Source organism: Paenibacillus elgii NBRC 100335, assembly GCF_004000865.1.
GTDB lineage: Bacteria > Bacillota > Bacilli > Paenibacillales > NBRC-103111 > Paenibacillus_G > Paenibacillus_G elgii.
Genome location: NZ_BIMB01000029.1, coordinates 1 through 86519, shown reverse-complemented (window position 1 = coordinate 86519; position 86519 = coordinate 1). Strand labels below are relative to the sequence as shown.

Annotated in this window: 81 protein-coding genes and 1 pseudogene; 27 read left to right on the top strand and 55 right to left on the bottom strand. The window is 54.4% G+C overall.

Features of this window, described 5'->3' with window-relative positions; all coding sequences use genetic code 11:
- Both PEL01S_RS20795 and PEL01S_RS20790 read left to right on the top strand, forming a co-directional pair.
- On the top strand, positions 1–543 hold a 543-nt coding region (locus PEL01S_RS20795), incomplete at its 5' end, for an ATP-binding cassette domain-containing protein (RefSeq protein WP_164824302.1).
- A 4-nt stretch (positions 544–547) separates the two neighbouring features.
- The gene (locus tag PEL01S_RS20790; protein ID WP_063178429.1) at positions 548–1534 is read left to right on the top strand and encodes an ABC transporter permease; all 987 of its coding nucleotides are present in this window, start codon (positions 548–550) and stop codon (positions 1532–1534) included.
- Positions 1535–1633: 99 nt separating this feature from the next.
- Here PEL01S_RS20790 and PEL01S_RS20785 read toward each other — a convergent pair whose 3' ends face one another.
- Positions 1634–2044, bottom strand: a complete 411-nt coding sequence (locus tag PEL01S_RS20785) for a hypothetical protein (protein WP_063178376.1) — start codon at positions 2042–2044, stop codon at positions 1634–1636.
- Between the two features lie 180 nt (positions 2045–2224).
- Here PEL01S_RS20785 and PEL01S_RS20780 point away from each other — a divergent pair, with 180 nt between their 5' ends.
- The 4 genes from PEL01S_RS20780 to PEL01S_RS34590 are packed head-to-tail and all read left to right on the top strand — an operon-like array spanning position 2225 to position 4490.
- Positions 2225–2782 carry a helix-turn-helix domain-containing protein gene (locus PEL01S_RS20780; protein WP_127461660.1) on the top strand — a complete coding sequence of 186 codons (558 nt, stop codon included), beginning with the start codon at positions 2225–2227 and terminating at the stop codon, positions 2780–2782.
- Between the two features lie 5 nt (positions 2783–2787).
- Complete coding sequence (locus PEL01S_RS20775; protein WP_127461659.1) at positions 2788–3492, top strand: YhfC family glutamic-type intramembrane protease; 705 nt, start codon at positions 2788–2790, stop codon at positions 3490–3492.
- Between the two features lie 26 nt (positions 3493–3518).
- Positions 3519–4295: a YhfC family intramembrane metalloprotease gene (locus PEL01S_RS20770; RefSeq protein WP_239551400.1), complete on the top strand. Its 777-nt coding sequence runs from the start codon at positions 3519–3521 to the stop codon at positions 4293–4295.
- 57 nt (positions 4296–4352) lie between these two features.
- Positions 4353–4490, top strand: a complete 138-nt coding sequence (locus PEL01S_RS34590; protein ID WP_010495774.1) for a hypothetical protein — start codon at positions 4353–4355, stop codon at positions 4488–4490.
- A 96-nt stretch (positions 4491–4586) separates the two neighbouring features.
- Here the strand turns inward: PEL01S_RS34590 and PEL01S_RS20765 are convergent, their stop codons facing one another.
- The 4 genes from PEL01S_RS20765 to PEL01S_RS20750 are packed head-to-tail and all read right to left on the bottom strand — an operon-like array spanning position 4587 to position 7607.
- On the bottom strand, positions 4587–5243 hold the full coding sequence (locus tag PEL01S_RS20765; protein ID WP_127461658.1) for an amino acid ABC transporter permease: 657 nt from the start codon (positions 5241–5243) through the stop codon (positions 4587–4589).
- 30 nt (positions 5244–5273) lie between these two features.
- Positions 5274–5933, bottom strand: coding sequence for an amino acid ABC transporter permease (locus PEL01S_RS20760; protein ID WP_127461657.1), 660 nt, complete (start codon positions 5931–5933; stop codon positions 5274–5276).
- 47 nt (positions 5934–5980) lie between these two features.
- The gene (locus PEL01S_RS20755; protein WP_127461667.1) at positions 5981–6832 is read right to left on the bottom strand and encodes a glutamate ABC transporter substrate-binding protein; all 852 of its coding nucleotides are present in this window, start codon (positions 6830–6832) and stop codon (positions 5981–5983) included.
- A gap of 46 nt (positions 6833–6878) precedes the next feature.
- On the bottom strand, positions 6879–7607 hold the full coding sequence (locus PEL01S_RS20750; protein ID WP_127461656.1) for an amino acid ABC transporter ATP-binding protein: 729 nt from the start codon (positions 7605–7607) through the stop codon (positions 6879–6881).
- Positions 7608–7879: 272 nt separating this feature from the next.
- Here PEL01S_RS20750 and PEL01S_RS20745 point away from each other — a divergent pair, with 272 nt between their 5' ends.
- Positions 7880–9352, top strand: a complete 1473-nt coding sequence (locus tag PEL01S_RS20745; protein ID WP_127461655.1) for a CAP-associated domain-containing protein — start codon at positions 7880–7882, stop codon at positions 9350–9352.
- A 233-nt stretch (positions 9353–9585) separates the two neighbouring features.
- Here PEL01S_RS20745 and PEL01S_RS20740 read toward each other — a convergent pair whose 3' ends face one another.
- The 4 genes from PEL01S_RS20740 to PEL01S_RS35330 all read right to left on the bottom strand — a co-directional run bounded on the left by PEL01S_RS20740 (position 9586) and on the right by PEL01S_RS35330 (position 12554).
- On the bottom strand, positions 9586–10818 hold the full coding sequence (locus tag PEL01S_RS20740; RefSeq protein ID WP_127461654.1) for an MFS transporter: 1233 nt from the start codon (positions 10816–10818) through the stop codon (positions 9586–9588).
- Positions 10819–10984: 166 nt separating this feature from the next.
- Positions 10985–11686 (bottom strand): AIM24 family protein, encoded by a 702-nt coding sequence (locus PEL01S_RS20735; protein WP_010495762.1) that lies wholly within the window; start codon positions 11684–11686, stop codon positions 10985–10987.
- Entirely contained in the window at positions 11683–12192 is a 510-nt protein-coding gene (locus PEL01S_RS20730) for a coiled-coil domain-containing protein (protein WP_127461653.1), read from the bottom strand. The genes PEL01S_RS20735 and PEL01S_RS20730 overlap by 4 nt, the downstream gene beginning before the upstream one ends.
- Before the next feature lie 230 nt (positions 12193–12422).
- Positions 12423–12554, bottom strand: a complete 132-nt coding sequence (locus PEL01S_RS35330; RefSeq protein WP_255320144.1) for a hypothetical protein — start codon at positions 12552–12554, stop codon at positions 12423–12425.
- A 429-nt stretch (positions 12555–12983) separates the two neighbouring features.
- Between PEL01S_RS35330 and PEL01S_RS20725 the strand changes: the two genes are divergently transcribed.
- Positions 12984–13457: a ribonuclease H-like YkuK family protein gene (locus tag PEL01S_RS20725; protein ID WP_010495759.1), complete on the top strand. Its 474-nt coding sequence runs from the start codon at positions 12984–12986 to the stop codon at positions 13455–13457.
- 332 nt (positions 13458–13789) lie between these two features.
- Here PEL01S_RS20725 and PEL01S_RS20720 read toward each other — a convergent pair whose 3' ends face one another.
- From PEL01S_RS20720 to PEL01S_RS20685, 8 genes are all read right to left on the bottom strand, one after another.
- On the bottom strand, positions 13790–14632 hold the full coding sequence (locus tag PEL01S_RS20720) for a sugar phosphate isomerase/epimerase family protein (RefSeq protein WP_127461652.1): 843 nt from the start codon (positions 14630–14632) through the stop codon (positions 13790–13792).
- A 51-nt stretch (positions 14633–14683) separates the two neighbouring features.
- Positions 14684–15559 carry a sugar phosphate isomerase/epimerase family protein gene (locus tag PEL01S_RS20715; protein WP_108533346.1) on the bottom strand — a complete coding sequence of 292 codons (876 nt, stop codon included), beginning with the start codon at positions 15557–15559 and terminating at the stop codon, positions 14684–14686.
- Between the two features lie 94 nt (positions 15560–15653).
- Positions 15654–16712, bottom strand: a complete 1059-nt coding sequence (locus PEL01S_RS20710) for a Gfo/Idh/MocA family protein (RefSeq protein WP_127461651.1) — start codon at positions 16710–16712, stop codon at positions 15654–15656.
- An 84-nt stretch (positions 16713–16796) separates the two neighbouring features.
- Entirely contained in the window at positions 16797–17666 is an 870-nt protein-coding gene (locus PEL01S_RS20705) for a carbohydrate ABC transporter permease (RefSeq protein ID WP_108533344.1), read from the bottom strand.
- A 19-nt stretch (positions 17667–17685) separates the two neighbouring features.
- Positions 17686–18561: a carbohydrate ABC transporter permease gene (locus PEL01S_RS20700; RefSeq protein ID WP_063178344.1), complete on the bottom strand. Its 876-nt coding sequence runs from the start codon at positions 18559–18561 to the stop codon at positions 17686–17688.
- A 69-nt stretch (positions 18562–18630) separates the two neighbouring features.
- Positions 18631–19971 carry an extracellular solute-binding protein gene (locus PEL01S_RS20695; protein WP_127461650.1) on the bottom strand — a complete coding sequence of 447 codons (1341 nt, stop codon included), beginning with the start codon at positions 19969–19971 and terminating at the stop codon, positions 18631–18633.
- Between the two features lie 99 nt (positions 19972–20070).
- The gene (locus tag PEL01S_RS20690; protein ID WP_127461649.1) at positions 20071–21606 is read right to left on the bottom strand and encodes a response regulator; all 1536 of its coding nucleotides are present in this window, start codon (positions 21604–21606) and stop codon (positions 20071–20073) included.
- Positions 21603–23363, bottom strand: coding sequence for a cache domain-containing sensor histidine kinase (locus tag PEL01S_RS20685; RefSeq protein ID WP_127461648.1), 1761 nt, complete (start codon positions 23361–23363; stop codon positions 21603–21605). Before PEL01S_RS20685 ends, PEL01S_RS20690 begins: the two co-directional genes overlap by 4 nt.
- Before the next feature lie 276 nt (positions 23364–23639).
- Here PEL01S_RS20685 and PEL01S_RS20680 point away from each other — a divergent pair, with 276 nt between their 5' ends.
- Genes PEL01S_RS20680 through PEL01S_RS20670 form a run of 3 tightly spaced genes read left to right on the top strand, consistent with a single transcriptional unit; the run spans position 23640 to position 26865 of the window.
- Complete coding sequence (locus PEL01S_RS20680) at positions 23640–24746, top strand: alanine racemase (RefSeq protein WP_127461647.1); 1107 nt, start codon at positions 23640–23642, stop codon at positions 24744–24746.
- Positions 24747–24765: 19 nt separating this feature from the next.
- Positions 24766–26370: an N-acyl-D-amino-acid deacylase family protein gene (locus tag PEL01S_RS20675; protein ID WP_127461646.1), complete on the top strand. Its 1605-nt coding sequence runs from the start codon at positions 24766–24768 to the stop codon at positions 26368–26370.
- Positions 26371–26400: 30 nt separating this feature from the next.
- Positions 26401–26865 carry a RidA family protein gene (locus tag PEL01S_RS20670; RefSeq protein ID WP_010495738.1) on the top strand — a complete coding sequence of 155 codons (465 nt, stop codon included), beginning with the start codon at positions 26401–26403 and terminating at the stop codon, positions 26863–26865.
- A gap of 107 nt (positions 26866–26972) precedes the next feature.
- Here PEL01S_RS20670 and PEL01S_RS35325 read toward each other — a convergent pair whose 3' ends face one another.
- The gene (locus PEL01S_RS35325; RefSeq protein WP_255320143.1) at positions 26973–27098 is read right to left on the bottom strand and encodes a hypothetical protein; all 126 of its coding nucleotides are present in this window, start codon (positions 27096–27098) and stop codon (positions 26973–26975) included.
- A gap of 238 nt (positions 27099–27336) precedes the next feature.
- Between PEL01S_RS35325 and PEL01S_RS20665 the strand changes: the two genes are divergently transcribed.
- Positions 27337–28200: a polysaccharide deacetylase family protein gene (locus PEL01S_RS20665; protein WP_127461645.1), complete on the top strand. Its 864-nt coding sequence runs from the start codon at positions 27337–27339 to the stop codon at positions 28198–28200.
- Positions 28201–28274: 74 nt separating this feature from the next.
- On the opposite strand, the gene PEL01S_RS20660 is transcribed toward PEL01S_RS20665, so the two are convergent.
- Complete coding sequence (locus PEL01S_RS20660) at positions 28275–29285, bottom strand: LLM class flavin-dependent oxidoreductase (RefSeq protein ID WP_063178332.1); 1011 nt, start codon at positions 29283–29285, stop codon at positions 28275–28277.
- Between the two features lie 331 nt (positions 29286–29616).
- On the opposite strand from PEL01S_RS20660, the gene PEL01S_RS20655 reads away from it, so the two are divergent.
- Entirely contained in the window at positions 29617–30483 is an 867-nt protein-coding gene (locus tag PEL01S_RS20655; protein ID WP_063178331.1) for an ABC transporter ATP-binding protein, read from the top strand.
- Positions 30484–30657: 174 nt separating this feature from the next.
- Entirely contained in the window at positions 30658–31308 is a 651-nt protein-coding gene (locus PEL01S_RS20650; RefSeq protein WP_127461644.1) for a hypothetical protein, read from the top strand.
- Positions 31309–31431: 123 nt separating this feature from the next.
- Here PEL01S_RS20650 and queF read toward each other — a convergent pair whose 3' ends face one another.
- Positions 31432–31926: a preQ(1) synthase gene (queF, locus tag PEL01S_RS20645; RefSeq protein WP_036689824.1), complete on the bottom strand. Its 495-nt coding sequence runs from the start codon at positions 31924–31926 to the stop codon at positions 31432–31434.
- A gap of 105 nt (positions 31927–32031) precedes the next feature.
- Entirely contained in the window at positions 32032–32430 is a 399-nt protein-coding gene (locus tag PEL01S_RS20640; RefSeq protein WP_127461643.1) for a hypothetical protein, read from the bottom strand.
- A gap of 286 nt (positions 32431–32716) precedes the next feature.
- Here PEL01S_RS20640 and PEL01S_RS20635 point away from each other — a divergent pair, with 286 nt between their 5' ends.
- From PEL01S_RS20635 to nfsA, 3 genes are all read left to right on the top strand, one after another.
- Positions 32717–33859, top strand: a complete 1143-nt coding sequence (locus tag PEL01S_RS20635; RefSeq protein WP_127461642.1) for an S-layer homology domain-containing protein — start codon at positions 32717–32719, stop codon at positions 33857–33859.
- An 875-nt stretch (positions 33860–34734) separates the two neighbouring features.
- A complete protein-coding gene (locus PEL01S_RS20630; protein ID WP_127461641.1) occupies positions 34735–41127 on the top strand; it encodes a fibronectin type III domain-containing protein in 6393 nt (2130 codons plus the stop codon).
- A gap of 197 nt (positions 41128–41324) precedes the next feature.
- A complete protein-coding gene (gene nfsA / locus PEL01S_RS20625; RefSeq protein WP_127461640.1) occupies positions 41325–42059 on the top strand; it encodes an oxygen-insensitive NADPH nitroreductase in 735 nt (244 codons plus the stop codon).
- Between the two features lies 1 nt (position 42060).
- Here nfsA and PEL01S_RS20620 read toward each other — a convergent pair whose 3' ends face one another.
- Positions 42061–42756, bottom strand: a complete 696-nt coding sequence (locus PEL01S_RS20620) for a DNA alkylation repair protein (RefSeq protein WP_239551403.1) — start codon at positions 42754–42756, stop codon at positions 42061–42063.
- A gap of 129 nt (positions 42757–42885) precedes the next feature.
- Between PEL01S_RS20620 and PEL01S_RS20615 the strand changes: the two genes are divergently transcribed.
- Positions 42886–43320 (top strand): DUF6526 family protein, encoded by a 435-nt coding sequence (locus PEL01S_RS20615; protein ID WP_127461639.1) that lies wholly within the window; start codon positions 42886–42888, stop codon positions 43318–43320.
- Positions 43321–43766: 446 nt separating this feature from the next.
- Here the strand turns inward: PEL01S_RS20615 and PEL01S_RS20610 are convergent, their stop codons facing one another.
- Both PEL01S_RS20610 and PEL01S_RS20605 read right to left on the bottom strand, forming a co-directional pair.
- A complete protein-coding gene (locus PEL01S_RS20610) occupies positions 43767–45521 on the bottom strand; it encodes a DUF4179 domain-containing protein (RefSeq protein ID WP_239551404.1) in 1755 nt (584 codons plus the stop codon).
- Positions 45499–46083, bottom strand: a complete 585-nt coding sequence (locus PEL01S_RS20605) for an RNA polymerase sigma factor (RefSeq protein ID WP_255320142.1) — start codon at positions 46081–46083, stop codon at positions 45499–45501. Before PEL01S_RS20605 ends, PEL01S_RS20610 begins: the two co-directional genes overlap by 23 nt.
- Before the next feature lie 187 nt (positions 46084–46270).
- On the opposite strand from PEL01S_RS20605, the gene PEL01S_RS20600 reads away from it, so the two are divergent.
- Complete coding sequence (locus PEL01S_RS20600; protein WP_371860721.1) at positions 46271–47170, top strand: M15 family metallopeptidase; 900 nt, start codon at positions 46271–46273, stop codon at positions 47168–47170.
- Positions 47171–47257: 87 nt separating this feature from the next.
- Here PEL01S_RS20600 and PEL01S_RS20595 read toward each other — a convergent pair whose 3' ends face one another.
- The 13 genes from PEL01S_RS20595 to isdC form a co-directional block, all read right to left on the bottom strand.
- On the bottom strand, positions 47258–48844 hold the full coding sequence (locus tag PEL01S_RS20595; RefSeq protein WP_127461636.1) for a copper amine oxidase N-terminal domain-containing protein: 1587 nt from the start codon (positions 48842–48844) through the stop codon (positions 47258–47260).
- A 116-nt stretch (positions 48845–48960) separates the two neighbouring features.
- Positions 48961–49971: a YeiH family protein gene (locus PEL01S_RS20590; RefSeq protein WP_063178312.1), complete on the bottom strand. Its 1011-nt coding sequence runs from the start codon at positions 49969–49971 to the stop codon at positions 48961–48963.
- A gap of 123 nt (positions 49972–50094) precedes the next feature.
- Complete coding sequence (locus tag PEL01S_RS20585) at positions 50095–50370, bottom strand: hypothetical protein (protein WP_108533323.1); 276 nt, start codon at positions 50368–50370, stop codon at positions 50095–50097.
- A 127-nt stretch (positions 50371–50497) separates the two neighbouring features.
- Complete coding sequence (mglC, locus tag PEL01S_RS20580) at positions 50498–51508, bottom strand: galactose/methyl galactoside ABC transporter permease MglC (protein ID WP_036693148.1); 1011 nt, start codon at positions 51506–51508, stop codon at positions 50498–50500.
- Positions 51509–51541: 33 nt separating this feature from the next.
- Positions 51542–53050 (bottom strand): sugar ABC transporter ATP-binding protein, encoded by a 1509-nt coding sequence (locus tag PEL01S_RS20575; protein ID WP_127461635.1) that lies wholly within the window; start codon positions 53048–53050, stop codon positions 51542–51544.
- Positions 53051–53140: 90 nt separating this feature from the next.
- Complete coding sequence (locus PEL01S_RS20570) at positions 53141–54217, bottom strand: galactose ABC transporter substrate-binding protein (RefSeq protein WP_063178306.1); 1077 nt, start codon at positions 54215–54217, stop codon at positions 53141–53143.
- A gap of 401 nt (positions 54218–54618) precedes the next feature.
- A complete protein-coding gene (srtB, locus tag PEL01S_RS20565; RefSeq protein WP_255320141.1) occupies positions 54619–55449 on the bottom strand; it encodes a class B sortase in 831 nt (276 codons plus the stop codon).
- A gap of 19 nt (positions 55450–55468) precedes the next feature.
- On the bottom strand, positions 55469–56239 hold the full coding sequence (locus PEL01S_RS20560; protein ID WP_063178418.1) for an ABC transporter ATP-binding protein: 771 nt from the start codon (positions 56237–56239) through the stop codon (positions 55469–55471).
- Between the two features lies 1 nt (position 56240).
- Positions 56241–57224 carry a FecCD family ABC transporter permease gene (locus tag PEL01S_RS20555; RefSeq protein WP_063178302.1) on the bottom strand — a complete coding sequence of 328 codons (984 nt, stop codon included), beginning with the start codon at positions 57222–57224 and terminating at the stop codon, positions 56241–56243.
- A 28-nt stretch (positions 57225–57252) separates the two neighbouring features.
- Complete coding sequence (isdE, locus tag PEL01S_RS20550; RefSeq protein WP_063178300.1) at positions 57253–58155, bottom strand: heme ABC transporter substrate-binding protein IsdE; 903 nt, start codon at positions 58153–58155, stop codon at positions 57253–57255.
- An 89-nt stretch (positions 58156–58244) separates the two neighbouring features.
- Entirely contained in the window at positions 58245–61940 is a 3696-nt protein-coding gene (locus PEL01S_RS20545; protein ID WP_163768122.1) for an NEAT domain-containing protein, read from the bottom strand.
- Between the two features lie 118 nt (positions 61941–62058).
- Positions 62059–62529 carry an NEAT domain-containing protein gene (locus tag PEL01S_RS20540; RefSeq protein WP_239551405.1) on the bottom strand — a complete coding sequence of 157 codons (471 nt, stop codon included), beginning with the start codon at positions 62527–62529 and terminating at the stop codon, positions 62059–62061.
- A gap of 22 nt (positions 62530–62551) precedes the next feature.
- A complete protein-coding gene (gene isdC, locus PEL01S_RS20535) occupies positions 62552–63313 on the bottom strand; it encodes a heme uptake protein IsdC (protein WP_239551407.1) in 762 nt (253 codons plus the stop codon).
- 433 nt (positions 63314–63746) lie between these two features.
- Here isdC and PEL01S_RS20530 point away from each other — a divergent pair, with 433 nt between their 5' ends.
- From PEL01S_RS20530 to isdG, 4 genes are read left to right on the top strand one after another with little or no spacing between them, the layout of a single operon-like run.
- Positions 63747–64727 carry an ABC transporter substrate-binding protein gene (locus PEL01S_RS20530; RefSeq protein WP_127461632.1) on the top strand — a complete coding sequence of 327 codons (981 nt, stop codon included), beginning with the start codon at positions 63747–63749 and terminating at the stop codon, positions 64725–64727.
- 11 nt (positions 64728–64738) lie between these two features.
- Entirely contained in the window at positions 64739–65734 is a 996-nt protein-coding gene (locus PEL01S_RS20525; RefSeq protein ID WP_127461631.1) for a FecCD family ABC transporter permease, read from the top strand.
- Positions 65734–66546 (top strand): ABC transporter ATP-binding protein, encoded by an 813-nt coding sequence (locus tag PEL01S_RS20520; RefSeq protein WP_127461630.1) that lies wholly within the window; start codon positions 65734–65736, stop codon positions 66544–66546. Before PEL01S_RS20525 ends, PEL01S_RS20520 begins: the two co-directional genes overlap by 1 nt.
- A complete protein-coding gene (isdG, locus tag PEL01S_RS20515; RefSeq protein WP_054977710.1) occupies positions 66534–66854 on the top strand; it encodes a heme oxygenase in 321 nt (106 codons plus the stop codon). The genes PEL01S_RS20520 and isdG overlap by 13 nt, the downstream gene beginning before the upstream one ends.
- A gap of 47 nt (positions 66855–66901) precedes the next feature.
- Here the strand turns inward: isdG and PEL01S_RS20510 are convergent, their stop codons facing one another.
- From PEL01S_RS20510 to PEL01S_RS20485, 6 genes are all read right to left on the bottom strand, one after another.
- Complete coding sequence (locus PEL01S_RS20510; protein WP_127461629.1) at positions 66902–67888, bottom strand: substrate-binding domain-containing protein; 987 nt, start codon at positions 67886–67888, stop codon at positions 66902–66904.
- Positions 67885–69681 (bottom strand): sensor histidine kinase, encoded by a 1797-nt coding sequence (locus PEL01S_RS20505; RefSeq protein ID WP_127461628.1) that lies wholly within the window; start codon positions 69679–69681, stop codon positions 67885–67887. Before PEL01S_RS20505 ends, PEL01S_RS20510 begins: the two co-directional genes overlap by 4 nt.
- Entirely contained in the window at positions 69678–71333 is a 1656-nt protein-coding gene (locus tag PEL01S_RS20500; protein WP_127461627.1) for a response regulator transcription factor, read from the bottom strand. Before PEL01S_RS20500 ends, PEL01S_RS20505 begins: the two co-directional genes overlap by 4 nt.
- Positions 71334–71460: 127 nt before the next feature.
- The gene (locus PEL01S_RS20495; RefSeq protein ID WP_127461661.1) at positions 71461–72078 is read right to left on the bottom strand and encodes a class I SAM-dependent methyltransferase; all 618 of its coding nucleotides are present in this window, start codon (positions 72076–72078) and stop codon (positions 71461–71463) included.
- 73 nt (positions 72079–72151) lie between these two features.
- Entirely contained in the window at positions 72152–72379 is a 228-nt protein-coding gene (locus tag PEL01S_RS20490) for a cold-shock protein (RefSeq protein WP_063178285.1), read from the bottom strand.
- Positions 72380–72452: 73 nt separating this feature from the next.
- Positions 72453–72656 carry a cold-shock protein gene (locus PEL01S_RS20485; protein ID WP_010495688.1) on the bottom strand — a complete coding sequence of 68 codons (204 nt, stop codon included), beginning with the start codon at positions 72654–72656 and terminating at the stop codon, positions 72453–72455.
- Between the two features lie 360 nt (positions 72657–73016).
- On the opposite strand from PEL01S_RS20485, the gene PEL01S_RS20480 reads away from it, so the two are divergent.
- Positions 73017–73253 (top strand): TM2 domain-containing protein, encoded by a 237-nt coding sequence (locus tag PEL01S_RS20480; protein ID WP_233455023.1) that lies wholly within the window; start codon positions 73017–73019, stop codon positions 73251–73253.
- 46 nt (positions 73254–73299) lie between these two features.
- Here the strand turns inward: PEL01S_RS20480 and PEL01S_RS20475 are convergent.
- The 5 genes and pseudogenes from PEL01S_RS20475 to PEL01S_RS20455 all read right to left on the bottom strand — a co-directional run bounded on the left by PEL01S_RS20475 (position 73300) and on the right by PEL01S_RS20455 (position 78633).
- A pseudogene (locus PEL01S_RS20475) lies at positions 73300–74532 on the bottom strand (MFS transporter).
- 615 nt (positions 74533–75147) lie between these two features.
- On the bottom strand, positions 75148–75708 hold the full coding sequence (locus tag PEL01S_RS20470; RefSeq protein WP_127461625.1) for a hypothetical protein: 561 nt from the start codon (positions 75706–75708) through the stop codon (positions 75148–75150).
- Positions 75709–75743: 35 nt separating this feature from the next.
- On the bottom strand, positions 75744–76271 hold the full coding sequence (locus PEL01S_RS20465) for an NAD(P)H-dependent oxidoreductase (RefSeq protein ID WP_127461624.1): 528 nt from the start codon (positions 76269–76271) through the stop codon (positions 75744–75746).
- Between the two features lie 47 nt (positions 76272–76318).
- Positions 76319–77959: a DHA2 family efflux MFS transporter permease subunit gene (locus PEL01S_RS20460; protein WP_371860720.1), complete on the bottom strand. Its 1641-nt coding sequence runs from the start codon at positions 77957–77959 to the stop codon at positions 76319–76321.
- A gap of 38 nt (positions 77960–77997) precedes the next feature.
- Positions 77998–78633, bottom strand: coding sequence for a biotin/lipoyl-containing protein (locus PEL01S_RS20455; protein ID WP_223275710.1), 636 nt, complete (start codon positions 78631–78633; stop codon positions 77998–78000).
- A gap of 161 nt (positions 78634–78794) precedes the next feature.
- On the opposite strand from PEL01S_RS20455, the gene PEL01S_RS20450 reads away from it, so the two are divergent.
- Positions 78795–79259 carry a MarR family winged helix-turn-helix transcriptional regulator gene (locus tag PEL01S_RS20450; protein WP_127461622.1) on the top strand — a complete coding sequence of 155 codons (465 nt, stop codon included), beginning with the start codon at positions 78795–78797 and terminating at the stop codon, positions 79257–79259.
- 86 nt (positions 79260–79345) lie between these two features.
- Here the strand turns inward: PEL01S_RS20450 and PEL01S_RS20445 are convergent, their stop codons facing one another.
- The 6 genes from PEL01S_RS20445 to PEL01S_RS20420 all read right to left on the bottom strand — a co-directional run bounded on the left by PEL01S_RS20445 (position 79346) and on the right by PEL01S_RS20420 (position 84161).
- Positions 79346–79969 carry a sterol desaturase family protein gene (locus PEL01S_RS20445; RefSeq protein WP_127461621.1) on the bottom strand — a complete coding sequence of 208 codons (624 nt, stop codon included), beginning with the start codon at positions 79967–79969 and terminating at the stop codon, positions 79346–79348.
- 31 nt (positions 79970–80000) lie between these two features.
- A complete protein-coding gene (locus tag PEL01S_RS20440; RefSeq protein ID WP_255320140.1) occupies positions 80001–81536 on the bottom strand; it encodes an aldehyde dehydrogenase family protein in 1536 nt (511 codons plus the stop codon).
- A 41-nt stretch (positions 81537–81577) separates the two neighbouring features.
- Entirely contained in the window at positions 81578–82267 is a 690-nt protein-coding gene (locus PEL01S_RS20435; protein ID WP_127461619.1) for a lysoplasmalogenase family protein, read from the bottom strand.
- 200 nt (positions 82268–82467) lie between these two features.
- A complete protein-coding gene (locus PEL01S_RS20430) occupies positions 82468–82725 on the bottom strand; it encodes a zinc ribbon domain-containing protein (RefSeq protein WP_127461618.1) in 258 nt (85 codons plus the stop codon).
- 77 nt (positions 82726–82802) lie between these two features.
- Positions 82803–83714: a helix-turn-helix transcriptional regulator gene (locus tag PEL01S_RS20425; RefSeq protein WP_239551409.1), complete on the bottom strand. Its 912-nt coding sequence runs from the start codon at positions 83712–83714 to the stop codon at positions 82803–82805.
- 75 nt (positions 83715–83789) lie between these two features.
- Positions 83790–84161 carry a hypothetical protein gene (locus PEL01S_RS20420; RefSeq protein ID WP_127461616.1) on the bottom strand — a complete coding sequence of 124 codons (372 nt, stop codon included), beginning with the start codon at positions 84159–84161 and terminating at the stop codon, positions 83790–83792.
- Positions 84162–84401: 240 nt separating this feature from the next.
- On the opposite strand from PEL01S_RS20420, the gene PEL01S_RS20415 reads away from it, so the two are divergent.
- Entirely contained in the window at positions 84402–84839 is a 438-nt protein-coding gene (locus PEL01S_RS20415; protein WP_127461615.1) for a DUF2569 family protein, read from the top strand.
- A 285-nt stretch (positions 84840–85124) separates the two neighbouring features.
- Here PEL01S_RS20415 and PEL01S_RS20410 read toward each other — a convergent pair whose 3' ends face one another.
- Positions 85125–85550 carry a hypothetical protein gene (locus PEL01S_RS20410; RefSeq protein ID WP_127461614.1) on the bottom strand — a complete coding sequence of 142 codons (426 nt, stop codon included), beginning with the start codon at positions 85548–85550 and terminating at the stop codon, positions 85125–85127.
- 377 nt (positions 85551–85927) lie between these two features.
- Here PEL01S_RS20410 and PEL01S_RS20405 point away from each other — a divergent pair, with 377 nt between their 5' ends.
- Entirely contained in the window at positions 85928–86497 is a 570-nt protein-coding gene (locus PEL01S_RS20405; protein WP_127461613.1) for a hypothetical protein, read from the top strand.
- Positions 86498–86519 lie beyond the last annotated feature (22 nt).

Below are 86519 nucleotides of genomic sequence, written 5' to 3'. Positions count from 1 at the left end.
CTGAAGCTCCGCGCCCCGGCCGACGCCGTCCGCGCGGGGCTTGCGCTCATCCCGGAGGAGCGGCGCAAGCAAGGCGTGCTCGTCGAGCTGTCGGTGAAGGCGAATCTCGCGTTGACGCTCCTTGAGCGGCTCAGCCGGCTCGGCTTCGTCAACCGCCGCAAGGAGACGGAGAATGCGGACGCCCGCATCGCCGAGCTCGGGATTCAGCCGCCGAACCGGGAGCAGCAGGTCAAATATTTGAGCGGCGGCAACCAGCAGAAGGTGGCAGTCGGCAAATGGCTGCCGACGGACGCCGAGGTCTATTTGTTCGACGAACCGACCAAAGGCGTCGACATAGGCGCTAAAAGCGATATTTTCCGCTTGATCGGACGACTCGCCCAGGAAGGGAAAGGCATCGTGTATTTATCGTGCGAAATCGCGGAAATTCTCGGTATCGCTGACCGGATTCTCGTCATGAGCTACGGACGGATCGTGAAGGAGCTGTCCCGCGACGAAGCGACGCAGGAGAAAATATTGTACTATGCAAGCAGCGGGGAGGCATAAGCAAGTGAAAGGCAAATGGCTGGATGTTTCTTATAAATACGGGGCCTTGTTCATCATCGCCGCCGTCATTGCAATCTTTTCTATCGTCAACGAAAATTTCTTGTCCTACGACAACATGGCGGACATTCTCCGCTCCATCTCGATTGTGACGTTCATCGCGATCGGCGTTACCTTCTCGCAGATCGTCGACGGATTCGACCTCTCGGTCGGTTCTACCGTCTCGCTGACGACGGTCGTCACGGCGACGCTGATGGTCTGGTTCCAGTTCCCGCTTATCGTCGTACTCATTGTCCCGCTGCTGATCGGCATCGTCATCGGACTGCTCAATGCGCTCTTGATCGTCAAAGTCCGCATCCCGGACCTGCTGGCGACGTTAGCTGTCATGTACATCATCGGCGGTGTGCACAAAACGTATACCCAAGGCTTCTCGATCTATAACAACATGCAGATGACCGACGGAACGAAAGCGCCCGGCAAATTCACCGAGACGTTCCTCTGGATCGGCCAGGGCAAGCTGCTTGGCATCCCGGTGCCGGTCGTGCTGATGATTATCGCCGTCGTTCTCGTCCACGTCTTTCTGACGTACACCCGCTGGGGCCGCCAAATGTACGTGACCGGCGGCAACCAGGAAGCCGCGCGCCTCTCCGGCATCGCCGTCAACCGCGTGCGCACGTTCGCTTACGTGCTGTCCGGCATCTTCGCCGCCATCGGCGGCATACTGTTCGCCGCCCGCGTCGGCTCCGGCCAGATTGACGCCGGAGCGCCGCTGCTGATGGAGTCGGTCGCCGCCGTGTTCGTCGGCTTCTCCGTGCTCGGCGCAGGGAAGCCGAACGTGATCGGCACGTTTTTTGGCGCCGTCCTGATCGGCGTGCTGCTGAACGGGCTGACGATGCTCAACCTGCCTTACTATGCCTTTGATATCATCAAAGGATCGGTGCTTGTCCTGGCGCTTGCCATTACGTTCATTCATTTGACGCGGCGCCGCACTTAAAGCTTTTAAGTTCGCGTCTATGCCCGCTGCCGGCCGGAACACGCTTCCGTGCCGCAAGCGGGCATTTTTTTCCCGCACGCAGCAAACAGCAAGCAGCCTTCAGTCGAGCTTGGCCACGTGCCCCCGATGACGGCGGATCAGATCGACGATCTCGTCGTACTGCTCCTCGGCCACCTTCGCGCTCAGCGCGTAGCGGAGCTCCCGGTCATCCACGCCGTCGCCGTCTCTGTCGTGTCCGGCTTCGTCCAGCGTGCGGAAGCCGAGATAAGCCCCGGCTGCGGCCGCGCCGGTTGCGGCGATCGGTCCGACTTCGCTGCCCGCATAACCGACTCCGGCCGGAATCGTCCCCGTGCCTACGACAGCAATCGGAAACAGCAGCGGCGTATCCCGGTCCGGCGCCTCGTCCAACTGTCCGATTTCAACCTGCTCCACCCGGTACGTTTGCAGCTTGATCCGAACGTCCTCGGCTTCGTTTTCGGTATGAAAATAAGCTTGGATCGCTCTGCTCATCCTCCATCGCTCCTTTGTATGGAATGGCTTTCTCTTTTTCCTTACCCTATGTTGCCCGTTTTTACTCAAGCATGTCCGCTCTTTTCCTGTGTATCCCCCGCCTCCGTTACCCCCTAGACAAAAGGAGCACATTATATTATTATCATTATTGATAACGATAATGTAAGAGGTGAAGGCTGTATGAAAGACGCCAAAGCCGACCTGATTTTACATCCGGTCCGCTTCCGCGTTCTTGGGCTGCTGGTCGGCGGACGACGCATGTCCGCGCTCGAAATGGTCGAAGCGCTGCCCGACATTCCCCAAGCGACGCTGTACCGGCATTTGAACAAGCTGTACAAGGGCGGTGTACTGATCGTAGCCGACGAACGCCAGGTGCGCGGAACGGTGGAAAAAATTTATGCGCTGCCCGATAAGCAAGCCGTCCTGTCCGCGGCAGATTTGGCCCATGCCGACCGGGACGATAACCTGCGCTACTTCATGACGTTTGTCGCCTCGCTGGTGGACGATTACGGGCGCTATTTACAGCAGCCCGCCTTCGACTTGGAGGCAGACGGCGTCGGCTATCGGCAGGTGCCGCTATACTTGACGGACGAAGAGTTTGCCGAATTCGCTCAGGCCCTTCGCCCTCTGATTCGGGAAGCCATGACGAAGTCTCCCGAACCCGGACGACGGCGGCGCTTATTCACCACCATCTTCATTCCGGAGCCGCAAGCATCCGATTCGGAAGGAAAAGAGTGACGCTCATGAATCCAACCCGAACAACATCTAACGAACCGACCGACAACTACAAGCGTATCGGACGCCGCTTTTATATGGCGATTCCGCTTTATTTGGCCGTTCCCGCCGCCTTCTGGCTCGCTTTCCGCTATGCCGGACTTACGGCGGATTGGGCCGCCTTCGGGATCGGTGCGGCCGGTTGGTGGGCCGCGCTCCTGCTTCGCGGTCCGATTGCGCTGCTTGTCCGCAAGCAGCCGAAAGAGCGCGCCGGCCTGCTCGTCGCAGCCGCCTCCGGTCCGTTGGAGGAAGGCGTCCGGCTGCTGACGCTCTGGATCACCGGCTTCTCGCTCGACTCCGTCCTTTCCCTTGGTCAAGGCTGGGCGGCCATCGAGGTTGTGTTCGCCGTCGTCAACGGGATCGTCCTCGCCTCCATCATCAAGCGAACGGACGAAAAAGCGATGCAGGCCAAGGCGTTCCTCGAAGCGACCGGCCAAATGAACAGCTCGCCGCTATGGGGCGTACTGGAGCGCCTTTTCGCCAGCATGTTCCACATCGGCAGCACACTGCTGATCGCCCATATGCCATGGCTGCTCCTACTGATGATCCCGGCGCATACCGCATTCAACCTAGTCTCCGTCCGGCTGGCCAAACGGTCGCTGCCGCTGACAGAGCTGTTCGTAGCCGCGGTCGGAATCGTCACCTTAACAGCAGGTCTGCTTGTATGGCAATAAGACCCCGAGAAAGGAAGTGACCCCCCATGGTCAGCTCATGGTCCATTCTATTCATGATCACGACCGCCGTATTGTCTATAGGCGTGCCGGCAGCCTTATTTATCATTTACTACCGCAAAGAAAAGTTTTCGCTCAAAGCATTCGGCATCGGCATTCTGGTGTTTATCCTGTTCAGCCAGGTGCTAGAGAAGCTACTCCATGTTTACGTTCTGCAGGGCAATCCGTACACTGCAAGCCTCATGAGCCGAAATCCGCTGGCCTTGGCAACGTATGGCGCATTGGCGGCCGGCATCTTCGAGGAAGCCGGGCGCTACATCGCCTTCCGCTTCTGGCTTAAACGCAACCGGGAGCGGAAGGACGGCATCGCGCTCGGGCTCGGCCACGGCGGGATCGAAGCCGTGCTCATCGGCTTGCTGGGCAGCGTGCAATCGCTCTATATGTCGCTGCTGATCAATGCCGGACAATTCGATAAGCTGCTCGCTTCGGGCGCCCCGAGCGAACCGCTGCTCGCCGTGAAGTCGCTGCTGCTCACGACGCCCGCCTCGCATTTTGCCTTAGGCGGAATCGAACGGGTTGCCGCGCTGCTGATTCAGATCGCTATGTCGCTGATTGTGCTCTACGCCGTGCGCAGCCGCAAGCTGTTGTATTTGGCATATGCGATCGGGATTCATGCGCTGATCGACTTTTTGCCGGGGCTCAGTCAAGGAATGAAATTGAACATCTGGCTGCTGGAAGGCGTCGTGGCGGCTTTTGGGCTCGCCGCGCTGGCCTTCATCCTCAAATCGAAGGCTTGGCTAAAATGATGAAATAATTCCCCCCTCCTCTTGGTACGCTAACCAATAGAATGGAGGTGAGCAGCCATGACAGGAAGAAACAACAAGCCGGACAACGACGGACCGGCCAGCCAGCCGGGACGCTTGGACCAATTCGGCGACAAGCTGGCGGAGGAGACGGTATCCCGCGAGGCGGGCGCTTGCGACACCGGCAAGAAGAAGTAGCCTCGTAGTCCATGAAAAGTAGAACCGCTCGCCATCCCCCTTTCAAGGGAGCACAGCAAGCGGTTCTTTTTTGACATCCAACCAGTTTATTCCATTCTACGTTTGCCGGACTTCCAACCGCTTGGCCAACAGCGACAACACGTAGTTGACTACAAAATAGATCAGCGCTCCGGCGATAAAAACCGGGATGACCCAGTTCGGGTTTTTCGCAGCTACGATCTGCATATTGTGCATGAGCTCGGCGAGCACGATAACCGTCGCCAGCGACGTATCCTTGAGCAGCGAGATGAACTGGCTGACGAGCGGCGGCACCATCCGGCGCAACGCCTGCGGCAAAATCACATGCCACAAAGCCTGAACGTAGGTGAGCCCCGACGAACGGGCCGCTTCCATCTGCCCCTTCTCGATTGACAGCAGTCCGCTGCGGACAATCTCGGCAATCATCGCCGCTTCGAACACGGTAAGCGCTACGATTGCGGCGTACTCGGCATTTTGGAACATTTTCAGCCCGACCTCGGGCAGCGCAAAGCGCGTGAAAAAGATAATGAGCAGGAGCGGCAAATTGCGGATCGTCTCTACAGCCACCGCCAGCGCCTGAGAAAGCACGGGAACGCGCGCATATCTGAGCGTGCCGACGAGAGCGCCGAGGATAAAGCTGAATATGACCGAGAAAAAGGCCACTTTTAACGTCACATAAAGCCCCTGCATCAGAAACTTGAGATTTTCCGGGGCGTAGGCTCCGGCGAAGTCCATGTCGCTTCCCCCTTCCTCCCGCGCCGGGCGTTAGAACGCCATCCGTTTCTCCAAATATCGGACGCCCAAGCTTAACGGAATCGTCAGCGCAAGATAGAACAGTGCGATAAAAATGTAGACGCTGAACGTGACGAACGTCTGCGTCGAAACGATGTCGCCGAAGTACATCAGGTCGAGACCTGCGACGACGCCCAGCACGGACGTATTTTTGACCAGGTTCAAAAATTGGTTGCCGAGCGGCGGAACGACGATTTTGATCGCTTGCGGGAGCACCACGTGACGCATGGTTTGCAAGTACGTCAGCCCCGACGAACGTGCGGCCTCCGTTTGACCCTGCGGAACGGCCAGGATGCCCGCCCGGATCGCCTCGGCAATGAAGGCTGCCGTATAGATCGACAGCGCGATCGTCCCCGACGTAAAGCCGTCGAACGGCAGACCGAGCGTCGGAGCCGCCAAATAAATCAACAGAACGATCAGCAGCAGAGGAATGTTGCGGATAAACTCGACGTATGCCGTGCCTAGCCAGTTAAGCGGCTTCAGCGGAGCCATCCGAAATATGGCGATAACCGTTCCCAAAATAAAGCTTGCCAGCAGCGCGATCATGCTCGCTTTGACCGTATTGCCGAAGCCGAGCATGTAGGTATCCCAATGCTTGATCAAAATATCGAACCGCAAAAGCTGGTCGTTCATGTCCGGTTGAGCCTCCCTTCGGACAACAAGGATATAAGCTTGGCTTGTTATTTCGCCGGCTTTTCTCCGAACCACTGCTCATAGAGTTTGTCGTATTCGCCGCTCGCGTTCATGTCCTTCAGGAACTTGTTGACGTAAGCGACAAACTCGCTGTCGCCCTTCTTGATCGCCATCCCGTACGGCTCGTCGGTGAAATTGCCCCCGGCGAGCTGGAAGTTCGGGTCCTGCTTCACCATCCCGAGCAAAATCGCATTGTCCGTGGTCAGCGCATCGCCTTGACCGGCCTTAAGCGCGGTGAACGCGTCCTGGTAATTGTCGAACTCAAGCACCGTCGCTTCGGGCGCTTTGGCCCGAATGTTGACCGCCGACGTGGAGCCTTTGACCGCCATAACTTTCGAGCCCTTCTTCAGATCGGCGATCGACTGAATCGCGCTGCCTTTCTTCACGAGCAGCGACTGGCCCGCTTTGAAATAAACATCGGTGAAATCGACCTGCTGCTTGCGCTCTTCGTTGATCGTCATTGTGGCAATGATGATATCGATTTCGCCGTTTTGCAGCATCGGAATGCGCGTTTTGGAGGTAACCTCCTTCAGTTCGACCTTCGTTTCGTCGCCCAAAATGCTTTTCGCCAGCCGCTTGGCCATATCGATGTCGAAGCCTTCGACCTTGCCGGTGCCCGGATCTTTCAGCCCGAACAGCTTCGTATCGTATTTGACCCCGGCTACAAGCTTGCCGCGTTTCTTAATCGCTTCAATTGTAGAAGCAGCCGCTTCCGGCTTCGCGGGCGTTCCGCCTCCGGCCCCCGGCTGCTCCGCCGGTTTGGTGCCGCAGCCCGCCATCATCGTCATCATAAGCATCGAAACGAGCGTTAAGGAAAACAGCTTCTTCATTTTCAGCATTTTCACAATCCAGTCTCCTCTCCATGTTAGGAATTCGAAAATCAAATCAGTGATTCAACACCCGGCTAAGGAACGTGCGCGCCCGCTCCTCGCGCGGACTCTCGAAAAATTCGGCCGGAGGCGTCGTCTCGAGAATTTGCCCTTGATCCATAAAGACAATCCGGTCGGCCACTTCGCGGGCAAAGCCCATCTCGTGGGTGACGACGACCATCGTCATGCCTTCCTGGGCCAAGTCGCGCATGACGTCGAGCACTTCTCCGATCATCTCCGGATCGAGCGCCGACGTAGGCTCGTCGAACAGCATGATCTTCGGCTTCATGGCGAGCCCGCGCGCAATCGCCACGCGCTGCTGCTGTCCGCCCGACAGCTGCGACGGATAAGATTTTGCTTTTTCGGGAATGCCGACTTTGTTCAAATAAATCATAGCCGTTTCTTCGGCCTCCTGACGCGGGAGACCGAGCACCTTCATCGGGGCCAGCGTGATGTTCTCCAGCACCGTCCGGTGCGGATACAAGTTAAAATGCTGGAATACCATGCCGATGTTGCGCCGCAGGCTGTTGATGTCGGTTTTCTTGTCGTGTACCTTGATCTGGTCTACCGTCAGCTCCCCTCCGGATATCGTCTCCAGCCGGTTGATGCAGCGGAGCAGTGTGCTTTTTCCCGAACCGGACGGTCCGATCACGACAACGACCTCGCCTGCTTCAATCGTCAAATTGATGTTTTTCAATACGTGAAAATGACCATAGTGCTTGTTCACATCCTGGAATTGTATCAAGACGCTACCCCCTTTGTGCATGTCGGCTTTGAAGGATGATGCTTTTTTGTCCTACGGTCTCAGATTAAGTATGCGGGCTCGCCGCCAATTATGACTGGGCAATCGAAGTTTCGCCCAACAGCAAGCGCTTTCATTTCAACTTTTTATTTCGTTTGCCCGTCTTCCGCCCCCTTTGTGCCGCCTTTGCTGGTTAAGATTAACATAGACAAGGAAAGAAACGGCTTATATAGTTAATGGAAACGATATCATCTTAGGCAAAAGGAGAATGCGCTTTGAACAAACGTTGGTTAACTTATGCTCTGCCCATTGCCCTGAGCCTCGCTTCCGTCTTTTCCGCTTCCATTCCTTCGCATGCCGCCGACGCTTCCGCGTTTACCGATACAAGCCGTCACTGGGGCGCCGACACGATCTCGTGGGCGGTGAAAAACGGCATCGTCAACGGTTACGAGGACGGAACGTTTCGTCCGAATGCCGACGTCTCCGAGCCGGAATTTCTCGCGATGCTGCTGCGCGCCTATCCGGACAATGCTGTCCCCACGCCCGACTCCGGTGCGCCGTGGTACGAGCCTTATTATTCCTATGCTACTGCCCGCCATTGGCCGCTGCTCCAAAATACGGACCGGAATTCCTACAATCGCGGCCATGTCGCCCGGCTGATCGCGGCAACGCAGCAGCAAGCGCTTAATTTGAACGATTCCATCCGCTACTTGCTCGATAAAGGGCTGTCCCGGGGGAAAACGGCTGCGACCGTCGAAGGCTACAAAGCGGCGGATCACCTGTCGCGGGCGGAAGCGGTTCAATTCATCCGCAATCTGAAGCAAAACGTTTCCGCACTCCGTCCCGCCCCCGATACTTCCAAGGAAGCACCGGACGTTCCGGTGGCCTCCCAAGCTCAAGCCGTCGTCTCGGTCAAAGGCGTGGCCATCGGTGATTCCGCCGATGCAGTCGTGCAGAAGCTCGGGCAGCCTGCGCGTAAAGACGCAAGCGAATATGGCTTCCAATGGTATATATACAACCAGGACTATAAAGATTATGCCCAAATCGGCGTCAGCGGTGGCAAGGTCGTTGCCTTGTATTCGCCTTCAGCCAACTGGCGAACGGACCGAGGAATCGCCGACGGCTTGGGCAAAGCCGAAGTCGAGAAGCAGTACGGTCGTCCGGTTTCTTATATTATGAAGGGAAATACCCGCTTCATGATTAATTACGGCCAAGGCGAATATGGCACGTACGAAATCGCCGGAGCTTATGTCACCTTTTTTTACGATATTTATCGCGACAATACGGTCACGGGCTTGCAGGTCATCGAGAAACCGACGGAGCAGGCGTTTGCTTCCTTTTATCCGGAAGGCAGCGACGCGCTCGCACGCTCGTTCGAGCTTGAGAGCTTTGATCTTGCGAACGCCACCCGAGTGAAGCTCGGTTTGCAGCCGTTCGTCTGGGACGACAAAGCGGCCGACACAGCCCGTAAGCATAGTCAGGATATGGGAGCCCAAGGCTACTTCGACCATAACGATCCGAGCGGACACAGCCCGTTCGACCGGATGAAGCAGGACGGCATTACTTACCGTGCGGCAGCCGAGAATATCGCCGCCGGACAAGCCAGCGCCATCTTCGCGCACCATGGCTGGATGAACTCGGAGGGCCACCGCAAAAACCTTCTGAGCGATATCAAGCGACTTGGCGTAGGCGTCAGCTTTGGCGGCTCGATGCACATCTACTACACACAAAACTTTTACACTCCCTAACCCCGTTTGAAACAGCAAACGCCCCGTTCTCGACGATAAATCGCCGGAACGAGGCGTTTTTGCATGGATGCGAGGCTAGAAGTCCTTGCTTCTCGATGAATTCGAATAAAAACGATTGTCCGCCCGGGTCATGCCGCGTTTGTCGACGGCTCCGTATGCGTCAGGCCAAATAATGTATGCGTAATGATATCTACGGTCCGCTCCTCTTCCCTACTGCTTTAGTGACTGCCCGCTCAACCTTCAGGCATCCCGGACTTCGCCGGCATACGCATAACGGGAAGCATGACCAGCACGCCCATTGCAAACAGAACAGCCGACGCTTCATACATCCCCACGATCGAAAACAGCTCCTTCAGCCTGCCGGCCAAGCTCATCGTCACGACCATCGAGCCCATAAAAATCGGGTTCAAAATACCGTTGACCCGTCCGACAAACGCCCCGTCCGTATTTTGCAAAATAAGTGTGTTAATACCGATCTGAATACAGGGCAGTACCAAGCCTGCGAGGAACTGGGCGAACAGTGTAAACCACAACACTGTCGAAAAGCCCGTAAGAGCAACGCTTATTGCACTGACCGCCATACCGATTATGAGCAGCACTTGGGGCGCAAACTTCTTCGACAGCCCCATGGCAAGTCCGCCGCCTACAATCATCGCTACGCCGCTCGCGGTCATCAGCCACTGCAAATTTTCTTTATGCAGCCCGAGCCGTTCCGTGACCAGGAAGACGCCGAGCGGCTGAATGAGGCCGATCGCGAAACCGGCGGTCATGAAGCAAAGACCGAGCGTGGACAGCAGCTTGCGGGACAGCACGTAGCGGAAACCGGCGGCCATTTCCTCACGAATGGAAGTGCGCTCCTTGGCAGTCTCCTCTTCGGTATCCGGCGGCAGCATGACGAGCACCAGGGCGGACAGCAGAAAGGCAACGCCCATGATGGCGATGGCTACCACAATGCCGTAACGCTGATAGACGAAGGTGCCGAGAATCGGGCCCAGTACCATGAACAGCGCGAACATCGTCTGGTAAATCGACATACCCGCTTGAATGAGCGCCTCGGGCACGTGCAGCTTGAACAGCCGCATCCCCGAAGGCTGCGAGAACTGTGATAGGATGGCGGAAACCAGTGTGGCGAAAAACACGGCCTTCCAGCTGCCGTATACCAGAGTCAGCAGCACGGCAAAAACGGATACTGCACTGAGAATATCGCACCAGACCATCGTCCGCTTCGGCCTCCAGCGGTCCGCGAACGTACCTCCGATAAACGAGAAAATAAAGATTGGCGCAAATTCGGCCACTGAGATCATCGCAACGGCATTTGAATCCCCGTTCGTCTGATCGACAACAAACAGCAAAATGGCAAAGTTGCGCACCCAAATGCCGATTTGCAGCAGCAAACCCGACAGCAGGATGACTTGTACGAACCGGTTGCGAAATAAATTGCCCATTCCTGGCGAGGAAGTGGTCATAGGTTCACATCCTTTCTTTGAAACCATAATTAATTACGCAGCCAATCCCAAAAAGGTTGCTTTTCCGTCCACGGCGGACAAAATAAGGGCCGGACAGCTAAAGCCAACGGCTATCTTATCTTCGGCGCAGCGACTTGAATCATAAACCACGAAGCCAAAGCCACGCTTACTTTATAATGACCCCACCGAACGGAAGCGCTTCTCTCAAAATCCGTTTGAACAAGGAATCGCCCTGCAAAGGGTCGGCCAGCCCTAATCGCGGTCTGGAAGGCTGCAAGAGCACCTTGCCCGAGCCGGTAATTTCCCAATGGTAGTTCATGCGCTGGCTCGCAAGCGGGTTGCCGTAGACGCAAAGCTGTAGCTTAGCTTCCTCCGGATAAGCGACAAGACAGCCAATATCGACATAGACCGGTTCCGACGGATCGATCGTGAGCTCGCACAAAGGACCGCAGCTAAGCAGACCGAGCGTGCCGCCACCGGAAAATTTCATCCGAATCCAATCCTGCGTTACAACGGCTTGCTTGATTTTTTGGAAACGGCTCTGCAGCTTCATCCCCTCGCTGTACAGCAGCACATACCGGATGTCGAAAAGCAGGCTGCTATCCTCCGGCAGCTCCATCGCCCGGAAGCTGTAACCTGCCGGAACGCCCAGCACAAAGCGCGCAGGGCCGGTCAAACGCGACTCGATCCAACGCTTCTTCCGATAAACTCCGGCCACATTCAGCAGACGGTCCTCCCGGCTCCCGGAACGGCCCTGAAAGGCGATGATCTGCTTCGGATGCAGTACCAAGGCGGCTTCGCCGGCGGCAAGCTCCACGGCTGCCGCTTGTCCCTCGCTTCCGGCTCCTTCTTCTACGTGAATCTTCATCTGTTCCCTCCCCGGTGACTTGCGCTGCGGTTCCGGCGCCATACGGCCAGCCGAATCACTCGCATCAGAACAAAATAAAGCACAACAAGCAGCACTCCCGCCAACGCCGTCCGAACGATTTGTCTCGTGCGTTGCGCACTCGCCTGCTCCGCTTCTTCCAAGCGCCGGATCAGGTGCTCCAATTGCTCGTTGCGGCTGCGGAGCTCGTGATTTTCCTCCAGCAGCCGCTGCTCCGTCGCTTTGTACTGCTCTGCGGCTTCCTCCGAGCGCTTGAGCGTCGTCTCAAGCCGCTCCCGGTTTCGCTCCAGCTCCTGCTTCGTCTCGTTATATTGATTCTGAAGCTGGCCGATTTGCTCCGGCATGTCGTAGATGTCTTTCACCCGGTCCATAAAACCTGCTTGCGCGACAGGCCAGGGAAGCGTCAGCAGCAGAAAAAGGCAAGCCGTCCCCGCTTTGACCTTGATTCCCGATTCCGGCTTTTTGAGCGGACGCGGCATCATTTTCATACGTGCTCTCTCCCCTTCCTAATTGTACGAATAACAGGCGTATTTCCTTTATTTTACCTGTTTTTTCGACAAAAAGGAACATGCCCCGCTTCATCGCGGACAAAGAAAAGACCGCGTTCTTCCGGAAGCTTTCGCCTGCGGAAAGTGCGGTCTTATGACGATAGTCAAACGGAGGAGCAAGACGTCCGGGACGAGTCCCCAGGCCATCTTCATAGCACTCTGTCCGATCATTAGATGAGATGATGACGGAATAAATATTCTACGGCGGAACCAGCGAGCCTCATCCACCCGATAGCGGATACCCACAGCGGTATACTGAGCATCGTTCCTATAACGAGTCCGACGGAAAATCTCCCCTCCATGGTGCCAAGCCTCCTTTTACAGCGATGCCGCTGACAGGTTAATTCCATTATATGATGAAAGCGCTCTATTTTGAATTATTTTTCAGAATTTTATTAAAATTTACCGCTGTCTAACGATTTGAATTTGGTCCCCCGTTATTTTACAATAAAAGAGGATGTTTTTTTCATTGGCCTGAGCCATAAGGCTTAGGCTCTTTTTTAAGGGACCTAGCTCTTTTTATATGAACAACTTATGTTTAGCACGCTCTGCTCTATTGCACCAATCCTCTTTTTGCACCTCTTTAGATCCTGCGCTTTTCTGTTGACTACCCGTTGAGTTCCAAGTTCCGATTCCAGTCGAGCCGCTGTAAATTTAAACTATTTTAACGATTTTTGGCGTAAACTATAGTTATGGGGTCATTTTCAATCTTGGAGGGAGTTGGATAACAGATGATGTTCCTTAGCCCGACTAGAGGTTCCGTTGCATTGGAGGAAATGGTTAAAATCCTGCACGACTTTGTCCAAGAAGATCAGGAAGCAAGCTATAAATTGGTTATCGGAACGGATTCCCATACGACCCGGCGCAGCACGACGCTCGTCACGGCCGTTATCATTCACCGGATCGGCAAGGGAGCCCGCTTTTTTTATCGCAAACGGAGCAGCCGCCCGCTCTTCGACCTGCGCACGCGCATATACCGCGAAACCGAGCTCAGCCTGGAGCTGGTCGAGCTGTTGAACCGCAGCGGAATGAGCGACCTGACTTCCCAATGGCCGTTGGAAATTCACATCGATATCGGTCAGCAGGGCGAAACGAAGGTGCTGATTCAGGAAATTTGCGGCTGGGTCACCTCCGTCGGCTACGAAGCGCGGATTAAGCCGATGTCGTTCGGCGCCAGCTCGGTGGCGGACCGATTTGCGGAGTGAGGAACGCAAAAAAGAGGGCTTGGATGCCCTTCAGACTGTGAGAAAGTGGTCAGGTGAGATAATAGAGGTGTACGTGGGGGTAGGGTATCCACTTCCGACCGCTGCTCCACCCCACAAAGTGAAGTTGAATCGGGGAAGCTTAGTCCGATTACTTTGCGGGGACCCCGGGTCATCGGGAAATTTTTATTGAAGCCGCTTAGTAGCGGATATTTCCCGAAGACAAAGGCGGCCGCTATCGCTTCTCCAGTGGATACCCCACCTATGTATTATCTCTATTTTTGTTTAGACCACATTCCAGACACCTTGGGGCGTGAACGCCCTCTTTTTTGCGTCTATATAATAGTAGATAAAATTCGGTCCAGGTTTGCGACCGAACGGATTGCACCGAATTTTTGCTCGTCGTCGCCTTCGTACTCGACGGTCAGCCAGCCGTCGTAGTCCGCGTGACGCAGCCTTGTCATCAGGCTGTTCAGATTGATGCTGCCTTCGCCGGCGATGCGCCCGGCAAACCGGTCGCCGGACAATGCTTGATATGAACGCCCTTCGTAATGCTCGTCCACGCGGACGAAGTCCTTGAAGTGCACATGGGCGACTTGCTCATATAGCGTCTCTAGCGCTTCTCCCGGGTGCTCGTTCACGAGCAGGAAATTGCCCGTATCGAACGTGCTGCGCAGGAACGGCGAGTTTACTTCCTGTAAGATACCGAGCACCTGGTCGGCCTTTCCGGCGAATACGCCGTGGTTCTCCAGGCACAGCAAAACGTCCTTCTCCGCAGCGTAGGCAGCGGCTTTCTGCAAGCCTTCGACGATCCAGCCTTTGACCTCGTCATAGGAGCTGCCGTCCGGCGGTACGTCGCCGGAGAATACACGTACGACGCGGGTGCCAAGTGTGCGGGCCAAATCGACCGCGCCCGTTATCTCGCGAACCTGCTCTGCCCGCTTGGCCGGATCGCTGAAGGAGAAGTTGTTCGACGCCCCGATCGCGGCTACTTCCAAGTTATGGCGGTCGAGCGTAGCGCGGAAGCTTTCCAGCTCCTCCGGCTTCCAATACCGCGTTAGCACTTCGATGCCGGTCGCTTTCGTCTCCTTGGCTACAAACTCAGCCAAATCCGCATGCGACCATTCACCGCTGTTGAAATAAGAATGAACGCTCCATACGCTCAGCGCAATTTTCATGCTCGTCGCTCCTCCGCTGTTATTCACCGAGTTTTCCATTGCTTGCGTTCGTTATTTATATCGCCGAATAAAATCGACCGCCAGCCGGATGTCGACTTCCGGCTGTACGCCGACCTCACGCTCGATCGTCAGATAGCCTTGATAGCCGATCTCCTGAAGCGCAGCAAAATAAGCGTCGAACGGCACCTTCCCTTCGCCAAGCGGCACTTCCTTGAAAATTTCGCCGGACGTGACCATCTGCGCAATTTTGCCATGATCCATTGGCTCGAAGCCGAGCGCCCCGTATACCTCGCGCGGGTCTACCTCGCGGAACCGGATGCCGTCCTTCACATGTGTATGGACGATGTAATCCTTAAGCAGCCGCACGCCCTCCACCGGGTCGTCTCCCGTAACCATGACCATGTTCGCAGGATCGAAGTTCACCGAGACGCCGTTCGTACTGAGCGTATCCAAGAAGCTTTTCAGATGAGCGGACCGCTCCGGGCCGGTCTCGATGGCAAAATATGCGCCGCAGCTCTTGGCATACTGTCCGAGCGTCTCACAGGCCGTCTGCATATTGTGGTACACTTCGCCGCTCGTATCCTCGGGCACAATGCCGATATGTGTCGTTACGATGTTGGTGCCGAGATCGAGCGCCAGATCGAGAATGCGCTTCGACTTCTCGACCTTCGCCGGGTTGGCCGCGCCGTCCTGAAAGCCATGCCCTCCCAGATCGCCGCAGAGCGCGGAAATTTCGAGCCCCAGCGAAGCGATGTATGCTTTCAGCTCACGTCTGGCCTCCGCCGTCAGCGCGGCCGGGTCCATCTCGCCGCTGACCGCATAAATCTGTACGCCGTCGGCGCCGACCTCCTTCGCCTTGCGCAGTCCTTCGCGAACCCCGACACCGAAGCTGTCGACGATCACGCCGATTTTGTTCGTCAATTTCATCTCCGCTCTCCTCCATATTCAGAAGTCCGGTGAACGAGGCAGAGCCGACGGATCTTTCTTCCACCGCACAGCGCGCCGTTCACCGGACTTGGTTTTAGAATTGAATTTCGATGCCTTTTTCGCTCGACTCGTAGATGCCGGAGATAATCTTGGTCAGCTCTACGCCGTCTTCGACCGGACTGATCAGTTCGGCCCTTCCGAGACAGCAGTCGACGAAGGTATTGATTTCGTTCTGGAAGCCTGCCATAAAATCAAAGCTCGCATTGTCGATCTGCGGCGTCACGTTCAAAATCGTATCGTGCTTTTCCGTGACGATCGTAAAGTCTGGCTCGACCTCCGTGCCGCCCCGCTCGCCGAATATTTTCACGGCCACCTCGTTGCTCTTCGCATGCAGCGTAAAGCTGACGTCCACCATTAGCGAAGCGCCGTTCTCAAAGCGGATCAAAGCATTCGCCATGTCCTCGACGGTGTTTTTGGAAGCATCGAAGTCCGCCGCCTGATAATAGCTCAAATGTTGCACGTTCGAGCGGTTGCCGAGCTTCTTGTACGTATTGCCCGTCACCGATTTCACTTTCGGACGGCCCATCAAGTACCAGCACAGATCGATCACATGCACGCCGATGTCGAGCAGCGGCCCGCCGCCCGAACGCTCGGTGTCCGAGAACCAGCCGCCCGGATTGCCGAGCCGCCGCAGGTAGGACGCTTTCGCATAATAGATCTCGCCGAGCTCGCCCGCGTCGATGAACTTTTTCAGCACCGTGGTATTCGTTCCGTACCGGCGCACGAAGCCGACCTGCAGCAGCTTGCCGCTCCGGCGAACCGCCGCTTCCACCTCAAGCGCCTTATCGACGGTCGTGCACAGCGGCTTTTCACACAGTACATGCTTGCCCGCTTCGAGCGCCGCAATGCTGATCTCGCCATGAGAGTTGTTCCAGGTGCAGATGCTGACCGCTTCCACTTCCGGGTCCGCCAGAAGCTCGCGGTAATCGGTGTACACCTTTTTCGCGCCGAACTTGTCGGCGGCCTGCCGCGCCCGTTCTTCCACCAAGTCGCAGACGGCGACGAGCTCTGCCTCGGGATGATTTTGATACGAAGTTAAATGCATTTCCGAAATTGAACCTGCGCCAATCACAGCTACTTTCAAACCAGCCATGCTGATCCCCCTCTCTCCACCCGGATACTACCACATTTGTCCAAATCTGTGAATAGCAAATATTTCTCCCCGCATGCGATCAATTTATCCCTTGACCGCCCCGGCCGTCATCCCTTTCATAATCTGCTCCTGGAACAGCAGGTAGACGATAATGGTCGGCAGCACCGCGATCGACATCGCAGCCATCGTCAGCTTGTAGTCGGTCGCATACCCCGTCGCAAAGACGGACAAGCTGAGCGGAATCGTTTTTAAAGCGGGCTTGCTGATAAAGACGAGCGCGAACGCGAAGTCGTTCCAGAACCGCAAAAAGCCAAGAATCGCTATGGTCGACAAGGCTGGCAAGCTAAGCGGCAGCATCATGCGGAAGAAGATGCCCCAATACCCCGTGCCGTCGATCAGTGCGGCTTCTTCGATCTCCTTCGGAATCGCGGTCAAGTATGCCGCGACGACGAAGATCGCCAGCGGCAGCTCAAATGCCGTATAAGGGAATACGAGCGCCGCATACGTATCGAGCAGCCCGACCTTTTTCATCAGGACGAAGAGCGGCACGAGCGTGCTGTGAATCGGAATGAGCATGCCGAGCAAGAACAAGCCCATGAACAAAGGCTTCAGTTTGAAATCAAAGCGTGCCAATACGTAAGCCGCCAGCGCGCCGAGTACCAGTGTCAAAGCCAACGACAAGACGGTAACGATGGTCGAGTTGACAAGCGACGTTCCCATCGCCGATACTTCCCAAGCCCGTACGAAGTTGTCCCACTGCCATACCTCCGGCAAGGAGAACGGCTTGGAATGAAACTCTTCGTTCGTTTTAAAAGAGCTGACGAACAGCCAGAACAGAGGATAAAGCGTAACAAGGGCGTAAATCGTGAGCAGGACGTTAATTAGCCCGCGGCTCCATTTTGCCCCCGCTTTGCCCGTGACGCTTCCCGTTTTTACTGACAAAGCTTGTTCCATGACGGGTCCCTCCTTTCGGTTATCGGTAATTGCGTTTCATGAGGTATTGGCTTCCCAGGATCAGCAGCAGGCTGAGAATAATGATTGCCGTCGATACAGCGCTGCCGTAGCCGAAGCGGAAGACGTTGAACGTGTTGTTGTACATATACGAAGCGAGCAGCTCGGTCGAGTGCGCCGGTCCGCCGTTTGTCATAACGTAGATCAGGTCGAAGGCCTTCAAGCTGCCCGAGATGCAGAGCACGACGGCAACCTTGATCGTATCCCAAATCATCGGCAGGGTGATCGAGAACAATTTCCGCACCGGCCCGACACCGTCGATTCGCGAAGCGTCGTCAATTTCCGGGGAAATATTTTGCAGCGCGGCGATAAACATAATCATGTACGGCCCGATGTAGTTCCAAATAATCGGGATCATGAGCATATACATGGAAATTTTCGGATCGGATAACCATTGCATCTTCCAGGATTCGAGGCCGAGGGCATCGAGCAGGAAGTTCAAAATGCCGATTTGTGGGTGGTAAATGTAGCTCCAAATGATCCCCACGACAACCGAGGAAAGCACCATCGGCATAAATACCGAAGCGCGGATCATCCGCTGAAAGAGCGAGCTGCTTGTAAGCACAAGCGCCAGAATAAGCGCGATCGGAATTTGACCGAACACCGAAGCGGCGACAATTAGCATGTTGTTTTTAAACGAAAGCCAGAAAATCGGGTCGCGGACCACTTCCACGTAGTTGTCGAAGCCGATGAACTTCGCAGCCCCGATGCCTTTCCAATCGAAAAAGCCGTAATACGCGGACCAGAAAATCGGTATAATCGCGAAAAAGACGAAAATCAGCGTGGCCGGGAGAAGACCTATCGCAATAAACCCTCGAATACGTGCCGCTGCCGTCATGGAATCCCCTCCTTCTTCCGGAACTGGCGATTCCAGCCCCGGTGAAGAGCTGGAATCGCGCGGCCCATCTTATTTTGCGCCGACCGATTTGGCTTGCGCGTCTTGAATTTTCTTCGCTATGTCTTCGGGTTTGGCGCCCATGAGCAGCTCCTGCAGGCCGTTGTTCACGACATCGGCTGCGGCCGAGCTCAGGCGTCCGTCATAAACCGGCGTCCGTTTCACGGTGCCTACCATGTTGTGGACTTTGGCGAACAGCGAGGACACCTTGCTTGTGTCGAGATCGACCTTGTAGCTGACGAGCTGGTTGCTTTCCAGCGTCGCCTTCTGCGCCGCCGGGCCGGACATGGCATAGATCAGTTCGTACGCCGCTTCTTTGCTTGCGCCGGACGTCTTCTTGCTCATACCGAGACCGGTTCCGACGACGCCGGCAAGCGAGTTCGGATCGCCTTTGCCGTTCGGAACGGAAGGCAGCACCGTTACGTCCATGCCGTCCAGCACTTCTTTGGACGCATTGGCCGCAAGGTTCGTCAGTGCCCAGCCGCCGTCGATCATCATTGCCGCTTTGCCTTGCGCGAACATTTGCTCCATCTGCGTGTTATCGATGCTGTTGAAGCCGTCCTGGAACGCGCCGGCTTTGCCAAGCTGCTGCAGGTATGTCAGCGCCTGCACGAATTCCGGATCGGTGAACTTCGCGCCTTTTTGCTCGGCTGCGTTCAGGAACCATTCCGTTCCCGTCACGCGGTCGGCCAAGGAGCTCAAAATACTGGACTGCGCCAGCCAAGCCGCTTTGTTACCGAGAGCGATCGGTGTTATTTTTTCTTTCTTGAACGTTTCGACCAAGCTCATCATGTCATCCCACGTTTTCGGCGGCTTGACATTGTGTTTATCGAATATGGCTTTGTTGTAGTATAAAATCGACGTCGGCGACAGCCCCATCGGAGCGGCATAGATGTTGCCGTTCAGCGTGAAGTCATCGAAGGAGCTTGGCAGGAAGCCGTTCTTCCAATCCGCTTTGCTGTCCAGCAGCGGGTTGATCGGCTGAAGCAGATCGCCTCCGGCAAATTCTTTGGTCATGACGCCTGGCCACATCACAAACAAGTCGGGCATTTCGTTCGCCGCCGCAACCGTTTTCAAACGGGCTCTGTAACCATCGGGCGGAATGCCCTGAATATCCAATTCTACGTTCGAGTGATCCTTCTTGTACTGCTCCATGATCCCGCGCATCGTTTTGGCGCGCAGATCGTCCCCGGTGAAGTTATGCCAGAGCGAAAGCTTTACTTTATCGGACGCTTTTCCTTTGTCTCCGCCCGCGCTGCCGCCTGTACCCGCTTGGTCTCCACCCGAGCCGCAGCCGGCGAGGAGCGAAAGCGAGAGGGTCAACAGGACTCCCGTTGTAGCCGCTTTGTTCATCTTACGAACCCTCCTTATATATGTGAGTACTGCTTCAGTATAGGGGACAATCCCCGGAATACGTAACGGGAGAGATTTCGGCCCTAGGGTGGAAAAAATTCAGTCTTTGACCGATTGCCTGAATTCCGACGGCGTCTGTCCGGTATGCTTTTTGAACTGCTGGCTAAAATATTTGATGTCCTCGTAGCCGACCCTGCTCGCCACCTCGCTGATTTTCGCCTGCGACTCCTGCAAAATTTCCGCGGCCCGCCGCATCCGCTCCAGCGTGACGAATTCGATATAGTTCAGCCCCGTCTCCCGCTTGAACACTTCGCTGAAGTGGTTCGGGTTCAAGTGAACGAATTTGGCCACCTGCTGCAGCGACAAGCTTTGGTCCAGATGCTCCTTGATGTAGACGATCGATTTTTGAATATAAGCAAAGGGCTTGTCGGCAATCGCCTCGTGGAACGCCGCCATCACCGAGGACAGCAGCTTGAACACTTCGTCCTCGGCGCGCGAATCGACCTCGAACGTATGGAGGGCCGCCTCCGGCTTCCCGCCGCCCTGCGACCGCTCCAGCCAGCGGTGGCCGGCAATGACCATCGATTGCAGAAACGCCTGCACCGAAGACGGCGTGGCCGCCGAATCTTCGAGCTGCTCCCGCACCTTCCGGTTCACCCAATGCCGCAGGTCGGCTCCGTTGTTGCTCATCAGAATGGCCGCCAGCTCCGACTCCTCCTTCTGGGAGCAGACGGTCCGGCCACCGCAGCGATCCGCGATGTCTGCGGACGTATATAGTCCCTCGGCCCCGAGCAGTCCACGGTACGCAAATACCGTCCCGGCTTCCCGGTAAGAGTCCTGCAGCTCGCCGTACGAAGCAACGGAGCGGCCGAGCGCCGCGAACACCGTGCATTTCAGCGTTTGACGCACCCGATCGATGGCCCGCCCCAAGCCGCCACAGTCCGACACGCGGGCTTCCTCCCGCACGACAAGCACGATGCGGTCGGCCTTCAGCATCGTTACCGCCGGAAGCAGCTCATAGAGCATATTTTCGGCTGCGCCGAGCAGAAGACCGGCGAGCGCTCCGTCCCCCCAGCCTGTTGCCGCGAGCAGCAGCACCCGCATCGGCGCCAGAGACGATTCGTCCGGCTGCACGCCGTTTTTGCGGAACCAGGCCTGAACCGGCGCCAGGGACGACTCGTCGCCCTGGATCAGCAGCCGATCCAGCAATTGGCTGCGCAAGGCCGCCGTTTGCATCGTTTCCTGCTTGGCATTCTCCCATTTGTCCATGATGCGCTGCTTCGCCTTCATCGCCGCTTTAATAATTTCCTCGGGCCGGCTTGTCTTCAGCAGGTAATCGGTCACTCCTTCGCGCAGCGCCTGCTGGGCATACGCAAAATCGTCGTAGCCCGTCAGAATGACGGTTTCCGTATCCGGGAGCAGCCGCTTCACCTCGTGTGCGAGCTGAATGCCGTCCATTCCCTGCATGCGGATGTCCGTCAGCAAAATATTCGGCTTCTCCGCCGGGATGCGTGCCAGCGCTTCCTCGGCGGACGAAGCCGGGGGGAGCAGCGTCAAGCCGAGCTCCTTCCAGTCGATGACGGTACACAGCCCGTTCCTTATGATCACTTCGTCGTCTACGATTAAAATTTTCATGCGGGCTCCTCCAATACCGGAATGCTAAAAGAAACGCGGGTACCTTTGCCCGGCTCGCTGTCGATCGTCAGCCCCGCTTCGCTGCCGTAATGCAGCAGCAGACGCTGATGCACGTTGCGCAAGCCGTAGCTCGTTTTGGCCGCCGGTGCGCCGTTCCCCGTCCAAGCAAGCTGGCGGCGAATTTCGCGCAGCTTGTCCGCTTCGATGCCGATGCCCGTATCCTCCACGACAAACTTCATCCGCGCGCCGCTCAGCTCACCGTGAACATACACGAAGCCGGGCTCCTGCTTTTTCTGAATGCCGTGAATCAGACTGTTCTCGATCAGCGGCTGGAGCAGCAGCTTAAGCATCGGCTGCTGGTGCATGGCCGGGTCGATGTAAACCTCCATCTCAAATTGGCCGGGAAAGCGGATCGATTGCACGTACGCATAGTTCTGCGCATGCGCAATCTCCTGCTGCACGGGGCAAAACTCCTCGCCCTTGTTCAGGCTGAACCGGAGAAAATCGCTGAGCGCCCCGACCATCTCGGCGATCTGCCGGTCCTGATTCATCAAGGCCATCCAATGGATCGAGGATAGCGTATTGTACAAAAAGTGCGGATTGATCTGCGCCTGAAGCGCGAGGATGTCGGCTTCCTTTTTCTTCGCCTCGTTCAGCTGCACCTGCTCCTTCAGCCGCTGAATCCGGTCACTGAGCTTGTTGTAGCTGTGCAGCAGCAGGCCGACCTCGTCGCTGCTTTTTACCTCGTACGTCGGGATCGGCTCGTCCGGGTTGATGTCCTTCATCGTCTGCGTCATCCGGGTCAGCGGCCGCGTCACCCACTGGATGAAATAAAGCACCAGCCCGGCAGCCAGCAGCAGCGAGATGCCGACCGCTACCGCAGTAACCGTCAGCACATAGACGTTCTGCGCCGTATAGATTTGGGTCGGGATGAAGCCGACCAGCTTCCAGTTCAGGCTCGGGAGCGTGTAGTACAAAATCGTTTTCTGCCCGTCCCCGTGGCCGTAATTGAGAACGCCGCTCCCTTCCGCCATCGGCCCGATATCCGGGAACGGCTCGCTGACCGGACGGTTCAGCCACGCGGACTCGCCGCCGGATAAAATCCGGTTGTTCGCGTCCAGCAGCAGCACGAAGCCTTTGGCTTCCCAGCCGGATTCCTTCAAGTAGCGGGCAATCTCGGCTTCGTCCAAGCTGATGGACAGCTCGCCGAGCGGCTTGAAGTTGTTCACGTTGCGGATCGGACGGACAAGGGAGACGACCTTCTTCAGCCCTTCCGTCGTCTGATTCTCGTACAGCGGAGTCCACCACTTGGTGCTGTTTCGGTAAATTTCCTCATTTTTGCGGAGCACGTCCGGCAGGCCCGAATAAAGCACCGTCGTGTTCGACAGCGGCGGATAGCCGTTGGCCGAATTGATCGTGATGTTGGAAATGTATTTTTTGGAAAAGGCCAGATTGGTCAAAAAGCCGACGTTCAGCGTATAGCGGGCCACGTCCTCCCGGTCGTTGTCCAGATACGCCTGAACCTCTCGCTGGCCGATAATAAACAGGGACATGTTCTCGACGTCCTGTATAACGAACTCCAGCTTGTCCGCAATTTGACGCAGCGTGTTCATGCCCGATTGCTTCGCCTTCTCCTCCGTGGCGGAGGTCGCTATATTGTACGAAACCGCTCCTGTGGCGAGCAGCGGCAGGACAATCGCAATCAGCAGCAGCAGGGACAGCTTGTGTTTGAGCGACTTCGACAGCCACCGTTTCATTGTGTCGTTCCCCCGTTTAGCTTGGAAATGGAATTGTAAGCGTTGCGATGCCTTAATACTAGCACATTTCTAAGGGGAAGCTAACATACTTTTTTTCAACCAAAAAAACTTTTTGTTTGATTTCGCGCTGGATTATGTTAGTATCTTTCTCAGAATGACCCGGGGACCATTCAGCCCCCGGAAACGACCGGTCTGAAGAGGGGAATTCGGCTCGAATCAGGGCGGCGCTCTTATGCTTATCAGAATATTCGAAATATTATGGGAGTGAGTGAGACGATGAACGACCGACTGGATACCCCCAGCGTAATCATCGACACGGACGTCATGGAGCGCAACATCCGTTCCATGGCCGACTCGGCCAAAAGGCTCGGCATCGCGCTGCGGCCTCATGCCAAGACGCACAAAATGCCATGGGTCGCGCAGAAGCAGTTGGACGCCGGCGCGGTAGGCATCACCGTTGCGAAAGTGTCCGAGGCGGAAGTGATGGCGGAGCACGGCATCAAGAACATTTTTATCGCCTATCCGCTCGTCACCCCGGCCAAAATCGCACGTGCGATACGGCTTAGCGGGCAAATCGAGCTGATCGTCGGCGTCGACAGTCTGGACGGAGCCAAGCTGCTGTCCCAAGCCGCCCTTGAGGCCGGACGCGAGCTGCAGGTCCGCCTCGAAATCGATACCGGTCTGCGCCGGACAGGCGTGCCGTACGATCAGGCGGAAGCGCTGGCATCCGCTATCCACGCAATGGAAGGCCTGCGCCTGACGGGCATCTACACGTTCCGCGGCGCGCTGCTCGGCGGTAAGCCGACGCTCGATCTGCAAGCGGCCGGCGCTGAGGAAGGCCGGCTGATGGCCGAGCTCGCGGACCGCATTCGCGCGAAGGGCGTGCCGATCGCGGACGTCAGCGTCGGCTCCACGCCGACAGGCGTTCAAGCTGCTGTGGTCCCAGGCGTGACCGAAATCCGGCCGGGCACTTACGTGTTCCAGGACCGGATGCAGGCCCGCCTCGGTGTCTGCTCGCTCGGCGATTGCGCCGGCGCCGTCCGCGTGACGGTCGTCAGCCGGCCGGCCGCCGATCTGGCCGTGGTCGACGGAGGAAGCAAGACGTTCGCCACAGACGTGCAGCCGAACACAGACCCGATGCAACTGCAAGGCTTCGGGCACATCGTCGAGCTGGAGGACGCGGTGCTGGAGCGGATGTCGGAGGAGCACGGCATGCTGCGGCTCGGTCCCGCTGCCCAAGCTTCCGGCCTGAAGGCCGGCGATGTGCTGCACATCATCCCGAATCATATTTGCAGCACGGTCAATCTGCATGACAAAGTCTATTTCAAGAGCGGCGACAACTATGAGGAGCGGGCCGTTCTGGCGCGCGGCAAGCTGCAGTAAGCGGGGAGGGCTCGTAATCATGCTGGATCTTATCATTCGTAACGGGCGTATTGCGGACGGCACCGGAAACCCTTGGTTTTTCGGCGACGTCGGTGTGAAAGACGGGCGGATCGCCGCCGTCGGCCGGGTGGAGCAGGAAGCGAGAAGCGTCATCGACGCGCACCGCCAAGTGATCGCTCCCGGATTTATCGACGGCCATTGCCACTCCGACCTGATGATTTTCGACCATCCGCACAGCGAGATCAAAATCCGGCAGGGCGTGACGACGGAAGTCGTCGGCAACTGCGGACTCGCGCCGGCTCCCTTCGTGAAGGAGCGCGCCGAGTTGCTGCAAAGCTATGTTCAGCCGGTGCTCGGCAAGACGGACTGGGCTTGGCCGTGGGAAACCGTCGAGCAGTACATGGAGCATCTGGCCCGCTCCGGCCCGTCGGAGAACGTCGCCACCTACGTCGCGCACGGCGCGCTGCGCATCGCTGTCATGGGCTTTGCGAACCGTCCGGCTGCGCCGCACGAGCTGGAGCGCATGAAGCTGATGCTGGAGGAAGGGCTGCGGGCGGGCGCCATCGGGCTGTCCATCGGCCTGCTGTACGCCCCCGGCAGCTATACGGCCAAGGAGGAAATCGCGGAGCTGTGCTCGATCCTGCCGAAGTACGACGGACTGTTCTCCACGCACATCCGCGGCGAAGGCAACAATCTGATTCCTTCGGTCAAGGAAGTGATCTGGATTGCGGAGAAAGCCGGCGTGCCGCTGCATATCAGCCATTTGAAGGCGGCCGGCAAGCGCAACTGGGGCAAGGTGCTGGAGGCGCTGGAGCTGATCGAGGACGCCCGGGCCCGCGGCATGGACGTGACCTGCGACGTGTACCCTTACCACGCGGGCTCTACAACGCTGACAACTGTCCTTCCGCCATGGGTGCTTGAAGGCGGTATCGAAGGCACACTGGAAGCGTTCCGCGATCCTTCGCTGCGCGCCCGCATCCGCGAGGAGCTCGGCCGCGAGCAGGACGATTGGGACAACCTCGTCTGCTCCACCGGCTGGCAGAGCGTTGTCATCTCGGCGGTGCATACCGAGAAAAACCGGCATCTGGAAGGCAAGCATATCGCAGAAATCAGCGAGGAGCGCGGCCAACATCCGGCGGATTGCATGATGGACCTGCTGCTGGAAGAGGAAGGCCGCATCTCGATCGTGTACTTCCACATGTCGGATGACGATGTCTCGCAGGTGGTTCGCTATGAAAAGTCGCTGATCGCTTCCGACAGCCTGACTTGCGAAACCGGCAAGCCGCATCCCCGGCTGTACGGCACGTTCCCTCGCGTCTTCGCCAAATACGTGCGCGACCAGCGCGTGCTGTCGCTGGAGGAAGCGGTCCGCAAGCTGACATCGTTCCCGGCGCAGCGTTTCAAGCTCGGCAAGCGCGGACTGATCGTTCCCGGCTATGCCGCGGATCTGACCGTCTTCAACCCGGATACGATCCGGGATCTTGCCACGTTCGAAGAGCCAAGACAGTATCCGAACGGCATCTCGCACGTCATTGTAGCGGGCAAAACAACACTCACCGGCGACCAACACACGCATGCCCGCGAGGGCGGACTTATTCGTGCAGCGTCGTGCTGCACCCATTAATTTAACGAAACTATCGGAGGTATCCTATTTATGTCCCAAATCGAACAGCGTTTACAAGAACTCGGCATTACTTTGCCCCCGTCCCCGGAGCCGCGCTTTACGTACATTCCGTGCAACCGGACCGGCAACCTGCTCTATTTGTCCGGTCAAGATTGCCGCATTAACGGCGAATTGATGTACGAAGGCAAGCTGGGCAAGGACGTAACGATCGAGCAAGGCCAAGAAGCGGCCCGCCAAACGATCATCAACTGCCTGGCCGTGCTGAAAGGCTACCTGGGCGACCTCGACCGCGTGGTCAAAATCGTCAAGCTGCTCGGCTTCGTCAACAGCACGCCGGGCTTCGGCGACCAGCCGTATGTTATGAACGGCGCATCCGACCTGCTCGTCGCCGTCTTCGGCGAGAACGGCAAACACGCTCGCTCCGCGATCGGCACGAGCGACCTTCCGTTCCACACACCGGTGGAAATCGAGCTGATTGTAGAAATCCGCGACTAAGCGAATCGAAGATGTCGTAAACGGTCGGATTACATTTAGAAGCACCTCCGGCACCGGTGAATCCACCGAGCGCTAGAGGTGCTTTTTATATAGCTGCGCCTTACCCGTTAAGCTGCCGGTTCGCCAACTCCCGGAGCTTGCTCCGCTCCTCCTCCGTTATGCTCTCCACAAACCACGGGCACCGGCAGTCCGAGCCCGGCCACTTGGCGGCTGATCCGCCATTCGTATTCCATCAAGTCTCCGGTGGGGGGCCGGAACGATGATTTTATCGCTCCCCCATTCAAATACTTCTGCCGTATATCCTTGTCCGATGCGCTTCCCCAGCTTTATGATGACGACTTCCCCTTGTCTTGGCCCGGTTGTGCCGGGGCGATGTAACTAAACTTGAAATTCGGCCCCGGAACCGATATAACTGACTATAGACGTTTATATCCGGAAGCTGCTTCAGCTTTACCCGAGGGAGACCCTGCTATGATCAAAAAAGTTTTGGCTGCTTTGCTGCTTGCCGTAGTTTTGATCGGCGCGCTTGACGCCTGGTCGTATAAAGACGCGCTGCGCTACCGCGACCAAGTGGCTGTCCTGATGTACCATCATGTCCATGATGCGGACCAAAGCTCGAGCACCGTCTCCACCGCTTTGTTTCGCGATCAGCTCAATTATTTGAAGTCAAAAGACTATCATTTCATTTCACTCAGCGAATTCAAGCAATTTTACGATGGCGGTTCCGTGCCGGACAAAGCGGTGCTCGTTACTTTTGACGACGGCTACAAAAGCTTCTACGATAACGCGTATCCGATTCTGAAAGAGCTTGACGTGCCGGCCGTTAATTTCGTCGTGACGAAGGATTTGAACGACCCGCTCGCTCCGTCGATTCCGGCGCTATCCCGCGACCAGATCCGGCAAATGCTGAGCGAGCGGCCCGGGCGCTACGATTTTCAATGTCACTCGAACAATCTGCATTTCAAGGAAGGGAAGACGGCGGCGATTATCGGACCGCTTACGCGGGAAGACGGCGCGCTGGAAACGCCCGAGCAGGCCGTCGCCCGGGTGGCAGCGGACACCAAAGCCTGCGCGCAGCGGCTAAATGAGCTGTACGGCAGCGATCATGCGGCAGACAGCTTCGCTTACCCGTTCGGCATCCATTCCAAGACGGCGCAAGACCTTCTTACGCAAGCGGGCTTTCGTTACGCCTTTACGATTGTGAACGAGATGGCGACCCGCGCCAATCCGAAGCTGGAAATTCCGCGCGTCAACGCGGGCAATCCGGCCATCCGGCCCGAGCTGCTGGACAAGCAGATCATGCTGCGCGTCGAAAGCGTCAAGCCTTTTCACTGAACGGAATGCACGCTATTACGCGATACGGGACTCCTTGAAGACCTGTCAGGTCCGAACGGAGTCCCGTTTTCGTATTACCGGCCGAGCCCGAATAAATCTGCCAGCAGTTCGTACGAGCGCAGCCGGGCCTGGAAGTCGTACGTATAGGTCAGCACGATCAGCTCTTCCACCCCGTAGCCCTTGCTGAACTCAAGCATCTGCGCCCTCACCTTCTCCGGGCCGCCAACGATCATCCGTCTCCGGTTCGCCTGGATGCGCATGCGGTCCCAGTCGGTGTACGGATAACCGGCGGCTTCCTCCGGCGTTGGGAAGGGCCGACGGAACTGCCCCTGCTCCAGCAGCAAGAGGCGCAAATCAGTCGATGACGCCAGCCGTTCCGCTTCCTCGTCCGTGTCGGCGCAGATGACGATCACGCATACGTTCGCCTGAGGAGACGCGCCGAGCGGGCCGGGCCGGTAATTGGCAAAATACCGCCGAACCGCTTCATGACCGCCGTCGCCGTTAATGAAATGCGCAAACGAGAACGCCCCTCCCAGCTCCGAGGCCCGGTCCGCGCTGAAGCCGCTGGAGCCGAGCAGCCATAGCTCCGGCGCCGTATCGACGAGCGGCGTCGCCCGCACGCCTTCGAAACGGTGTCCCGGCCCTAGCCAGTCGGAAAGAAAGCCTCCGAGATCACGGAGCATCTCAGCGAAATGCTCCTCCCGCTCCTTCGGCCGGCCGTACCGCAGCGCCTCCGAGGCAATCGGCATGCCGCCGGGCGCTCTTCCGATGCCAAGATCGATCCGTCCCGGATAAAGGGCTTCAAGCACCCGAAAATTTTCCGCGACTTTATACGGGCTGTAGTGAGGCAGCAGCACGCCGGCCGAGCCGACCCGAATCCGCGACGTATGCGCGGCAATGGCTGCGATTAGAATTTCCGGAGAAGAACCGGCGAGACCCGGCGTATCATGATGCTCCGACACCCAGTATCTCGTATAACCGAGCCGTTCAACTGTTTTAGCCAGCTCTAAAGTGCGCGCCATCGCGTCTGCCGCCGTTTCTCCCGGAATGACCGGCGATTGATCCAATACGCCCAGCTTTAACATTCGAATCCTCCATTCCCCTCCTCTTATGACGTTCGGACGCGTTCATGAAGCCGGAGGAGGCCACTGTTTCTCCATTCATTATACGCCCAGAAACCCGGTTGCGCACTCTTACCCGTTCCTCGCCGCCTTCTCTCGATCCGGGATTCACAACTTGTTGGAAAACGGACAAGGAAAATTCCCAAAAAGGGTTGAAATTCCAGTGTATTCTGTTATACAATTCAATTGATAAAGATTCTCATTATCATCGTCCTTGTCATGGTACCCTCGCCGGTACTTGTTGAATAAGATCTCCTGCCTCGGAGTTCAGCTAAATTTTAAGGGAGTGGTTCGGTTGGAACGGTTATATACGGAACGGTTGGAAATTGCCTACGGGGAACGGTCCATTGTGCAAAATTTAAATATCAGCATTCCCTCAGGACAAATTACGGCGCTGGTCGGCGCGAACGGGTCCGGTAAATCGACGATCCTGAAAGCGATGGCCCGCATGATGAAGCCGAAGCAAGGCAGCGTCTTTCTGGACGGCAAGTCGATCCATCAGCAATCGACCAAGGAAGTGGCCAAGCAGCTCGCCATTTTGCCACAAAACCCGACGGCCCCGGACGGATTGACCGTTTCCGAACTCGTTACCTACGGCCGCTTCCCCCATCAGAAAGGATTCGGCTCGCTGACCAAGGAAGATCGCGAGATCGTACGCTGGTCGATTGCCATGACCGGAATGGAGGAATTTCATGACCGTCCCGTCGACCAATTGTCCGGCGGGCAGCGTCAGCGCGCATGGATTGCCATGGCGCTTGCCCAAGGAACCGACATTCTGTTCCTTGACGAGCCAACGACATTCCTCGATATGGCCCACCAGCTTGAAGTGCTTAAGCTGTTGGAAAAGCTGAACCTCGAAGAGCGGCGCACCATCGTTATGGTCGTTCACGATTTGAACCATGCGACCCGCTATGCGCACCATATGGTGGCGATTAAACGCGGAACGGTAGCAGCGGTAGGCAGTCCGGCAGAAGTGATGACACCGGAAATGCTGCAAAACGTCTTCGGCATCGAAGCGGACATTGTGCCGGACCCCCGCACCGGCGTTCCGTTGTGCATTCCGTTCGAGCTGGCAGGCCACGGCCGACCGGTTCAGGTCGCTGCTGCCTCCCCTGTCGCCAGACGCTCCGATGCGCGGGAGCTTGTTGCAGCTGCCAAGTAGAACGGGAACCGCCGTTTGTAAGCATATAAGATTTTTCAGGACTCCTTCGTTTGAGGGGTCCTTTTTTGTTGCTGCCTTCTTGTCGGAAGAAACATTTTCCATAGTTTTTTCGTTTAATTTAATATCACAAGCGTTCGGAACGATTCTATTCTCGAGCGAAGGAGGGAATGCGAAATGAGCAGGCGCCAACGGCTTGCTATCGCTTTAATGCTCATCACAAGCACCATTATTTTGAATTGGTCCTATCCCTATACCACGGCGCTCGGAGAGCGACTTTTTGAATGGATCGGGCTGCCTGTACGGTCACGAGGCGTCAGCGGTTTCAACTATGTCGGCATCACCTCATTGCTGCTGCTGTTCGCCGGTCTGTTCACGCTCAGGGCCTCGCTGCAGCGCCATGCAAGAAAGATTACCCTGCTCGCTTTAATTTTGGCCTTCTGGCTGCCCCCTCAATTGGTCACAGCTTATCAAATGGTGTGGGCTAAAGGCATCTACGCCTTGGAATATGTCAAGGACGAAAGTAACTGCAACTACAAAAAAGAAGGCGAACAGGTCACAGGTACTTGTTCGCTGACCTTCGTTAATCATAGCGGTCAAGATAGCCAATTCGCCGCTTCCATCCGCAATCAGCAGTATCTCGACGGCTCGTTCTTGGAATCGCTTGACATCCTTGGGGACCAAACCTTGACAATACCTTCCAGGCAAAAAAAGACGATCAAGGTAGCTTTTACAAAAATAACGTCAGACCCCCACAATTCTGTCAGCGGCTCGTTCTACGGATTTGATTTGACGGTGAAGAGCGGCGAACAAGAACGAGATTTATAGGCGTTACAGCCCCGCCGAATGCCAAAAAGCCGCAGCGCCCCTGCTGCCAGGGGGTGCGGCTTCGTTCTTCTCCATAACTGCCCTGCAATCCGGCCTACGGTTTGCCCTTTCCGCCGTCGCAGCTTAGCGATTGTCGACCTTCTCCGGGTACAGGTCATGATTCAGCAGCCGGTGCTCGGCCATCTGTTCGTATTTCGTCCCCGGACGTCCGTAGTTGCAGTAAGGATCGATGGAAATGCCTCCGCGCGGGGTAAATTTCCCCCACACTTCAATGTACTTGGGGTCCATTAGCTTGATCAAATCGTTCATGATGATGTTCATGCAATCCTCGTGGAAGTCGCCATGATTGCGGAAGCTGAACAAATACAGCTTGAGCGATTTGCTCTCGACCATTTTGAGGTCCGGGATGTAGCTGATATAAATTGTCGCAAAGTCCGGCTGGCCGGTAATCGGGCATAGACTCGTAAATTCGGGGCAATTGAATTTGACAAAATAATCGCGGTACGGATGCTTGTTATCAAACGATTCGAGCATCTCCGGCGCATAGTTCATCGGATATTTCGTTTGCTGGTTGCCGAGCAGCGTCAAGTCGAGCTCGTCTTCTTTTCTTCCTGCCATGGTGTGCTTGGCTCCTTTCTCTTCTTAAACCTTAATTATAGCCGATCTATCAGCTAAAGGTAAGTTTTTGCAAGAAAAAGGAAGACAAGCCGCAAGGTCATCAGGTCAATCCTTCCCATTCAACTCTTCCACGACCCAGCGGTTGTTCTCCTTCAGAGCCTTGAACGAAAAACGCCGGTCCTCCTGTTGATTCGTTGAGTCGGTAAGCACGCCATGCAGTTCAAAAAGCCATGTCCCGTCATCGTTCTGCACGCCTTCATTCGCCGTAATCGAGGCATACCACGGGCTGGAGCTACCTGTCTGCCAGCGATTGGCCGCATAGTCGTTGCCGATTTCCTCGCGCATCTTTTTGGATATCACCGCATACTGTAGGGCCCCGTTACGGTTTTTCAATCCTTTGGCAAACGTCTGCACCGCTTCCTTCGGGGAATCGGCAGCGACGGCTTCCTCCAGCAGTGTTACCCGTTCTTTCATCGAATCGGCGTCCTCACGGACGACTACCACCGTTTTCGTCTTCTCATCCCAGCTGACCTGCGCTTCACCATTATTTCGGAAAATTGAAATTACGACAAAAATTGCAAAACCTCTTGAAGGTTTCGGAATAAGATGGTAATATAACAACGAATGATGAGCGGAAGAACCGCCTTATCCATGCTTTAGTGGGTAGGGCGGTTTTTGTGTTTTCGTGCAAGAAAAATCTGTAAATTCAGCACAGTCATGGTACAATAGACCTAGTCCTTTTGGATCTGGAAATACATAACTTTGAATTCACTTGAGAGGAAGATTTTTGATGAAGCGAGTTGTCCCTTTAGTCGTATCCATGATGTTAATGAGCGCCTGCAGCCCCAATGCCAATACGCTTGTTGCCGCAGAGCAGCCGAAATCGGCATTGGAGTCAAAAGCGGGTGTCTCTTTAAGCGATATTTCCGGACACTGGGCAGAATCCGATATTAAGGCTATTGTTACAGCCGGGTACGTCGACGGTTATCCGGACGGATCGTTCAAGCCGGACCACACCGTTACGCGGGCAGAATTTATTACCATGGCAGCAAAAGCAGCCGGTGTGAAGCCGGTACCGGGTGGCGATAACAAGGAGTGGTATGCTCCTTACGTCGCAGCGCTTGTGCAAGCCGGAATCCACCAGTACAAGGACTTTTCTTCCGGAGACTGGAATACGCCTATTACCCGGATGGAAATGGCCCGCCTCGCCGTCCGTGCATCGGACAAATCGCTGCAATCGCCTGAGGACAGCACCGATGCGAAGAAGTTTATGTTTTTGGCGACGCAGAGGGGTTTGATTACAGGCATGGCCGACGGTCAACTCGGTAAAGATGAGTCGGCCACACGGGCGCAGTCGGTGAAGATCATTCAGCGGATTTTGGACGTGAGCCAAGGTAAGAAGCTCGAAGTGGACAAGCGTGCGGCAAGCTATGCGGAAGTGGAATTGTCGGGGAGTAACGTTCAGACGATGTGGGGCAGTCATGTGGTTGAGTTGCCTTATAAGATGCCGTTGCGAAATACGAAAGCGATAGTAAAGGTGCATCAGATTTTGATTATGGATCTAAATGAAAAGGATGGCGCTTTTCGATCAACTTTTGACGGCAATCTTGAAAAAATTAACGATAAGCCGTTCGATGATGAATATTTGATTGCGTTGAAAGTGGATATCTCCAATGAAACAGGGTCTCCTCTTAGCTACGGATTATTTGGAGAACTAGCTCCATATTTAGGGACACGGGTAGTAGTCATAAACTTGGACAAAGTTGATGCAAGGTTTATCCTTCCAAGCATTGGTACCAAGAGTAATCATTCTGAGGGATGGTATCTTTTCGCTATACCTAAAAAAAATATTCAATCGCAAATTGAGAAATATGGAGATGTGCTTATTAGGTTGAACGAAAATAACGGAGAGTTAATTACTTTAAGTAAATAGTTGGGAGGGAGGAGGCGGCTTTGTTTACAAAGAATCAACGGAAGAAAATCGTCGCAGCAGCCGTTATCTTCTTTGTTGGTCTAACTGTATTCATGTTCTTACGACCCGACTATATTATGGCAGCGATCAATTTTAAGACATTCGAGCCTATGTCAACCTTAACACACTATAAAGTCTACCTAAATTCTGGAAGCCGAATTGTAGATCGTGTTGATGTTTATATGATGGGGACTGATGGTATAGAGAAAAAAATTGATACGAATGCTTATGAAGTGGCTAATGATCAAGTCGTGTTCAAAGATTTATCGGGCGGGGTCCCCGTTAAACTATATGCTAAACAATATACTAATCCCGGACACATTATTTGGCGCGATCCAAGCGGGAAGTATTGGGATACGGAAGGGGAAAGGACGAAGCACTATCAATTTCCGGGGAGTTGTAACGGTTCCCCTGATACAGCACCATCCCCTTGTCCAGGGTTGTTTCCCAGTGACGCTACGATTTATCCCTCTGGTGAATATGTTCTTTTTAATGAACCAGACTTAAGGAAATGGGACGGCTCCGCTGTTACAACTGCTTATACGATTGCCCCACCTAAAGATTTCTTCTTGAACGAGAAACCAGAAGAACAACGGGAACCCATAGCTTCGGATCGAATAGATCCGAAAAGTATCACCATTACCAAGGCGCTCGCATTTGCTAGAGGTATAAATATTGAAGATTTTGGGAGGAAAGTAGATGGATTCGGATACTTGAAAGTTTCCAAGCCCTTTACTTCTACTTACAATAGATGTGATACTGACTACATTCTTTGGCCAAAAGATAGTAGTAGTTGTACAGATTATCCAAAACTTCAAGAAGGCCGAAATTACGTCATGGACGCCGACACCTTCTGGACCGCCACAACCTACAAATTCGAAGGCCGCATTGAAGTGTTCTATAAAGCGCCGACCTTTCCCGACCTGATCCCTATCGATCTCAAATCGAACGGGCCGGTCAAAATCGGCGAGCCGACGACGTTCACTTACACGTTCCGCAACGTGGGAGAGCCTATCAAGAACAAAACCTTCTCGATCCTGATCCAGAACCGTTCCAACGGCAAAACGATTCACAAGGCATCCTTTACAAACGCCGAGCAGAACGTGGATATTACGGGCACGTTTCAGTATACGGTGACGGACCCGGGAAAACTACTGACCGGATTTTATGTTGATTCGGACAATACGATCGACGAAGGTACGACTGGCGGGGAAGACAATAACTATAAGCCGTTTGATTTCCCTGTCGATATCGGCATCGACGGCGATTTTCGAATTAGGCCCGGACCGACGATCAAAATCCGGGATAATTTCGAACTGGAGCCTGTTGATTTTAAAATCCCGAAAGGCTGTACCTATTTCGGTCATCAATATCGGTTCAATTATAACGGCCAGACATGGTCGACGAATCGGGTGAAAGGGCAATCGCTGAACAGCACATTCCCCTATCCGAACGGGAGACCGTTTTATTTTGGAGAAGGTAACAACTACATAAGTCTGAAAATTCAAACTTCTTGCGGCGAAACGGACTGGATTAAGGAAAAACCGTTAACGGTTCTCCCCGATCCGAACAATAAACCGCCCTATTTTCAGGCAGGCTGGTTTTACGATCAAGATCGGAACGGGATCTATCCGCCGGACTATTTTTTGGTGGGCGACATGGTCAATGTCCGCGTTATTCATAACCAGTACACAGACCCGAAGTCACCTTCGGACCCGGACAACGATCCGATCCAATGGAAATGGGATTTTGATTCCGGTACGCACCCTTGGATTCAAAAAATAGCGAAGCAGCTGCACGAAGATTGGGGCAAGACGCTCGACGCCGAAGGCTATTATCATATCAAAGCGGATACGCCCGGAACCTTCTCCGTGAAAGCTACGGCGGATGACGGGCGCGGCGGGACGCGAACGGAAAACGTATCCTTGACTGTGATGGAGCCGAATCCGATCCCAGTCTGCACCGCGCCCGCGGAGATCAAGGAAAATCGTCCCATCCCTCCCGGAGCGATCCATGCGGATAAAAGCTGGAGCCCGGCGAGACGCACCATCGACCACTCGAAGGATTTGTGGGTCAACAAGCTTGATAAGTACTATAATGGTACCTTGCAGGACGTTACCGCGACCGTCACGCTGGCAAAAGTAGTAGACAGCTCCGGCATGGCATCGACCGGCTACAGCACGTGCAGCATTACTGTGCATCCGGACTTGCCTCCCGTCGGCAAAATCGTCGTACCGCCGCTCGGTATCCGGAATCAAACGGTGACCATCCGTAACCAATCGTATTCGCCGGACGGCGATCAGATCGTTTCCGTCAAATGGCGGTTCAAATACGACGCGGCAAATAACGGTTTTCAGGACGATCCTTGGCTGGATATCCTTGGGACAGACAGCAGAGTCGTTTCCTTCGATAACAACACGCTTGTATTTAAAACCGACATGGTCGGTAAATATCTATTCGATGTCCAAGTGACGGAGGACTACGGGAAAAGCGCCATGGCATCCGATACGCAGCCGGAAGCGCCGCGAACGCTGGATATTGTCAATAATGCGCCGCACGTTTCCTTTGCCGTCGAAGGGCAGAACGATCAGCCAGGCATGAATCCGCCCATTATGTTTAATGCCTATACGATCGTAAATTCGTGGGCTCTGTTCGATACGAACACGAATAACCGGATCAATAACTATGTTTACCGGTGGGCTGCCGAGGGCAACGCCATCCTGCGGGCGGGCTTGGGAAGAGAAATGGAGCGTCAGGAAAACATCATCAAGCGAGATAGTCCACCACAGGGACCTACCAACGTTTTCGGAACGTTCCTATGGCCGGACCTCGGGTTCGGCGCAAACTTTGTCAGCTCGTATAAAGGTACGGTTTATCAGTGGGTTGGCGGTAGACCCACGCTGACCAGTACCCCCATCTTAGTCCCATCAACGATCTGGGACCCGGATGCGAGGACGTATGTACCCGGATATGCTCCGGCGAAGTTCAATTCGCTCGTACGTACGAACAAAACGTATCTTTATTTTGACGAGGGCTCGAAGCTGTACGCCTTTAATAAAAAGAAGCTGCCGCAGTACAGTAGAAAATGGAACAATTCAGCTAACAACCTGTTTCATCTATGGGATCGGGACCCGTATGATTTTATCCTTACGCCGGACAAGTATACTGTCGCCGTACCGTTCCGGGATTCCCCGAATGGGCCTACTTATACGAAAGAAGTATACTTGGAGAGCGAGTATCAAGGTTCTGTGAAGTATGAGGTCGCAGGCGGAATCATCTACAAGGTTTCGAACATCAAAATGTATGACTACTTCACCACTTGCCGCAACGACGATGGTTCGAGAAGCTGGACGTGTGGCGTCGGCAAGGCCAACAACTCCTTTATGATTGAGGCATACGATGCGTATACCGGTAAGCTGCTTTCGAGCAATAAGGACAATCCGCTCAAGAGCGGCTGGGAAGTACTCGGAATGTCGGTTGATGAAAAGGATTATGTCGGACGGAAGACGTTCTCGCTGATGACAAAAGGCGAAAGCCTGGTCATCGTGTATCAGAAGAACTCTAGTAATGGGGCTTCTGCTATTGGGTTCGTCGAGATTAATCCGCAGCTCCAGGAAGTCAGAAGAGGCGGACAATCGTTCCCGGACAGCACGATTAAATATCAACGAAAATATTATAATACGATGCTGGGGCGCCCGGTTCCTGAGCAGTATGTCGAAGACTACCAATGTAGATACAGTGATCTAAACGGGCTATGGAAAGGGCCGGACGGGGAGTTTTACACTTACATCAAGCGTTCTTGCGATCGGGCCGACGGGTACATCAAAATTGACAGACGATATAACGAAGATGCTCCGATCGGCGTGTATCTGCTGCGCATCAATAACGACTTGAGCATGGGATGGACCGCCAGATTGGCGGGTATGGACTGGTTCTACCCTTCCAACACGTCAATGGGTGGAGAAATGCTTTACAACAATTTTACGGCGCTCGTTGTAAATCCATATAACCGGACCTTGCTGACCCGCAGTTACACGAATATGGATCTTATGAACGGTCGTGGCGACCACCACAGCTTCGGACAATACGTGAATATGGACACCGGCGCGGTATCGGACGGACCTGTTCCATACAACTACCCGTACACAGTTGGCGTAACTCCGGGTGGAGGATTCAATGGCGGAGGGGGTGGTTGCTCCTGGGGGACGGATGGAAAATGCAGCCGCTTCAATGTTCATGAGGGCGAATTATTGAATGAAGCATCGAATGAACAAGAGCGGGGAGACAATTACTTAGGCGGATTTTATGTAGGGGACGGCCTGTTTTTGGGGATGTACAATACGGTAAAAAGACAAACGGGCAATGGCTATTACTTCACGGAAACCGATAAGTACATGTATCTCGAAAGCGGTCCTTTGGATCAAGATCCGGTACTACGGAAAGGGTTTGTTCTCGGCCAGTTCGTTTCTCCGGACAGCTACCGGGATACGGACATTACGTTCCGAATGAAAATGGCGAGTCCGAACGAGGATACGAGCCTAAGCGGATTTTCGTTCCGCATGCTTGATCCGACAAACCGGTACAGTCTGGAGACAGACGGTTCCACGCTCTATCTAAGCCGTTATGTCGGCGGCAGCCGAACCGTACTGCGTAGTCAAGCGTGGCCGTTCGATAACACGGACAATTTGTTCAAGATCAGCTTGTCGGGCGATAACATTCAAGTATTCATGAACGGCGTGCCGGTGTTTGAGGTACAGGACGCCACATTCACAGATGGAAAAATGGGGCCTTTTACGGACAAATCGTTTGTCACTTTTGCGGCCATTTCCGTTAAACAGAATCAGGATCGCCGGGATTGGATGTCCGACTACGCCATATGGGAGAATGGTTCGGCATCTGCTAACGTCCGGTATAAAAGCATTCTGTTCGAAGATCCGGAAAACGATCCGATGGCCGGCAATTTCCGCTGGGGGGTTACACATACGCCGAAGTTCCTAAACAATCAGGGACTGTCTGCGCTGAACGGGAAAACGTTCGACGCTCCGCAGCAAACATTTGACGCCGTCGGCGTCTATCTGCTCACGCTGCGGGCGCAGGACGATCCGAACCGGAACTATTTATGGGCGAGCATGGTATTCGATCAATACCGCAAATGGTCCAATACGTTCCAGAAAAGATTGATCGTTCACCGCAGGCCGATCGCGCAGTTCACCCTCACGGAGAACGGGGACGGCACGGTCGCCTGGAACGATACGTCCTACGATCCCGACCGGTTCGATCCGAATCGGGCGGCTTGGGACCCGGCACGATGCAGCGCACCCGATGTGACGGGCTACGATTATTGCAGCATGCGCGGGATCGTTTCCCGGGAGTACGGCTATGTCGACCCCGACGGTAATTTTGTCGCTGAAAAGCTGACGAGACCAAAAAAGCCGGGACTTTATACCGTGTATTTACAGGTCATCGACGAGTACGGGGCAAAATCTTACCCCGCCACCGCTTCGATTCAGCTCAAAGGCAACGTCCCTGAAATTCCAAAACCGACGATCCAGCTCACGTATCCGACCGGAACGCGAGATAATCCTACGCTGGAGCACGGAACGAGACCGACGATCCATTGGAAGCAGGATGACCCGGCAGGCCACTTGTTTACGGGGTACGAGGTTCAAGTCATGGATTCGCAAGGAAGTCTCGTCATCAGCAGCGGGGAAACAAGTCAGAATGCGTCGCCCCATAGTACGGCTTCGTGGCAAGTGATGACGGATTTGATCCGCGGCGAGCTGTATCAGGTACGGGTGCGCGCGCAAAATCCGTACTATTGGACGGAATGGTCCAATATCGGATGGATGGTCATCAATTCGGCACCCAGCGTTGTTATTACGAATCCGAACGGACCTGACGCCTATAACCCAACGCTCATTCTGGATAACAAGCGACCGGCGATTGCTTGGGTTCAATCGGATGGCCAGAAGAACTACTATACGAAAATGTACATCGAAATTTTGAGCGAGACCGGCGGCATGGTCTACAATACCGGATGGAATGCGTATCAGAACACCACGGCAACATCGAACAGCTTCCAAGTGCCGACGGACCTGCCGACAGGCGTTCCTTTGCAAGCACGGATGAAGGTCACCGACGACGATCCGAACCTATGGTCCGAATGGAGCAACACCGTATGGTTCTACATCAACATGACGCCGACCGTGACGATGAACGTTCCTTCCGGAACGCAAGCGAATCCGACGCCGATGAGCCCAACGCCGACCGTTTCATTCACGCAAAGCGACCCGGACCTAAATACGACGTTCACGAAATATCAGGTCCAATTCATCAATGAAGCGGGAAATACCGTGCTCTACGATACGGGAGAACAAGGGCAACACCTTCAAGGGCAAGTGTCCGTACAAAGCGTCTCCGTTCCTAAGGACCATCCGCTGCCGGCAGGAGCCAAAGTTCAGGTTCGAGCGCGCACTTTTGACGGATTTGTATGGTCGGCATGGTCTGCACCGACATGGCTGCTGACCAACCGCCCTCCGACGGGAAATATTACGTTTGTCACGCCGATTTACGAGCACGACACACCGGTATTCACCGTATCTGTCTCCGACCCGGACGGCGATGCGATCGACGTCACGGTGGAAAGCAGCTTGAACGGTGGCGCATTCGGAATCATTCAGCAATGGAGCGGCGTTCCGTCCGGCCAAAGCAAGACGTTCACCTACGGGCCGCTGCCTCAAGGAAATTACTCCTTGCGGCTATCCCTCAACGACGGCAAGGGCGGAACGTTCAGTCAGATCTATTCGTTGGTCGTATTGCCGCTGTCGATTAAGGGCTATGTCACGCATACGCCGGAGTGGGAAAGCTACCGGCTGTTGTGGAACGAGAAGCACCCGGGCAAGCCTCGGGCTGCCGACGTCTTTTGGGCAGGGGAAGCGTTCGAGCTGTCGGCGACGGTGACCGATACCGGCACCAGCGCAACCAAGCCGCAGTCGGTCGATGCGACGCTTCTGGAAACCGGCGAGCAAGTCAAGCTTGACTCCTCCGACCGCATTCGCTTCAACGGACAGCTGGTCAATCCGGACCATGCCCAATCGCTGCGTAACGGCCAAACCTACACGTTCCGGTTCCGCGTGCATTGGAGTAACGGATTGGTTCAGACCGACGATGTGCCGGTCAAAATTCAAGGCAGCATGTATGATGTGATCGTCAATCAGATCCGGCATTGATAGCGAGCATTTTCGTTCGCTTGTCTCTAAAAAATAAGCGTCGGCACGAGTATAGCCGCACGTTTTCCGCTCGGTTTGACGATACGAATCTAAACATTTACAATTTAAGGTAGCATGTCAACCAGTCTGCTGGAGACCCCCGACAGGGGGTCTTTCCTATTCACAACATTCCATACCATCCGGAGGTGCAACCATTCATGAACGCCGTAATTGACCTGCTCCAAAGCCACCGCTCCATCCGCAAATTCAAGGACGTTCCACTGCAGCCGGAACACATCGACGCCATCGTCGCTTCTGCTCAAATGGCCTCGACTTCAAGCAATGTCCAAGCCTACAGCATCATTGCCGTGACCGACCCGGAGAAAAAGCGGGAGCTGGCCCGGTTCGCCGGAAATCAGGCCTATGTCGAGCATTCCGGTCTGTTCCTTGTATTCTGTGCAGATTTGTACCGGCTCCGCGAAGCGACCGAGCTGAACGGCGAAACATTCCATCAAAATACGGAAAGCTTCATCGTCGCCACCGTCGATGCGGCGCTTGCTGCGCAAAATGCCGCGGTAGCCGCCGAATCACTCGGATTCGGGATCGTGTACATTGGCGGAATCCGCAGCGCCCCAGAGGACGTAAGCCGGCTACTCCAGCTGCCCGAGCTCGTCTATCCGGTGTTCGGCATGTGTATCGGTGTACCTGATCAAGAGCCTTCGGCTCGCCCGCGGCTGCCGAAGCAAGCCGTTTTGCACTATAATGGTTATCAAGCGGACGATGTACGGCAACAGGTCACAACGTACGACGAGACGATGCAGGAATATTACCGGACGAGAACCGGAGGAAAAACGGTGACCACATGGTCCAGGGGGATAGCGGACAAATTCCGGCAGCCGGTGCGTGCGCATATACGAGGCTTCTTGGAGGCCCGGGGCTTTAAGCTGGAATAGGTTATTGCGGCTTTCGCCGATCCACATATTTGAGCGCTTCACGGATACTAAGCGGCGATAGCGCGGTTTCGGCAACGAACCTGCGGACCGCCGCTTCGTCCGTTTTGGAATATTCCCGGAGCGCCCAGCCGATCGCTTTTCGGATGAAAAACTCCTTCGAGTCCGCGCATTGCCGGATCAGCTCAAAGAGTAAAGCCGCATCCGTTCGCTTCTTGTAGCGAAGCTGGAACAGTAACGCTGTCCGCTGAAGCCACATCGAATCCGAAGCCATCCATCTTTGCGTATGGACCGGAATCAGCTCGGGAAACCGGGTGAACAATTCCCCTACCGCATGTCCCGCCAATTCATCCACCGTATCCCACCACGATTTGGTCGTTATGAGCTCTTCCACAAGCTCGATGCGGGAGGCATCCGCAGTCTTGCTTGTTTTCCCGAGCAGCGTTAGCGCCGCATACTGGAATTCGCGTTCCGGCTGCACCCATAATACCCGGACCGTTTTATCCAATTCCCCGTTTTCCGGCACGCCGTTCTCTTGAAGAAACTGCCGGACCAGCGCCGTACGTGCAGGCGATTTGATCCCCAGAAAAGCGAATTGATCGCGCATATATGCCTGCATCGGACCTGCCAATTCCGGGTTCGCATGGGATCGCATATGGGTTTGCAAACGTTCGGCATAATCGGGAGTCGCGTAAGCCAAGAAAACAACCTCCAGTATCGTTATTTTCTTCACTTTACAAAAAAGCGGACAAGCAAGCAACCAAGGGTATGGTAAATTGTTGCAGCCGGTTATACAATAAAACTAACCTGACTACGGGAGGAAAATCGTTTGGAAACCCAACAGTACGCCAACCACCGCAAATTGGATCCACTGTTCCATTTCGTGCTTCTTTGGCTAACTTTGATCGTTCTCATCGGCGCCGTGATTTATGCCGTCCGTTCCCTGATAGCGGGAGAAGACGTGTCCACCGCACTGCTTCTTCTCGGGCTGAGCGTCATCGCCGCCATCTTGGTCATGCTGGTGCGGACGTATGCGCTCAAGGCTCAAGACCGGGCGATTCGGGCGGAAGAGCAGCTCCGGCACTTTATCCTGACCGGCAAGCCGATCGATCCCCGATTATCGCTTCGACAAATCATCGCTTTGCGATTCGCCGGCGATCAGGAGTACCCGGAGCTATGCCACAAAGCGGCAGAAGAAAACATGCAGCCCGATGACATCAAGAAAGCGGTCCGGACTTGGCGGGCGGATCACCACCGGCTGTAACATCCCTTATATGAACTTGCGGCTGTATTTACACCATAGGTTATATGCACCATACACCAGATGCACCACATGCTATATACACCATACACTTGATGCTCCATACGCTATATGCGCACCATACGCCATAAGTCATGCGTGCCAAATAGAGGAACTGTAGTGAGCTATGGGTTTCACCGACCGCCTTTGGCAACATTTAAAGGAACTGCGATGCGCTATTGCTCCCTTTTGAGGCACAACAAACTATTTTCGACATGGATAGCTAACGTATGTTCCTCTATATTTTTCCTGAAGATATGGGCCTGCGACTAGCGAATCGGAGTTCCTCTATTTTGGTGCCCACAGCCAACGGGTCCGGCTACCATGAAGATATAGTTCACTAAAATACGATCCAGCCCCTCAGTCTTCTCTTCCAAGCCGACAAATCCATCTTCATACTCGTCACAGCTTCAACATCGAATAAGTCTGATTCCAAGTAAAAAGGACAGCTTCCTCCGCTGTCCTTTTGCCTCTTCATTCCGCCCGATATGTAAGTTAAGGTCGCCAAATTGCTGGATGGAGCCTACAAGGCCTTCTTTATTATAGTTCTCCGGGCTCCTATTCATCTCAACCAACCAGTCAACGTTGACGTATCGTTTATTCACAACGTTGCGAATCAGGGTAAGCCGTTCCGGCACGGTCAGCATACCGGGGATTCGGAACTCATAGTCCTCTCCCAGTTCGATCGTCCCATCCTTCCATCCTGATCCCTTCGAACTCGAAGCCCCACGCATCGAAACTCGGTATTCTTTGCCCTCAGAATCCCGTGCCGCCCAATCGTCATACGAAAATTCATTCCAGAACTCCCCATCGACATGCAGCACGCCTTCCGTTTCTTCACCGTTCGTATTCGGCGGTTGCTCGATCGTAAAACCTTTCAACCGGATATCGTCGCCGTCCGCACGGAAAAACACCGGTTCCTCCTGCAAACGGGCAGGTGCAAAGCTCACCGACGCGCCGTCCCGCTCAGCCACCGAATAACCGTCGAGGACGAACCGGTATGGCTGGTCCTCCGGCAAATATTTAAACGTGTAGCTTAAGTGCATCAGTCCGGGCTTGTCACCGGGAATGTGCGATAGAGTCATCAAACTATCCCTGCGCGGAAATTTTCTCGCATTCACGCTATGAATTTCGCTGCCTGCCGCGTCCTCAAAATGAAACATCAGCTCCTGCTTCTGCCATAAGTCTCCCGGAGACCGGACCAACGCCTCCGGACTGAGCTCTGTATCCAACTCCAAGCGAACGCCCTGCACCATACGAGTTAGCCGCTTTAAGCGAACCGTCATGCCGCCCGGAGAAGTATATTCTCCCTGCAATTCAGTAATCCTCGTTTGTTTCTGCGCCTCCGTCATATCGATCGGGAATTCGAAGTTCCAGTTTCCTTTAATAGCAGGAAATCCCTTGTCCCACGGATCTCCATCTATTATGCCGATCTGTCCCTCGATCGTGATACGATTCGATTGAATGGGCTCCGGAAAAAACGCAACGAGATAATAAAAGTCGTTCGTCGCCCCCATATCGTATAATTTTCCAATCACTTTCCCCTTCTCGTCCTTAACGACAATACGGCTTCCTTCTTCCGAGAGTCTTAAGCGATCCCGCTCATGCTTTCCGTCCGGGCCGAACAGTTGCAGCGCCACAATAACACGGGTAGGGTCGGCAACAGCCTCATCGATCTTGAGCGTGTAGCCTTTGTCTTTTATTTTAATGTTCGGATGCTGTACCAAACCGAATTCCTGCGCCCGCAGCAAGCCGATATCCACATGATTGCGTGAAAATAAAGATCGGATGATTTCAGCGACCGTCGGTATCGAATAGAAGGACGCCACGCTCAGCAGCACGAGGATAGAAGCTACGCCTACTGTGACCCACCAGATTTTCCGGCTGCGCTTCACCGCCACACGGCCTGCCCGTTCAGTCATCGGTGTGGGCGTCACCGGCTCGATTTCTTCGTCCCGGAGCGCGGACATGACTTGATCCGTGAATGATTCCGGCAGTGTTTCCGCATACATTTCCCGGGCCCACTGCTCCTGTTCCTCTAAAAGAGCGTTTTTCAATCGCTGACAATCGGAGCAAGCGGCGATATGATCGGCCATGCCGCTGCGATCGGTGACGCCAGAGCGGGTTAGGAACATCTCCATTTCATCGCGGCCCAGGCATTTCATATTCCATCCCCTCCTTGCTCTCGATCATGAGCTGTTTAAGCCGTTTTTTCGCCCGATACAAGTCGTTCTGGACTTTGCTTACCGGCACCTCCAGCACTTCGCCGATCTCCTCGTAGCTCAAATCATTCGTGTACCTTAACAACAGCGCCATCCGGTAGTTGGCCGGAAGCAGGGCCAGCAGCCGCTGAAATTCCGTTCGCCGTTCCGTCCGAAGCAGCGACTGCTCCGGACCGTCGCTGACCGCAGTCTCAGCCTGCCCGATCGGATGCTCCTCGAATCGGTGTTTTTTCTTATGGTCCTTCAACAGATTAGCGGCGATCGTATACAACCAGGAAGCAAAGCTTTTGTCCGGTCGATGCGAAGCGAGCTTGCGGTAAGCCTTAATAAAGGTTTCCTGCGTCAAATCCTGCGCATCCATAGGACTCGCCCCCATCCCCCGAAGGAGGCCGTAAATTTTCAGTTTATAGCGATCGACCAGAAAGCAAAATTCTTGTTTGCTTCCCGCTACAATCCGATGAATAAGCTCTCGTTCCAACTCCTGCCGGATATCGCGTTCCTCCACCATTCGGTCCTCCCAGCGTTCTATACTGTATAGACGACGAACAGGAATCCAATCTCTCACCTTAGGGAATATTTTTACAGGAAGCGGATGGGAGAAAAAATTAGAAACTTTTCGCATTCGCACGTCGTCTATGTAATAAGACCGCTAAAACGCGCGTGTATTTTAAATATGAAAGGATTTGGCTCTATTGAACTCTCGTCGCACGACCGCCGCAGCGCTGCTGCTGGCCGCATTCATGCTCGTTTCCGCCGCATGCGGAGACGGCGGCAGCAAAACGCAGGCCGACACCGCAGCCGGAACCTCGACGCCTCCTGCCTCATCGAATACCGGCTCGACTGGTACTAGCGCGGATGCATCCAAGTCGAAACCGTCCGAGACACCTGCCGCCTCTACGAACGGGCAGAATCAAGCTTCCGGTACCGCGGGGGTAAAGCAGACGGCTCAAACGGATACCAAATCCGGTACGAAAACAGACGATATTCAGGTTGTCGCGAACCCGGCGGATGTTGCGGTGCTTGTCAACAAGACGAACAAGCTGCCGGATAGCTATAAGCCTCAGGACCTGGTTGACCCGAATGTGCCTTTTACGTTCAAAGAAAAGCTTGAAAAGCGCAAAATGCGCAAGGAAGCGGCCGCGGCGCTCGAAAAACTGTTTCAAGCTGCCAAAAAGGATAACCTGCCGCTAGCCGGCGTCTCCGCTTACCGCTCCCATGAAACGCAAAAAACGGTATACGACCGCTATGTGAAAAAAGACGGCGAGGCCGCGGCGAACAAATACAGCGCCAAGCCGGGACACAGCGAGCATGAGACGGGGCTGGCCATCGACGTGGCCGGCAGCTCGGGCAAATGCGCGGCGCAGGACTGCTTCGGCGCAACCAAGGAAGCGAAGTGGCTCGCCGAGCACGCGGCCGATTACGGGTTTATCATCCGATATCCGGAAGGCAAAGAGGGCATTACCGGCTACCAATACGAGCCTTGGCACCTCCGCTATGTCGGCGTAGACACGGCCAAAGCGATCGTCAAGCAAGGCGTGACGCTGGAAGAATACGTTAAGAACGCCGTACCCGTAACAAAGCCGAAATCCTGATCCGCTCCATAAGAAACGAAAACGCCTGATTCTTTTTCCGCGAAGGATGAAGAATCAGGCGTTTTGTTTTTTTCTGTGCGTCCTGTACTACGGTTTATATACTTCGATGGAGTATAGGCTTTCCTCTCCCTCGGTTTTTATCTTCGCGCCCAATTGCTCGGCCACGAACCGGACCGGAACGTAGAGCGCATCTTTTTTCAGCACGGCGGGAGCGCCGATGCTTTTGTCGGTTCCGTTCACCCGGGCCGTCGCGCTGCCTGCTTGCAGTACGATCTCCGTCTGCGAGCTCGCGATGGTCATCGTTTTCGTTCCCGCATCCCAGGTCACCTTATAGCCAAGCCCTTCCCCGAGCTCTTTCCCTTGCACATAAGCGGTGCTATTGCCCGAAATATATGCGGCATTGTAACCGTAAGCCGGGTAGGCCGGATAAGCCTCCGTCCCCTCTGCTTCTGCCCCCGGTACGCCGTCCAAGTCGGATTCGGACCAAATGTAGAAGTACAAATACTTCTCCGTAATCCGAAGCTGCTCTTTCAATAGCTTAAAGAACGCCGAATCCGGCTGCACAACCTGTCTCAAGTTGTCCTCGTTCGATAAGTCCTCATAGCGGATCGCGTCCTTCGCGGAAATCATGTCCGGCTTCACATCTCCATTGATGTTCCAGCGATCCATCCGGACGGTAAGCTTGCCGCCGCGGATTCCTTCTTCCACCACCCCCGGGGGACTTTGCATAGCGATCTCGGCGTTCCACTGGCGGATCTGCTTGCTGTCGTCGACGAATGCGTCCACTTTGAGCTTGGATTGACTCAGCAGCTCCTGCTCCCAAGCTCCTCCCATTTCGGAGGTCAAATAAAGCGCAATCGCTTTCGCCCCTGTATAAACCGCTTCCGTACCGAGCTGCCGGTCTTGGAACAGCTCCTCCGCGAAGCCAAGTTCTTTTAGTTCCGGATGGAACTTATCGTAGATGACGACAGCCAGCTCGCGCAAGCCTTGGTCGTCCAAAGCTACGTTTTTAAACGTTGACCGGAATAACGAAGCAAATTGCTCTCCCGATACATCGAACCGGAGCTGATGTCCGCTTACCGTCTGCCCTTGAATCGTCTCCGTCTTCTTGTCTACGGCAAGGGAGGCAGCGTTTGGAAGGTTTTTGGCAAGGAGGCCTATCGCTTTGTTGGTCACCTCTTGTTGGTCAACCAAGTGAAACTCCTTCAAAAACCTTTGTAGCCTATAGAACCAATAATCGTCGTACATCGTCAGCTCGTGGGACATACCGGTGAGCTCATTGGTACGCCAATCGGCAATGACAATCGGCTTGTTCGTGCCCTCCACGGTTAGCACCGCAGCGTCCTTATCCATGGAAACGGCAAACGGAACGTTCAGCTTGGCAGCAGTGAGCGACCCTTTGGCCGACATCGTCTGCTCTTTTCGATTCACCTTCAAGCTGGATAAGTTTAATTGAAATCCGTTCCAAAAAGCCACGCGTTCCTTCGCGGATTCGGACAAGGCACTCGTATCTCCCACATCGTATTGCAGCGCCATCGACAGCGAAGCCTCATAAGAATTCGTTTTCAATTCGTTTTCGATGGCCTGATTCATATCCAAACCGCCAAGCGGCTGGCAGCCGGCCGTGAAAACAAGAGCTGCGCTCATGACCCATACGCCGATTTTTTTAAACAACGGGCATCTCCCCTTCGGTAGTCTTATGTACTTGACTAAAGATTCGGCGAGATGGAATGGATTTCCTTCTTTCGTCACTTTGTAAAAGAAAAAGACGTTCCCGCATAACGGAAACGTCACATTTGGCCAGTCAGCGTGCCGACCGCATATCCCGTGACGGAAACGACCAACCAGACGATTAAGCCAAGAATCATCGGCCTTACGCCGGTTGCGGTCATTTGCCGAAAATCGGCCGATAAGCCGACCGCGGTCAGCGCCATCACGATCATAAACTGCGCCGCCAGATGAATCCAGTGCAGGAGCTGCTCCCCGAAGAGACCGAGCGTGTACAGCATCGAAGCGGCGAGAAACCATAAAATAAACCAAGGAAATACCTGCTTGACCGAAAACGATCCCCCCTCAGAGGCGGTCGCAGCTTCCCGCTTCTTGCTCCAACCGACGACGACCGCCATAATGATCGCGATCGGCACGATCATCGTGGTGCGCGTCAGCTTAACGATGGTAGCGTAATCCCCAGCTGCGGTGCTGAACGCATACCCTGCGGCGACGACGGAAGAAGTGTCGTTCACCGCAGTGCCCGCCCATAAGCCGAAGCCCGCATCGGATAAGCCGAGCGCATGCCCAAGTGCCGGAAAAACAAGGACCGCTACGATGTTAAACAAGAAGATCGTCGAGATCGAATACGCGATCTCCGCTTCCTCTGCTTCGATAACCGGCGAGATGGCCGCGATCGCCGAACCGCCGCAAATACCGGTACCCGCGCCGATTAACGTCGCCATGCGCAGCGGAATGCGGAGCAGACGTCCGAAGCCGTAGGCCGCGGCGAACGAAAGCAGCAGCGTGACGATCATAACTGCGAACGTCTCCGTGCCGGTCTTCCATACCTCCGACAGACTGAGACGGCAACCGAGCAAAATAATTGCCCATTGCAGCACTTTTTTGGAGCAAAAACGAATGCCCTGCCATGTATGTTGCGGCTTCCGCCATAGATTGTTCACCAGGATGCCGATTATGATGCCAAAAACCGAACCGCCGATCAGCGGAAACAGCAGGCCGAGCCCGTAAGACACGGCCGCAATGACTCCCGTGAGCGCGAGACCCGGGCCGAGCGATTTCAATCCGTTCATCGATGTTCCCCCCGATTCCCCATGTACTTCCGACAGGTGTAATCGTAAGAGATTCGGGAGGAAAACACAAATACGAATCCTTGATGCTATGAATAAGCTTTTATTATGATTGACGGGATGGCTTTAAATTTTAATCATGAAGAGGCGGTACAGAAGCGCGATGACGGCACCGGTCCAGAAGAGCGCGGGAACATGCAGCCAAGCGGCCGCTCCGCCGGCGACGACAACGATCAGAAGGGCTATCAAAGAAGGATACAGACGGGAAGCGGCAGCCGTGCCGTCCCAATAAGTCAAAGCGTCCAGCAGCCGGTCTTGCGTCTTCGCCTCGGCTCCGCAGTGAGGGCAGATCGAAGCGTCCAAGGGCTGAACGCCGGAGCAGTGAGGACAACGTGCCGTCATCGGAATCACCCATTCCCTTCGGTTAATTCATAGTTATTTTATCGGATAAATAAAGATATTGCAACCCTCCTTGGGGCCTAACGCAAAAAAAACTTGCCGCCTATGCGACAAGCCTTTTGCGACTTCCTTATTTTTTCGCTAAATACTTCCGAATATCAAAAGCGACGGCGGCGACGATGATCAGCCCTTTTATAATGAGCTGCCAATACGGGCTGACGCCGATGAAGGTCAAGCCGTAATTGATGACGCCGAAGATGAGCACGCCGGCCAGCACGCCCGGCACGGTTCCGATCCCGCCCGCTGTCGATACGCCGCCGACCACGCACGCGGCAATCGCGTCAAGCTCGTACATGTTGCCGTAGTTGTTCGTCGCGCCGCCCGTACGAGCCGCTTCCAGCACACCGCCCAAACCGTACAGCGCGCCTGCGATCGCATAAATATAAATCAGGTTGCGCTTGACGTTAATCCCGGAGACGACCGCCGCTTGGCTGTTCCCGCCGATCGCGTACATATTTTTGCCGAGCCGCGTCTTGTTGAAAATGACCCAGACGATAAAAGCGACGACGATCGCGATGATGACGATATACGGCAGCGAATACGGCCCGTTCGGACCGATGAAGCCGGTGCCGATGGTTGTGAAGTCCTGACGCAACCCGGCAATCGGCTGCGATTCGTTCGGCTTCAAATCGAAGTAGATCGAGTTCGCCCCGTAGACAATGACCATAGTGCCCAACGTTGCGATGAACGGCGGCACGCTCAGCCTGGACACGATCCAGCCGTTGATCAAGCCGACGAGCAGCCCTGCGGCAATCCCGATCAAGATCGGCGCCCAGACCGGCAGATCGGGCATGTCCGGGAAAAAGCGGCGCGGGTAATCAGCCGTCTGCAGCATGGAAGCGGATAGTACCGCCGTCAACCCAACGACGCGTCCCGAGGACAAGTCGGTTCCTCCCGTAATCAGCACGAACGCGGCTCCCAGCGCGATAATGGCGCGGGTCGAGTTTTGCAGCAAAATGTCCCGCAAAATATCGACCGACAAAAACCGCGGATCGGACATCGCAATGCCCGCTACGAGAAGGATCAAAACGATATAAATGGCGTTTTGCGTAAAAAAATGGTTCAGCTTTCCCGTCTTCATAAGCCCGGTTCTCCTCCTTCGCGATGTCCTCTTCTAGTTGGCGGCAAGCCGCATAATTTCTTGTTCCGTTGCCTGCCGTCCGTCCAGAATGCCCGTCAGCCGCCCCTCCGACATGACCATAATGCGGTCCGACATGCCAAGCAGCTCCGGCATTTCCGAGGAAATCATGATGATGCTTTTGCCTTGCTTGGCCAGATCGGCGATGATCGTATAGATCTCGAATTTGGCCCCGACGTCGATGCCCCGGGTAGGCTCGTCAAGCAGCAAAATGTCCGGCTCGGTCAGAAGCCACCGCGCCAGCAGCACCTTCTGCTGGTTGCCGCCCGACAAGTTTTTGATCAGCTCCTTGATCGAAGGCGTCTTGACGCGCAGCTTCTCGACGCTCCCGGCGACTTCCACCCGCCCCTTCCGTTCGTTCAGCAGGAAGAACGGATTAATATACCGGTCCAGATTGGCGATCATCGTATTTTCCAGAATCGACAGCACGGGAAAAATTCCTGTCACCCGCCGTTCTTCGGTCAGCAGCGCGATTTTGTGCTTCTTGGCGTCGATCGGCGATTTGATCTTGACCTTGCGTCCGCGGAGACGGATCTCGCCGGAGGCGACCGAGCGCAGGCCGAACAGCGCTTCGATCAGCTCAGTCCGCTGCGCGCCGACAAGGCCGCCGACGCCCAGAATCTCGCCCTGCCGCAGCTCGAACGACACGTCCCGGAACGATTTTGGAAAAGGCGAGGTCAGCTTCTCCACCTTCAGCAGCACGTCGCCCGGCTTGTTGTGGCGCTCTGGGAAGCGCTCCTTCAGGTCGCGGCCGACCATGCGGGAGATGATGAGATCCGTCGTTAGCTCGGCCGCCGGCCACATGCCGATCAGCCTGCCGTCTCGCATGATGGTCACGTCGTCGGAAATCCGGAGTATTTCCTCCATCTTGTGGGAAATATAAATGATGGATACGCCGCGCCCGCGCAGCTCGTTAATGATCTTGAACAGTTGCTCCACTTCGTTGCCGGTCAGCGAAGACGTCGGTTCGTCCATCACGATGACTTTGGAGCGGAAGGAGACGGCTTTGGCAATTTCGAGCGATTGAATCTTGGATACGGACATTGAGCCTACCAAGGCGTTCGGATCGATATCCATATCCAAATCCCTAAACAGCGCAAGCGTATCTTCGCGCATTTTTTTCTCGTCGACGATTTTAAGCGGCCCGAGCCCCTTCGCCGGAAAACGGCCGAGCCAGAGGTTCTCCATCACATTGCGGTGCGGCACCGGGTACAGCTCCTGATGAATCATCGAGACGCCCAAGCTCAGCGCATCCTTCGAGTTGTTGATCTCCACCCGCTGGCCGTCCAGAATGATCTCGCCGCCGTCCGGCTTGTAAATGCCGAACAAGCATTTCATCAGCGTGGACTTGCCTGCCCCGTTCTCCCCCATCAGGGCGTGCACTGTGCCCGGGCGCACCTTCAAGGTGACGCCGTCCAGCGCTTTGACGCCGGGAAATTCCTTCGTAATTCCGTTCATTTCAAGCAAATATCGGGTTTCCGTCATGCCAAGGCCCCCTCGCGTAAGGATGCGCGCATACGACAAAAGGGGCAACGTCCGCAGCCATTGCCCCTTGCCGCTCGGCCGGGTAGCCGATTATTTCGCGTCATTCATGTTTTCTTTGGTGATTTTTTTGTAAGAGATCCAGACGTACTTGCCGTCGGTAATGTCATAGCCGGTGTTTTCTTTGGTCGGCGTCTGGCCTTGCGCGAGCACGTTCGCGATGCTGAACGTCGCTTTCCCCTGGTTTTTCGCGTCGTTCAGCACGGTGCCGAGCAGCGTGCCTTCTTCAAGCGCCTTGAGCGCAGGCGCCGTGGCGTCAACGCCGACGACCGGAATGAATTTGTTGTCTTTAAAATAGCCCTTCGCCTTCAAAGCTTCGATCGCGCCAAGCGCCATGTCGTCGTTGTTCGCGAAGACGGCTTCGATTTTGTCGCCATGGGAAGCGAGGAACGCGGCCATCTTCTCCTGCCCTTTGACGCGGTCCCACATCGCGGTGTCTTCCGCCAGCTTCTCCACCTTGATGCCGGCGTCCTCGACGGCTTTGATCGCGAACTTCGTGCGCAGCTCGGCGTCCTGGTGCCCCGGCTCGCCCTTCAGCATGACATATTGCAGCACGCCGTCCTTGTTTTTGTCCGCTGCGGGGTTCGCTTTGAAATAATCGGCGATGAGCTGGCCTTCCATCGTGCCGGACTGCTCCGCTTTCGCGCCGACGTAGTACACCTTATCCCATTTTTTCATGTCGTCGGCCAGCGGCTCGCGGTTCAGGAAGACGACGGGGATGTTGGCGTTTTTCGCTTTGTCGATGATGACGCCGGCTGCGGTGCGGTCGACCGGATTGATGGCGAGCGCGTTGACCTTCTTCGTAATGAACAGATCGACTTTATCGTTCTGGGTCGGCTGGGAGTTCTGGCTGTCGACGATATCCGCCTTGGCTTTGCCTTCCGCCGCTTGGGAAATCGCGTTCCGTACGCCTGTCATGAACGTATCGTCAAACTTGTAGATCGCGACGCCAATGGTCGGGTTTTTGGCGGCGCCGGCATCAGGCTTGGCGGCTCCTCCGCCCGCATTCGTGCTCGCGCCGCCCGCAGGAGCATTGCCGGAGCCGGAACAGCCGACAGCGGTGGCAAGCAGGGCTGCCGCGATGATCACAGGTACAGCTTTCTTTTTCATAACATCTGACCTCCTGTTTTTTGTGTGACGTTACGTTAGGTTAGCTACGTTCCCATTATCTTGGATTTTCGGAAAAAAACCCATTCAAAATCCTCATGTGTTTTATCGAAATCCTCATGTGTTTGGGGGAGGACGCAAAGAAACGTCCTTCGAATTTCAAAGGACGTTGAGTGAGTAGAGAACCCGCTTCGCTTAGAAAACTCTCTGCATATGCAGGTGGGGTATATCCCTCCAGCCGCTCTTGAAACCCGTGAATTGGATTAGAATTTGCGGTATTTTCACGGGTTCCAAAGGCGGACGTAAACTCTTACGGGATATACCCCACCTCTATTTGTCTGAGTTTTTCTACTTCTAGGATTTCTCAACACGCTGAACGCCTTTCGGATCAAAGGACGTTTCTTTTATAATGGGAGGGCTAGGGCTTGCAGGCGATTTACTTGCTCGATCAGCTTGGCGTGGATTACAAGTCTCCCCTTCGCCGGGTCAAGCGTATAGTCGCAGGTTGAGAGCGTGAGGATGCGGTCTTCCGTCCCGAGGATTGTGTCCATTTTGTATAGTGACCGCTCCCGGAGGGTTTGCAGGAAAGACGCGTATTCCTGTTCATTTTGGAAACCAGTCTGAATATAATTCAAATCTGCGGTCGCCGGGTAGACGGAGAAAATTTCGGCCCGATAGCTGTGATACAACGTATCGTACTGAAAAGCGAGGTTTTTCCCAATAAAATCTTCTTTTAGGAATTTATTCAAATCACCAAACATGGAGCCATCCTTCATGCGGTGGCCGTAAATCACCGTGTTCGGTTGAGCCTTGCCGATATCGTTGCGGAAGTCAAGGAAAATGCTGCCGGCGCTCGACTCCTCTCCCTTATAGTTCCGGTTCAAATAATAGGCGTTGTCCTTCCCTTGGACGACGGGGTAATCGATGGCCGTATTCGCGATTCGGAGCCAACCAACCACGTCTGGATTTACGTCGAGCAGAGCCTTGAATTGAGCGCGGGCCTCCTTGGGGGACTCCGTTTGCGAGGACTCCCCCTTCGGGGCTTCTACAGCATCAATCGGAGGTTTCGTGGCTTCAGTGAAAAGCGGCTGGGGCTCCGCATTCCCGTACAACTGCCGGGCTTCGGCCATGACGGTCCGGTTGTCGTGGTAGCTGCGGAGCATACCGGTTAACTCGTACCCGGAAAACAGCATCAGTCCCAAGCAGAGCGGCGTCAGCCATCTTCGAATGTTCAATTTATCACCTCAATGCAAGTCAAATACCGACGGGAATCATATACAGCCCCGCAGCTTCTTCATGCTTGACGATCACATCCACGCCGTAGATCATCTTGATCGAAGCCTCCGTAATGACTTCGTTCGGCGGGCCCTGCATCTGAATCTCGCCGTTCTTCATCACGATCAAGCGGTCGCTGTACCGGATCGCCTGATTGATATCGTGCAGCACCATGACAATCGTCAGGCCGTGATCGGCATTCAGCTTTTTGATTAACTCCAATAGTTCGATTTGGTAATAAATATCAAGAAATGTCGTCGGCTCATCCAAAAACAACATCGGCGTGCTTTGCGCCAAAGCCATCGCTACCCAAGCTCTCTGCTTCTCGCCCCCGGATAATTGATCGAGCGTCGCCTGACGCTTTTCCAGCAGATTCGTGCAGGACAGCGCCCACTCGACAGCCTTGTCGTCCTCCTCGCCATGTGGGGCTAGCATGCTCCGATGCGCGATCCGGCCAAAGCCCGCCAGCTTCTCCACGGTGATGTCGTGGGGCGCGTCGTTCTGCTGGTGGACGACAGCCAGCTTCCTGGCCAGCTCCTTCGGCTTGTAGCTGCGAATCGCTTTCCCGTCCAGCACGACCTGTCCGCTGTGCGGAGCGTAGTTTTGCGACATCACTCCGAGCAGCGTCGACTTGCCCGATCCGTTCGGACCGATAATGGTCGTGATTTTGCCGGGCTCGATCTGGCCGTTCACCTGCTTGAGCTGATCGCGCTTCTTGTCGTACGAAAAGCTGACCTGTTGAATTTCCAACTTAATGTCCATGGACCCGATCACTCTTTCTAAGCAGAAATATCAAGAAAGGCCCCCCGATCACCATCATAATAATCGAAGCCGGAATTTCGGCAGGCGCCAACACCGTTCGTCCGAGCGTGTCCGCCGTCAAGATCAGTAAAGCCCCCGCCAGAGCGGAAAACGGAATGAGCACCTTATGATCCGAGCCGACGAGCAGCCGGGCAATAGGAGGAACGAGCAGCCCGACAAAAGCGATAAGTCCACCGATAGCCGTAGCGACGGCCGCCAGCAGAACGGCGACGGCAGAGATCAGCAGCCGAGCGCGCGCGACGGGAAGACCGACGTTCCGGGCTGATTTGTCCTGCAGTGCAAGCACGTTGCACCAGGAGCACAGCAGCAGCGAGAGAACAAGACCGGCGGTTCCGTAGATGAGCATCACTTCGACGTCGCTCCACGTTTTCAAGGGGAACGTAGACGTCGTCGCCTGGTTGACGCTGGTCACCGCATAGCTGCCTCTATAGTTAAACGATTGTCCCAAGCCGGTAAACATCGCGTTGATGGCGATTCCCACAAGAATAATCCGAATGGGACTGAGGCCCGATTTCCAAGAGAACGAATAGACCAGAAAACATGCCAACGCGCCACCCATAAAAGCAAAAAACGGCAGCCAGAAAAAGAGGCTGGGGAATAAGGAGACCATCAAGATGGAAACAAACCCGGCCCCGGAAGAGATGCCGATCACCCCGGCATCCGCAAGCGAGCTTCGCATCACGGCTTGCAGAAGCACGCCCGATACCGCCAATGCCGCTCCGACGAACAGCGCGACAATGATCCGGGGCAGACGCAGGTCGCGGATGACCTCCACTTTTTTGTTCGCGCCGGTAACCAAGCCTTGAATTAGTTCGAAGCCGCCCACCTTGATGCTGCCCGTCGTTGCGGATACGATGACCATGACGACGAGCAAAAGGATGACGGCCAACAAGCTCCAAATCGTTTTGTTCATGTGCAAACGTCCTCTGCCACTCCATAGTTTACGGGTACAGCATGTTCGTCACCACGTCCAGCGCTTCGATCGCCGCCAGATTTCCCGTTGTCCCGAACAATCGTTCCTCCAGATCGTATACCCTGTTGTTCTTTACTGCATCGAAGTGCTTCCATATGTCGTTTTTCTTGAATTCTTTATCGAACATTTTGACGACCTCATCCGGCATCCCGTGAGCCGCCCGCAAAATGACGTCCGGGTTCGCCTGCTGGAGATATTCCGTATTGGAGGCCAAATATTCCACTTTTTCGCCCTGTATAACATTTCTCCCGCCAGCCAGCTTCACCAGATCGCCAATGTATGAGTTTTCCGTCGCCACCAGATAGCTGCCCGGCACGCCAAGCAGAATAAGCACGGACGGCGACGCTTTGCCCGCGATCCGCTGCTTGATTTCGGCGAGCTTCTTGTCGTATTGGGCTATGATCGCTTCGGCCTGCTTTTGTCGGCCGTATTTGTTGCCCAGCGTCTTGATCGCCTCGTTCATTTTGCCCAGACTGGTCAGATCAAGAAAGCTCGCTTCGATCTCTGCATTTTTGAAGACCGGCTCCAAGTCGTATTGCAATGTCGTCACGGACAGCACGTCCGTCGGATCGAGCGACTTTACCAGCTCCATGTTCGGGCTCATCGGATTGCCTACTTGGGGCAAGGAAGTGTACCGCTTGGGCAGCTCCTTATAGCTGGTCGGAATCCCGACCAAATCGACCTCCAGCGCATCCATGATTTCCGCAGCCGCCACCGTTGTGGCGATGATCCGATGCTCCGGCTGCGTCTTGGCCGTCTCGGGGCCGGCGTTCGCAGCAGCGGTACCATCGGTGTTCGCCTTCGTCGAGCAGCCTGTTAAGAGCAGCAGGAGCACGATTGTAGCGCTTAGTCCTTTGCGCCATTTGCCCACCTTGGCGATTCCTCCTTTCCTAAAAAATTACGGAGGACGCCGGTTACCCGGCATCCCCGCTCATCCGATTTATGAAGCTTCAACTGTAATTACTTGACATGATTAAGCATTTTTAAAACCAAATTCACCGCTTCGACCCGGGTTACGTTCGCATATGGCGCGAACCGGTTGTCGTTACTTGCGCCGACGATGTCGAGCTTGTGGGCCGCATCAATGTAAGGCTGCGCCCATGGTGCAATTTGTCCTGCGTCCGCGAACGGAAGAGACGCATTCGCTGCAGGCTCGACCTTCAGAGCGCGTACGATCATAACGGCGATTTCGGTCCGGCTCACCTTCCGTTCGCCCGAAAACGTTCCATCCGCATAACCGCTGATGATGCCCGAGCTTACGACGCCGGCCAAGTTCTCCTTGGCCCATGCGGGAATGCTGTCGAGGTCGGCGAAGCTTAATTCGCCCTGCTCCTCTTTCAGCTTGAGCGCCCGGCTGATCATCGCCGCCACCTCGACCCGGCTCGTCTCGTTGTCCGGACGGAACGTACCGTCCTCATAGCCATTGACGATGCCGAGTGCCGCAGCCCGCTCGATCAGAGCTTTCGCCCAGTGGTCCTCGATGTCGGTCAGCTTCGCTGGTACGATTGCCTTCACCGCAGGCTTGGTTTCCGCCGCTTTAGGCTCTTCCTTCTTCTCCTCTTCCTTCTTGACAGGCTTGATGCTGTCCAGATCGAACGTCATGTCCACGGTGTATATCAGGTTATATTTGTCCGGCCAGTCCATCTTGATCCGGACTTTTTTCGTGCTCGCGTCCTTCACTTCGAACTGAACGACCCGCGTATTTTCTTGTTCATTGGACGATACCACTTTGACGTCGGCAAACGGATCGGCATCCTTCTCGACCGTATCCCGCTCGACTTGGATCATCGGCATTTCTTTGCTTTTGTTCACGGTGAAAGTAACGAACTTCTTGCCGTCTTCCTGAATGGTCAGGTTAGCGGGATGCTTCACCAGATCGTTGATGAACGATTTTTTCGGCGCATTCTTATCGGTTTTCTTATCCGATTTATTGTCTTCCATCTTCGCTTGCTCCGGGCTTGTTGCCGAAATAAGCAGCGTATAGTTCATCGTATACTCGCCGGCCTTTAGCGATTTAGGAAACGGCTTGGCGTTCAGGACTTTGGACAAGTTGCCGTTGAGCGGCCGAATGCTGCTTTTGTCGAACGCAAAGTGCACGTCATAGGAATGGAAATAGTTGAAGGCCGCCCAATCGACTTTGACCCAGCCCTTCACCTTCTCGTCCAGATTCGGCACTTGGAATTTTACGACCCGCGTGTTTTCTTTCTCATCGCTGCTGACGACGGTCGTGTCGGTCAGACTACCGCCTTGCTCAACTTTGAACTCCGTAATTTCCTTGCTCTGCTTGAGCACGATCGAGACGTATTGCGTACCGTTCACCACTTGTAAGCTTCCCGGCATTTTCACGTAATCCTGCATCACGGATTTGGTATCGGTGCCGTATTTCAACACTTTAAAATCGATGCTGTATAACCCGTCGACAAGTCCGTTCGGGCTTTTTCCCTGCGTGATCGGCACGTTCGGATTCACCGGCCCCGGTCCTCCGGGCGAAGCAAGCACAATGTTGTTCAAGGCAATGCGGAACGAACGCTCCTCTGTTCCGCTAGTCTTCGCCACCGCCAGCTTGACGAGATAGGTGGCGGTCACATCGTCGACCTCGTATCGGACATCTGCCGCACCCGCCGTTAACGTACGGGCGGTTTCAGACTCCGTCGACATTGGCGCTTCCTGCGCCGGAATATCCCGGGTCGTCCCATCGGCGCGCAGCCATTGGAAGTTCGCAATCGATACGCCGTTTTTCCGTTGGAACGAGAGGAATTTCTTCCCGTCTTGAACGGTCAATTTCCCGGTATGTTCAAGATAAGTGCCTGCGGACGAGCCGAAACGGTCGCCGGAGATGACGACAAGATCGAAGCTGTACTGTCCGTTCGCGACTTCTACCGGAGGGCGGGTCCCAGTCACAACCGCTGCTTTGAATCCGGCAATCGCCGTCTCTAGAGCGCTTGCAGTCTGATCCACCTGCCCTTGCTCCGCTTCGTCCAGACCGGCTGTCGCTTGAGCCTGTCGGATCGCCGTATAAAGCGCGTTCTTGGCGCCATTGGCATATTGGCCCGGGAACGTGCCTTCAACCGCTGCGTTATGCAGCGCCTCGGCCTCCGAAATCAGCGCGTTCAGCTTCCCTTTCTCAGCCGGGCCCGCTTGAATGATGAACATATGCCAGCTGTCGTCTACCTTGAGCTGTCCGTTATGGTTGTTCACCACAACGTCGCTTAACGCAATAAGCGCATAAGTCGCCTGTGTCACCGATTGTGCTTGGAAGGTAAGCGTGATGTACTGGTTGTTTACCGGCAAAGGCCGCACGCCTTCGTCCAAGCTGGTCGACAAGCGGACTTGTCCGGGCGCGATCTCGTACTGCTCCGTGAGGCGAAGGCCGTTGATCAACGGGGACGCTTCAACCAACTTCAGCTTGGCCGGATCGAAGCCCAGCGTCAGCCCTTGCGTGTACACCTGTTCATATACGCTGTTCGTCACACCGCTCACCCCGAACGTCAGCTTCAACTGCTGTCCGGCTTTCACGGCCGCAGGTCCTGTCAGTTCGGAGGACGGGATTTTCTCGGCGTTTGCGGAGTCGAGCTTCAAGCGGATTTTGTGCGTTTTTTGGTAAGGCTGTCCGTTGTACGAGGTTTCCACTCGCACTTCGGCATTCACGAGAACGTTCAGATCGCTCACTTCAAATTCCACTACCCGGGTATCGTCCGCCGCATTGCGGCTTACCACAACGGCATCAAGCAGCACGCCGCCCTGCTCCACCTTGAATTGCGGAATAATCGAGCTCTGCTTCACCGTGAAGGATACCTTCTTCCGCCCCTGCTGAACCGTAAGCTTGCCCGGCTTAGCCAAGTACGCATCCATGCCCGACGTCTGATCCGCCGTCGCATGAAGCGCCGCAAACGGAAGGCGGTATACGCCGTCCTTCGCCGGGTCCGGGTTCGCGGTATTCACCGATGCCTTGAACGCATCGAGGGCCGCTTGCAGCGCAGCAGCCGCCTTGTTCAGCTGCGCCTGCGTAGGCGATGCGCTGTCGGCGACAGCCTTGGCTTGCGCAATCGCCGAGCTTAATTTGCTCTTGGAGCCTGCAGGATACTGCCCCTTCAGGCTGCCTTCCACGGCGGCATCATGCGCCGATTGCGCTTGGGTAACGAGCGCCGCCAGCCGGCTCTTGTCCCCCGGCTCCGCCACGAGGGTGTCCGTATCGAAAACGATGCGAACCGTATAGTAATTGTCGTAGACGAAGTCGGGCATGCCCGGCAAGCCGATAATTTTCACATGGATCTTGGCATTCAGCTTCGCCGACACATCCGGCACTTCGAACTTCACGACTCTCGTATTGTTGACTTCGTCCCGGCTTACAACTTCCGCATCGACGAATTGTCCGTTGTTCTCCGTCTTGAAATATTGCCACCAGCTGCTGTTAAGCAAAGTGATGGATGCGAATTGCTTCCCGTCCTTCACTTCCAGCTTGGCCTGGACCGGCTTCGGAAGGTAATCGTTCACCATCGACGGCTCGTCTTTATCTTCCTTCAGCACGGTTAAACCGATCGTATAGCTGCCCTCCTCAAGCGAGGGGGCCGCACCGGCGAGCGGAATTTGGACCGCAGCGAGAAAGACGAAGACGGCTAGAAAAACGGATAAAGCTTTCTGTACTATCCTGCTCAAAGTCATAACGCTCCTTTGTTGTCTCGTAAATAAACCGGGGATCAAGCTCCCCTTGCTTTCCTGGCCGCAGCGGATTACAGGTGCTTCTTAGCTACAATGACGCGCCTGGATGACTGGCTTATTGCGGTTTAATGTTGCTCGTATTGTATTGAATTTGAACGTTGTACTTGTGGTCGTAAGGGAACGGCAGCGTTGTAATTTTCACATGCGTGTACACGTTCGTTTTGGCCGTCAAATCGGATACCGGGAATTTAACGACGCGGGTGTTGGCTGCCGGGTCCGTGCTTACCACGGTTGCATCAACGTAGCTTCCGTTCTGCTCGGTTTTGAAAAATTGAATCCAATCGCTGTTTTTCAAAGTAACCGAGACGAATTTATTGCCATCGATCACTTCCAGCTTAGCCGGCTTCTGGAGATAGCCGTCCATGGTAGACGTTTGGTTGGTTTGATCCTTCAGCACGGCGAATTCAACCGTATAAGTTCCGTCAGCAAGCGCAGCATTGGCTCCGGCCAGCGGGGCTTGAACGAAGGTCAGCAGCGCAAACATCATCATAAACACGGCAATGGCTTTGGTAAATTGCTTTCTCAAAGGGATTCTCTCCTTTTAGGGTCTATTGGTTTTGGAGGCTGCGAACCAGATAGCATGCTGAAATGAAGAACAAAGCTGTAAAAAAAGCAAGGGGCGCTTGATCCCCGGTTTGCGGGTTGTCGGCTGATAGCATGACCTTGTCCGCCGACTGCTTGGCAGCGTAGGCTGTCGCCTCAGGCTTCGTGCTCGCTGCCGGAGCTGTGTTCTCCGCCTTGGCGATCGCTTCGGCTCTCGCTACCGGCTTCGCGCTTGCTGCTGGAGTTGCCGTGCCGGCCTTCGCACCTTTGTCGGCGCCGGTCTTCTCCGCAGCCGCAGCCGGAGCGCCAGCTTTATCGGAGGCCTGCTTGGCCGCCGATTCGACTTTCTTTAACTTCTTCGTGTCGAACATAAAGCGGATCGTGTAATCATGGTCGTAGTTAATCGATTCGACCGTCACATGAATTTTGGAAAGAAATGGCTTGGACAAATCGTCAAGCTTGAATTCGACGACTCGGGTGTCTTCGTTCTCATCGCTCTTGATTACCTTCGCATCGGCAAAATCGCCTTTGTCCGGCACTTTGAACATGGTGATCCATTTGCTGTGGTTCATTTGAATTTGCGCGGTGATCTCGCCTTTTTTCACCTGTAAGGTCGCCGGCTTCTCGAAATAATCGTTCGCCATCGAAGCCGACTCGTTCTCCGCCTTGACAATGGTGTAGTCAATCGTATACGTACCGTCGGCCAAATCAGATGCCGCTTGCACGCCCGGCGCAAAGAACAGGCTCAGGACGAACGCCAGCGTCAAAAACAAAGAGGGTAAAGCTAATGACCTTTTCACGTTGTACGGGCTTCCTTTCCGGTTAGTTTACAGAGAACTCATTGATAATCATTATCATCAATATTGATTATCATTCTCAATTAGAACTCAAAAAAAATGATCCCTTCCGGCTTCTTCTGTTGTCCTTTTTACAATTTTCTGAACATGGCATCCCTCCCTTATTTCAGTTCTGGAAATATTTAGACGAAATTTTGTCCGACAGGTTGATCTTATTCCAGATTCAAGGAAATTGTCAACCCAAATTATTGGCGGCAATCAAAAATTAAGTTATTCCATCCCCCTCCAAAAAAATAATTTGGATAAATCCCCCAACTCCCCATTGACATTGATAGTGATAATCATTATCATTTGTTTCGATCAACCAATCTAATATCCGGCTCCGCCAGATAGGAGGACGCAAATGAAACGATTGTGGCCTATAGGCATGGCCGTTCTGCTGCTCGGGGCGGCCGGATGCAGTCCGGGGCCGTCCACGGGAATTGGTGCCACGGCTGCGCCGTTCGAGGTGAAGCAGTCTGCTGCGAAGACGGCCGATGCGAAGCTATCCGTCCAAGATTTTGCCGGACGTAGCGTGACCTTCCCTACCGTCCCGGCCAAAATCGCCGCATTAAGCAACGGCGAGGTGGATATTATTTATGCATTGGGCGGCAAGGTCGTGGGACGGCCGACGTCGGCAGGTCCGGCGGCCGTCAAAGAAGCGGCCGGCGCGGAGCAGATCGGCAGCACCCACGGCATCGATCTCGAAAAAATCGCTGCGCTGGATGCAGATGTCGTGCTCGGCAACCATCCGTTGAACACGAAAGATATCCCTTCGGTCGAAGGCATCGGTTCCAAGATGCTGCTGACCTCCGCCAATTCGATCGACGATATCAAGAAGCAGATCGCCTTGTTCGGCCAACTGCTGCAGAAGGAAGACAAAGCCCGGGAGCTGAACGAAAGCATCGATGCGAAGCTCAAGGAAATCGCTTCCGGGTCGACCGGCCCCAAGCCGAGGGTCTTGCTCGTTTACGGCGCTCCGGGCACCTACATGGCTGCGCTGGGCAACTCCTTAAGCGGAGATATTCTGGCGAAGGCCGGAGGGGAAAATATTGCTGCGGACTATCCGAAGCTGGAAAATTATCCGCAATATGCTCAATTGAATACCGAAAAAATTATCCAATCGAACCCGCAGCTGGTTCTGTTGATGAGCCATGGCAACCCCGAGAAGGTCAAGGACGGATTCTTGAAAGAAATGCAGCAAAATGCCGCCTGGAACAGCCTGGACGCCGTCAAGCATAATCGTGTGGAGGTGCTGCCGTCCGACCTGTTCGGCACGAATCCCGGCACCCGGGTCCTTGAAGCGCTTGACCGGCTCAAAGCCTTGCTTCAAGCCGTGAAGTGACGTGACGCCCGATGAATAAACAACAACGCCTACTGAGAAGAAAGCTGCTCTGTATCGCAGCCCCGCTCCTTCTCCTCGCCGTCGCTTTTTATGGCATCGCCTACGGTTCCGTCTCCCTGTCACTTCAGGAGGTATGGACGGTTTTTACGGCAAGCGGCCCGCCTGCGCACGAGAAAATCGTCATGAACCTAAGGGTTCCCCGCGTGCTCGTCGGCATGCTGACCGGCGCATGCCTGGCCGCAGCCGGTGCGCTGTTACAGGGCGTGATGAAAAATCCGCTGGCCGATCCGGGCATTATCGGCGTCTCGGCGGGCGGAGGCCTTGCTGCCATCATGGCGATGATCGTGTTTCCGCAGCTCAGCTATTTGCTGCCCGCTCTCGCTTTTCTGGGGGCGCTGATCACTTCCGTGGTCATCTATGGGCTTGCGTGGGATAAAGGGGCCTCGCCTCTCAAAATCATTTTGGCGGGCGTCGCGATCAATGCGCTGCTGGGCGCCATAACCAACGGACTGATGGTGACGTACAGCGACCGGGTGCAAGCGGTTCTGCCCTGGCTGGCGGGCGGGCTAAGCGGCCGCAGCTGGCATCATCTGCAGTTCATGGCGCCCTACGCCATCACGGGGCTGGCTTTGTCCGTCCTTGCGATCAAACCGGCCAACCTGCTGCTGCTCGGAGACGATGCAGCCAAGCTGCTGGGCCAGAAGGTGGAAGTGCAGCGCCTGCTGCTAATCCTTCTGTCCTCCTTATTGGCCGGGGCAGCCGTCAGTGTCGCCGGATTGGTCGGCTTTGTCGGTCTGGTCGTGCCCCATGCTATCCGGCTGCTGGCCGGCGAAGATTACCGCTTCCTCCTTCCGCTGTCCATCGTGGGAGGCGCAGCGCTTGTCGTGCTGGCCGATACGATCGCACGCTCGTGGTTCGACCCGATCGAGCTGCCCGTCGGCATTCTGCTCGCAGGTCTGGGGGCGCCGTTCTTTTTATTTTTGCTGAAGAAACGGGGAATCGTGTGATGACCGCCACCGCTATTCATACGGACCATCTGGAGTTCCATGTCGGCGCCTTCCGGCTTCGGGACGTTACGGTCTCGATCCCAAAAGGCAAGCTGACAGCTATCGTCGGGCCTAACGGCTCCGGAAAATCCACTTTATTAAAAATTATCGCGCAATTGCTGAAAGCCGATCAGGGAGAAGTTTACGTTCATAACCGGCAGGCCAAGACCTATAAATCGATGGAGTTTGCCCAAACCGTGGCGATGCTCACCCAATCCAAAGGCCAGCTTCCCGAGCTGACCGTACGGGAGCTTGTCGCTTACGGTCGCTCTCCATACAAACGTATGTTCGATCGCATGACGGCGGACGACGAGCGGATTATCGATTGGGCGCTGGACATAACGGGCACCGCAAAGGCAGAGCAGCAAATGTTCCACACTTTATCGGGAGGTGAGCAGCAAAAAGTCCGGATCGCCATGGCGTTGGCCCAAAAAACGAATATTCTGCTGCTGGATGAGCCTACCACCTATCTGGATCTCGCCCATCAGCTTGATGTGATGGAAATGCTGCAAAGGATCAACCAATCGTATCGGCTGACGATTGTCATGGTGCTGCACGATCTTCAGCAGGCCGCCAATTACTGCGATTATCTCATTGCAATGAAGCACGGACGCGTGGTAGGGTCCGGAAATCCGAAAGAAATGATCAGTCCGCAATTTTTGCAGGACGTTTACGCCATCGAGGCCAAAGTCGCCTTCGACGACGACTATCCTGTTATCATCCCGATTCGAAAAACCTGTAAACCCAAGGAGGAAATCATATGGTCATTGTAACGAATACGTCCCACATCACGAAGGGTAACGCGCATAAGCTGATCGAACGGTTCGATAAGGTCGGAAAAGTGGAATATATGGAAGGCTTTCTCGGCCTGGAGGTGCTGCTGACGGAAAATACGCCGGAATACGACGAAGTGACGGTCAGCACCCGCTGGAGCAAAAAAGAGGATTTTCAAGCGTGGACCCGCAGCGAAGCGTTCCGGGAGGCGCACTCCCACCGCGGAGGCATGCCGGATTATATTATTTCCAACAAAATCTCGTTCTATGACGTCAAAATCGTAAGACAGCCCATTGCCGCTGGCTGATGAAGCAGGAGAGAGCGACCGCTTAGGCGGCCGCCCTCTCCATTTTTTCACTTCACAAAAGGAAACAACAGCTTCTGGTTGTCCGACCAGAACATGTTGTCCTGATCGATCACTTTCGTCCCGGTATCGAAGCGGGCGGGCACCTTCTTGCCTTCCAAGGCTTCCACCGCATATTTGACGCCCAGATAGCCCATGCTGAACGGGTTCTGGATAATCGTCGCCTGAATGACGCCTTCCTGCAGCGATTCGATATTTTCGGCCGTGCTGTCGAACGTGACGGCTTTTACTTTTCCTTCCAGCCCTATCTCCCCGATCGCCCGGACAACCTCAATGGACGAAACGGCATGCAGTGCGACGATTCCGTCTACGGGCTCCTGAAGAAGCCGGCGGATTTGCCGTGCGCACGGAGCGGGGTCCGAGGTGCACTCGACCTGCTCCATCACCTTCATCTGGCTGTGCTTGGCGAGTTCGTCCAGCACACCTCGCTCCCGCTGCTCGGTCGTTCTCACGCTTGGCTTGAAGCCGATCACCGCGATGCGGCCCCGGTTCCCGACGAGCGACGCCATTTTGAGCCCCGCCTTGCGCCCGGCCTCGAAGTTGTCGATGCCGATGAAGCTGCGCACCCGCGGCGAGTCGATTTCCGTGTCGATGGCGATGACCGGCATGCCGCGCTCCGCCGCCTGTCCGGCCGCTTCCGCCAGCGCTTGGTCGTCGTTGGCCGCCAGCACTAGCGCATCCCGCTTATAGTTAACCGCTTCGTTTACGAGCTGAATCTGGCCCTGCACATCCTCTTCCTGCTTGGGCGCCCCGACGGACAGCTCGACGCCGAATTCTTTTGCCGCCGCTTCCGCCCCTGTGCGCACCGTTTTCCAATAATCGCTGTTATCCGTCTTCAGCACGAGCGCAATTTGCTTCTTCGGCTCCGCGATGTGCGGCTCGGTGTTCTCGCTCCCGCAGGAGGCGAGCAGCGGGATGCACAATAAAGCTGCAAGCAGCACCGGAATCGTACGAATCGCTGCGTTTCCGCTTGTCATCGCTCCTCCGCCCCTTCCGTTCGTACGGCCGGAATCCACAGCGTCACCGTCGTGCCTTCCTCCAGTTGGCTTTCAATCTCCAGCCCATAGGCTTCGCCGTAGCCAAGCCGGATCCGCTCGTGCACGTTGCGCAGGCCGACGGATGAGCCTTCGCCGCCTGCCCCCTCGCCCGTCAGCAGCCGCTCCAGCTTCTCCGCCGGAATGCCGAGCCCGTTGTCGATGACCTGCAGCCGCACCTTTTCCCCGGCGAGCTCCGCGGTGATCCGGATGAAGCCTTCGTCCGCCATCATTTCGATGCCGTGGTAGATCGCGTTCTCCACGATCGGCTGCAAAATCAGCTTCAGCGTCCGGCAGCCCAGGACCTCTGGCTCCGCTTCGATCGCGAACTCGAATTTGTTCTTGTACCGCATTTTCTGGATGATCAAATAATTGCGGACATGCTCCAGCTCATCCTGTACGGAGATGACGGTCTGGCCTTTGCTGAGACTGATGCGGAAAAACTTTGACAGCGCCGTAATCATCGTAATGACCTCTTCGCTCTTGCCTCCGCCGGCCAGCCGCACGACGGAATTCAGCGTATTATATAGAAAATGCGGGTGAATCTGCGCATGCAGCACCTCAAGCTCGCCCCTGCGCTTCGCTTCCTGCTCGCGGATGATTTGGCCCATCAGCTCGCGGATGCGGGCCACCATATAGTTGAACCGGCGTGACAACCGCCCCACCTCGTCGTCGCCCTGCACCTGGATGTGAATGTCGAACACACCCTGCTCCACCTTGCTCATCGAACGCTCCAGCCGGCGGATCGGCTGCGAGATTTTGGCCGACATGAATGCCGAAATCAGCAGCACGAAGACGACGACAAACAGCAGCAGCCAGGCGATGAAGCCGCCGATTTCCTTTTTGGCGGTCACGATTTCGTCCATATAAGAAACGCCGATGATTTTCCAGCCGATGTTGTTGACCGTTGCGATAGTAATCAGCCGCTTGTCGCCGCTGGACGAATCGAGATAGTTGCCGTACGTGTATTTGAGCGCCTGCTCCACATTCTCGTATTTCAATCCGATATAAATGAGCTGCTGCTGAGGGTGGTACACGATGTTGCCCGCGGACTCGTCGATGATGTACACGTAGCCTTTCTTCCCCAGGCTGACCCGGCGGCACAGGTCGTCGATCGTCTTGAAGTTGAAGTCGACAAGCAGCACGGCGTTCCGCTTCTCGCCGCCGCGTTCGATCGTAATCTGCTTGCTCATGGACACGACCCACGTGTATTTGCCCTTGTACAGATTCTGGATGTGCGGCAGCGAAAAGGTCAGATGGTTCGGGTTCTCCAGCGCCGTCTTGAACCAGCTCTGCTCGGTCAGCTTCGTGTTCTTGCGCATGTCCATGACCGGAAGGCCCGCAATCGGCTCGCCGTCCGCCGTAAACAGCGCCATCGACACGATATCCGTGCGGCTATCCAGTATCGTCCCGAGCTGCTCGGTCAGCCGTCCTTCTCCCGAGACGATGGCATTCATCCACACCTTTTGCTCCACGGTCTGAAACACCTGGGACATATTTTGCAAGTAAATTTCGAGGTTGTATTTGACCTGCGCGACGATCTGTTCATTGCTGAGAAACGTGTTCTGCTCCGCCGTCTTCGTAAATTTGTTGTACAGCATCACGCTGACGAATGCCATCACAAGCAGCGTCAGCAGCGTAAACGACGCGGTGATGATCACCTGAATGCTCTTGACCTTCCACGTATAGACAACGGAGGCGGCCATCCGCCGAAGCCACCGTCCCACCCGGTTCATCCGCGGTGTCCCTCCATGGCGGCGCTGCGGTATTCCTTCGGCGAGACGCCGACATGCTTGCGGAAGCTAAAGCTGAAGTAGTTCGGCTCCGCATACCCGACCCGCTCGGCGATCTCGAACGCTTTCAGATCGGTCGTCCGCAGCAGTTCCTTCGCCGCTTCCATCCGAATGTGCATCAGGTAGCTGACGAACGTCATTTTCGCTTCTTTCTTGAAAATGCTGCTGAAATAGCCAGCGCTGATGTGCAGATGGCTGCACACTTTCTGGATCGAAATGTCCGTCTCGTGGTAATGGCTCTTCGTATAGTCGATCGCCTGCTCTACCAGCGATTTATACGCATACTGCCGCTGGCTGGCGATGCTGTTCATGATGGCTGTGCACAGCCCGAGAATACGGCTCTTCGCTTCCTGCAAGCTCGCGAACTTGTGCAGCTCCGCGAACGGCACGAAATCCGTCCCGAGCACCGCATCCAAATCGACGTTCGCGTCTTTGGCCGCTTTGAGAATGGCTGTTAACATTTCCATCAAGTAAATCTGGTAATCCTTGAACGACACCTGCGTTTCGCCGATGCCGTGAAACAAGCCGTCCACCGTCTCCTGAATTTCCTGCGGGGTACCGACCTTCAGACAGCGGATCAGCGCATGCTCCTTCAATTCGTCGAAGCGCAGCTTCTCGACGAAACGCGTCTCCACATCGTCGATGCAAATGATCCGGTTACTGCCGAGAATGCCGCGGTAATCAAGCGCCAGCACCGCATCCTTGTACGAATAGGAGACGTCCGTCAGCTCGCCGCATACGGTGCCGACGCCGATCGTGACGGTGAATTTCAAATATTTCTCAATGCTCTGCCGGATGTCCTCCAGCGCCGTAAGCGTTTTCTTAAGCGCGGAAGCTTCGCCTTCCGTCCCCTGTCCGGCTACCGCCAAAAGCACCAAATAATCGTTATGCAAAAACACCCGCCCCAAGCGGTGCTTCTCAACGATTTCTTCGGCAATGTTCAGCACGGCGAAGCGCTTCAGCTCCGTGTCCTTCGAACCTTTGAGCGAGGCTTCGGCTTCCCCATCCGTTTCTTCGCTGTCGCCCATATCCATGCTGATGACCGATACGACGTAGGCGTCCGCCGACAGCTCCAGATCGTAGCTGCGGCATTTCTCCTCGATTTCGCGCCGCGGCAGCTTCCGGGCGACCAACGAGGCCAGAAACACCTCGCGCAGCACGGGCAGACTTCTGCGGTAGTGCTCCTGCAGCGTCTGGACGTTTTCCTTCTCCGCCGCTTCTTCGTTAATCCGGCGCTTGATCTTCGCCAGCACGTCGATCAGCTCCTGCGCCGAATACGGCTTGAGCACATATTCGTCGATATGCAGCTTGACCGCTTTTTGCGCGTATTCGAACTCGTCGAAACCGGTCAGGATGACGATCTTCGTCGCCTCATACCGCTGCCTGATCCACGCTGCTAGCTGCAGCCCGTCCATAAACGGCATGCGGATGTCGGTGACGACCACGTCCGGCACCTGCCGTTCGAACAGCTCCGCCGCCTCCTGACCGTTTTCCGCGGTTTCGATCACTTCGAATCCATGGCGGGCCCAGTCGATCTCCCGCAGGATGCCTTCGCGCACATCTTCTTCGTCTTCCACAAGCATGAGCTTATACATTGATCACGGCCTCACTTTGCGCCGCTGCGGGAGCTTGCACCTCCCGGCTTCGGCAGGTTTCCAAATCTCGTGATACCAATGTACCAGAAGGGCGCCTCGTTTGAAAAGTGAAGGAATGAAGTCTCCGCTACTTCCGGCACACCGCCACGCCGATAAAATACCGGATGCCGTCCCGCGGCTTCTCGAAAGTCACGCCCCGCTGGTAGTAAATGTCCACCTCGGCAAAGCCGGTGAACAGCTCCTCGAACTGCTCCGGCGTGAGCTGGTGAACGTGAAACGGTTCGCTGGTCGGCATCCCCCGCCCCCGGCCGAACGGGCTGGACAGAACCAGAACTCCCCCCGGCTTCAGCATACGGTAGAGGTTGTCGATGAACATCCTGTCGTCCTTCAGGTGCTCGATCGTTTCAAAGCTCAAGATCGTATCGAACTGGCTAAGCCGCTCCGGAAGCTCCGGGTCGGTCGCATCCCCTTGCACATACGTCACCTTCTGATGATGGTACTCCCGGCTTGCATACCGGAGCGTCTCCTCATCGTTGTCGACGGCGACGATTTCCGTCACTTCCCGCTTCCGCTCCTTGGCCGTCATATGGCTCCCGTATCCGGTTCCGCACGCAATGTCCAGCACCCGTCCCCGCACATAAGGAGCGGCAAAATAATATCTCGCGATATGCTCCAGCAGCATGCCGTTCGTCGGCTTCATCTGCTTCGGAATAATTCGCTCTCCCGTCCACTCGAGCAATTTCATCACCTCATTCGGAACCTAAAAAAGACCGCTCATCCAAGTTAAACAACTTGAACGGCGGCTGTCAAATTCGTGCCTATTCCTCTTGCCCGGCGTTAGCCGGCCGATGATCCAGCGCCGAGTTCACGAGCACCGGAAGCATTCTCGTATCGCTAACCATAGGGGACTGGCACAACGGACACGTCGGGTTATGCTCGAACATAAAATTGTCCCGCATCCACCCGTTGCAGTCTTCTTTTGTACAGGACCAGATCTTGGTCTCTTCCTTGGGGACTTCCTCAAACATCTTTTTACGATAATTCATGGCCATTCCCCTTTCCGATCTCAATACTAAAAGAAAAACCGCCCCTAACTTGCGTTAAGAGCGGGCTTGCTGCTTAGTAAACTTTTACAACGTTCTCAGCTTGCGGTCCGCGGTTGCCTTGAACAACGTTGAATTCAACGCGTTGGCCTTCGTCCAGGGACTTGAAGCCTTCGCCTTGGATCGCGCTGAAGTGCACGAATACGTCGCTGCCGCCTTCAACTTCGATGAAGCCGTAGCCTTTCTCTGCGTTAAACCATTTTACTGTACCTGTTTGCATGGGTGTGACCTCCACAATTAATAAATTTAATATGCTCATTTTTAACCAAAATTAAAAAATTCACACATTGAAAAAAGTATCATGTAAAAAATGTCACCTTTTTCAATATGTGAATTCCGGTTTCATTTATAAACATTTATTTCATTTTACCACATTCCGTACGGAAAGGCAAATATCCCCGCCAACAAACTTCGGGCGACGGACGGCGGCAAAAAGAGGGGAAAAAGGCTTTGTTTATGGCAGAGAAGTAAAAGTAAATTATTAAGAATTATTTAGAAAAAAGCACTAACTTTTGGAGAAGCGCCTGCCGATATACAAATGAGCAATTCAAAATTTACTGTTGTTAATGGGGGAATCGCTGTGGATTATAATGCACCGCAACATCAAAACAAGAGTCCGAAAAGCTTCGTAGCCGCGCTGCTTCTGGCTTTCTTCTTTGGATCGCTTGGCGTCCATCGCTTCTACGTAGGCAAGGTCGGCACCGGTATCCTGATGCTGATTACTTTAGGCGGCTTCGGTGTCTGGACTTTAATTGATTTTATCATGATCGCCGTTGGAAGTTTTACCGATTCCGATGGCAGACCTATCAAGAATTAATTCTCGTTGATTTACACAGGAAACTGCTGCTGCGCGGCAGTTTTTTTCATTCACGCTTGTCCGGGAAATAGAGGGTCACGGCGATAAGAAAAGACACCGCCAGCAAGCAGAAGGGAACGACGCTGATCAAACAGCGGAACGTGCCCTGCGGATCGGGTCCAGGCTGCTCCCCGCTCACATACCCGAACAGCATCCCGACCACTCAGAACGCCAGCGCCGAGATCAAGCCGCTCGAACGTGTAATAAAGCCGCCGACCGCGGTATAGACTCCCTCTCTTCGACGCCCGGTCTGCTCGAAGTCCCGGTCGATGATCTGGCTGCTGAGCACGGGCGGCGTTACCAGAAAGCCCGCCAAGCCGAACCCGACCGCAATGCCTGCCGCGATGCCGCCCGCCAAATGGCTGCCGAACCACAGCGGAATGACGGACAGTCCGTACACAGCCAAAGAAAGCCGCCAGCTTCGGACCGCCCCCAGTCTGCGAACGATCCAATACCACACGGCAACCAGCGGAATAACCGACACGAATACGGAGGCAAGCAGCAGGGAGACTTGCGATTCCGGGATGCGAAGTACGTATTTGGCATAAAACGGAATCATCGATCCGATCAGCCCGTTCACCGTCTGCGCGAACGAATTGGCCAGATTGAACAGCCAGAACGCGCGGTTTTTGAGCGTTTCATGGAACGCCTCCAGTAGCCGGAGCGGCGGTTCTTGGCGGGCTTCCTCGCTTTCCCTTATGGTAGCCGCGCACAGCAGCATGAATACGGCAAAAGCAGCGGCGTACACAAGCGCCATCCGTCCGAAGCCCATCGCGGCAAATAGCACCGGCGTCAGCGCCGAGCCGATAAGGATGGCGGCGATCTGAAAGCTCTGCTGAATGGCGGATGCTTTGGCCCGCAGTCGCTCGCCCCGGAACAGCTCCGGGAACAAAGCACCGTAATTCACCCACAGAATGGCGGACACGCTCTCGAACAGCACGAGCGCTATCAAAAACCAGGCGAACAAGCTGTAACCGGACAAGCCGTCCGGGACGGCAAATACTATAACGAACGTCAGCATGAACAACGGAACGGAGCCTACGATCCACGGCTTGCGCCGTCCGCAGCGGCTGCGCGTCCGGTCGGATAAATAGCCGAACAAGGGCTGGTTAAGCGCATCCCAGATCAAGTAAATCGTTCTTGCGAGCGTGGCAAGCCCTACGCCAAGACCCAGCTTCTCCACATAGTAGTAGCTGTAGAACGAACTGAACGCTTGAGTCGGGATCATCATGGCGAGCATGCCCAAGGCGAAGGCGGTCGGGGAATTCACATATTTTTTCACACAGGTACCGTTCCCCTTTCAGCATTGATCACAATGTAAACGCTGCCAAAAATGCCTCTTCAGGTTTGCTCCCTATACCGTTATGCGTGCCAGTCGTTACATTATTCCGATTTATCAGATTTGTAATATAAATGAAATATAATTTTCATCGTCCCTTAATGTTCGCAGACTATAATAATCCTTGACCCCCTTTTTAATATATAAAACCTTTAGACCCACAGCCCGTTGCTTGTGGGTCTCTTTCTGTCCATGGATCCAAAGGCAATACCATTTTTACAAATATTACAATACTAAAGAATGATACCCATGGAAGCGAAATTTCCAAATCCCGATGTGTATAACCTATTTTGTGAATATGTGAATAATAACAAGCCTCTGGGGTAAGATTTCCCGTCGATAGGCTGTTTATTATGTGCATAACTCCGTGGATAACTAGGAGATCACATCAAAAATTCACCCAGATAAGGGGCTCTAAATTGGTAATTGCCTCGATTTCCAACGCGCAAAAAGACTTCCTCCCTCAGGTCTCCCATGCGATAACCCAAGGTAATGAAGTCTTTTTCTAAAATCGTATTATTGCTTCTTGCTGTGCATCGACCGCAGCGCCGTACGGTAGTCGTCGTCCTTCATCGGAGCTTCGTCCGCTTTCTCGGACGGGGACTCGGGCCTTGCCGGTTGGGCAAATCCGCGGAGCGCCTCGCGATATTCCGGATCGGCCAGCTTGGCCGAAGTCCGCGCAGCTTCCGCATTGGCTTCAGGAGCGTGCGCCCGGCCCGATTGAGCTACGGGCTTCTGCGCCGCTACCCGAACCTCAGCTTCCTGTTCCGCCGCCGGAGGCACTTGGGCCGTTGCGGCCTCGGCTTTCTCCTGATTCGCCGCGGGCCGCTGCGGCGCCGAAGGCTGCGGTTCGCGCTTCTGCTCCGCCGGCGGGTGCTTCGCTGCCGCGGCTTCCTGCACCGCAGGACCTGCGGGCGCTTCCGCTTGCGGCCTCTTCCCCGGCGCCTCCTCCGAATGGCCGGGAAACTGCCGCTCGCTCCGGGGGACCGACGAAGACATCATCGATCGCATGTTATACATGATGAGAGCAATAACCAGAATGACGGCTATTGCGATGCAAATGACAGGAACGGTCATCTCGCTACCTCCTTCCGTCCGCCTGGGTCATTCGCTTATGAACGCGCAAATCTCCGCGTCACCTCAGCAATCCGCTTCCCGAAGGCCCGGCCCAGTTGTTCGCCGTGCCCGCCGAGCAGCTCTTCGCTATCGATCGGGCACGTCACGCCTACGCCGTAGTACGAGCCGTAGGTGGCGTTTTCCGGAAGATTGCCGGGCAGACCGACAATGATCATGCCTTGATGCAGCATCGGCGTCATCAGGCTGACCATCGTCGATTCGAGGCCTCCGTGCTCCGTCGCCGTCGTACAGAACACGCCGCCGATTTTATCGATCAGCTTGCCTTGCGCCCACAAATAGCCGAGCTTGTCGATCCATGCTTTAAGCCCGGCGCTAATCGTTCCGAAATGCCCGGGACAGCCCCAAATAATCGCATCCGCCTCCGGTAGAGTCCTGATGTCCGCTTCCTGCACACTGTACACCTCTACCTCGGCGTTCTCGACGAGGGCGGCTCCCGCCGCAATGGCGTGCGCCAATGCCTCGGTATGTCCGCCTTCGCTATCGTATACAATATATATTTTCACCTTGTACCCTCCTTGTCCAAACCGTTTCTCTTCCAGGCTCATGTTACTTATTGCGCCGTGTGTCCCGGCGACGGGAGCAGAATAACCTCTGTCGGACGCGCACTTGTCTCCTCGGGTGCAAGCAGACCAGCCTTTGGCTTATCTTTTCTCACATCGCGCAAGAATACACTCAAGCCCAGACCGATCACCGAAATGATCGTCGTCCAGAAAAAGGCGTCGTTAATCCCCATCACCGTCGCCTGCAGCTTCGCTTGTCCGGCCAACGTTGCTGCCGCTTGCGTTTTCGCTTCGGTTAACGGCAGATGCGCCGCCGCAGCGATCCGGTTGACAAGCGCATTGAACGAATCCATGAAGGTCGGGTCCGTCGTATCCATCCGGTCCGTAAAGGCAGCATAATGAGCAGTCGAACGATTGGTAAAAATCGTCGTAATCAAGCTTGTCCCGATCGAACCGCTGATTTGGCGCAGCGTATTGGACATCGCCGTTCCGTGCTTGCTCAGCTCCCGTGGAAGCTGATTCATGCCGGCCGTCATAATCGGCATCATCAACAAGGACATCCCGAAATAACGCGCCATATAAATGGCAACAATATAACCGTAAGACGTATCCAAAGTCAGCGTTGTAAATTCGTACGTCGTCACCGTCGTAATGATCATTCCGATGACCGCCAGCGGGCGCGGACCGATCTTGTCGAACAGCGTTCCGGAGATCGGCGACATGATCATCATCACGATCGCTCCCGGCAGCATCATCAGCCCGGAATCGAGCGGCGTAAAGCCCCGCAGGTTCTGCAAATAAAGCGGCAGAAGAATCATGCCCGCGAACATGCTGGCCGTGACGAACACGTTGATCACAGTCGACAGCGAAAAAACGCCGTAGCGGAACACCCGCATGTCCAGCATCGGGTTTTCCGAACGTATTTGCTGAATGACAAACGCGATAAGCAGAACGAATCCGGCAACGATGCAGGACAAGACAATGGCATCCGTCCATCCTCTAGACCCGGCTTCGCTAAGCCCGTACAAGAGAAGCCCTACCCCGGAGATCGAGGTGACCGTGCCGAAGGTGTCCAGCTTGATTTTTTTAGGCTCTTCGATATTTTTCAGCTTGAAAAAAGCAATGACGAGCACCAACACGCCGAACGGGAGCATTCCCGTAAACAGCCAATGCCAGTCGTAATTTTGTACAATCCATCCCGACAAAGTCGGTCCGACCGCCGGTGCGAACATCATCGCGAGCCCGAACAGCCCCATCCCTTTCCCCCGCATTTCCGGTGGAAATATAAACAAGATGACGCTCATCACAAGCGGAGTCAGAACGCCGCCGCCGATCGCTTGAATCAAACGTCCGGTCAGCATGACCGGGAAGCTTGGAGCAAGGCTGCAGATTAGCGCCCCTGCCGTAAAGGAAAGCATCGCGATCAAAAACAACCGTCGAACCCCAAGCCGTTCAATCAAGTACGCGGATAAAGGGATCAGAACCCCGTTCACCAGCATATAGCCGGTGAGCAGCCATTGCACCGTACTCGTGCTGACGCCGAAGTCGGCCGTCAAATGAGGGAGTGCGACGTTCAGCAGCGTCTGGTTCAGAATCGCCAGGAACAAGCCCAGCATCAGCACCGTCAATAAGCTCCCATAACCTGACAAGCCGCCCCGGTTATCCTTCGTTTCTTGCGGAGAAGCCATCATCGCAGCTCCTTTCTTTATAAGATGTTAGAACTAAACTATTATTTTTTCGTCAATTTAACCGTAGCGTTCATTCCAGGCAGCACAGAATCCGAATAGTTGGTCATCGAAATTTTGACCTGCACCTTCTGCGTCACTTTCGTATAATTCCCGCTCGTATTGGCGGAAGGCAGCAAAGAAAATACGGAGTTCGTCACATGTCCGATCTCCTCGACCTTTCCTTTCAGCGTCGTGCCGGCATCGCCGTCCACCGTAATGTCAACCGTCGAGCCGACAGCAATGTCTTTCACGTCGGTTTCGTCCAGGTTAGCCGTAACATACAGGTTCTTCATATCCACAAGCTGCGCCAACGGCTGGCCGGGCTGCACCATCTGGCCTTCCTTAGCCTGATTTTTGACGATCGTGCCGTCAATCGGGGCAGCGACGTTCACCGTTTTCGACCCGTCGGACACTTGACCGACGTTGCCGTTTTTGGCTACGACCCCGCCTTCCTTCCCGCTCCAGGACGACAGCGTGCCGACCGCCGGGGCGGATACCGCAATCACATCGCCCGCAACCCGGGCATCCTCGGTCTTGATATATTTGGACGACTGATCGTAATAATAAAATCCGCCGAAGGCTAACAATACAATAAGAACAACGCCAATAATATTGGCTGCAAACATGCGACCTCTCATTCCAATTTCTCCTCCATTATTTTAATATGTTAATTACTTTACAATAAAGTAATTTTGCGATAAAACAACTTTAGCATGAAAAAAAACGGAACACAATTAGTAATAAAATCCGGTATACTTGATCTATCTACCGATTTCGAACAAATGTAAGGAGAAGCCGCATGCCCGTAAACCAGCCTCTGGACACGTCCGCCCATGAATTCGACTCGATGAACAAACTGGCGGAAACGTTCTTGAAATACAAAATGAAGCTCATCGAGCAAAAGCTCAAAGAGCCGCATATGCGGATGAACAATACGAAATACTACATTCTTAAGACCATCTACCATAACGAAAACTGCATGGTCGCCGATATCGCCAAACGATTGCAGCTTTCCTCCGGTGCCACGACGATCGCGCTAAATCAGTTGGAGGAAGACGGCTTCATCGTCCGTCTGCGCAGCGACTCGGACCGACGCACCGTACGGATCGCGCTCACGGATCAAGGCGCGGCCTTCGTGATGAGCGCCATGGAAATCCGGCGGCAGCTGCTTGCCGATATGCTCGAACCGCTGAACGACGAGGAGAAGACGCAGTTTTTCGCTATGATCGACAAAATTACCGAGCAGCTCGCCTTGAAGCTCTAAAATACAAACGACCCGTAAGCAGGGCACTTTTTACAAAAGCGTCCGTCTTTACGGGTCATCGAACTTGCCAAATATTGAAAACGTGATTAGAGCCGCGAATCAGCTTTTCCTTCCAGATTGCGCGCCGTTTCGCTTTTTTCCACCTGCTGCTCGTCGCGAAACGTGCCCAGCATGACATCGAACAGTGGGTTGGTTACGCCGTACCAGTAATGTTCGCTTTTATAATGATGCCAGAGATGCACTTTCTTCATCCAGCGCCCCCAGGGCGTGATCGGCTTAATAGGCCGGTGGGCGACAAAATGCGTCCATTCGTAGTAAAGCAGGAAGCTGATCACTCCCGTCACAAAAGCGATGGTCAGCACCGTATCCCACGTCACCCCATAAGCAATCAGCGCCGGTCCGGCCATGACCGGGAGGCTGTACCATACGGGAAGAAACAGCAGATGCAATTCGTTAGGATAAATATGATGGTCATAGTGCAGACGGCGGAGCATAGCAAGCAGCAGGGGATGCTTCGGCGGCTTCATATGAAACAAAAAGCGATGGATCATATATTCGCTCAACGCATAACCCGCCATGCCAATGACGAGAGCCAGCCATATCGTCCCCTCATTCGCATGCGGCAAAATGACCGTCCACCCCGCCACCAGCAATACGCACATCACGCAAATATCAACATGGGTAAAAAACTCTTTGATATAGGGTCTCATCGCGCGTCCCCCTTGCCGCTGCCCGGCTCGCTTATTTGGATTTTCGCAACAACTCAAGATACGCCCGAATGAAACCAACCAGGCTTCTCCGGGAACCGTACCAGCTTTTAATCAGACGGCCGAAGACCGGGTACTTGCCCGCATACGGAAACCAGTTGACTTCCGCCGGTTTCGTTCCCCGGTCCAGCATGACCGCCTTTTGATGACAAAACAACGTAAGGCCCTCTTCCCCATGGTAGCGGCCTATTCCGCTGTGCTTTATCCCGCCAAAAGGCAAGTACGGATTCGCGATCGTGACCATGACATCATTAATACACACGCCGCCGCACTCCAGCAGGTCGGCGACGCGGCGGGCCTTGTTCAAGTCCCGGCTCCAGACGCTCGCGTTCAGGCCGAAGGAGGAGTCGTTCGCCAGCTCGACCGCTTCCCTCTCATGGTCAAAAGGCATGACGTTAATGACGGGACCGAACGTTTCTTCACGCATCACCTTCATCCGCGGGTTCACCTGCGTCAGTACGATAGGCTGAACCTGCAAGCCCTGCGACAGCTTCCATTGTTCGGGATGAATGCCGCATTCTAGCTCGGCCCCTTCCTCCAGTGCATGGCGAACATGATCGCTAACGATATCCACCTGCTTCGAAAATGTCATCGAGCCCAAGTCCGTATCCTCGGTTCCATTTTGGCGCAGCCGGCTCACTTCCTGCTTTAGTCGCTCGGTAAAGTCGGCATAAACGGATCGCTCGACATAGATTCGCTCCACCGAAATACACGCTTGCCCGCTGTTGGCCAGCGAGCCCCATACCGCTCCTCGCACGGCCCGTTCGAGATTCGCATCGGCGAAGACGATCATCGGGTCTTTGCCGCCGAGCTCGAGCGTGGTCGGGATGAGCCGCTTCGCGGCTTCTTGCTGAATCCGCGCGCCGGTTTCTACGGAGCCCGTGAAGAAAATATAGTCCGGCTCCGCCTCAATGAGCCTGGCTCCCAGCACGCCATCTCCATGAGCGATTTGCACAAGCCCTTCGGGAAATCCCGCCGCCGCGAAAATACGCTCCATCAATATCCCTACAAGCGGCGTTACCTCGGAAGGCTTGATAATGACGCTGTTGCCGGCTGTTAATGCGTTTAACGCAGGTATCATCGCAAGCTGAAACGGAAAATTCCACGGCGCAATGACAAGAACGACACCGCGGGGGTGGTAGGAAATCGTGGATTGCTTCCCGAACAAGGTGAGCGGTGTCTTCGCTTTTCGCGTTTTTAGCGTTTTGACTGCGCAGTCTTCCATATGCTTGATCGCATCCGCCACGATAAACAGCTCGTGCGTCGCCGCTTCCACGAGCGGCTTCCCGGTTGCCTGAACAATCAGCTCCGCGCATTCCTCAAAATGCTCCGTGATGTAGTAGCGAATCCGCCGCAAATACGTCAATCGTTCCGCTACCGGCGTCTGCCTCCATCGGGCCGAAGCTGTTTTCGCCTTTTGCATCATTTGGTCCACCCCCTCCAGCGGCGTTACCCGAATCTCCTCTCCTTCTTCTCCAGTCGCAGGATTTACCGCTCTCCACGCCAACACGATCGCTCCATTTCGCTACAAAATATTTTATTCGCCGAACCTCATCCTGCCGCGGCGTAAATAATCGCCATCTGTCCGGCGACATACGTGAACCAGATCCATAGTTCTTTATGTTTCATTCGGTATCCCCCGACATCCGTCACGCCGATCAGCAGATCGGACAGGACAAAGATCAGCCCGCCGACAGCCGTCAGCCACCAGACTCCCCCTAACATCATGGCCAGATCAAGAGCAAAACAGGCCATTCCGCCGACCCATAGTCCGTATCCAAGCGCTCCATAATTAAGGATGGCTTGCTTGCGGGGGTTGCGAATGAAGAACAGCCACCCGACAACAAGCAGCAGACCGTAACCGGCCACACCGATCCATAATCCGCGGCCTCCCGCGGCCCCTCCGCTGGCAGACATCATTTGAATAAAAGCCGTCATATAGAAGCTCTGCGCGACCGCGAAGGTCAGCATGCCGCCAATTAGCCGTTGCGGCCAAGGAATGACGCCGGCCATGGACAGATCGCCGAGGAAGGACATCAGCATTCCCCAAAACACCCACTCGCCATAAGGCGAAGCGGGGTCGGATCGCCAAATCACGAACGCTGCCACAACCAACGAGAGACTGAGCAGCACTCGTGCCCACAGCGGAAGTATGAGATCGTCCTCTCCGCTTGCCGCTCTCCGCCTTGCCATCCCTAGGCCCCATGCAAAAAGAGCAACCTGCACCAAAGCAATCCCCATCGTACCCCTCCAAATCTAAATCCATTCTATATCCTATATATGCCATTTTCCATCATTTCATTGACGGTTCAGTTAAGAAGAGCGGCTCAGGCTCAGCAAAAAGCTGAAAGCCGCAGACGCGCCTGCGAATAACGCAGAGCACGACGGCGGCTTCTTTTGCGACCTAATGAAGAAAAGCTTTGCGACCGAACGTCAGTCTGTTACGCCCATCTTTTGAGCGAAGGGATGAATTGATTCAGCATTTCGCGGGCTTGCTGCTCCGATATGCCTTGACCTTCGACCACATGCGGAACGCATTCCTCGATCATCGACTGCACAGTAGCGTCCGGGGAGGTGAAGGCCCCTCCTTGATAGCAGTAGGTGCAGTACTCTTCATTGCGGCTTCCGTCGGCATTCGTGCCGAAATCCTCGGCAGTGTTCAGGGGCATGCTGCAGCTTTGACAAAACTGTTTATCCATTTTGACAACCTCCATTTGATTGGGAATAGCTTCAGCATACACCCCTAACTCTGACAACAGTTTGTCATGTTATTTTTTCATTTTCCGTACATCTTGCAGATGCGCTCCGCGCGACCCCGGATGAGCATGCGCAGCCGCTCGGGTTCGAGGATTTCGACCTGGTCCCCGAAGCTGAGCAGGAAGCCGTACACCCACTCGTCCTCGGGATACGTTTGCACAACCGTCAAGAAACCGTCCTCTCCCGCTTGCCCTTCCTCCATGCCGAAAAACTCTTCCGCCCGGGCTCTCGCCTCAGGCGCGAAGCGCAGTACCATCGTCACCGTCCGGGAGCCGCTATTCCACATCTGCTCCAAGTCTTTCTCTTCCAGGCTCGCATGCTCTCTGCGCTCGAATGGGTGATCCGTCACAACCACTTGAGTCATGCGGGACAACCGGAACATGCGAAAGTCGCCGCGAAGCGGGCAATACGCGTACAAATACCACGCTGCGCCCTTGAGCACAAGCGTCATCGGCTCGACCTCCCGGTCGGTCGTCACCCTGTTGTTCGAAGTATAGGCGAAACGGAGGGTCACCTCCCTCTGGAGCGCTTCCCGAATCAGGGCGACCTTCCGCTTCATCGCACCGTCTGCCCCCCACGGGTTCATATCGATGACGAGCCGCTCCTGCCAGAAGCGGGCGGTTTCTTTTTCCTTGTCGGTGAGCAAGCTCGTATATTTCTCCAGCGTCGTTCCGAGACGCGTATCGTCGAGTGTCTTCGTCATTCCTTTTAACGCCGAAATGACCGATGTGATCTCCTCGAACGTCAGCGCGTTCCGGTCCAGCCGATAGCCCTCCATGACGGTAAAGCCGCCCCCAGCCCCTTGGTAGGCGACGATCGGGAACCCGGCTTGGCACAACGTTTCGATATCCCGGTAGACGGTCCGGACCGAAACATCCATTTTGTCCGCGAGCTCCGCGGCCGATATTCTTCTCCTGTTGACCACCAGCATCAAAACAGCAAGTATCCGTTCCAAACGCAAGACCGTTCCAGCCTTTCTTTATTCGGACTCTCCCTCATAGCAGCATTATTTCGACTTAAGCAGTACGTCCTCCTTTTTTCCGGCCCATTCGACATGTATGGGGATTTCCTCGCTCTTTTGAAGAGGAGCAATCGAGGAGACGGAGCGGGCTATAATTTTATTATTTTTTATGTTATAGCCTTTTGTCGAGGAGCTTCCCCCGGAAAAGGAATAGGAGAAGTCAATCGGCACTGTAAGCCGCTCGTCCGGTTTATATTGAAGCGTCAATCTTTCCTCCGCTTTGTCGCCGATCCGATAAACTTCAAACTTCCCCGTCCAATGCTCGCTCTCTCCGGAGAACACATGGTTCTTTTGATCTTCACGGGCACATCCCTGCAAAAGTAACAGTAAAAATAGTAAAACGAAGGCTTTTCTCATCGTCAGACCTCCCTGTTATTTACAATAATACCGTACTAAAAAAGCCAGCTTATGGGAACCGGGAATTTTACATTTTTGTGTGCTGAACAAGAAAAGCCCATAGGCGCGATTCCTCGTCTATAGGCTGAAGCATCGTATTCTATTCGTTTCGTATTCATAGTATACTTATTCCAAATGGTAATGATAGTAAAATAAATTACTATAAAACTTTATAAGGATCTATAACAGGGAGTTTCAAAGATGTCGAATAACGAAGCCAAAGAATTGTATCCTAAACCACTTGGAGGATGGTTACTTGTTTATTTAATAACTTTGCTTATAAGTGAAGCAATGTATATTTCTGGAGTTATAAGAATATTGCCTTACTTAACTAACCTTATTGAAGAAAGAAATTGGATACAGAATGTCATATTATTAGGAACTTTCATAAAGACGTTAGTTACAGGACTACTATTATTGCTCTTTATTAGTAAGAAGAGTTATGCTCCGCGACTAATTATTATTTTTGAAGTGTTTTGTATTGTAATTAGAATATTAACGTATATGGACTATTACAGCAGAGGACAGATCATCCCCAACTCCTACCATTTATCAATACTTGTTGGGGCAATCAGTATCATCTGGATTTTCTATTTTTTTAAATCGAATAGAGTAAAGGAAACATTTATAAACGGTTGATGAAGTGTGATGCTGAATCAGACTCTAGAAAGGCCGATGAGGTCAGTGAACTGAAAGATCGAGCTAAAAAGATTAAGCAAAAAATAACTCATTTTCAAAAAGAAACGAATCTTAAGGAAAAAACCGTAGAAGTTAATCGTGGAGGGAAGTATTAATATTTTGGTGCGTGCGCTCGTTTTATTTTAGACGAGTGCTTTTTTTTGTTTTCGGGCTTTGTTGCATCTGTTTTCGGATCGATATTGGAACATTCGATCCATAGTAACTATTATTCTTTCAAATGGTAGATTATTTGATATCCATATATTGGATTTTAAGACCAATAACTTCACCAGTCTTCAGATCAATATCTACATAACCATGATAAAAATAGCTGCACATCCCCCATACAAAACATACTTTATTTGATACATCCTGGTTATCAATCTGATATGGCTTTTTAAAAACAAACCTATAACTAACACTTGGATTGTTTGTTACGTATTTGTCCACCAAAAAAACTTCCGATTGATGATAAGGCAATTCAGGATAAAATTTCCCCAAAGTTCTTTTTTCATTTTTTAGATTCTGGCCTAGCATTGGCTTGGCCAGATTAACGTTATATTGCTCCTCCCCTTTGATTTCGAGTGATGCAGAGGGCAGATAATTAGTTAAAGCCTCTTGAAGATAGAAATTCATTCGTTGATTCAAGCTTTCTCTGACCACAAAGATCATACTAAATCCTAATAAAACAATTCCTACATAGGAAAGACTATTGAAAAGTTCAGATATGTTAAAACCGTTCTTTTCTTCATCGTTAAGCCCCCATCAAAGGGATTCGGCAGACGGTCCTCTTCCCCAGTTTCAATTCCTCATAAATTGAAATGCATCTATATTGAATCCAAGTATATCTTTAAAACCATTGATTACCAAGGGTTTCTCCTGTTCGTATACGCTTCTAATCCGAGTAGATTGTTGAGCTTCGAAGTGAAGTGTGTCCCCCTTTCATCCCCCCGTAGTTGGAAGACCGTCAATGCTACGAAGAAATAAATTCCCAAAATGCAACATACAGTATGTTGATACACATTTTAAATACTGGGAGGGAAAAGCAAATGTCTCCCAACAATAATCCGGTTTCAGGATTGAATCAACCGATCTATGTTAAAAGCCTCCAAACCATTACTACCCCAAACATTGTATCTTCACCATCTTATGCAGCCGCACAGAACGGCACATTTTTTGCAATTACCACTCAATCGCGCTCCGTGGCCGCTAACGGATTTCTTACTATCCAACTTACCAACCCTGCCAACTCGGGAAGAACTCTTTATATCCAGAGAGTTTCGGGAGGGGCTACAGTTAATACGACAATTGATGTCCTTCTTAACGCAACTTTTTCTGCAGCAGGAACAAGCATTCCGCCTGTTAATTCCAATCAAGGTTCAACTAATACCAGTTTGACAACTTCGAAATTTATTACACAAGCTACCGATCCTACGATTGGCGGAACAATTTTTAATTCGATAATTCAGACTGGTGGACCCGTTGTTATTGATTATAATGGAGAAATTGCTATACCTCCTACTACAACGAACAGAACTTTTTATGTCAAGCTCACAAACAATACAAACCAAACGAACCTTTTGTCCCTTAATATAAGCTGGTTTGAGTTGGTAACTTAAATAGATAAAGCCCCGGCACTCT

Bases quoted from the DNA above. Each gene is read 5' to 3' on its own strand.
- PEL01S_RS20785 (WP_063178376.1), bottom strand. From the start codon at position 2,044: ATGAGCAGAGCGATCCAAGCTTATTTTCATACCGAAAACGAAGCCGAG.
- PEL01S_RS20780 (WP_127461660.1), top strand. From the start codon at position 2,225: ATGAAAGACGCCAAAGCCGACCTGATTTTACATCCGGTCCGCTTCCGC.
- PEL01S_RS20775 (WP_127461659.1), top strand. From the start codon at position 2,788: ATGAATCCAACCCGAACAACATCTAACGAACCGACCGACAACTACAAG.
- PEL01S_RS20770 (WP_239551400.1), top strand. From the start codon at position 3,519: ATGGTCAGCTCATGGTCCATTCTATTCATGATCACGACCGCCGTATTG.
- PEL01S_RS34590 (WP_010495774.1), top strand. From the start codon at position 4,353: ATGACAGGAAGAAACAACAAGCCGGACAACGACGGACCGGCCAGCCAG.
- PEL01S_RS20765 (WP_127461658.1), bottom strand. From the start codon at position 5,243: ATGGACTTCGCCGGAGCCTACGCCCCGGAAAATCTCAAGTTTCTGATG.
- PEL01S_RS20760 (WP_127461657.1), bottom strand. From the start codon at position 5,933: ATGAACGACCAGCTTTTGCGGTTCGATATTTTGATCAAGCATTGGGAT.
- PEL01S_RS20755 (WP_127461667.1), bottom strand. From the start codon at position 6,832: ATGCTGAAAATGAAGAAGCTGTTTTCCTTAACGCTCGTTTCGATGCTT.
- PEL01S_RS20740 (WP_127461654.1), bottom strand. From the start codon at position 10,818: ATGACCACTTCCTCGCCAGGAATGGGCAATTTATTTCGCAACCGGTTC.
- PEL01S_RS20735 (WP_010495762.1), bottom strand. From the start codon at position 11,686: ATGAAGATTCACGTAGAAGAAGGAGCCGGAAGCGAGGGACAAGCGGCA.
- PEL01S_RS20730 (WP_127461653.1), bottom strand. From the start codon at position 12,192: ATGAAAATGATGCCGCGTCCGCTCAAAAAGCCGGAATCGGGAATCAAG.
- PEL01S_RS35330 (WP_255320144.1), bottom strand. From the start codon at position 12,554: ATGGAGGGGAGATTTTCCGTCGGACTCGTTATAGGAACGATGCTCAGT.
- PEL01S_RS20725 (WP_010495759.1), top strand. From the start codon at position 12,984: ATGATGTTCCTTAGCCCGACTAGAGGTTCCGTTGCATTGGAGGAAATG.
- PEL01S_RS20720 (WP_127461652.1), bottom strand. From the start codon at position 14,632: ATGAAAATTGCGCTGAGCGTATGGAGCGTTCATTCTTATTTCAACAGC.
- PEL01S_RS20715 (WP_108533346.1), bottom strand. From the start codon at position 15,559: ATGAAATTGACGAACAAAATCGGCGTGATCGTCGACAGCTTCGGTGTC.
- PEL01S_RS20710 (WP_127461651.1), bottom strand. From the start codon at position 16,712: ATGGCTGGTTTGAAAGTAGCTGTGATTGGCGCAGGTTCAATTTCGGAA.
- PEL01S_RS20705 (WP_108533344.1), bottom strand. From the start codon at position 17,666: ATGGAACAAGCTTTGTCAGTAAAAACGGGAAGCGTCACGGGCAAAGCG.
- PEL01S_RS20700 (WP_063178344.1), bottom strand. From the start codon at position 18,561: ATGACGGCAGCGGCACGTATTCGAGGGTTTATTGCGATAGGTCTTCTC.
- PEL01S_RS20695 (WP_127461650.1), bottom strand. From the start codon at position 19,971: ATGAACAAAGCGGCTACAACGGGAGTCCTGTTGACCCTCTCGCTTTCG.
- PEL01S_RS20690 (WP_127461649.1), bottom strand. From the start codon at position 21,606: ATGAAAATTTTAATCGTAGACGACGAAGTGATCATAAGGAACGGGCTG.
- PEL01S_RS20685 (WP_127461648.1), bottom strand. From the start codon at position 23,363: ATGAAACGGTGGCTGTCGAAGTCGCTCAAACACAAGCTGTCCCTGCTG.
- PEL01S_RS20680 (WP_127461647.1), top strand. From the start codon at position 23,640: ATGAACGACCGACTGGATACCCCCAGCGTAATCATCGACACGGACGTC.
- PEL01S_RS20675 (WP_127461646.1), top strand. From the start codon at position 24,766: ATGCTGGATCTTATCATTCGTAACGGGCGTATTGCGGACGGCACCGGA.
- PEL01S_RS20670 (WP_010495738.1), top strand. From the start codon at position 26,401: ATGTCCCAAATCGAACAGCGTTTACAAGAACTCGGCATTACTTTGCCC.
- PEL01S_RS35325 (WP_255320143.1), bottom strand. From the start codon at position 27,098: ATGGAATACGAATGGCGGATCAGCCGCCAAGTGGCCGGGCTCGGACTG.
- PEL01S_RS20665 (WP_127461645.1), top strand. From the start codon at position 27,337: ATGATCAAAAAAGTTTTGGCTGCTTTGCTGCTTGCCGTAGTTTTGATC.
- PEL01S_RS20660 (WP_063178332.1), bottom strand. From the start codon at position 29,285: ATGTTAAAGCTGGGCGTATTGGATCAATCGCCGGTCATTCCGGGAGAA.
- PEL01S_RS20650 (WP_127461644.1), top strand. From the start codon at position 30,658: ATGAGCAGGCGCCAACGGCTTGCTATCGCTTTAATGCTCATCACAAGC.
- queF (WP_036689824.1), bottom strand. From the start codon at position 31,926: ATGGCAGGAAGAAAAGAAGACGAGCTCGACTTGACGCTGCTCGGCAAC.
- PEL01S_RS20635 (WP_127461642.1), top strand. From the start codon at position 32,717: ATGAAGCGAGTTGTCCCTTTAGTCGTATCCATGATGTTAATGAGCGCC.
- PEL01S_RS20630 (WP_127461641.1), top strand. From the start codon at position 34,735: ATGGACGCCGACACCTTCTGGACCGCCACAACCTACAAATTCGAAGGC.
- nfsA (WP_127461640.1), top strand. From the start codon at position 41,325: ATGAACGCCGTAATTGACCTGCTCCAAAGCCACCGCTCCATCCGCAAA.
- PEL01S_RS20610 (WP_239551404.1), bottom strand. From the start codon at position 45,521: ATGAAATGCCTGGGCCGCGATGAAATGGAGATGTTCCTAACCCGCTCT.
- PEL01S_RS20590 (WP_063178312.1), bottom strand. From the start codon at position 49,971: ATGAACGGATTGAAATCGCTCGGCCCGGGTCTCGCGCTCACGGGAGTC.
- PEL01S_RS20585 (WP_108533323.1), bottom strand. From the start codon at position 50,370: ATGACGGCACGTTGTCCTCACTGCTCCGGCGTTCAGCCCTTGGACGCT.
- mglC (WP_036693148.1), bottom strand. From the start codon at position 51,508: ATGAAGACGGGAAAGCTGAACCATTTTTTTACGCAAAACGCCATTTAT.
- PEL01S_RS20575 (WP_127461635.1), bottom strand. From the start codon at position 53,050: ATGACGGAAACCCGATATTTGCTTGAAATGAACGGAATTACGAAGGAA.
- PEL01S_RS20570 (WP_063178306.1), bottom strand. From the start codon at position 54,217: ATGAAAAAGAAAGCTGTACCTGTGATCATCGCGGCAGCCCTGCTTGCC.
- PEL01S_RS20555 (WP_063178302.1), bottom strand. From the start codon at position 57,224: ATGAACAAAACGATTTGGAGCTTGTTGGCCGTCATCCTTTTGCTCGTC.
- PEL01S_RS20530 (WP_127461632.1), top strand. From the start codon at position 63,747: ATGAAACGATTGTGGCCTATAGGCATGGCCGTTCTGCTGCTCGGGGCG.
- PEL01S_RS20525 (WP_127461631.1), top strand. From the start codon at position 64,739: ATGAATAAACAACAACGCCTACTGAGAAGAAAGCTGCTCTGTATCGCA.
- PEL01S_RS20520 (WP_127461630.1), top strand. From the start codon at position 65,734: ATGACCGCCACCGCTATTCATACGGACCATCTGGAGTTCCATGTCGGC.
- isdG (WP_054977710.1), top strand. From the start codon at position 66,534: ATGGTCATTGTAACGAATACGTCCCACATCACGAAGGGTAACGCGCAT.
- PEL01S_RS20510 (WP_127461629.1), bottom strand. From the start codon at position 67,888: ATGACAAGCGGAAACGCAGCGATTCGTACGATTCCGGTGCTGCTTGCA.
- PEL01S_RS20505 (WP_127461628.1), bottom strand. From the start codon at position 69,681: ATGAACCGGGTGGGACGGTGGCTTCGGCGGATGGCCGCCTCCGTTGTC.
- PEL01S_RS20500 (WP_127461627.1), bottom strand. From the start codon at position 71,333: ATGTATAAGCTCATGCTTGTGGAAGACGAAGAAGATGTGCGCGAAGGC.
- PEL01S_RS20495 (WP_127461661.1), bottom strand. From the start codon at position 72,078: ATGAAATTGCTCGAGTGGACGGGAGAGCGAATTATTCCGAAGCAGATG.
- PEL01S_RS20490 (WP_063178285.1), bottom strand. From the start codon at position 72,379: ATGAATTATCGTAAAAAGATGTTTGAGGAAGTCCCCAAGGAAGAGACC.
- PEL01S_RS20485 (WP_010495688.1), bottom strand. From the start codon at position 72,656: ATGCAAACAGGTACAGTAAAATGGTTTAACGCAGAGAAAGGCTACGGC.
- PEL01S_RS20470 (WP_127461625.1), bottom strand. From the start codon at position 75,708: ATGACCGTTCCTGTCATTTGCATCGCAATAGCCGTCATTCTGGTTATT.
- PEL01S_RS20460 (WP_371860720.1), bottom strand. From the start codon at position 77,959: ATGATGGCTTCTCCGCAAGAAACGAAGGATAACCGGGGCGGCTTGTCA.
- PEL01S_RS20455 (WP_223275710.1), bottom strand. From the start codon at position 78,633: ATGAGAGGTCGCATGTTTGCAGCCAATATTATTGGCGTTGTTCTTATT.
- PEL01S_RS20450 (WP_127461622.1), top strand. From the start codon at position 78,795: ATGCCCGTAAACCAGCCTCTGGACACGTCCGCCCATGAATTCGACTCG.
- PEL01S_RS20445 (WP_127461621.1), bottom strand. From the start codon at position 79,969: ATGAGACCCTATATCAAAGAGTTTTTTACCCATGTTGATATTTGCGTG.
- PEL01S_RS20435 (WP_127461619.1), bottom strand. From the start codon at position 82,267: ATGGGGATTGCTTTGGTGCAGGTTGCTCTTTTTGCATGGGGCCTAGGG.
- PEL01S_RS20430 (WP_127461618.1), bottom strand. From the start codon at position 82,725: ATGGATAAACAGTTTTGTCAAAGCTGCAGCATGCCCCTGAACACTGCC.
- PEL01S_RS20425 (WP_239551409.1), bottom strand. From the start codon at position 83,714: ATGCTGGTGGTCAACAGGAGAAGAATATCGGCCGCGGAGCTCGCGGAC.
- PEL01S_RS20420 (WP_127461616.1), bottom strand. From the start codon at position 84,161: ATGAGAAAAGCCTTCGTTTTACTATTTTTACTGTTACTTTTGCAGGGA.
- PEL01S_RS20415 (WP_127461615.1), top strand. From the start codon at position 84,402: ATGTCGAATAACGAAGCCAAAGAATTGTATCCTAAACCACTTGGAGGA.
- PEL01S_RS20410 (WP_127461614.1), bottom strand. From the start codon at position 85,550: ATGATCTTTGTGGTCAGAGAAAGCTTGAATCAACGAATGAATTTCTAT.
- PEL01S_RS20405 (WP_127461613.1), top strand. From the start codon at position 85,928: ATGTCTCCCAACAATAATCCGGTTTCAGGATTGAATCAACCGATCTAT.